100 protein-coding genes (1 of these 100 only partly in view) are annotated in these 101859 nt (G+C 72.0%); 41 read left to right on the top strand and 59 right to left on the bottom strand.

The window, feature by feature from the left end:
• Positions 1–280 precede the first annotated feature (280 nt).
• Positions 281–871 (top strand): helix-turn-helix domain-containing protein, encoded by a 591-nt coding sequence (locus tag ABZ840_RS16760; RefSeq protein WP_361559864.1) that lies wholly within the window; start codon positions 281–283, stop codon positions 869–871.
• A gap of 58 nt (positions 872–929) precedes the next feature.
• On the opposite strand, the gene ABZ840_RS16755 is transcribed toward ABZ840_RS16760, so the two are convergent.
• Entirely contained in the window at positions 930–1913 is a 984-nt protein-coding gene (locus tag ABZ840_RS16755) for a DeoR/GlpR family DNA-binding transcription regulator (protein WP_361559861.1), read from the bottom strand.
• Between the two features lie 740 nt (positions 1914–2653).
• On the opposite strand from ABZ840_RS16755, the gene ABZ840_RS16750 reads away from it, so the two are divergent.
• Together ABZ840_RS16750 and ABZ840_RS16745 are read left to right on the top strand one after the other, a co-directional pair.
• A complete protein-coding gene (locus tag ABZ840_RS16750) occupies positions 2654–3253 on the top strand; it encodes a hypothetical protein (protein WP_361559858.1) in 600 nt (199 codons plus the stop codon).
• 126 nt (positions 3254–3379) lie between these two features.
• A complete protein-coding gene (locus tag ABZ840_RS16745; protein WP_361559855.1) occupies positions 3380–5281 on the top strand; it encodes a hypothetical protein in 1902 nt (633 codons plus the stop codon).
• Positions 5282–5332: 51 nt separating this feature from the next.
• Here the strand turns inward: ABZ840_RS16745 and ABZ840_RS16740 are convergent, their stop codons facing one another.
• Positions 5333–6769, bottom strand: a complete 1437-nt coding sequence (locus tag ABZ840_RS16740; RefSeq protein WP_361559852.1) for an NAD(P)H-quinone dehydrogenase — start codon at positions 6767–6769, stop codon at positions 5333–5335.
• Positions 6770–6998: 229 nt separating this feature from the next.
• Between ABZ840_RS16740 and ABZ840_RS16735 the strand changes: the two genes are divergently transcribed.
• From ABZ840_RS16735 to ABZ840_RS16725, 3 genes are all read left to right on the top strand, one after another.
• A complete protein-coding gene (locus ABZ840_RS16735; protein WP_030254019.1) occupies positions 6999–7436 on the top strand; it encodes a gamma-glutamylcyclotransferase in 438 nt (145 codons plus the stop codon).
• A gap of 127 nt (positions 7437–7563) precedes the next feature.
• Positions 7564–8385, top strand: a complete 822-nt coding sequence (locus ABZ840_RS16730) for a purine-nucleoside phosphorylase (protein WP_361559849.1) — start codon at positions 7564–7566, stop codon at positions 8383–8385.
• Between the two features lie 260 nt (positions 8386–8645).
• Positions 8646–10313: a phospho-sugar mutase gene (locus ABZ840_RS16725; RefSeq protein WP_361559846.1), complete on the top strand. Its 1668-nt coding sequence runs from the start codon at positions 8646–8648 to the stop codon at positions 10311–10313.
• 120 nt (positions 10314–10433) lie between these two features.
• Here ABZ840_RS16725 and ABZ840_RS16720 read toward each other — a convergent pair whose 3' ends face one another.
• A complete protein-coding gene (locus tag ABZ840_RS16720) occupies positions 10434–11051 on the bottom strand; it encodes a PH domain-containing protein (protein WP_361559843.1) in 618 nt (205 codons plus the stop codon).
• 158 nt (positions 11052–11209) lie between these two features.
• Between ABZ840_RS16720 and deoC the strand changes: the two genes are divergently transcribed.
• From deoC to ABZ840_RS16705, 3 genes are read left to right on the top strand one after another with little or no spacing between them, the layout of a single operon-like run.
• Positions 11210–12205, top strand: coding sequence for a deoxyribose-phosphate aldolase (gene deoC, locus ABZ840_RS16715; RefSeq protein WP_361559955.1), 996 nt, complete (start codon positions 11210–11212; stop codon positions 12203–12205).
• A gap of 12 nt (positions 12206–12217) precedes the next feature.
• Complete coding sequence (locus tag ABZ840_RS16710) at positions 12218–13657, top strand: aldehyde dehydrogenase family protein (protein WP_361559840.1); 1440 nt, start codon at positions 12218–12220, stop codon at positions 13655–13657.
• Positions 13650–14516 (top strand): aldehyde dehydrogenase family protein, encoded by an 867-nt coding sequence (locus tag ABZ840_RS16705; RefSeq protein WP_361559837.1) that lies wholly within the window; start codon positions 13650–13652, stop codon positions 14514–14516. The genes ABZ840_RS16710 and ABZ840_RS16705 overlap by 8 nt, the downstream gene beginning before the upstream one ends.
• An 80-nt stretch (positions 14517–14596) precedes the next feature.
• Here the strand turns inward: ABZ840_RS16705 and ABZ840_RS16700 are convergent, their stop codons facing one another.
• On the bottom strand, positions 14597–15004 hold the full coding sequence (locus tag ABZ840_RS16700) for a hypothetical protein (RefSeq protein WP_361559834.1): 408 nt from the start codon (positions 15002–15004) through the stop codon (positions 14597–14599).
• 169 nt (positions 15005–15173) lie between these two features.
• Between ABZ840_RS16700 and ABZ840_RS16695 the strand changes: the two genes are divergently transcribed.
• Positions 15174–15803 carry an ATP-binding protein gene (locus tag ABZ840_RS16695; RefSeq protein ID WP_361559831.1) on the top strand — a complete coding sequence of 210 codons (630 nt, stop codon included), beginning with the start codon at positions 15174–15176 and terminating at the stop codon, positions 15801–15803.
• A gap of 161 nt (positions 15804–15964) precedes the next feature.
• Here ABZ840_RS16695 and ABZ840_RS16690 read toward each other — a convergent pair whose 3' ends face one another.
• Positions 15965–16756 carry a SigE family RNA polymerase sigma factor gene (locus ABZ840_RS16690; RefSeq protein ID WP_361559828.1) on the bottom strand — a complete coding sequence of 264 codons (792 nt, stop codon included), beginning with the start codon at positions 16754–16756 and terminating at the stop codon, positions 15965–15967.
• 251 nt (positions 16757–17007) lie between these two features.
• Here ABZ840_RS16690 and afsQ1 point away from each other — a divergent pair, with 251 nt between their 5' ends.
• The 5 genes from afsQ1 (at position 17008) to ABZ840_RS16665 (ending at position 20817) form a co-directional block, all read left to right on the top strand.
• A complete protein-coding gene (afsQ1, locus tag ABZ840_RS16685) occupies positions 17008–17685 on the top strand; it encodes a two-component system response regulator AfsQ1 (RefSeq protein ID WP_131124765.1) in 678 nt (225 codons plus the stop codon).
• The gene (locus ABZ840_RS16680) at positions 17682–19304 is read left to right on the top strand and encodes a HAMP domain-containing sensor histidine kinase (protein ID WP_361559824.1); all 1623 of its coding nucleotides are present in this window, start codon (positions 17682–17684) and stop codon (positions 19302–19304) included. Before afsQ1 ends, ABZ840_RS16680 begins: the two co-directional genes overlap by 4 nt.
• Complete coding sequence (locus ABZ840_RS16675) at positions 19301–19930, top strand: hypothetical protein (protein ID WP_361559821.1); 630 nt, start codon at positions 19301–19303, stop codon at positions 19928–19930. Before ABZ840_RS16680 ends, ABZ840_RS16675 begins: the two co-directional genes overlap by 4 nt.
• Before the next feature lie 117 nt (positions 19931–20047).
• Positions 20048–20554, top strand: coding sequence for a VanZ family protein (locus tag ABZ840_RS16670; RefSeq protein WP_361559952.1), 507 nt, complete (start codon positions 20048–20050; stop codon positions 20552–20554).
• Positions 20555–20613: 59 nt separating this feature from the next.
• Complete coding sequence (locus ABZ840_RS16665) at positions 20614–20817, top strand: PspC domain-containing protein (RefSeq protein WP_361559818.1); 204 nt, start codon at positions 20614–20616, stop codon at positions 20815–20817.
• A gap of 119 nt (positions 20818–20936) precedes the next feature.
• Here the strand turns inward: ABZ840_RS16665 and ABZ840_RS16660 are convergent, their stop codons facing one another.
• Both ABZ840_RS16660 and ABZ840_RS16655 read right to left on the bottom strand, forming a co-directional pair.
• Positions 20937–21200, bottom strand: a complete 264-nt coding sequence (locus ABZ840_RS16660; protein WP_361559815.1) for a hypothetical protein — start codon at positions 21198–21200, stop codon at positions 20937–20939.
• A 152-nt stretch (positions 21201–21352) separates the two neighbouring features.
• Complete coding sequence (locus ABZ840_RS16655; RefSeq protein ID WP_361559812.1) at positions 21353–22528, bottom strand: adenosine deaminase; 1176 nt, start codon at positions 22526–22528, stop codon at positions 21353–21355.
• A 214-nt stretch (positions 22529–22742) separates the two neighbouring features.
• Here ABZ840_RS16655 and ABZ840_RS16650 point away from each other — a divergent pair, with 214 nt between their 5' ends.
• On the top strand, positions 22743–23510 hold the full coding sequence (locus tag ABZ840_RS16650) for an alpha/beta hydrolase (RefSeq protein WP_361559809.1): 768 nt from the start codon (positions 22743–22745) through the stop codon (positions 23508–23510).
• A gap of 229 nt (positions 23511–23739) precedes the next feature.
• Here the strand turns inward: ABZ840_RS16650 and ABZ840_RS16645 are convergent, their stop codons facing one another.
• Positions 23740–24732, bottom strand: a complete 993-nt coding sequence (locus tag ABZ840_RS16645) for a LysR substrate-binding domain-containing protein (protein ID WP_361559806.1) — start codon at positions 24730–24732, stop codon at positions 23740–23742.
• 36 nt (positions 24733–24768) lie between these two features.
• On the opposite strand from ABZ840_RS16645, the gene ABZ840_RS16640 reads away from it, so the two are divergent.
• On the top strand, positions 24769–26088 hold the full coding sequence (locus tag ABZ840_RS16640) for an MFS transporter (protein ID WP_361559803.1): 1320 nt from the start codon (positions 24769–24771) through the stop codon (positions 26086–26088).
• An 86-nt stretch (positions 26089–26174) separates the two neighbouring features.
• Here ABZ840_RS16640 and ABZ840_RS16635 read toward each other — a convergent pair whose 3' ends face one another.
• From ABZ840_RS16635 to ABZ840_RS16575, 13 genes are all read right to left on the bottom strand, one after another.
• On the bottom strand, positions 26175–26516 hold the full coding sequence (locus ABZ840_RS16635) for a DUF3140 domain-containing protein (RefSeq protein ID WP_361559800.1): 342 nt from the start codon (positions 26514–26516) through the stop codon (positions 26175–26177).
• A gap of 6 nt (positions 26517–26522) precedes the next feature.
• Positions 26523–26720 carry a DUF2945 domain-containing protein gene (locus ABZ840_RS16630; RefSeq protein WP_361559949.1) on the bottom strand — a complete coding sequence of 66 codons (198 nt, stop codon included), beginning with the start codon at positions 26718–26720 and terminating at the stop codon, positions 26523–26525.
• A 146-nt stretch (positions 26721–26866) separates the two neighbouring features.
• Positions 26867–28144, bottom strand: coding sequence for a thymidine phosphorylase (locus ABZ840_RS16625; protein WP_361559797.1), 1278 nt, complete (start codon positions 28142–28144; stop codon positions 26867–26869).
• Between the two features lie 64 nt (positions 28145–28208).
• Entirely contained in the window at positions 28209–28553 is a 345-nt protein-coding gene (locus ABZ840_RS16620; protein ID WP_361559946.1) for a cytidine deaminase, read from the bottom strand.
• 115 nt (positions 28554–28668) lie between these two features.
• Positions 28669–29886, bottom strand: coding sequence for an ABC transporter permease (locus tag ABZ840_RS16615; protein ID WP_361559943.1), 1218 nt, complete (start codon positions 29884–29886; stop codon positions 28669–28671).
• A gap of 74 nt (positions 29887–29960) precedes the next feature.
• On the bottom strand, positions 29961–31067 hold the full coding sequence (locus ABZ840_RS16610) for an ABC transporter permease (RefSeq protein WP_361559794.1): 1107 nt from the start codon (positions 31065–31067) through the stop codon (positions 29961–29963).
• Positions 31064–32662, bottom strand: a complete 1599-nt coding sequence (locus ABZ840_RS16605) for an ABC transporter ATP-binding protein (protein WP_361559940.1) — start codon at positions 32660–32662, stop codon at positions 31064–31066. Before ABZ840_RS16605 ends, ABZ840_RS16610 begins: the two co-directional genes overlap by 4 nt.
• Before the next feature lie 90 nt (positions 32663–32752).
• Positions 32753–33787, bottom strand: a complete 1035-nt coding sequence (locus ABZ840_RS16600; RefSeq protein WP_361559791.1) for a BMP family ABC transporter substrate-binding protein — start codon at positions 33785–33787, stop codon at positions 32753–32755.
• A 132-nt stretch (positions 33788–33919) separates the two neighbouring features.
• On the bottom strand, positions 33920–35158 hold the full coding sequence (locus tag ABZ840_RS16595; protein WP_361559937.1) for an amidohydrolase: 1239 nt from the start codon (positions 35156–35158) through the stop codon (positions 33920–33922).
• A gap of 197 nt (positions 35159–35355) precedes the next feature.
• Positions 35356–36549, bottom strand: a complete 1194-nt coding sequence (locus tag ABZ840_RS16590; RefSeq protein ID WP_361559788.1) for a hypothetical protein — start codon at positions 36547–36549, stop codon at positions 35356–35358.
• Between the two features lie 20 nt (positions 36550–36569).
• Complete coding sequence (locus ABZ840_RS16585) at positions 36570–37502, bottom strand: N-acetylneuraminate synthase family protein (protein WP_361559785.1); 933 nt, start codon at positions 37500–37502, stop codon at positions 36570–36572.
• 104 nt (positions 37503–37606) lie between these two features.
• Complete coding sequence (locus tag ABZ840_RS16580) at positions 37607–38911, bottom strand: acylneuraminate cytidylyltransferase (protein ID WP_361559782.1); 1305 nt, start codon at positions 38909–38911, stop codon at positions 37607–37609.
• Between the two features lie 35 nt (positions 38912–38946).
• A complete protein-coding gene (locus tag ABZ840_RS16575) occupies positions 38947–40266 on the bottom strand; it encodes a DUF6716 putative glycosyltransferase (protein WP_361559779.1) in 1320 nt (439 codons plus the stop codon).
• A 187-nt stretch (positions 40267–40453) separates the two neighbouring features.
• Here ABZ840_RS16575 and ABZ840_RS16570 point away from each other — a divergent pair, with 187 nt between their 5' ends.
• Genes ABZ840_RS16570 through ABZ840_RS16560 form a run of 3 tightly spaced genes read left to right on the top strand, consistent with a single transcriptional unit; the run spans position 40454 to position 43967 of the window.
• A complete protein-coding gene (locus ABZ840_RS16570) occupies positions 40454–41431 on the top strand; it encodes a glycosyltransferase family 2 protein (protein WP_361559776.1) in 978 nt (325 codons plus the stop codon).
• Positions 41431–42840, top strand: coding sequence for a polysialyltransferase family glycosyltransferase (locus tag ABZ840_RS16565; protein WP_361559773.1), 1410 nt, complete (start codon positions 41431–41433; stop codon positions 42838–42840). Before ABZ840_RS16570 ends, ABZ840_RS16565 begins: the two co-directional genes overlap by 1 nt.
• Complete coding sequence (locus ABZ840_RS16560; protein WP_361559770.1) at positions 42837–43967, top strand: acyltransferase; 1131 nt, start codon at positions 42837–42839, stop codon at positions 43965–43967. Before ABZ840_RS16565 ends, ABZ840_RS16560 begins: the two co-directional genes overlap by 4 nt.
• Before the next feature lie 3 nt (positions 43968–43970).
• Here the strand turns inward: ABZ840_RS16560 and ABZ840_RS16555 are convergent, their stop codons facing one another.
• Positions 43971–44654 carry a TetR/AcrR family transcriptional regulator C-terminal domain-containing protein gene (locus tag ABZ840_RS16555; RefSeq protein WP_361559767.1) on the bottom strand — a complete coding sequence of 228 codons (684 nt, stop codon included), beginning with the start codon at positions 44652–44654 and terminating at the stop codon, positions 43971–43973.
• Positions 44655–44726: 72 nt separating this feature from the next.
• Between ABZ840_RS16555 and ABZ840_RS16550 the strand changes: the two genes are divergently transcribed.
• Both ABZ840_RS16550 and ABZ840_RS16545 read left to right on the top strand, forming a co-directional pair.
• Positions 44727–46238: an FAD-dependent monooxygenase gene (locus tag ABZ840_RS16550; RefSeq protein ID WP_361559764.1), complete on the top strand. Its 1512-nt coding sequence runs from the start codon at positions 44727–44729 to the stop codon at positions 46236–46238.
• A gap of 74 nt (positions 46239–46312) precedes the next feature.
• On the top strand, positions 46313–46786 hold the full coding sequence (locus ABZ840_RS16545; protein ID WP_361559761.1) for a GNAT family N-acetyltransferase: 474 nt from the start codon (positions 46313–46315) through the stop codon (positions 46784–46786).
• Here the strand turns inward: ABZ840_RS16545 and ABZ840_RS16540 are convergent.
• The 3 genes from ABZ840_RS16540 to ABZ840_RS16530 all read right to left on the bottom strand — a co-directional run bounded on the left by ABZ840_RS16540 (position 46762) and on the right by ABZ840_RS16530 (position 49355).
• The gene (locus ABZ840_RS16540) at positions 46762–47226 is read right to left on the bottom strand and encodes a cytidine deaminase (protein WP_361559758.1); all 465 of its coding nucleotides are present in this window, start codon (positions 47224–47226) and stop codon (positions 46762–46764) included. The genes ABZ840_RS16545 and ABZ840_RS16540 overlap by 25 nt on opposite strands.
• A gap of 83 nt (positions 47227–47309) precedes the next feature.
• A complete protein-coding gene (locus ABZ840_RS16535) occupies positions 47310–48707 on the bottom strand; it encodes a gluconate:H+ symporter (RefSeq protein ID WP_361559755.1) in 1398 nt (465 codons plus the stop codon).
• 111 nt (positions 48708–48818) lie between these two features.
• Positions 48819–49355 carry a gluconokinase gene (locus ABZ840_RS16530; RefSeq protein WP_361559752.1) on the bottom strand — a complete coding sequence of 179 codons (537 nt, stop codon included), beginning with the start codon at positions 49353–49355 and terminating at the stop codon, positions 48819–48821.
• Positions 49356–49521: 166 nt separating this feature from the next.
• On the opposite strand from ABZ840_RS16530, the gene ABZ840_RS16525 reads away from it, so the two are divergent.
• Complete coding sequence (locus ABZ840_RS16525; protein ID WP_361559749.1) at positions 49522–50223, top strand: FCD domain-containing protein; 702 nt, start codon at positions 49522–49524, stop codon at positions 50221–50223.
• A gap of 17 nt (positions 50224–50240) precedes the next feature.
• Here ABZ840_RS16525 and ABZ840_RS16520 read toward each other — a convergent pair whose 3' ends face one another.
• From ABZ840_RS16520 to ABZ840_RS16510, 3 genes are all read right to left on the bottom strand, one after another.
• Positions 50241–50453 carry a hypothetical protein gene (locus tag ABZ840_RS16520; protein ID WP_052863805.1) on the bottom strand — a complete coding sequence of 71 codons (213 nt, stop codon included), beginning with the start codon at positions 50451–50453 and terminating at the stop codon, positions 50241–50243.
• Between the two features lie 44 nt (positions 50454–50497).
• A complete protein-coding gene (locus ABZ840_RS16515; RefSeq protein WP_361559746.1) occupies positions 50498–51700 on the bottom strand; it encodes a transposase in 1203 nt (400 codons plus the stop codon).
• A 66-nt stretch (positions 51701–51766) separates the two neighbouring features.
• Positions 51767–53365: a methylmalonyl-CoA mutase family protein gene (locus ABZ840_RS16510; protein ID WP_361559743.1), complete on the bottom strand. Its 1599-nt coding sequence runs from the start codon at positions 53363–53365 to the stop codon at positions 51767–51769.
• A 205-nt stretch (positions 53366–53570) separates the two neighbouring features.
• On the opposite strand from ABZ840_RS16510, the gene ABZ840_RS16505 reads away from it, so the two are divergent.
• Positions 53571–54398, top strand: a complete 828-nt coding sequence (locus tag ABZ840_RS16505; RefSeq protein WP_361559740.1) for a L,D-transpeptidase family protein — start codon at positions 53571–53573, stop codon at positions 54396–54398.
• A 280-nt stretch (positions 54399–54678) separates the two neighbouring features.
• On the opposite strand, the gene ABZ840_RS16500 is transcribed toward ABZ840_RS16505, so the two are convergent.
• The 6 genes from ABZ840_RS16500 to ABZ840_RS16475 form a co-directional block, all read right to left on the bottom strand.
• Positions 54679–55824: a hypothetical protein gene (locus ABZ840_RS16500; protein WP_361559737.1), complete on the bottom strand. Its 1146-nt coding sequence runs from the start codon at positions 55822–55824 to the stop codon at positions 54679–54681.
• Entirely contained in the window at positions 55824–56618 is a 795-nt protein-coding gene (locus ABZ840_RS16495) for an RNA polymerase sigma factor (protein WP_361559734.1), read from the bottom strand. Before ABZ840_RS16495 ends, ABZ840_RS16500 begins: the two co-directional genes overlap by 1 nt.
• A 378-nt stretch (positions 56619–56996) precedes the next feature.
• The gene (locus tag ABZ840_RS16490) at positions 56997–57851 is read right to left on the bottom strand and encodes a hypothetical protein (protein WP_361559731.1); all 855 of its coding nucleotides are present in this window, start codon (positions 57849–57851) and stop codon (positions 56997–56999) included.
• Between the two features lie 10 nt (positions 57852–57861).
• Positions 57862–58488: a sigma factor-like helix-turn-helix DNA-binding protein gene (locus ABZ840_RS16485; RefSeq protein ID WP_361559728.1), complete on the bottom strand. Its 627-nt coding sequence runs from the start codon at positions 58486–58488 to the stop codon at positions 57862–57864.
• 211 nt (positions 58489–58699) lie between these two features.
• Entirely contained in the window at positions 58700–59272 is a 573-nt protein-coding gene (locus ABZ840_RS16480) for a hypothetical protein (protein ID WP_361559725.1), read from the bottom strand.
• 119 nt (positions 59273–59391) lie between these two features.
• Complete coding sequence (locus tag ABZ840_RS16475) at positions 59392–61050, bottom strand: glycoside hydrolase family 20 protein (RefSeq protein ID WP_361559722.1); 1659 nt, start codon at positions 61048–61050, stop codon at positions 59392–59394.
• Between the two features lie 397 nt (positions 61051–61447).
• Between ABZ840_RS16475 and ABZ840_RS16470 the strand changes: the two genes are divergently transcribed.
• From ABZ840_RS16470 to ABZ840_RS16430, 9 genes are all read left to right on the top strand, one after another.
• Positions 61448–61942: a 2-oxo-4-hydroxy-4-carboxy-5-ureidoimidazoline decarboxylase gene (locus ABZ840_RS16470; protein WP_361559719.1), complete on the top strand. Its 495-nt coding sequence runs from the start codon at positions 61448–61450 to the stop codon at positions 61940–61942.
• Positions 61943–62122: 180 nt separating this feature from the next.
• Complete coding sequence (gene sdhC / locus ABZ840_RS16465) at positions 62123–62503, top strand: succinate dehydrogenase, cytochrome b556 subunit (RefSeq protein ID WP_361559716.1); 381 nt, start codon at positions 62123–62125, stop codon at positions 62501–62503.
• Between the two features lie 9 nt (positions 62504–62512).
• Positions 62513–62983: a succinate dehydrogenase hydrophobic membrane anchor subunit gene (locus ABZ840_RS16460; protein ID WP_030254128.1), complete on the top strand. Its 471-nt coding sequence runs from the start codon at positions 62513–62515 to the stop codon at positions 62981–62983.
• Between the two features lie 20 nt (positions 62984–63003).
• A complete protein-coding gene (gene sdhA, locus ABZ840_RS16455; protein WP_361559712.1) occupies positions 63004–64758 on the top strand; it encodes a succinate dehydrogenase flavoprotein subunit in 1755 nt (584 codons plus the stop codon).
• Positions 64758–65534: a succinate dehydrogenase iron-sulfur subunit gene (locus ABZ840_RS16450; RefSeq protein ID WP_361559709.1), complete on the top strand. Its 777-nt coding sequence runs from the start codon at positions 64758–64760 to the stop codon at positions 65532–65534. The genes sdhA and ABZ840_RS16450 overlap by 1 nt, the downstream gene beginning before the upstream one ends.
• Positions 65535–65637: 103 nt before the next feature.
• Positions 65638–66453 carry an alpha/beta hydrolase gene (locus ABZ840_RS16445; protein ID WP_361559706.1) on the top strand — a complete coding sequence of 272 codons (816 nt, stop codon included), beginning with the start codon at positions 65638–65640 and terminating at the stop codon, positions 66451–66453.
• A 132-nt stretch (positions 66454–66585) separates the two neighbouring features.
• Complete coding sequence (locus ABZ840_RS16440; RefSeq protein ID WP_361559703.1) at positions 66586–66990, top strand: hypothetical protein; 405 nt, start codon at positions 66586–66588, stop codon at positions 66988–66990.
• Between the two features lie 4 nt (positions 66991–66994).
• Positions 66995–67465: a DCC1-like thiol-disulfide oxidoreductase family protein gene (locus ABZ840_RS16435; protein ID WP_361559700.1), complete on the top strand. Its 471-nt coding sequence runs from the start codon at positions 66995–66997 to the stop codon at positions 67463–67465.
• Positions 67458–68213 carry a TetR family transcriptional regulator gene (locus tag ABZ840_RS16430; RefSeq protein WP_361559697.1) on the top strand — a complete coding sequence of 252 codons (756 nt, stop codon included), beginning with the start codon at positions 67458–67460 and terminating at the stop codon, positions 68211–68213. The genes ABZ840_RS16435 and ABZ840_RS16430 overlap by 8 nt, the downstream gene beginning before the upstream one ends.
• Here ABZ840_RS16430 and ABZ840_RS16425 read toward each other — a convergent pair.
• Positions 68144–69040 carry a hypothetical protein gene (locus tag ABZ840_RS16425; protein ID WP_361559694.1) on the bottom strand — a complete coding sequence of 299 codons (897 nt, stop codon included), beginning with the start codon at positions 69038–69040 and terminating at the stop codon, positions 68144–68146. The genes ABZ840_RS16430 and ABZ840_RS16425 overlap by 70 nt on opposite strands.
• A 121-nt stretch (positions 69041–69161) precedes the next feature.
• The gene (locus ABZ840_RS16420; protein ID WP_361559691.1) at positions 69162–69674 is read right to left on the bottom strand and encodes an FBP domain-containing protein; all 513 of its coding nucleotides are present in this window, start codon (positions 69672–69674) and stop codon (positions 69162–69164) included.
• Positions 69675–70041: 367 nt separating this feature from the next.
• Here ABZ840_RS16420 and ABZ840_RS16415 point away from each other — a divergent pair, with 367 nt between their 5' ends.
• Both ABZ840_RS16415 and ABZ840_RS16410 read left to right on the top strand, forming a co-directional pair.
• Complete coding sequence (locus tag ABZ840_RS16415; RefSeq protein WP_361559688.1) at positions 70042–70866, top strand: helix-turn-helix transcriptional regulator; 825 nt, start codon at positions 70042–70044, stop codon at positions 70864–70866.
• Positions 70856–71050 (top strand): DUF397 domain-containing protein, encoded by a 195-nt coding sequence (locus tag ABZ840_RS16410; RefSeq protein WP_361559685.1) that lies wholly within the window; start codon positions 70856–70858, stop codon positions 71048–71050. The genes ABZ840_RS16415 and ABZ840_RS16410 overlap by 11 nt, the downstream gene beginning before the upstream one ends.
• Here the strand turns inward: ABZ840_RS16410 and ABZ840_RS16405 are convergent.
• Both ABZ840_RS16405 and ABZ840_RS16400 read right to left on the bottom strand, forming a co-directional pair.
• Positions 71016–72242 (bottom strand): metallophosphoesterase, encoded by a 1227-nt coding sequence (locus ABZ840_RS16405; protein ID WP_361559682.1) that lies wholly within the window; start codon positions 72240–72242, stop codon positions 71016–71018. The two genes, ABZ840_RS16410 and ABZ840_RS16405, sit on opposite strands and share 35 nt — an antisense overlap.
• Positions 72239–72511, bottom strand: a complete 273-nt coding sequence (locus ABZ840_RS16400; RefSeq protein ID WP_361559679.1) for a hypothetical protein — start codon at positions 72509–72511, stop codon at positions 72239–72241. Before ABZ840_RS16400 ends, ABZ840_RS16405 begins: the two co-directional genes overlap by 4 nt.
• 232 nt (positions 72512–72743) lie before the next feature.
• On the opposite strand from ABZ840_RS16400, the gene ABZ840_RS16395 reads away from it, so the two are divergent.
• Positions 72744–73913, top strand: coding sequence for a D-alanyl-D-alanine carboxypeptidase (locus ABZ840_RS16395; protein ID WP_361559934.1), 1170 nt, complete (start codon positions 72744–72746; stop codon positions 73911–73913).
• Positions 73914–73941: 28 nt separating this feature from the next.
• Here ABZ840_RS16395 and ABZ840_RS16390 read toward each other — a convergent pair whose 3' ends face one another.
• The 6 genes from ABZ840_RS16390 to ABZ840_RS16365 all read right to left on the bottom strand — a co-directional run bounded on the left by ABZ840_RS16390 (position 73942) and on the right by ABZ840_RS16365 (position 80395).
• Positions 73942–74853 (bottom strand): YihY/virulence factor BrkB family protein, encoded by a 912-nt coding sequence (locus tag ABZ840_RS16390; protein ID WP_361559676.1) that lies wholly within the window; start codon positions 74851–74853, stop codon positions 73942–73944.
• Positions 74854–74991: 138 nt separating this feature from the next.
• Complete coding sequence (locus ABZ840_RS16385; protein ID WP_361559674.1) at positions 74992–75573, bottom strand: 2'-5' RNA ligase family protein; 582 nt, start codon at positions 75571–75573, stop codon at positions 74992–74994.
• 141 nt (positions 75574–75714) lie between these two features.
• Positions 75715–76728 carry a tryptophan--tRNA ligase gene (gene trpS / locus ABZ840_RS16380; RefSeq protein ID WP_361559671.1) on the bottom strand — a complete coding sequence of 338 codons (1014 nt, stop codon included), beginning with the start codon at positions 76726–76728 and terminating at the stop codon, positions 75715–75717.
• An 84-nt stretch (positions 76729–76812) separates the two neighbouring features.
• Positions 76813–77586: an AroM family protein gene (locus ABZ840_RS16375; RefSeq protein ID WP_361559668.1), complete on the bottom strand. Its 774-nt coding sequence runs from the start codon at positions 77584–77586 to the stop codon at positions 76813–76815.
• Between the two features lie 63 nt (positions 77587–77649).
• On the bottom strand, positions 77650–79377 hold the full coding sequence (locus ABZ840_RS16370) for an OPT/YSL family transporter (protein WP_361559665.1): 1728 nt from the start codon (positions 79375–79377) through the stop codon (positions 77650–77652).
• 40 nt (positions 79378–79417) lie between these two features.
• On the bottom strand, positions 79418–80395 hold the full coding sequence (locus ABZ840_RS16365) for a DUF1177 domain-containing protein (RefSeq protein WP_361559662.1): 978 nt from the start codon (positions 80393–80395) through the stop codon (positions 79418–79420).
• A gap of 152 nt (positions 80396–80547) precedes the next feature.
• On the opposite strand from ABZ840_RS16365, the gene ABZ840_RS16360 reads away from it, so the two are divergent.
• Positions 80548–81354, top strand: coding sequence for an IclR family transcriptional regulator (locus ABZ840_RS16360; protein ID WP_361559659.1), 807 nt, complete (start codon positions 80548–80550; stop codon positions 81352–81354).
• 5 nt (positions 81355–81359) lie between these two features.
• Entirely contained in the window at positions 81360–82091 is a 732-nt protein-coding gene (pepE, locus tag ABZ840_RS16355; protein ID WP_361559656.1) for a dipeptidase PepE, read from the top strand.
• A 24-nt stretch (positions 82092–82115) separates the two neighbouring features.
• Here pepE and ABZ840_RS16350 read toward each other — a convergent pair whose 3' ends face one another.
• Both ABZ840_RS16350 and ABZ840_RS16345 read right to left on the bottom strand, forming a co-directional pair.
• On the bottom strand, positions 82116–82862 hold the full coding sequence (locus tag ABZ840_RS16350; protein ID WP_361559653.1) for a glucose 1-dehydrogenase: 747 nt from the start codon (positions 82860–82862) through the stop codon (positions 82116–82118).
• Between the two features lie 60 nt (positions 82863–82922).
• Positions 82923–84398, bottom strand: coding sequence for a PLP-dependent aminotransferase family protein (locus ABZ840_RS16345; protein ID WP_361559650.1), 1476 nt, complete (start codon positions 84396–84398; stop codon positions 82923–82925).
• A gap of 47 nt (positions 84399–84445) precedes the next feature.
• Between ABZ840_RS16345 and ABZ840_RS16340 the strand changes: the two genes are divergently transcribed.
• Together ABZ840_RS16340 and ABZ840_RS16335 are read left to right on the top strand one after the other, a co-directional pair.
• The gene (locus ABZ840_RS16340; RefSeq protein WP_361559647.1) at positions 84446–84931 is read left to right on the top strand and encodes a carboxymuconolactone decarboxylase family protein; all 486 of its coding nucleotides are present in this window, start codon (positions 84446–84448) and stop codon (positions 84929–84931) included.
• Positions 84928–85650, top strand: a complete 723-nt coding sequence (locus tag ABZ840_RS16335) for an isocitrate lyase/phosphoenolpyruvate mutase family protein (RefSeq protein ID WP_361559644.1) — start codon at positions 84928–84930, stop codon at positions 85648–85650. The genes ABZ840_RS16340 and ABZ840_RS16335 overlap by 4 nt, the downstream gene beginning before the upstream one ends.
• A gap of 71 nt (positions 85651–85721) precedes the next feature.
• On the opposite strand, the gene ABZ840_RS16330 is transcribed toward ABZ840_RS16335, so the two are convergent.
• Entirely contained in the window at positions 85722–86891 is a 1170-nt protein-coding gene (locus tag ABZ840_RS16330) for a hypothetical protein (RefSeq protein ID WP_361559641.1), read from the bottom strand.
• Positions 86892–87005: 114 nt separating this feature from the next.
• On the opposite strand from ABZ840_RS16330, the gene ABZ840_RS16325 reads away from it, so the two are divergent.
• On the top strand, positions 87006–87539 hold the full coding sequence (locus ABZ840_RS16325; protein ID WP_361559638.1) for a GNAT family N-acetyltransferase: 534 nt from the start codon (positions 87006–87008) through the stop codon (positions 87537–87539).
• A 59-nt stretch (positions 87540–87598) separates the two neighbouring features.
• Here the strand turns inward: ABZ840_RS16325 and ABZ840_RS16320 are convergent, their stop codons facing one another.
• The 12 genes from ABZ840_RS16320 to ABZ840_RS16265 form a co-directional block, all read right to left on the bottom strand.
• Positions 87599–88582: an ABC transporter substrate-binding protein gene (locus tag ABZ840_RS16320; RefSeq protein WP_361559931.1), complete on the bottom strand. Its 984-nt coding sequence runs from the start codon at positions 88580–88582 to the stop codon at positions 87599–87601.
• A gap of 17 nt (positions 88583–88599) precedes the next feature.
• Positions 88600–90594, bottom strand: coding sequence for an ABC transporter permease subunit (locus ABZ840_RS16315; RefSeq protein ID WP_361559635.1), 1995 nt, complete (start codon positions 90592–90594; stop codon positions 88600–88602).
• Complete coding sequence (locus ABZ840_RS16310; protein ID WP_361559632.1) at positions 90591–90770, bottom strand: hypothetical protein; 180 nt, start codon at positions 90768–90770, stop codon at positions 90591–90593. The genes ABZ840_RS16315 and ABZ840_RS16310 overlap by 4 nt, the downstream gene beginning before the upstream one ends.
• On the bottom strand, positions 90770–91927 hold the full coding sequence (locus tag ABZ840_RS16305; protein ID WP_361559629.1) for a glycine betaine/L-proline ABC transporter ATP-binding protein: 1158 nt from the start codon (positions 91925–91927) through the stop codon (positions 90770–90772). The genes ABZ840_RS16310 and ABZ840_RS16305 overlap by 1 nt, the downstream gene beginning before the upstream one ends.
• On the bottom strand, positions 91927–93489 hold the full coding sequence (locus ABZ840_RS16300; RefSeq protein ID WP_361559626.1) for a GMC oxidoreductase: 1563 nt from the start codon (positions 93487–93489) through the stop codon (positions 91927–91929). The genes ABZ840_RS16305 and ABZ840_RS16300 overlap by 1 nt, the downstream gene beginning before the upstream one ends.
• Positions 93490–93769: 280 nt before the next feature.
• The gene (locus ABZ840_RS16295; RefSeq protein WP_361559623.1) at positions 93770–95278 is read right to left on the bottom strand and encodes an aldehyde dehydrogenase family protein; all 1509 of its coding nucleotides are present in this window, start codon (positions 95276–95278) and stop codon (positions 93770–93772) included.
• Between the two features lie 478 nt (positions 95279–95756).
• Positions 95757–97181 carry a hypothetical protein gene (locus ABZ840_RS16290; RefSeq protein ID WP_361559620.1) on the bottom strand — a complete coding sequence of 475 codons (1425 nt, stop codon included), beginning with the start codon at positions 97179–97181 and terminating at the stop codon, positions 95757–95759.
• Positions 97182–97210: 29 nt separating this feature from the next.
• Positions 97211–97609, bottom strand: a complete 399-nt coding sequence (locus ABZ840_RS16285; RefSeq protein ID WP_361559617.1) for a hypothetical protein — start codon at positions 97607–97609, stop codon at positions 97211–97213.
• A gap of 22 nt (positions 97610–97631) precedes the next feature.
• Positions 97632–98039: a DUF4913 domain-containing protein gene (locus tag ABZ840_RS16280; protein WP_361559614.1), complete on the bottom strand. Its 408-nt coding sequence runs from the start codon at positions 98037–98039 to the stop codon at positions 97632–97634.
• The gene (locus ABZ840_RS16275; RefSeq protein WP_361559611.1) at positions 98036–99805 is read right to left on the bottom strand and encodes a TraM recognition domain-containing protein; all 1770 of its coding nucleotides are present in this window, start codon (positions 99803–99805) and stop codon (positions 98036–98038) included. The genes ABZ840_RS16280 and ABZ840_RS16275 overlap by 4 nt, the downstream gene beginning before the upstream one ends.
• On the bottom strand, positions 99802–101262 hold the full coding sequence (locus ABZ840_RS16270; RefSeq protein ID WP_361559929.1) for an ATP/GTP-binding protein: 1461 nt from the start codon (positions 101260–101262) through the stop codon (positions 99802–99804). The genes ABZ840_RS16275 and ABZ840_RS16270 overlap by 4 nt, the downstream gene beginning before the upstream one ends.
• A gap of 38 nt (positions 101263–101300) precedes the next feature.
• Positions 101301–101859, bottom strand: the end of a protein-coding gene (locus ABZ840_RS16265) for an SCO6880 family protein (protein WP_361559608.1). It continues 929 nt past the right edge of the window; 559 of the gene's 1488 nt are visible here — the last part of the coding sequence; its start codon lies beyond the right edge, outside the window; it ends in the stop codon at positions 101301–101303.

The raw sequence follows: 101859 nt of genomic DNA, 5'->3' as shown, positions 1-101859 counted from the left end.
TCAACGCCCACCGCTCCGGCACCGTCAAGGGCCTGACCGCCGAGGTCGGCGCCTCCCTCACCGCCGGCGCCGTCATCTGCGAAATCAAGGACTGATCCGGAGGGGCGGGGGAGCGACCACGGCGTCGCCCGTACGCAGCTGACCGAGGGGCGCCCGGCCGACCGAGCCGGGCGCCCCTCGGTCGTACGGGCTTCGGCCACGGACCGGGCCGGCTGTTCGGTCACCCGATACCGTTGAGGCGAGTCCTGCCTACGGAAGGGCAGGTACAGGAAGGACGGCGATGGCCACCGAGACGGCGCACACCGATTCCGCACGCCCCATGCGGGCCGACGCGCGCCGGAACTACGAGCGGCTGCTGGCGGAGGCCCGGACGGCCTTCACCGAGCGCGGCACGGACACCTCGCTGGAGGACATCGCGCGCCGGGCCGGTGTCGGCATCGGCACGCTCTACCGCCACTTCCCGGACCGGACCGCGCTGATGGGCGCCGTGTTCCAGTGCGAGGTGGAGGCCCTGCTGGCCCGCGCACGGGAGCTGGGCGACGCGCCGCAGCCCTGTGCCGCGCTGGTGGAGTGGCTGCGCGCGATCATCACGCACGCCAGCACCTACCGCGGGCTGTCGCGCGCGCTGATGGCGGCGCCGGCCGACGAGAGCTCCGGGCTGGCCAGATGCAGCCGGCCGATGCGCGAGGCGGGCGGCGTACTGCTCACCCGGGCCCAGCAGTCCGGTGCCGTACGTCCCGATGTGGACATCCGGGACCTGATGCAGCTGACCAACGGCATCGCGCTGGCCGCGGAGGAGTCGCCGGACGACCCGGAACTGGCCGACCGGCTGCTGACACTCACCCTGACCGGCCTGAAGGCCGGCCGGTGAGCGACGTAGTCGTACGGAAGCACGTGCCGAGCGGCTGAGACCCCGCGGTTCTCAGCGCTCAGCGCCGTCGTGGCGCCAGGTCGGCGACCCGGCCCGACTGCGGATCAGGTGCGAGCGCGGCCGAGCGCAGCTGCGGCCCGGCGCCGGTGGGGGAATGGCTGCGCCGTTGTCCCGGCAGTGGTACCTCCCTTCTCGGACCCCGGCGGTCCGCCGCCGGGGTACCTTCCGCACTCCCCTGGCCCTGGGCGGCCGCCGCCGCGGCCCCGCCGGCGACCGTGATCTGCACGCCCTGGTCGGCCAGGGCCTGCAGTTCGGTCGCGGCACGGTCGTCGTGGCCGGGCGGTTCGTCCGTCACCAGGCGTGTGATGACGTCGGTCGGCACCGTCTGGAACATGGTGTCCGTACCGAGTTTGGTGTGGTCGGCGAGGACCACCACCTCCGCCGCCGCCTGCACCAGCGCCCGGTCGACGCTGGCGGAGAGCATGTTGGAGGTGGAGAGTCCGCGCTCGGCGGTCAGACCGCTGCCCGACAGGAAGGCACGGGACACCCGCAGCCCCTGGAGGGACTGCTCGGCACCGCTGCCGACGAGCGCGTAGTTGGAGCCCCGGAGCGTGCCGCCGGTCATGACGACCTCGACGCGGTTGGCGTGCGCCAGGGCCTGGGCGACCAACAGGGAGTTGGTCACGACGGTCAGCCCCGGGACCCGGGCGAGCCGGCGGGCCAGCTCCTGTGTGGTCGTCCCCGCGCCGACGACAATGGCCTCGCCCTCTTCGACGAAGCTCGCGGCGAGATCGGCGATGGCCGTCTTCTCCGCGGTTGCTAGATGGGATTTCTGCGGGAAGCCGGATTCGCGGGTGAAGCCACCCGGCAGCACCGCACCGCCGTGCCGGCGGTCGAGCAGTCCTTCCGCCTCCAGTGCCCGCACGTCCCGCCGTACGGTCACTTCTGAGGTCTGGACGACGCGGGCGAGCTCACGGAGCGAAACCGCTCCGTTCGCTCGCACCATTTCAAGGATCAATTGGCGACGTTCTGCAGCGAACACGAAACTGACAGTAACGCCAACGACCGTCTGTTTTCAGCAGGTTGCACCAATTATCGGAAGTTGTTCGTCTCCGACACCCGCGAGTGATATAGGGCGGTCGTTCGTGCGAACCCGCCCGAACCTCACCACCCCGACCTCGCCCACGGGGGTCGAGATAGCGAGCATAGGTACTGAGGCGGCAACCCACCTGCCAAATCCTCGGGTCGCCTCCGACGGGAGCCGACGCGGGAGACACCCCGCTACGCACACGCTCTGCCCTACGGCCTACTTGGCGGCCGGAGGCCGGCCAAAGGCGCTCTGGCCGGACGCATGACCGGTCGTCACCTCGACGAGTGGCGAAAAACTGACCGTACATCATCTTTTTGTTGCAGGAACGGTTTTCGCACCGTACGCTCCCCGGTCAACACGTGAAACACAGATCTCCGCTCCACCAGGACTCAGGAGATCCGGTCGCAGCGCGGGACTCCGTCCGTACAGCCGCTGCCACCGGAGAACCGCCCTGCGAACATCCTTCGTCTGAAGCTTCATGGCTCCACCGAGGGGTGCCCTCCCAGGTGAGTACCGGCGATCGGAGTCTGCCACTGGAACGTGCGAGCGCCGCGCGCTCTCGCATGACGGAGTGCAGGGCAGTCCCCAGCCCGGAGATTTCCGGGCACACCGACTTCCTGCGTTGAGCCGAGAGGCTCCGAGGAGGTCGAGCGTTGAAGCCCTTACGGCCCGTCAGCCCTGACGCATGGACATTGACGGCATTCTGCGACGAATCGCTGCGCCGTCGTGCGCAGGGAGACGGCATCTACCTGCTGTCCGCCATCCTCCTGCCGTTGGCCATGGTGCCGGCAGTTCGGGAGGAGATGAGTTCCCTGCGGCTCAGCGGGCAGCGGAAGCTGCACTGGCGCGACGAGGGTGAGCGCCGACGGCCGCTGCTGGTCAGCCGTACCGCGTCGATCGGGCCGGAGGTACTCATCGCCACCTGGTGCGCGATGGAGCACAGGCGGCAGGAGCGCGCCCGCCGCAAGGCGATGCAGACCCTGCTGGCCGCGCTGGGCGAGCGGGGGGTGACACGGGTTCTTTTCGAGTCCCGGGGGCCGGAGCTGGACCGGCGGGACATCGCCGGGCTGGCTGGCATGCGCGGCTCGGGTGTCCTGCCGCCCACCATCCGTGTGGACCACGCGGCCGGTGCGACCGAGCACGCGCTCTGGACCGCCGACATTGTGCTGGGGGCCTTCGGAGCAGCGCTGGACGGCGATCTGCGGTACTGGAGCGAACTCCGCGCCAATACCAAGACGACGGTGCTGACCTGCGGCCAGTGCGCTGCTGCCCACGGTCCCGCCGCTCCGTGAAAGCGCGAAGGCCAGGCTTCCGTCGTCCGGCGGATCACCTGGCCCCACTTGCCGAGCCCTCCTGGGCCCAGCCCACTCCACTCTGCCCGTCATGGATAACCCGGTCAAGCAGGAGGTCAGCCACACATGAGTGAAATGGAAATAGAACACAGCATCCCGGAAGCCGACTATCGAGACCGCATCGAGGTACTGCGGGACCGCATCGCACAGCTCACGGTGCGGGACCGCCGGTCGGTCGATGCCGCCGCCGAGCGGCTCGTACAGGCCGATGGCGTCCAGATCGGGCACGACGAGGAGACCGCCGGGGAGCTGCTGGCCACGGTGGTCGATCCGCGCGGCGTCCGGCCGGCTCAAATTAGGCCGCAGCGGGTCCGTGGGAACCGTGTCCTGCACCTGCTGCGCACCACTGTGTGGACACCGTTCCTGCTTGTCGACGCGACCAATGGCCGGTTCGTTGTCGGGCAGACGTACCTGTCGGATCCCGAGGTGGGGGCGAGAGGATCGGCCCGCCTGGCGCTCCCGGCACCGGAATCCCCTGCGGATGTGCCGTCCCTGATCTACCGGGGAACCCGGGCCGCTGTCGCCGGCGCGCTGGACGCCAATGCCGACTTCGTCCGCAGGAACAACAGCTGGGTGGACGACATCGGAGCCAACGGGGTACTCATGCCCCTGCTCGCCGGTCACGTCGAATACCGGTTCTCCGACGGCACGCCCCGGCAGGCGGTGGGTGTGGTGGACGGCTCGTCGAGAACCGCGTCGGCCCACCGGATCCTCGGTCTCAGCGAGTCCGCCATCCTCGGTATGGATCCGGCAGAGCAGCGCCGCTGGCTCGCCAAGCTGGTCCGGGGGCTCGCCAAAGATGCCACGGACCTGGCGGACGACGAGCGGCTTCGCCTGACCGACCTGGTCGCGGCCGAAGCAAAGGTCAACGCCCTCACCGCCGAGGCCGATCTGATCGTCGGCTGGAGCTGGTCCGAACAAGCCTCCACTCAGCAGCGCACCGGCAAGCCGAGCTACGTCAGCACCCTCAATCTTGCACTGGGCGCCCAGAACATCGAGCCAAAGGCCTTCTCCGCCGAGGCGCAAAAGACCTTGCTGGCAGAGCGCGCCGTGAACACGCTGGCCGACTACGGGCTGATCAGCGCCGACGAACTGGTCTTCGCCCTCGGCCGCGAGGACCTCACTGCCGTCGCGCAGAAGCTGGGCTACAGCGTGCACCAGGACGAGCGGTGCGCCTGGCTGATCCGGCTGATGACGACGCCCGACCGTGCCCGCCGCAAGGTGATCAATGAAGTACTCGGCTCCAAGGCGTTCTCACCGAAGAGCCGGTCTCCGTACGCCATCGAACTGGCCCTCCGCTCCTTTTCCAGCCAGGACCAGCAGCTGCTGGAACGCGCGCGCAACGCTGCCGTCAATGCACTGTGGGGACGGGCCGGCCAGGACTGGGACCTGCCGTCCCGGCCCACCGACACAGATCTCGATCAGCTGGAGCAGGAAGCGCTGGCGGAGGTGGCAGACGGAGCTAACGGCCCGCGCTGCGACGAGGTGATCGCCCGGGCCGTCGTACCCCTGCTGGCTCTGGGCGGTCTGGGCGTCGACCGCGGTTCCGCGGCGTACCGAGGCCACGCATCGACAGTCATCGACAAGATGATCACTAACGACTGGGGGATCCGTCAGCTCATGGCAGTCGTGCGGGCCTCCCGACGCCGTGAGGCGTTCCCCCGCATCGACGAGAACGGCACATTCCTCTCTGATGCCGAGCTGCCCAACACTCCGCACCACAACAACGACTGGCTGCGCCAACGCGTGCTGATGAAGCCCACGGACACCAGCACGACGAAGGGCGACCAAGCGGAGCAGCGCGTGCGCCACGGCATCGCTGCCGCGCGAGCAGCGTTCGATGACTACCGCGAGGAGATGGAGCCGACCTACCAGTCACTCAAGGACAGCGTCTGGCAGGAAGCCATGACAGGGGTCGATGCGCTGTCCAAATCGCTGCACCTGTACGTAGTGGCGGAGGACGACTGAGCGATCGGGAAGAGATGCGGGGCCCGGCACCGGGCACGGGCCCCGCTTGGCTCACTCCCCGGCGGACTTGCGGGTGTGCAGTTGCCGCGCGACCTCGGCTATCGAGCCGGAGAGCGAGGGGTAGACGGTGAAGGCGCTGGCGATCTGCTCCACCGTCAGGTTGTTGTCCACCGCGATCGATATCGGATGAATGAGCTCGCTCGCGCGCGGTGATACGACCACACCGCCCACGACGATGCCCGTGCCGGGGCGGCAGAACAGCTTGACGAAGCCGTCGCGGATGCCCTGCATCTTTGCACGCGGGTTGCGCAGCAGGGGCAGTTTCACGACGCGGGCGTCAATCTTGCCGTTGTCGACGTCGGCCTGGCTGTAACCGACAGTGGCGATCTCCGGGTCGGTGAAGACGTTCGCGGAGACGGTCTTCAGGTTCAGCGGGGCCACCGCGTCGCCGAGGAAGTGGTACATCGCGATCCGGCCCTGCATGGCCGCGACCGAGGCGAGCGCGAAGACGCCGGTGCAGTCGCCGGCCGCGTACACGCCGGGGGCCGAGGTGCGGGAGACCTTGTCGGTCCAGATGTGGCCGGAGTCCTTGAGCTTGACGCCGGCCTCTTCCAGGCCGACGCCCTCGGTGTTCGGGATCGAGCCGACGGCCATCAGGCAGTGCGTGCCGGTGATCGTACGGCCGTCCGAGAGGGTCACCTCGACGCGGTCGCCGACGCGCTTGGCGGAGGCGGCGCGGGAGCGGGACATGACGTTCATGCCGCGGCGGCGGAAGACGTCCTCCAGGACGGCGGCGGCGTCCGGGTCCTCGCCCGGGAGCACGCGGTCGCGGGAGGAGACGAGGGTGACGCGGGAGCCGAGGGCCTGGTAGGCGCCGGCGAACTCGGCACCGGTGACACCGGAGCCGACCACGATGAGCTCCTCGGGGAGCTCGTCCAGGTCGTATACCTGCGTCCAGTTCAGGATGCGCTCGCCGTCGGGCTGCGCGTCGGGGATCTCGCGGGGGTGCGCGCCGGTGGCGACCAGTACGGCGTCGGCGGTCAGCGTCTCCTCGCTGCCGTCGGCGGCGGTGACGGTGACCTGGCGGGAGCCGTCCACGGCCTGGCCCGGCTCCAGCCGGCCGCGGCCGCGCATGACCCGGCCGCCGGCGCGGGTGACGGAGGCGGTGATGTCGTGGGACTGGGCGAGCGCGAGGCGCTTCACACGGCGGTTGACCTTGCCGAGGTCCACGCCGACGACGCGCGCGGGGCGGTCGATGTGCGGGGTGTCGTCCTCGACGATGATGCCGAGTTCTTCGTACGACGAGTCGAAGGTGGTCATCACTTCGGCCGTCGCGATGAGAGTCTTCGAGGGGACGCAGTCGGTGAGCACCGATGCGCCGCCGAGGCCGTCGCAGTCGACGACGGTCACCTCCGCGCCGAGCTGGGCGCCCACCAGCGCCGCCTCGTAGCCGCCAGGTCCGCCACCGATGATCACGATCCGGGTCAAGGGATTACGCCTCGCGCTCTCGTATTCCGGCCCAACCGGCGCGGTTCCGGCCGGGGGTCCCGGGGGTCGCCCCCCGGGAGATGCAGTACGTACTCATTGTCCCGCACGTGCCTCCCGCGTTCAGCGCGGGGGCCGCCGTACGGACCCGCCGTCCGCGGGAGCGCAGGCCGGACGCGGTGGCCCCGGTGGATCCACGGGACCCGGCCCGCCCTCCCGTACCCTCTGATCCATGTCGCTCTACGCCGCCTACGCCGGCAACCTCGACGCGCGGCTGATGTCCCGCCGCGCCCCCCACTCACCACTGCGCGGCACCGGCTGGCTGAACGGCTGGCGGCTCACGTTCGGCGGGGAGCAGATGGGCTGGGAGGGGGCGCTCGCCACGCTGGTGGAGGCACCGCGTTCCCAGGTCTTCGTCGCGCTGTACGACATCGCTCCGATGGACGAGGAGTCGATGGACCGGTGGGAGGGCGTCGGCATGGACATATACCGCCGGATGCGGGTCAGGGTGCACACGCTGGACGGCGACGAGGCGGCCTGGCTGTACGTCCTGAACGGCTACGAGGGCGGGCTGCCCTCCGCCCGGTACCTCGGCGAGATCGCGGACGCGGCCGAGTCGGCGGGTGCTCCGCACGACTATGTGATGGAGCTGCGGAAACGGCCCTGCTGAGGGCGCGCGGGGCCCGGCGGCGCGGGCTCGCCGCCGCCGGTTCGTAGGAAAAGACGAAACGCACCGTCGCACGTCCGTGATGAGACACATCTACGCGCGTAGGCGATTACCGGCTACCCTCGTCCGCGTGAACGCATCTGTTACCCCGGACCTGGCGAGCGACCCCCGTACCGCCGCCACCGACGCCGCCGACCGCCTGCGCGAGCTGACCGGCGCCGAGACCCACGACGTTGCCCTGGTCATGGGCTCCGGCTGGGCTCCGGCCGCCGAGGCGCTGGGCGAGCCCGAGCACGAATTCCTCGTCACCGAGCTGCCGGGCTTCCCGCCCCCGGCGGTGGAGGGGCACGGCGGCAAGGTCCGCTCGTACCTCATCGGCGACAAGCGCGCACTGGTCTTCCTCGGCCGGACGCATTACTACGAGGGCCGCGGAGTGGCGGCCGTCTCCCACGGCGTCCGTACCGCCGTGGCCGCCGGCTGCAAGACGGTCGTGCTCACCAACGGGTGCGGCGGTCTGCGCGAGGGCATGCGTCCCGGCCAGCCGGTCCTCATCAGCGACCACCTGAACCTCACCGCCACCTCCCCCATCGTCGGCGCGAACTTCGTCGACCTGACCGACCTGTACTCGCCGCGGCTGCGCGCGCTGTGCAAGGAGGTCGACCCGACCCTGGAGGAGGGCGTCTACGCCCAGTTCCCCGGGCCGCACTACGAGACCCCCGCCGAGATCCGGATGATCCGTACGCTCGGCGCCGACCTGGTCGGCATGTCCACCGTCCTGGAGGCCATCGCCGCACGTGAGGCGGGTGCCGAGGTGCTGGGCCTGTCGCTGGTGACCAACCTCGCCGCGGGCATGACCGGCGAGCCGCTCAACCACGAAGAGGTGCTCCAGGCCGGCCGCGACTCCGCGACCCGCATGGGCAGCCTGCTCGGCCAGGTGCTCAGCAAGATCTGACGCGGCCCGGTACGGAACCGGCCGGTGGCCGGTTCCCGCCGTCCGGGCCGGACGCGGGGTAGGGGTGAGGAGCCGGGGCGTACGCGGGAACCAGGGCGTACGCCGGTCCGTCCGTAGGGCACCGTGCGCGCGGCGCCACGTTCGCCGACGCCGTGCGCGCCCGGCACGGCCTCCCGTGCCCCGCACCCGAGCCCGGTCCGTACCGCACGCGCACCGCACCCACAGGCACCCCTCACGCACCCCACAGGCAGGAGCATCACGTGGCAACCGTCCCCGCGGAGCTGACCGGCCGGGCGAAGGCCTGGCTGGCCGAGGACCCCGACCCCGAGACCCGCGAAGAGCTGGCGAAGCTCATCGAGACCGAGGACACCGACGAGCTGGCGGACCGGTTCGCCGGCACCCTGCAGTTCGGCACCGCGGGCCTCCGCGGCGAGCTGGGCGCGGGCCCGATGCGGATGAACCGCGCCGTCGTCATCCGGGCCGCCGCCGGCCTGGCCGCGTACCTCAAGGACCAGGGTCAGGGCGACGGCCTGGTCGTCATCGGCTACGACGCGCGCCACAAGAGCGCCGACTTCGCCCGGGACACCGCCGCCGTCATGACCGGCGCGGGCCTGAAGGCCGCGCTGCTGCCGCGTCCGCTGCCCACCCCCGTGCTCGCCTTCGCGATCCGGCACCTGGGCGCGGTGGCCGGCGTGGAGGTCACCGCCAGCCACAACCCGCCCCGCGACAACGGCTACAAGGTCTACCTCGGCGACGGCTCGCAGATCGTGCCGCCCGCCGACGGCGAGATCGCCTCCCGGATCGACGCGGTCGGCGCGCTGGCCGACGTGGCGCGCCCGGAGGGCGGCTGGGACGTGCTCGGCGAGGACGTCCTCACGGCGTACCTGGAGCGCACGCAGGCGGTGCTCACGGCCGGCTCGCCGCGGGACACCCGCGTCGTCTACACGCCGATGCACGGCGTCGGCCGCGAGGTGCTCGTCGGCGCGTTCGAGCGGGCCGGGTTCCCGGCGCCGGTGGTCGTGCCCGAGCAGGCCGAGCCGGACCCGGACTTCCCGACCGTCGCGTTCCCCAACCCCGAGGAGCCGGGCGCGATGGACCTGGCCTTCGCGGCGGCCCGTACGGCGGACCCCGACATCGTCATCGCCAACGACCCGGACGCGGACCGCTGCGCCGTGGCCGTACCGGACCCGGAGGCCGCCGCGGGCTGGCGGATGCTGCGCGGTGACGAGGTCGGCGCGCTGCTGGCCGCCCATGTGGTGGGCTCGGGCGCGCAGGGCACCGTCGCCACCACGATCGTCTCCTCCTCGCTGCTCTCCCGGATCGCCGCGGCGGCCGGCCTGCCGTACACGGAGACGCTGACCGGCTTCAAGTGGCTGGCCCGGGTGGACGGCCTGCGGTACGCGTACGAGGAGGCGCTGGGGTACGCGGTCGACCCGGCCGGGGTGCGGGACAAGGACGGCATCACCGCCGCGCTGCTGATCACCGAGCTGGCGGCCGTGCTCAAGCGGGACGGGCGCACGCTGACCGGCCTGCTGGACGACCTGGCCGTGGAGCACGGGCTGCACGCCACCGACCAGCTGTCCGTGCGGGTGGAGGACCTGTCGGTCATCTCCGACGCGATGCGCCGGCTGCGCGAGCAGCCGCCGGCCTCGCTCGGCGGGCTCGCGGTGACCTCGGCCGAGGACCTGTCCCAGGGCTCGGCTTCGCTGCCGCCGACCGACGGCCTGCGGTACACCCTGTCCGGGGCCGGCGAGGTCGCGGCGGGCCGGGTGGTCGTCCGGCCCAGCGGCACCGAGCCGAAGCTGAAGTGCTACCTGGAGGCCGTCGTCCCGGTCGCGTCCCGGGAGGCGCTCCCGGAGGCACGCCGTACGGCCGCCGCTGCGCTCGCCGCGGTGAAGTCCGACCTGTCGGCCGCGGCGGGTCTGTGACACCCGGGGGCGGGCCTCAAGGCCCGCCCCTTCAGGGGCGCGGGGAACTGCGCGACCGGCCACGACGGCGCCGCGGTCGGCTACCGGGCGCGCCACCCGCCCCGTACCCCGGTTCTCGCGCTACAGCGCGAACAGCACCACCAGCGCGACGGCGCCCACCGCGAGCGGCGCGAGGATCTCGTACGCCCAGCGCACGGCGACGGCGCCCTGCGCCTCCTCGCGCACCGCGTTGCGTTCCTGCAGCTCGCGCAGCTCTTCCAGCGAGCGGTCCGCCGCCGCGCGCCGCACCTCCACCGGCTCGGCGCCGCGCGCGGCGGCCCCCGCCGCCTTGGCGGACATCCGGTTGGCGCGCTTGCGCTGGCGCAGCGAGACCGGGATCGACCAGAGCTGGTACTTCTTGCCGCCCGCGAAGACCTCGCAGGAGAAGGACGCGCGCAGGTCCTCGACCGATGCCCAGGGCAGCGTGATGGTGCGGAAGGGGTTCCGTACGGTCAGCCGCTCCGCGTTCGCGCGCACCACGGGCCGCAGGGTGTAGGCGATGATCAGCGGCACGCCGAAGAGCAGCCCGGCGACCGCCAACAGGCGGGTGCGCGGAGTGCCGTTGATCAGCGCGTCGATGCCCAGCCAGGCGAGGAGCGCGAGCAGCAGGACGCCGCCGACCAGGGCCGCGGGCGACCGGTAGGTGCGGTCCGCGTAGGTCTGCGCGGGCCGGCTGGAGGAGTTGTCCGGGCTCGTCATACCGGCGATTGTGCCCGACAGTCCGGCATCCGGACGTTGCGGTCCGGCATCGATGGCCGGCCGCCCGGCCCGGGGGCGCGGAATCCGCCCGGAATTCCCCGGTACCACCTGGAGGGGTGACACACCGCTACGCGCGTAGATATGCTCCCCTCGTGACCATGCCCACCACTGTTCCCGCATACGGCAAGGAAGCCGCGGGCCGTCTGGCGTCGATGGCGGACGTGACCGCCGACGACCGGGCGCTGCGCCGTTTCCTGCACGGCCTCCCGGGCGTCGACGCCGTCGGGCTGCAAGCCCGCGCCGCCGCGCTCGGCACCCGCTCGATCAAGAACACGGCGAAGGCGTACGCCATCGACCTCGCCGTCTCGATGATCGACCTGACGACGCTCGAAGGAGCGGACACCCCGGGCAAGGTCCGGGCCCTGTGCGCCAAGGGCGTCAACCCCGACCCCACCGACCGCACCGTGCCGAAGGTCGCCGCGATCTGCGTCTACCCGGACATGGTGGCGACGGCCAAGGACGCGCTGGGCGCCTCCGGCATCCATGTCGCCTCCGTGGCCACCGCGTTCCCCGCCGGCCGCGCCGCGCTGCCGGTGAAGCTCGCCGACACCCGGGACGCGGTCGCGGCCGGCGCCGACGAGATCGACATGGTGATCGACCGGGGCGCGTTCCTCTCCGGCCGGTACCTGGAGGTCTTCGAGGAGATCAAGGCCGTCAAGGAGGCCTGCGTCCGCGCGGACGGCAGCGCCGCGCACCTGAAGGTCATCTTCGAGACCGGCGAGCTGCAGACGTACGACAACGCGCGCCGGGTCTCCTGGCTCGCGATGCTCGCGGGCGCCGACTTCATCAAGACCTCCACCGGCAAGGTCGGCGTCAACGCCACTCCCCCGGTGACCCTGCTGATGCTGGAGGCCGTCCGCGACTTCCACGCGCAGCTCGGGGTGCAGGTCGGCGTGAAGCCGGCCGGCGGCATCCGCACGACCAAGGACGCGATCAAGTACCTGGTCATGGTCAACGAGACCCTCGGCGACGCGTGGCTGACCGCGGACTGGTTCCGGTTTGGCGCGTCCAGCCTCCTCAACGACCTGCTGATGCAGCGCCAGAAGCTGAGCAGCGGCCGGTACTCCGGCCCCGACTACGTGACGGTGGACTGAGACCCCATGCCCATGGAAAAGCAGGCTTTCGAGTACGCACCCGCGCCGGAGTCGCGCGCGGTCGTCGACATCGCGCCGAGTTACGGGCTGTTCATCGACGGCGAGTTCACCGAGGCGGCCGACGGCAAGGTCTTCAAGACCGTCTCGCCCGCGAACGAGGAGGTCCTCTCCGAGGTCGCGCAGGCCGGCACCGCCGACGTCGAGCGCGCCGTGAAGGCCGCCCGCAAGGCGTTCGAGAAGTGGTCGGCGCTGCCCGGTGCCGAGCGCGCCAAGTACCTCTTCCGCATCGCGCGGCTGATCCAGGAGCGCTCGCGCGAGCTGGCGGTGCTGGAGTCGCTGGACAACGGCAAGCCGATCAAGGAGTCCCGCGACTCCGACCTGCCGCTGGTCGCCGCGCACTTCTTCTACTACGCGGGCTGGGCGGACAAGCTCGGCCACGCGGGCCTCGGGCCGGACCCGAAGCCGCTCGGCGTCGCCGGGCAGGTCATCCCCTGGAACTTCCCGCTGCTGATGCTGGCGTGGAAGATCGCCCCGGCGCTGGCCTGCGGCAACACGGTCGTGCTGAAGCCCGCCGAGACCACGCCGCTCTCCGCGCTGTTCTTCGCGGACATCTGCCGCCGGGCGGGCCTGCCCAAGGGTGTCGTCAACATCCTGACCGGCGACGGCTCGACCGGCGCCGAGCTGGTCGCGCACCCGGACGTGAACAAGGTCGCCTTCACCGGCTCCACCGAGGTCGGCAAGGCCATCGCCCGTACGGTCGCGGGCACGGACAAGAAGCTCACCCTGGAGCTGGGCGGCAAGGCCGCGAACATCGTCTTCGACGACGCGCCGATCGACCAGGCCGTCGAGGGCATCGTCAACGGCATCTTCTTCAACCAGGGCCATGTCTGCTGCGCGGGCTCCCGGCTGCTGGTCCAGGAGTCGGTCCAGGACGAGGTGCTGGACGCGCTCAAGCGGCGCATGCAGACGCTGCGGGTCGGCGACCCGCTGGACAAGAACACCGACATCGGCGCGATCAACTCCGCCGAGCAGCTGGCCCGGATCAAGGCGCTGGCCGAGGCGGGCGAGGCCGAGGGCGCCGAGCGCTGGGCGCCGGCCTGCGAACTGCCCGGCGCGGGGTACTGGTTCGCGCCGACCCTGTTCACCGGCGTGACGCAGGCGCACCGCATCGCCCGCGAGGAGATCTTCGGCCCGGTGCTGTCCGTGCTGACCTTCCGTACGCCGGAGGAGGCCGTGGCCAAGGCGAACAACACGCCGTACGGCCTGTCCGCGGGCATCTGGACCGAGAAGGGCTCCCGGAGCCTGTGGATGGCGGGCAAGCTGCGCGCCGGCGTCGTCTGGTCCAACACGTTCAACAAGTTCGACCCGGCCTCCCCGTTCGGCGGCTACAAGGAGTCGGGCTTCGGCCGCGAGGGCGGCCGGCACGGTCTGGAGGCGTACCTGAATGTCTGATCGGCTGAGCGTCTTCAAGACCTACAAGCTGTACGTCGGGGGTAAGTTCCCCCGGTCCGAGAGCGGGCGGGTGTACGAGGTGACGGACTCCAAGGGCAAGTGGCTCGCCAACGCCCCGCTGTCCTCCCGCAAGGACGCCCGGGACGCGGTCGTCGCGGCCCGCAAGGCGGCCGGCGGCTGGTCGGGCGCGACCGCGTACAACCGCGGGCAGATCCTCTACCGCATCGCGGAGATGCTGGAGGGCCGCCGGGAGCAGTTCGTCTCCGAGGTCGCCGACGCCGAGGGACTGTCGAAGTCCAAGGCGGCGGCGCAGGTGGACGCGGCGATCGACCGCTGGGTCTGGTACGCCGGGTGGTCCGACAAGATCGCGCAGGTCGCGGGCGGCGCGAACCCGGTCGCGGGCCCGTACTTCAACCTCTCCACGCCCGAGCCGACCGGTGTGGTGGCCGTACTGGCGCCGCAGGAGTCCTCGTTCCTGGGGCTGGTGTCGGTGATCGCGCCGGCGATCGTCACCGGTAACACCGTCGTGGTGGTGGCGAGCGAGAAGGCGCCGCTGCCCGCGCTGTCGCTGGGCGAGGTGCTGGCCACCTCCGACCTGCCCGGCGGCGTGGTGAACGTGCTCTCGGGCCGTACGGCGGAGATCGCCGGCCCGCTGGCCGCGCACCAGGACGTCAACGCGATCGACCTCGCGGGCGTGGCGGGCGACGCGGAGGAGGCGACCGCGCTGGAGACGGCGGCCGCCGACAACCTCAAGCGCGTACGCCGTCCACAGGCTGTGGACTGGGCCGCCGACCCCGGCACGGACCGCATGCTGGCCTTCCTGGAGACCAAGACGGTCTGGCACCCGATGGGCGTCTGAGCCCGCCGCAGCACGCGCCACAGGGGCGCCCGCGGCCGTCCGTACGGCTCGCGGGCGCCCCTGTCGTACGTCCGGGGGCCCTACCCGGGCAGGGCCTGCGTCACCGCGCCCACGACGGGCAGCTGGCCCAGCGCCGCTCCGCTGGACAGCGGCGCGGTCAGGCCCGCGGTGCTGATCGGCTTGAAGTCGGCGATCTGGGTGCCGACGGCGTTGTCCGTCGGGTCGCTGCCGGTGCCGGAGAGGGGGTTGAGATGGAGGTTCTTGACCGTACCGAGGCCGCTGCTGGTGGCCTGCTGGAGCGCGCCGACCGTGGCGCCGGTGGCCGCCCGGATGTCCTCCAGGCTCGCGGGATCCGACTTCCCGTCGGCGGCCGTGGCGGTCGAGGCGCCGGTGGCCAGTGCGGCGCCCGCCATGGACACCGCGAGCCCGGCGCGCAGCAGCCCGCGCGCCGTACGGCTCTGCTGGGGAAGACGTGCGTGAGAGGCCATGAGCACCTGCCTGTGGAGTCCGTCGCGGCGGCGCCGACCGCCGCACCGCCACCGGTGAGCCGATTGTCTGTAATGGGTCGGATGCGCAGCGTAGTTGACTGATGTGTCCACATTCCACCTTGTACGGCTGGGGTAGCTCACACGGGCGAATGCGGGACAATGAGTGCCCGTGAGCTTTCTCCCCAGCGCGCCGCCCGCCCGCGTCATCCTGCTGACCGGCCCCTCCGGCTCCGGAAAGTCCTCCCTCGCCGCCCGCACCGGCCTGCCCGTGCTGCGCCTCGACGACTTCTACAAGGAGGCCACGGACGCCTCCCTGCCGCTGCTCCCGGACGGCGGCACCGACTGGGACTCGCCACTGTCCTGGGACGCGGCCACCGCGGTCACCGCGATCGAGGAGCTGTGCCGTACGGGCCGCACGGCCGTCCCCGTGTACGACCTCGCCGCCAGCGCCCGGACCGGCGAGGAGAAGCTGGAACTGGCGGGCGCGCCGCTGTTCATCGCCGAGGGCATCTTCGCCGCGGAGATCGTCGCGGCCTGCCGGACCGCCGGCGTGCTGGCCGACGCGCTGTGCCTGCGCGGCAGACCGGCCACGACCTTCCGGCGGCGGCTGCTGCGCGACCTGCGCGAAGGCCGCAAGCCCGCCGGGGTGCTGGTGCGCCGGGGGCTGCGGCTGCTGCGCGCCGAGCGGACGGTGGTGGCCCGGCAGACAGCCCTGGGCGCGTACGCCTGCGCGAAGGCCGAGGCGCTGACCCGCATAGCGTCGGCGGGCGCCGGCGCCTCCGACCCCGTACGGAGCTGACGCGGCAGCGCGTTCACCCGCAACAGACACGAAGAAGCGGGAATCGGCAGACCCCCCGTCTGCCGGTTCCCGCTTCCTCTTCCCCGTTCCCCCCTGCGTTTCCCCCGTGTTCCCCCCGTACCGCGGTCCCCCCGGACCGCTTCCCCCGTGGGTCCCCGCCCTCAGGCCACCAGCTCGCCGAAGGATTCCTCCTGGTCGCGGCCGAAGCTGAGGACGTCGTCCTCGCGCAGCCGCCGCAGCGAACGCCAGATGCTCGACTTCACCGTGCCGACGCTGATGTTCAGTATGTCGGCGATCTCCGGGTCCGTCCGGCCCTCGTAGTAGCGCAGGACGAGCATCGTGCGCTGCGTCTCGGGCAGCTTGACCAGTGCCTGCCACAGCACGGCACGCAGCTCGGTGCCGCGCATCGCGTCGTGGTCACCGGCCGTCTCCGGCAGTTCCTCGGTGGGGTACTCGTTCAGCTTCCGCCGACGCCAGGCACTGATGTGCAGGTTGGTCATCGTGCGGCGCAGGTACCCACCGACCGCCCCCTTGTCGCTGATCCGGTCCCACGCCCGGTAGGTCGAGAACAGCGCGCTCTGCAGCAGGTCCTCGGCCTCGTGGCGGTCGCCGGTCAGGTGGTAGGCGGTGGCGTACAGGGAGGCGCGGCGCTCCTGGACGTAGGCGGTGAATTCAGCTTCGCTGTCCACCGCCGCCGGCGCGGCGCTCCGCTCCTCCGTGGCCTCCCCGTACGTGCGTCCCCCGTCGGTCCCCCCGTCCGCGGCCGGAGCCGCGGTTCCCACGACGGTGTCAACGGCCTCGACCGGCGTCACGAAGAACGCGGCCTGACGCTGACGCCCGGTGCCGCGAGCGCACCCCCGCCCGCTCACGGCACCGGACTTCTCCCCGGCCCGCACGACATCGTGGAGACGCGTGATTACTGCGCTGTTGGCGGTGCTGTGCAGTGTGTTCATCTCGCGCCCCCCGTCGGTTGAGCCGGCTCGTTCATCTGCGGTTCCGGGCCGTTCTCACCCGGTGCCAGAAACTCTGCCGCGGCAGTTTCATCGCGTTGTCCGCCGACTGTCACAGCCCTGTCACAGGGGGCCGCGTGAGGTTCACAGCGCCTGCTCGCGGCGTGCGCCGGGGCGGGTGGGGCGCGTGCGGAGAGGGGCGGACGGCCGCCGCCGGTCGAAGTCCGGCCGCGCCATGGGCCAGAATGGCGCACGTGCCTTTCCTGTTGCTGATCGAGGACGACGACGCCATCCGCACGGCCCTCGAACTCTCGCTGTCCCGCCAGGGTCACCGTGTGGTGACCGCGGCGACGGGCGAGGACGGCCTGAAACTGCTGCGTGAGCAGCGCCCCGACCTGATCGTCCTGGACGTGATGCTGCCGGGGATCGACGGTTTCGAGGTGTGCCGGCGGATCCGCCGTACGGACCAACTGCCCATCATCCTGCTGACCGCACGCAACGACGACATCGATGTGGTCGTCGGACTGGAGTCCGGTGCGGACGACTATGTCGTCAAGCCGGTGCAGGGGCGGGTGCTGGACGCCCGGATCCGGGCGGTCCTGCGGCGCGGCGAACGCGAGTCGAGCGATTCGGCGACGTTCGGCTCGCTGGTCATCGACCGTTCGGCGATGACCGTCACCAAGAACGGCGAGGACCTGCAACTCACGCCGACCGAACTGCGGTTGCTGCTGGAGCTGAGCCGCCGGCCCGGTCAGGCGCTGTCCAGACAGCAGCTGCTCCGCCTGGTGTGGGAGCACGACTACCTCGGCGACTCGCGCCTGGTGGACGCCTGTGTGCAGCGGCTGCGGGCCAAGGTGGAGGACGTGCCGTCCTCGCCGACGCTGATCCGCACGGTCCGCGGGGTCGGTTACCGGCTGGACACCCCGCAGTGAGCGAACCGGCCGCGGGCCGGCTGCGCGGCGTGGCGTCAGGGCTGCTGCGCTGGACCAGCCTGCGGCTCCGGCTGGTGGTGGTCTTCGCGCTGGTGGCGCTGACCGCGGCGGTCTCCGCCTCCGGCATCGCCTACTGGCTCAACCGCAACACCGTGCTGGACCGTACGCAGAACGCCGCGCTGAAGGACTTCCGTACCCAGCTGGCGGAGCGTACGCGGTCGCTGCCGCTCCACCCGGCCTGCGGGGAACTGCGGGACGCCGCGCGCCGGATGGCCGCCGGCCCGCAGAACTACGACGTACTGCTGCTCGCCAAGGACGGCGCGGGCCGGACCTGCACCGCCACCACCGACCCTGACCTGCTGAACCTGAAGACCGTGCCGAAGACGCTCCAGAAGGCCGTGGAGCAGCGGCGCCCCGTGGACGCCTCGAACCGGGCGCCGTACCACCTGTACTGGCAGCGGCAGGAGATCGAGGACGACCCGTACTTCGTGGCAGGGGCGCGGCTGAACGGCGGCGGCCCGACGGGGTACATGCTCAAGTCGCTGGCCACCGAGCGGCAGGACCTGAACTCGCTCGCCTGGTCGCTGGGCGTGGCCACGCTGCTGGCGCTGGTCGGCTCGGCGCTGCTGGCGCAGGCCGCCGCGACGACCGTGCTGCGCCCGGTGCAGCGGCTCGGCACCGCCGCGCGCGAGCTGGGCGAGGGCAAGCTGGACACCCGGCTGCGGGTGACCGGAACGGACGAGCTGGCCGATCTCTCCCGTACCTTCAACCGGACCGCCGAGCGGCTCCAGCAGCGGGTGGAGGAGCTGAGCACGCGGGAGGCGTCCTCGCGGCGGTTCGTCGCGGACATGTCGCACGAGCTGCGGACGCCGCTGACCGCGATCACGGCCGTGACGGAGGTCCTGGAGGACGAGGCCGACGCGCTGGACCCGATGATCGCGCCCGCGGTGCAGCTGGTGGTCAGCGAGACCCGGCGGCTGAACGACCTGGTGGAGAACCTGATGGAGGTCACCCGTTTTGACGCGGGGACGGCCCGGCTGGTCCTGGACGACGTGGACGTCGCGGACCAGGTGACCGCGTGCATCGACGCGCGCGCCTGGCTCGACGCGGTGGAGCTGGACGCCGAGCGCGGCATCATGGCGCGGCTCGACCCGCGCCGCCTCGACGTGATCCTCGCGAACCTCATCGGCAACGCCCTCAAGCACGGCGGCTCGCCGGTACGGGTCTCCGTCCGTACGGAATCCGGCGCGGACGGCGACCGGCTGCTCATCCGCGTACGGGACCACGGCCCCGGCATCCCCGAAGAAGTACTGCCGCACGTCTTCGACCGCTTCTACAAGGCGAGCGCGTCCCGCCCCCGGTCCGAGGGCTCGGGCCTGGGCCTCTCCATCGCCATGGAGAACGCGCACATCCACGGCGGCGAGATCACGGCGGCCAATTCCCAGGAGGGCGGCGCGGTCTTCACGCTGCGCCTCCCGAGGGACGCCTCACGGCTCGCGGAGGGCGGCGACGGCGGCCCCGGCGCGGAGAACGGCTCAGGGCCGGGAGCAACCGCCGAGCCGCGGCAGCGGACCGGCGAGAGCGACGGCGACGGCCCGGCGGCGGAGGGCGAGCGATGAGGCGGGCCACGGGCCGGGCGGCCCGGCGGACCGCCGCAGCCGTCGCCCTGCTCGCCACCGTCGCGGGCTGCGGCATCCGCGGTACGTCGGTACCGGTGGACGCGGGCGGCGCGCCCTCACGGGTGAGCTGCAAGGCGCAAGACGCGGCCGGGGTGCCGGAGGTGCCGGTCGGGGTGCCGGTTCGGATCTACCTGGTGTGCAGCTCGGGGCTGGTGCCGGTGGAGCGGACCGTGTCGCTGCCGAAGGCCGGTACGGCCGAGGACCGGCCCCAGATGGCCCGTACGCTCCTGACCGAGCTGCGGCAGCAGCCGGCGCCCGGCGAGGCCCTGGCGGGCTTCGAGACGGCCGTGCCGGAGGACCTGACGGTGTCCGGGCCGCGGGACGGCGACCCCGAGGACGCGCTGCGGCTGAACACCCGCCCGGAGGACCTGCCGTCGTTCGCGCTCGCACAGCTGGTGTGCACGTACGGGACGCGGATGCCGGTGGACGGGAAGCGGGCCGCGGTGCTCGGCGGCCCGGACGACGCGGCGCCGCGCCACTACGACTGCTCCGACGCCGTCCTCCGCCACCCGGACACCGCCCGGAACGCCGCCTGGAGCAGCAAGCCGGCCGCGGACAAGGGCTGAGCCCCCGCCCGGCACCCGCCGGACCGCTGTGACGGCCCGCACGGAACCGCCGCCGCCGGTCACGGCGTCTGGGCGGGTGTGCAGCATCATGGCCCCGGCACGACGGCCGGTTTCCGTATGCGCGCCGCGGGCTTCGTGCTTCTTCTGGCGCATCTGTCGGTCGTCTACTCGCTGACGCTGCGACCACGGGCGGTGCCCTGGGTGCCCGAGGCGAACCTCCGGCCGCTGGAGACGATCCGCGGCGCGCTGGCGCTGGGCCCGTGGGAGGCCGCGCACCAGCTGGGCGGCGCGGTCCTCCTGATGGCGCCCCTGGGGGTACTGCTCCCGATGGCGGGCGGCCGGCTCACCGCCTCCGCGCTGGGCTCCTTCACCCGTACCGTCTTCACGGGCGCGATGATCGCCTTCGCCGTCGGACTGCTCCAGAGCACGGTGCCGGGGCGGGTGCCGGACGTCGACGTGGTGCTGCTGAACACGCTCGGGGTCGCGCTGGCGCACCTGCTCGTCGTCCCTGTGGTCAGGGCCCGGCTACGCCGCCGGGATGACCCGCGGCGGGGGCGGACCCCGACGATCGCCAGGGTCGGGATCGCTCGGCAGGCCGACGTACTGTCCGGCTCGCGCACTTAGCGTGGAGGCATCGGGTCGCACCGGAAGCGGCCCGCAAACCTACGGAGGAGTCGAGCCCCATGGCCGCCGCACTGGTCCGCCCCCGCAACAACAGGATGATCGCCGGAGTCTGCGCGGGTCTGGCCCGGCGCTTCGGCACGACACCGACGACGATGCGCGTGATTTTCGTGCTGTCGTGTCTGCTGCCCGGTCCCCAGTTCCTGGTCTACCTGGCCCTGTGGATCTTCCTCCCGTCGGAGAAGAAGTACAGCGAAGCCTGGTGAGCCGCGCGCCGCGGCGGGCCGGCCGGGAGCACCGGCCGCCCGCCCGGCGCCCACCGGCACACGGCGCGCCCCGGTCCGTACGCATCCGTACGGGCCGGGGCGCGCTGGTACGCGGTGTCTCAGCCGCCGAGCGGGAGGCCGCCGCCCACTGCCTTGGTGACGCCGCCGGTCGGCAGGCCGCCGAGGAGGTTGCCCTTGGCGTTCGTCTGGCCGCCTTCGTCGGAGGCCGGCGCGGCCTTGCCGGTGACGCTCTGCAGCGCACCGCTGGCGGCACCGGTGACCGGCTCGGCCGCGGTGGCGGCGGAGGCAGTCCCGGCCGCGGTGGCGGCGATGGCGGCACCGAGGGCCGCGGCACCGATGATCTTGACGGTTCCCTGCTTCATCAACTTTTGTCCTCGTGACGGGGGTTTGTCGGCACCCGACGCTAAAGACATGATCGCCGAAGCCGCAAACATCCCACATGCCCGGTTCGGCGCCGTACGAGCCGCGCGGCGGCCTCCGCCCCAGCGCCTCACCGAGCGTCAGGATGCCCTGCTCACGCCGAGTCCGCGCGCCCCTTCGGGAAGAGCCATTCCGACTTCAGTTCGGCGTAACCGGGCTTGATCACGTCGTTGATCATGGCCAGACGTTCATCAAAAGGAAGGAAGGCGCTCTTCATTCCATTGACGGTGAACCACTGCATGTCGTCGAACGTGTACCGGAACGTCTCCACCAGGTGCTCGAATTCGCGCGACATGCTCGTACCGGACATCAGGCGGTTGTCGGTGTTCACGGTCAGCCGGAACTGCAGCCGGCGCAGCAGCCCGATCGGGTGCTCGGCGTAGGAAGTGGCCGCCCCCGTCTGGAGGTTCGAGGTCGGGCACATCTCCAGCGGGATGCGCTTGTCCCGCACGTACGAGGCCAGCCGCCCCAGCTTCACCTCACCGATGTCGATGGGGGCACCCCCTGGACGGAGCTTGTCGGAGTCCTTGGGGGACTGGATGTCGTCGATGATCCGCACGCCGTGGCCGAGCCGGTCGGCGCCGCACCACTGGAGCGCCTGCCAGATCGACGGCAGTCCGAACGCCTCGCCCGCGTGGATCGTGAAGTGGTTGTTCTCGCGCTTGAGGTACTCGAACGCGTCCAGGTGGCGGGTGGGCGGGTAGCCCGCCTCGGCACCCGCGATGTCGAAGCCGACGACGCCCAGGTCGCGGTAGCGGTTGGCCAGTTCGGCGATCTCCAGGGCGCGGGCCGCGTGCCGCATCGCGGTGAGCAGCGCGCCGACGCGGATGCGGTGGCCGTTGGCGCGCGCCCGCCGTTCGCCCTCCCGGAAGCCCTCGTTGACCGCCTCGACGACCTCTTCGAGGCTCAGCCCCTTCTCCAGGTGCTGCTCGGGGGCGTACCGGACCTCGGCGTAGACGACACCGTCGGCGGCCAGGTCCTCGGCGCACTCCGCGGCCACCCTGGCCAGCGCGTCGCGGGTCTGCATGACGGCGCAGGTGTGCGCGAAGGTCTCCAGGTAGCGCTCCAGCGAGCCGGAGTCGGCGGCCTCGCGGAACCAGATGCCGAGCTTTTCCGGGTCCGTCTCGGGAAGGCCGTCGTACCCGGTCTCGCGGGCGAGGTCGACGATCGTGGCGGGGCGCAGACCGCCGTCGAGGTGATCGTGGAGGAGCACCTTCGGCGCGCGGCGGATCTGCTCTGCGGTCGGGAGGTTGGTGGTCTCGCTCGTCATTGCCGCACTGTAGCCCCTACGCGCGTAGAACGCACTAGCGATCCGGCCGCGTCTCCCACCCGTCCCGGCCGCCCCGTACGGACTCCCCCGGCACGCCCGTACGACTGCCGTACGGCCGCGGGCACCGCCACCGCACCGCCGTCCAGCACCGATACGGAACAGTGACCCGTACACGGGGTGGGCCACCGACCCCCGTTCTGCCATCGTTCTGCCCATGGATGGCCGATCGGTGTCCGGGCGCACGGCCCGGCTGGGGAAACGACTGGGCTCGGGGACGGGTACGGGGACGGCGGACGGCGCGGTGAACGCGGTCGCCGTATTACTGCCCGAGGGCTGCGAGACGAGCACCGCGCGGATCTCGCCGGCGGCCGCGCTGGCCGCGCGCTCACTGGCGACGGCGCTGGCGCGGGCCGGCCGCGGACACGGGCTGACCACCCATGTCCTGCACTTCCGCTGCCGCGGCTGGAACGGCGAGGCGGCCCACCCGGCGGCGGACGCGGAGTGGGCGGTGACCGAGATCGTCAGGCGGTACGGCGACGTCCCGGTCTGCCTGGTCGGTACGGGCACGGGCGCCCGGGCCGCGCTGCTCGCCGCCGGCCACCCGGCGGTCAACTCCGTCCTGGGCATCGCCCCCTGGCTCCCGGCCGCAGCGCCGGCCGACCCCGTGAAGCAACTGGTGGGCCGCCGCGTCCTGCTGGTGCACGGCACCAACGACGCGCGCATCGCCCCCGACCTCTCCTTCCGCTACGCCGAGCGCGCCAAGAAGATCAACCGCGACACCTGCCGCTTCGAGGTCCACTCCGACGGCCACGGACTGCACCAGCACCGCGCCGAACTCCGCTCCCTCACCACCGACTTCGTCCTCGGCTCCCTCTTCCACCGCGGCTACTCCCGCCCCGTCCAGGACGCCATGGCCGCACCCCCACCACTGGGCCTGCGAATGCCCCTGGCGGCGGGTTTTGGGGCGACGCTGGGGAGATGAGCACCTCGGGCCGGGCTGAGCCGCCCGGGCGGGGCTGAGCCGACGGGGGCCCGGGCTGAGCCGCCCGAGCCGGACTGTCAGTGGGTGCCGGTAGCTTCGGGAGGAGTGTGGCGGAGGTGGGGGAGGGGCCCCGTCACCGGGCTCCCGGGGGCTTCCCCCTTGCGGGGAGAGGGAGGGGCCCTGCCAGGAAACAGGCGAGCCGCCCGCTCCTCGGCCCCCTCCCCCGCCCTCAGTTCAGCAGTTGCCCCCGGCGGCTCAGCAGGAATTTCTTGAAGGCCGCCACCGGGGGTGTGTCCACGTGGCCGTCGAGCCAGGCGACGCCGATCTCGCGGACGGCGCGGGGCGCGGTGACGGTCAGTTCGACGACGCCGGGGCGCGGGACCGGCGGGGGCGGGAGGAGGGCGACGCCGAGGCCGGCCGCGACCAGGCCGCGGAGCGTCTCGGCCTCCTCGCCCTCGAAGGCGACCTTCGGGGTGAAGCCGGCCTCGGCGCACAGGGCGTCGGTGATGCGGCGCAGTCCGAAGCCGGGTTCGAGGGTGACGAACAGTTCGTCGGCGGCCTCGGCGAGCCGGATGCGCTTGCGGACGGCGAGCGGGTGGTCGTCGGGCACGACCAGGCGGAGCTTCTGCTCGTCCAGGCGGCGGGCGACCAGCTCGGGCGCGTCGGGGACCGGGGAGGTCAGGCAGAGGTCGAGGTCGCCGGCGCGGAGCCGGTCGAGCATCGCCTCGCCGTAGGTCTGCACGAGCTGGAAGCGGACCTTGGGGTGGTCGGCGCGGAAGGTGCGCAGCAGGCCCGGTACGGTCTCGGAGCCGAGGGTGTGCAGGAAGCCGAAGGCGACCTTCCCGGCGGCCGGGTCGGCGTCGGCGCGTACGGACTCGGCGGCGCGCTCGATGTCGCTCAGCGCGCGCTCCACGGAGGCGAGGAAGGCGCGGCCCGCCGGGCTGAGGGACAGGGTGCGGCCGTGCCGGGCGAAGAGCGCGACGCCCAGCTCCTCCTCCAGGCGGACGACGGCGCGGCTGAGGGTCGGCTGCGGCATGCCCAGCTCGTAGGCGGCGCGGGTCACGTGCTCGTGCCGGGCCACCGCCTCGAACTGGGCGAGGCGAGGTGCCAGCACCGCCGCCCAGGACGAATCCGGGGTGTCTTTTCTGTTGCGGAGCTGCAACAGAGGACGCTGTGAGCTGTGATCATGCGGCATGGAATCGATTATGGCGTTTCGATGCATTGGACGCATGAACTGTGACGGTCGTACGTTCGGGTCATGCCCTCCGCTGATACCAGGGCGTCCGCCACCACCCGCGCGGACGCCTCTGCCCAGTCGTCCACCACCGTCGATTCCGCCGCGACCGCTGCCGACCCCGAGGCCGGCAAGTTGCGGCCCGGGGGCCCCGGCTACCGCCGGATGAGCTTCGCGCTCTTCGCGTCCGGCATCTCGACCTTCGCCCTCCTCTACTCCACGCAGGCGCTGCTGCCCGCCATCTCCGACGACCTCGGGGTGACGCCGGACCAGGCCAGCTGGACCGTGTCCGCGGCGACCTTCGGTCTGGCCCTCGCGGTGCTGCCGCTGAGCGCCTGTTCGGAGCGGTTCGGCCGCCGCACGATGATGACGGTGTCGCTGAGCGTCGCCGCCGTGGTGGCGATGCTGGTGCCGTTCGCGCCCTCGCTCGGCGTACTGATCGCCCTGCGCGCCGTCCAGGGCGTGGCGCTGGCCGGCGTGCCGGCCTCGGCGATGGCCTTCCTGGCCGAGGAGGTACGGGCCAAGGCGCTGGTCGCCGCGGTGGGGCTGTTCGTCGCGGGCAACAGCATCGGCGGCATGTCGGGCCGGATCGTGACCGGCTGGGTCGCCCAGGCCTGGGGCTGGCGCGCGGCGCTGGCCGCGGTCGGCGCGATGGCCGTGATCTGCGCGGTGGTCTTCCGGCTGATGGTGCCGAAGGCGCGGCACTTCGTCCCGAAGGCGGTCGGCCCCAAGGCGCTCGGCAGGACCATCCTGGGGCACCTCTCCGACCCGCTGCTCTGCCGTCTGTACGCCATCGGCGCGCTCTTCATGACGGTCTTCGGCGCGGTCTACACGGTGATCGGGTACCGCCTCGTCGGCGAGCCGTTCTCGCTGCCGCAGGGCATCGCGGGCTCGGTCTTCCTGGTCTACCTCGTCGGCACGGTCTCCTCGGCCGCGGCCGGCCGCCTGGTCGGCCGGACGGGGCGGCGCGGGGCGCTGTACCTGGCCGTCGGCACGACGGCGGCGGGCCTGCTGCTGTCGCTGGCGGACGTGCTGATCCTGGTGGTCCTCGGCCTGGTCCTGATCACCGCCGGCTTCTTCGCGGGCCACGCGGTGGCGTCCTCGGCGGTCAGCCGTACGGCGAAGACGGCCCGTGCGCAGGCGTCGGCGCTGTACCAGAGCGCGTACTACATCGGCTCCAGCGCGGGCGGTGCGCTCGGCGCGGTGGCGTTCCACGCCGGCGGCTGGGCGGCCACGGTCGCCCTCGGCCTGCTGGCGATGGTCGTGGCGGCGGCGGTCACCCTGTACGCCACGCGCAAGGCGGTCGCGGAACAGCGAGTACTGCAGATGCAGAAGGCCGCGTAGCGCGGATCCAAAGCCCGAAGGGGCCGTCCCCGCCACCTGTCCTGGCGGGGACGGCCCCTTCGTCCGTTGCGGTCCACCGGCGGACGTCAGCTCTTGAGCGGGTCGTGGCCCCAGTTCATCAGGGAGTGGCGCCAGGTCGAGTCCTTGATGTCGCCCTTGGGGCGCTGGGCCGCGTGGCGGTGGACGTAGCCGGTGACCTTGCGCATGTGGGCGTGGTCGGCGTCGGAGTGGTCGGCGCGGTTCGTCCGGAGGATGGCGACGATCTTCCGGCCGGACTCGTGGCCGACGGACTCGCCGCCGCCCTTGTGCTGCCCGGCGTCCTGGGACTCGTCCGTCGTGAGCCATTTCTCCAGCTCGGACGGGGTCATGTTCACCGCGTCCCGGAAGTCGCGCCAGGTCGCGTCGCGGTCGTCGTCGTCTTTCGCCACGGCGCGTTACGTGCCCTTCTTCTTCAGGGCTTCCGGCTTGTGGACGGCCGATCCGCCGGACTTCTCGCTGCGGACCTTGTACTGGGGGTCGTCCGGGGAGGCGTCGACCGTGCGGCCGGCTTCCTCGGTGCGGTGGGTGATCTTCTTCTCCACCTTGCCCACGGCCTCGCCGCCGTGGGACTTCCAGGTGACCTTGTCGCCCATGCCGAGGCCGTCCTGGCTCTTCCGTCCGCTCTTCCCGCTGTGCTGGTTCTTTTTGGCCATGCGGCCAGGAGAACACCGGCGGGCGGGAAGCGCGCGGCGGGCGCACCCTCGTGGGGCACGCCCGCCGTGCTGCGGCGCGGGGAGCGTTACGCGATGCGGTCCAGGACGATCGGGTCCGGGACGAAGTCCGTGCCGGGCGGGGCGATCAGTACGCCGCCGTCGAGGGCCTCGATGGCGGCGGCGAACTTCTCCGGGGTGTCGGTGTGCAGGGTGAGCAGGGGCTCGCCGGCGCGCACCTCGTCGCCGGGCTTGGCGTGGAGTTCGACGCCGGCGCCGGCCTGTACCGGGTCCTCCTTGCGGGCGCGCCCCGCGCCGAGGCGCCAGGCGGCCAGGCCCACGGCGTAGGCGTCGAGGGTGGTGAGGACGCCGGAGGTGGCGGCGTTCACGACGTGCTGCTCGCGGGCGACCGGGAGGGGCGCGTCGGGGTCGCCGCCCTGTGCCTGGATCATGCGGCGCCAGTGGTCCATCGCGGAGCCGTCGGCGAGGGCCTTGGCCGGGTCGGCGTCGGGGAGGCCGGCCGCGGTGAGCATCTCGCGGGCGAGCGCGAGGGTCAGTTCGACGACGTCGGCCGGGCCGCCGCCGGCCAGGACCTCGACGGATTCGCGTACCTCCAGGGCGTTGCCCGCGGTCAGGCCGAGGGGGGTGGCCATGTTGGTGAGCAGCGCGGAGGTGCGTACGCCGTGGTCGGTGCCGAGTTCGACCATCGTGGAGGCGAGTTCGCGGGCGTCGTCGAGGTTCTTCATGAAGGCGCCGGAGCCGACCTTGACGTCCAGGACCAGGGAGCCGGTGCCCTCGGCGATCTTCTTGGACATGATGGAGGAGGCGATCAGGGGGATCGCCTCGACGGTGCCGGTGACGTCGCGGAGCGCGTAGAGCTTCTTGTCGGCGGGAGCGAGGCCCGCGCCCGCCGCGCAGATGACGGAGCCGACGTCGCCGAGGATGGCGAGCAGCTCGTCGTTGGTGAGGTCGGCGCGCCAGCCGGGGATGGCCTCCAGCTTGTCCAGGGTGCCGCCGGTGTGGCCGAGGCCGCGGCCGGAGAGCTGGGGCACGGCGGCGCCGCAGGCGGCGACCAGCGGGGCCAGCGGGAGGGTGATCTTGTCGCCGACGCCGCCGGTGGAATGCTTGTCGGCGGTGGGGCGGGCGAGGGAGGAGAAGTCCATCCGCTCACCGCTGTTGATCATCGCGGCGGTCCAGCGGGCGATCTCCTTGCGGTTCATGCCGTTGAGGAGGATCGCCATGGCGAGGGACGACATCTGCTCGTGGGCGACCTCGCCGCGGGTGTACGCGTCGATGATCCAGTCGATCTGGTCGTCGGTCAGTTCGGCGCGGTCGCGCTTGGCGCGGATGACGGAGATGGCGTCCATCGAGCGTTCCTTTCCACGGGTGCTCCCCTATGTCTACACGCATAGAAAGGGTGCGGGGAACGGTTCAGCGGGTCAGGTGTTCCGGCCCGAACGCGTCCGGAAGCAGGTCGTTCAACGGCCGGATCCCGGCCTCGGTGTCGACCAGCAGGTCCGGACCCCCGTGCTCGAACAGCAGCTGGCGGCAGCGGCCGCAGGGGATCAGGACCTTGCCGTACCGGTCCACGCACGCGAACGCGGTGAGCCGGCCGCCGCCGGTGGCGAACAGCTCGGAGACCAGGCCGCATTCGGCGCACAGGCCGAGGCCGTACGAGGCGTTCTCCACGTTGCAGCCGGTGACGGTGCGGCCGTCGTCCACGAGGGCCGCCGCACCGACGGGGTAGCCGGAGTAGGGCGCGTAGGCCCGGGACATCGCGTCCCGGGCCCGCTCGCGCAGCTTCTCCCAGTCGGGAGCGTCGGTCACGTGTCCCGGCCCCCTCGGCGCGCGCCGGTCGCGCGCGGTGCCCCGGTCCTGCGCGGTGCGTCGGTCACTTGCCCTGACCCCTTCGGTACGCCTTGCCGATGGCTTTCGGTGCCCGCAGTCGCTGGGCGGCCAGCGACAGGACCAGCAGCGTAGCGATGTACGGCGCCACGGAGACGATTTCCAGCGGGACCGTGTCGGTCGTGGCGTACCAGAGGGCGAGCAGGACGGCGACGACGATGCTGACGATGCCCTGGACACGGTGGCCGCCGCGCAGCTTCCAGATCGCCAGGCCGACCAGCAGCACCGCGAGCAGGAGCAGCAGCGCGTGCACCGTCTCGCCGCCGCCGCGCAGCTGGAAGGCGTCCATGAAGCCGAAGAGGCCCGCGCCCATGGCGACGCCGCCGGGCCGCCAGTTGCCGAAGATCATGGTGGCGAGGCCGATGTAGCCGCGGCCACCGGTCTGGCCGTCCTGGTAGATGTGCACGTAGATGGCGAGGAACGCGCCGCCGAGGCCCGCCAGCGCGCCGGAGACCAGCACCGCCGCGTACTTGTACGTGTAGACGTTGACGCCCAGCGACTCGGCCGCGACCGGGCTCTCGCCGCAGGACCGCAGCCGCAGTCCGAAGGACGAGCGCCACAGGACGAAGAAGCTGGCGGCGAAGACTACCGCGGCCAGCACGGTGAGCCAGGAGACGTGGGTGACCAGCGAGCCGAGGATGCCGGCCAGGTCGGAGACGAGGAACCAGTGGTGCTTCTCGATGGAGAGCAGCCAGTCCGAGAGTCCCGGCACCGTGAAGGTCGGCATGTCGTCCATCGGCGGGGACTGCTTGTCGTTGCCGCCCGCCTGCGCCGCCGCGCTGCCCTCCGCGCCGAACCACAGCTTGGCCAGGAACTGGGTGAGGCCCAGGGCCATGATGTTGACGGCCACGCCGGAGATGATGTGGTCGACGCCGAAGGTGACGGTGGCGATCGCGTGGATCAGGCCGCCGAGCGCGCCGCCGATGACGCCGGCCAGCGCCGCCGCCCAGGGCCCGTACTCCCAGCCGACCCAGCCGGCCGAGAACGCGCCGAGCATCATCATGCCTTCGAGGCCGATGTTGATGACGCCGGAGCGCTCGGCCCACAGGCCGCCGAGGCCCGCGAGGCCGATCGGCACGGCGGCGTTGAGCGCTGCCGTGTACTGGCCCGACCCGGTGAGGTCGGTGGCGCCGGTGACGACGCGGAGCAGGGAGAGCAGGACGAGGGCGCCCGCGAGGATCAGCAGGACCTTGGGGTAGGTCAGCTTCGCGCGGGCCGCGGTGAGCTTGCCGCCCTTGCCGCCGGGGTCCTTCGCGACCGGGGCCGTGAGGTTCTGGCTCACGCGGACACCTCCGCCTTGTCGGTCTTGCGGGCCTGCGCGGCGAGTTCCTCGCCGACCCTGCGCTGCTGGATCCGCAGGCCGTAGCGGCGTACGACCTCGTAGGCGATGACCACGCACAGGACGATGACGCCCTGCATCACGCCGACGATCTCCTGCTCGTAGTCCTCGAACTCCAGCTGGGTGCCGGTGCGTTCCAGGAAGCCCCACAGCAGCGCGCCGGCGGCCATGCCGAGGGGGTGGTTGCGGCCGAGCAGCGCGATGGCGATGCCGGTGAAGCCGATGCCGACGGGGAAGTCGGTGCCGTAGTTGTACGAGACGCCGAGCAGCGTCGGCATGCCGATCAGACCGGCCGCCGCACCGGAGAGCAGCATGGACGTGACGACCATGCGCTTCACGCTGACGCCGCCGGCCTGCGCGGCGGACTCCGACTGGCCGACGGTCCGCAGGTCGAACCCGAAGCGGGTGCGGCCGAGGACGAACCAGTACGCGACGCCGGCGATCGCCGCGACGACGAGGAAGCCGTCGAGCGGGTCGGGCTGGGTCGGGATGGTGAAGAAGTGGCTGGAGGCCGGCAGGTCCGGGGTGTGGAAGAGGTTGCCGTCCTTCACCGCGAGCCGGCCGTCCTGGAGGAAGTAGCCGATCACGGCGGCCGCGATGGAGTTCAGCATGATGGTCGTGATGACCTCGCTGACCCCGCGGGTGGTCTTCAGTACGCCCGCGATGCCCGCCCAGGCCGAGCCGACCAGCATCGCCACGATGATGATCAGCGGGATCTGGAGGAAGCCGGGGAGGGTGAGCGCGCCGCCGACGACCGCGGCGAAGAAGGCCGCGATGCGGTACTGGCCGTCCACGCCGATGTTGAAGAGGTTCATCCGGAAGCCGATGGCCACGGCCAGCGCGGAGAGGTAGTACGGCACCGCCTTGTTGATGATCCAGACCTGGCTGTCGCTCTTGGAGCCGAAGTCCACCATCACGGTGTAGGCGTGGAGCGGGTCCTTGCCGGTGGCCAGGATGATCACCGAGGTGATGAGCAGGGCGGCGACGATGGCGAGCGCCGGCGCGGCGATGCCCAGGGTCAGCTTCGTACGGTCGATCTTCTTCACTCCCCCTCGCCCCCTTCCGCGTCCTCGACGTGCTCCAGGTGGCCGCTGGCGGCGCCGGTCATGGCCGAGCCCAACTCCTCGGGGGTGACGGTGGCGGGATCGGCGTCCGCGACCAGCCGGCCCCGGTACATCACCCGCAGGGTGTCGGACAGGCCGATCAGCTCGTCCAGGTCCGCGGAGATCAGCAGCACGGCCAGGCCCTCGCGCCGGGCCGCGCGGATCTGGTCCCAGATCTGTGCCTGCGCGCCGACGTCCACGCCGCGCGTGGGGTGCGCCGCGATCAGCAGCTTGGGGTGGTGGCTCATCTCGCGGCCGACGATCAGCTTCTGCTGGTTGCCGCCGGAGAGGGAGGCCGCGGTGACCTCGATGCCGGGGGTGCGGACGTCGTACTCGGCGACAATCCGCTCGGTGTCGGTGCGGGCCGCCTTGAGATCCAGCAGCCGGCCCTTGGAGTTGGGCTTCTCGGTGACGTGGCCGAGGATGCGGTTCTCCCAGAGCGGGGCCTCCAGCAGCAGGCCGTGCCGGTGCCGGTCCTCGGGGACGTAGCCGATGCCGTCCTCGCGCCGCTTGCGGGTGGGCGCGTGGCTGATGTCCGCGCCGTCCAGCGTGATGGTGCCGCCGTCCGGGTCGCGCATGCCCATGATGGCCTCGACCAGCTCGGCCTGGCCGTTGCCCTCCACGCCGGCGACGCCCAGGACCTCGCCCTTGTGGATGGTGAAGCCGATGCCGTCCAGGACGGCGCGCACGACGCCGTCGGGGTCGGTGGCGCTCAGCTGCAGCCCGTCGACCGTCAGCATCGGGGTGTCGGTGACGGTGGACTCGCGGGTCTCCGGCGAGGGCAGTTCGCTGCCGACCATCAGCTCGGCGAGCTGCTTGGGGGTGGTCCCGGCCGGCGCCACGGAGGCGACGGTCGTGCCGCGCCGGATGACGGTGATGTCGTCGGCGACGGAGAGGACCTCGCCCAGCTTGTGCGAGATGAAGATGACCGTCAGGCCCTCGGCCTTCAGTTCGCGCAGGTTGTCGAAGAGTGCGTCGACCTCCTGCGGGACCAGCACCGCCGTCGGCTCGTCGAGGATGAGCGTCCGGGCGCCGCGGTAGAGGACCTTGAGGATCTCCACGCGCTGCCGGTCGGCGACGCCCAGGTCCTCGACCAGTACGTCGGGCCGTACGTTCAGCCCGTACCGGTCGGAGACGGCCAGGACGGCCGCGCGGGCCGCCGCGCCGATGCCGTGCAGCTTCTCGGCGCCCAGGACGATGTTCTCCAGGACGGTGAGGTTGTCGGCGAGCATGAAGTGCTGGTGCACCATGCCGATGCCGCGGGCGATGGCGTCGGCGGGGCTCGCGAAGGAGACCTGCTCGCCGTCGGTCGTGATGGTGCCCTCGTCCGGCTTCTGCATGCCGTAGAGGATCTTCATCAGGGTGGACTTGCCCGCACCGTTCTCGCCGACCAGGGCGTGCACGGTGCCGCGCCGGACAGTGATGTCGATGTCGTGGTTGGCGACGACGCCGGGGAACCGCTTGGTGATGCCGCGGAGTTCGACGGCGGGGGCCGCTGCGGGGGCCCGCTCCGCCGGAGGGCTGCTGGACGCTGTGATGGCGCACTCTCCTCGGAGAGAAGGAGCGGGGGCGGGGCGGCCGGGACGGCCCCGCCCCCGTACCGGGCTCGTGGAGCCCTTGGCTGGCTCTTACTTGGCGGGCGTCTCGGAGACCTTGACGTCTCCCTTGACGATCTTCTTCTGCGCCTCGTCGAGCTTGCCCTTGATGTCGTCGATGAAGCCGCCGGAGGTGGCCAGCTTGACGCCCTGCTGCTTGAGCGTGAGGTGCGCGGTGCCGGTCAGCGGCTTGCCGTCCTCGACGCTCTTGATCACGTCGTAGACCGCGACGTCGACGTTCTTCACCACGGAAGTGAGGATGTGGTCCTTGTACTTGGCCAGGCCCGGCTGCGCGTACTGGTCGGAGTCCACGCCGATGGCCCAGGCGCCCTTCGTGCCGGCGACCATCTCGATCGAACCGGCGCCGGACTGGCCCGCCGCGGTGTAGATGACGTCGTTGTTGCTGTCGAGCATGCCCTTGGCCTTGCCCTTGGCGGCGGCCGGGTCGTTGAAGCCCTTGTCGTCGTTGGCGTAGAGGTACTGCGCCGTGACCTTGACCTTGGGGTCGGTGTCCTTGACGCCCTGCTCGAAGCCGGCCTGGAACTTCTGGATCAGCGCGTTGTTCACACCGCCGATGAAGCCGACCTTCTTGGTCTTGGTCTTCAGCGCCGCGGCCACGCCGGCGAGGTAGGAGCCCTCGTTCTCGGTGAAGTTGATGCCGTAGACGTTCTTGGCGGTGGACGGCGCGTCCACCACGGCGAAGGTGGTCTTCGGGAACTTCTCCGCGACCTTGTTGATGGAGTTGCCGTAGTTGAAGCCGACACCGATGACGGGGTTGAAGCCGGCCTCGGCGAGGGAGGTGAGCCGCTGCTCGCGGTCGGCCTCGGTCTCGCCGTTCTTGGCGGTCATGAGCTTGGACTTCACGCCCAGCTCCTTCTCGGCCTTGTCGGTGCCGCGGGCCGCCGCCTCGTTGAACGAGTGGTCGTCCCGGCCGCCGACGTCGAACGCGAGGCCGACGCCCTTGTCCTTGCCGGCGGCCTCGGTGGAGGATTCGCCACAGGCGGTGAGCGAGAGAGCGAGAGCCGCGGAGGCTATGCCCGCGGCAGCGATCTTGGTTACCCGGCGCACGAGGGGTCCCCTTCGACTCGTAGCGCCTCCTACGGCGCTGATTCCGCCGCATCGTAACGCGCGTAGATGCCAGAGAAAGGGGTGTCTGGAAGCCGTTATCGGATCGTCGCGAAGCGGGTCCTACGGCTGGGTCTACAGCGCGTTGCGGTCGAGCAGCGCGGCGGCTGTGAACAGTTCCACGCCCACCCGGACCGCCTCCTCGTCGACGTCGAAGTCGCCCTGGTGCAGGTCGCGTCCGACGGGGTCGCCGACCGGCTTCACGCCCAGCCGGGCCATCGCGCCGGGCACCTTCTCCAGGTACCAGGAGAAGTCCTCGCCGCCGAGGGACTGCTCGGTGTCCTCGACCGAATCCGGGCCGCGCCGGGCCGTCATGGCGTTCTGCAGCAGCTGCGTGGTGAGCGGCTCGTTGACCACCGGCGGCACCCCGCGCACGTACGTGATCTGGGACTTGGCGCGGTGCAGCGTGGCGACCTCGTCGATCGCGGAGTACACCAGGTCCGGGGCCTGCCGCCAGGCCTCCAGGTCCAGGCAGCGGACGGTGCCGGACAGCTCGGCGCGCTGCGGGATGACGTTGCACGCGTGGCCGGTCTCCAGGCGGCCCCAGGTCACGGCGAGGCCGGCCCGGGCGTCGACCCGGCGGGCGATCAGCGCGGGCACGTCGACCGCGACCCGCGCCGCCGCGGTGACCAGGTCGGTGGTCAGGTGCGGCCGCGCGGTGTGGCCGCCGGGGCCCTCCAGCGCGACCTCCAGCCGGTCGCAGGCGGAGGTGATCGGGCCGGTGCGCAGCCCGATCCGGCCCACGTCGACCTTGGGGTCGCAGTGCACGGCGAGAATGCGGCCGACGCCCTCCAGCACTCCGGAGTCGATGGCGTCGGTGGCGCCGCCGGGCAGCACCTCCTCCGCGGGCTGGAACAGCAGCCGCACCGGGCCGGGCAGCAGGCCGCGGGCCGCGAGGTCGGCGAGGACGAGGCCGGCGCCGAGCACGACGGTGGTGTGCACGTCGTGGCCGCAGGCGTGGGCGCGGTCGGGGACCGTCGAGCGGTAGTCGACGGTCTTGGTGTCCGGGATGGGCAGCGCGTCGATGTCGGCCCGCAGCGCGAGCATGGGACGGTCGGCGTCCGGTGTCGTACCCGGTTCCCGGCCGATGTCGCAGATCAGACCGGTACCGGTGTCCAGGACGCGGGGGGCCAGGCCAGCCTTCTCCAGTCGCGCCTTGAGTGCGGCGGTGGTGCGGAACTCCTGGTTTCCGAGCTCCGGGTGCATGTGCAAGTCCCGCCGGAAGGCGATGAGTTCGGCGCGCAACTCCTCGGTGAGCGCTCCGGGCAGGGTTCCCCGTGCGGGGCTGGCATCGGCTTCGGGTCCGCGGGACATCAGTTGGTTCACCCGCTGAAGGTTACGGTGCCGGGCGGGGCAACTGTCCGTCGATCAACAAAAGTTCAGCCCGTTAGGGGAAGACAATCTAGGCCGCCCGGCGCATGGACAGGTCATCAAGGGGGTATGACGTAGGGTTTCACGTACTGGCGAATCCCAAACCCCGATCTTGGGGACCGGCGCGGTGCACGCCCCCCTCAGCAGGACCCGGCGAAGGTGAGTCGCTGCACGTCACGGGCGGTTCCGGTGACGCCGGAGAGGAAACCCTGGGCGCGCGGCGAGGCCTTGGTGGTGAGCCAGGCGGGGTCCACGTCGCAGACCGCGACCTTGACCCCGGTGCCGACCAGCGCGAGCGGCAGGGTGTGCACCACGGTGGACGGGAAGCTGAGGATCGTCCGTCCTATGGGCCCGCGCCGGGCGATCAGTTCGAGCGGCAGGTCGGGCCGGACGATCTCCAGGCCGGTGGCAGCCGCCAGCGCGTGCAGCTTCTCGGCGCTCTCCCTGCGGTGCGCGAAGTAGCGGGTGGCGCCGTGCGTACGGGCCAGGGCGCGGACGGCGGCGAGGTAGTGGTCCGGGTCGACGACGCCCGTCTCGACCAGGGAGGTGCCCACGATGTCGGTGCCGCGGGTGAGCCGGGGCGGGCCGAAGCGGGCCCGGGTCCAGGCGAACTCGTTGGCGGTGACGGTGACGCCCGGCGGGGGTTCGACGGGCATCGAGGAGAAAACGCCGACGGTGCGGCGGTCGCTGTCGGGCACGGGCGTGAGCCGGCGGCGCGCCGCCGCGGAGAACGGCGCGAAGACCAGGTCGCGCGGGCTGCGGCCGCCGCCGCTGCGGTGCCAGCGCACCAGCTGCTCGCCCCGCGCGAGCTGGGAGATGAACTCCATGGTGGCGGTGCCGTCGTCGACGACGACCAGGTCCCGCGCCCGGGTGAGCGTCAGCAGCAGCTGGACGTAGCGCGAGAACGGGTCGCCGATGACGATGCGGCGGGCGCGGCGCAGCAGCGGGGTGAGTCCCCCGATGGTCCGCAGGGGGGCGGCAGCGCCGCCGCGCGCCTCCTCCCAGCGGACCGTGCAGTGCTCGTCCCGGGCCAGCTCCGCCATCCGGCGCAGCTGGCCGCGGGTCATCGGGTCGTGCGGGGAGAGCACGACGACGGTGAGCTCGCCGGCCTGCGTCGCCTGGTGCAGGTACGCCCATTCCAGGACGTTGAGCAGCTGCACGGGGCTCTCGACGAAGGCGAGGGTGGCCCCGGTGGCGTCCGAGTGCTGCCGGGGCTCCCCCTTCCGCGTGCGGCGGGCGGACCTGCGGGAGTCAGGGCCTTCCGCCGCCTCCTGGGCCGGGCCCCCACGCCCGGCCTCGGGGACAGGGCCCCGGGCCCCGTCTGCTGCGCTCACGGTGTCGTCGCGCTTTCTGCTCAGACCGAGACGGGCTCGCGGTCGGCGGCCTCGGCCTCGGCGACGACGCCCGTGACGCGGCGGAGCTTCTTCATCGGGCCGAGCTCGCTCTCGTAGACCTTCTTGACGCCGTCACCGAGGGACTCCTCGATGGTGCGGATGTCGCGGACCAGCCGGGTCAGGCCCTGCGGCTCGACGGAGGCGGCCTGGTCCGAGCCCCACATGGCGCGGTCGAGGGTGATGTGGCGCTCGACGAAGGTGGCGCCGAGGGCGACGGCGGCGAGGGTGGTCTGCAGGCCGGTCTCGTGGCCGGAGTAGCCGATCGGGACGTTCGGGTACTCGTCCTGCAGGGTGTTGATCATCCGCAGGTTCAGCTCCTCGGCCTTGGCCGGGTAGGTGCTGGTGGCGTGGCAGAGCAGGATGTTGTCGCTGCCCAGGACCTCGACCGCGTGGCGGATCTGCTTCGGGGTGGACATGCCGGTGGAGAGGATGACCGTACGGCCGGTGGCGCGCATGGCCTTCAGCAGCTCGTCGTCGGTCAGCGAGGCGGAGGCGACCTTGTAGCAGGGCACGTCGAACTTCTCCAGGAAGGCGACGGACTCCACGTCCCAGGGGGAGGCGAACCACTGGATGTTGCGCTTCTTGCAGTAGTCGTCGATGGCGCGGTAGCCGTCCTCGTCGAACTCCACGCGGTGGCGGTAGTCGATGTAGGTCATCCGGCCCCAGGGGGTGTCGCGCTCGATGTCCCACTGATCGCGGGGGGTGCAGATCTCGGGGGTGCGCTTCTGGAACTTCACCGCGTCGCAGCCGGCGTCGGCGGCGGCGTCGATGAGCGCGAAGGCGTTCTCCAGGTCTCCGTTGTGGTTGATGCCGATCTCACCGGTGACGTAGACGGGGTGGCCGGGGCCGGCGATCCGGTTGCCGAGGGTGCGGAGGCGGTTGTTGCTGGTCATGGTGGAGAGTTCCTTCGTTGTCGGGTGTCTCTCGGAGAGACGGGGACGGTTGTTCCGGAGCGGGTCCGGCGGGTGTGTCCGGGTCGGTTCCGGGACGGGACGCCTCAGAGAGACGGGCCGAGGAGCCAGGAGGCGATCTCACGGATCGCCCCGCTGCCCCCGGGAGTCGAGGTGACGGCGCGGGCCGCGCCGCGTACGACGTCGTGGGCGCTCGCGACCGCCACGGGCCAGCCGACGAGGCCGAAGCACGGGAGGTCGTTGGCGTCGTTGCCGACGTAGAGCACGCGCTCGGGCGCGATGCCCTGGTCCTCGCACCACTGCTTGAGCGCGAGGTCCTTGCGGTCGATGCCGTGCAGGACCGGGATCTGGAGTTTCCGGGCCCGCGCGGCGACGACCGGGTTCTGTTCCGTGGACAGGATGAGCAGCTTCAGCTGCTCCGACTTGCGCAGGGCGCCGATGCCGAGACCGTCGCCGCGGTGCACGGAGACGAATTCCCGTCCTTCGGAGTCGATCAGCACCCGGTCGTCGGTCTGGGTGCCGTCGAAGTCGAGTACGACCGCGTCCACGTCGTCCAGCGTCGGCAGTGCCGAAGAGTGGGGGTACCCCCTGCACGAAGTGCTTGGGGGAGCATCGAGCAGCGGGGCGAGGGCGCGGGCTCGGGCCAGGTCGTGCGGGTCGTCGACCTCCAGCACGCGGGCCGGGTCGGTGCGCACCAGCTCGGTACGGCCGAAGAACCGGTGGTTCGCGGTGCGGAAGCCGGCCGCGTCCATGGCGTAGGCGGCGCCGGTCTCCAGGAGGTCCTGGGGGCGGTCCTGGCGGCGCGGCCGGAAGGATTTGTCGTGGTTGACGCCGTAGCCGCCCTCGGTCGTGGCGACGGTGGCCACCTGTGCGTCCGGCCCGTCCGCGGTGCGCGCGTCCCGGCCGGCGCCGATCCCGGAGGAGGCGTCGTCGGCCGCGTCGCGCCACACGAAGCCGTGGAAGGGGGCGACGGTCAGCGCGGAGTCGGCGCCCTGCTCGACGACGGCGGCGGCCACCCCGTCGATGTCCTCGCGGACGATGAAGGGGCTGGTGCACTGGACGAGGAGGACCGCGTCGACGGCGGTGCCGTGCTCGGTCTCGTACGCGTCCATGGCGTGCAGGACGGCGGCCTCGCTGGTGGCGGTGTCGCCGGCGATGGCGCCGGGCCGGCGGACGATCACCGCGCCCGCGCCGCCCGCGGCGGCCGCGATCGCGTCGTCGTCGGTGGAGACCACGACGTCGGTGATCAGGCGGGCCGCCAGGCACTCGCGCACCGCGCGGGCCACCAGCGGCACGCCGCCGACGGCGGCGAGGTTCTTGGCGGGGACGCCCTTGGATCCGCCTCTGGCGGGGATGACGGCGATGACGGTGGGCCGGTCGGTCGGCGGCATGTCGGGCTCCTTCCGGAGGCCGGTCGAGGGGAAGGTCACAGCTGCCCCCAGCGGCGGATGGCGGGGGCGACGCGCTGGACGCCGTGCCGGTAGGCGCCGCGGGCCGCCTCGCGGACGGTGTCGCGGGCCACCCGGCGCAGTCCGGTCGGCTCCGCCGCGCCGGCCTCGTAGCCGGGCAGCGGGTCGCCCTTGGGGTCCAGGCCGTGCCGGGCGAGGAGGCCGGGCAGGTAGCCGGGGGCCGTGCGGGGTGTGTAGTACGGGGCGAGCGGCGGCAGCCCGTCGGCGTCGCACAGCTCGGTGACGCGGGCACGGGCCGCGTCGAACGCCTTCTCGTACGCCCCTTCGGCGCACACGCCCTGCGCCGCGACCCACTCCGGGTCCGGCTCGGGCAGGTACCCGGCGTCCAGCTCGTCCCAGGAGGCCAGGCAGCCGGAGCCGAGGAAGTGGTGGTTGCCGAGGGCCTCGCGGATGCCGAGGTCGGTGAGGACCGCCGTCGGGACGCCGCGGTGCAGGGACTCCAGCGCGGCGGTCGAGGAGACCGTGACCATCAGGTCGGTGCGGTCCAGGACCTCGCCCATGTTCCCGTAGACCAGGCGGCAGTTGGCGGGCAGTCCGCCGGGGACCTTCGCCGCGAGCTTCTGGTACGGCAGCTCCTCGATGTGCGTGGTGTGCTCGCCCGGCTTGCTGCGGAGCTTGATGAGCACCTCGCGCGCCGGATGCCGGCGGGCGTGCTCCACGGCGCGGCGCAGCAGGTACGCGCGGTCGTCGCGGTTGTCCGGCACGGAGGGCTGGACCGCGAAGACGACGGTGCGCACCTCGTCCGTGCCGTCGTGCGCGGCGCCGCCGAGGAAGGGCAGCGCGCACTCCACGACGCCGCGGTCGTCGGCGTTCACGCCCCGGTAGACCGCGCGGAAGCGGTCCGCGTCGTGCCGGGAGTTGGCGAGCACCACGTCGGCGCCGTGCCGCAGCAGCAGCCCGTCGGCGAGCTTTTCGTAGACCACGCCGACGTAGCCGGTGACGACGGCGGGGCGGCGGGCGCTGCCCTCCCAGGCGCGGGCCAGGCCGTGCAGCATCGCCTGCACCGCGCCGCCCACGCAGGACAGCAGCACGACGTCATAGGCGGTACGGTCGACGGACCGCACGAAGTCGACCCCGCGGATCTCGCGCAGCGCGTCCGCCCGGGCCCCGACCTCGTCGAGCTGCCGGACGGTGGGCGTGGCACGGCCGCGGAGCAGGAAGCCGTCGAGCCGGCAGCCGGGCTGGAGGCGGTGCGCCGTGAGGGCGCCCCACTTCCACCGGGTGTCCGAGTCGGCGAGGACCGCGACCCGTGGCGTGGAAGGTGTACGTGATGGCACGTCGAAGACGCTAGGAAGGCATTTCGATTCGCGGGCCAACTGAGCCGCAACAAAGGGTTAACAGCACATCGACGAACGGCGAACCGGCAGGCCGGAAAGGGCGGTTAACCATTCCGCCATTCTTCGTTCACCCTGACGTACGCAAGCGGTAAAGACGAATGCCGGAGCCGCACCTAACGTCACGTGAGTGGTTAAGCTCTCCGTCATCGTGCCGTTCTACAACGTGCAGACATACGCGCCCGACACCCTGAGAAGTCTCGCGGCCAACGCGCGGGACGACTTCGAATTCCTTCTCGTCGACGACTGCTCGCGCGACGGGACGCCGCAGATTCTGGAGCGCGCCGAGCGCGAACTGCCGGGCGCCCGGCTGCTGCGGCACGAGCAGAACGGCGGCCTGGCCACCGCCCGCAACACCGGCCTGGACGCGGCCCGCGGCGAATACATCGCCTTCCTGGACGGGGACGACTGGCTCGCCCCCCACTACTACCAGGAGCTGCTCGGCGCGATCGAGGCGCTGGGCTGCGATTTCGTCCGCACCGATCACGTGCAGTGCACCGCGCGGGCACGCTCCGTGCACCGGGTGCCGCACGGCCGCCGCGACGTCGTCATGGACCCGCGCGACCTGATCCTGCCCGCCGATCGCTCCACCTCGGTCGACTACGCGTTCGCCTGGGCCGGGATGTACCACCGGCGGCTGCTGGACGACGGCGTGCTGCATTTCCGGCACGGGCTGCGCACCGCGGAGGACCGCCCCTGGATCTGGCGGCTGCACCGCGAGGCGCAGTCGATGGCGGTGCTCGGGATGCTGGGCGTCTTCTACCGGCGCGGCGTGGCCTCGTCACTGACCCAGATCGGCGACGTCCGCCAGCTGGACTTCATCCGGGCGTTCGACCAGGTCGTCGAGGAGACGGCGAAGGACCGGGACGCGGCGGTACTGCTGCCGAAGGCGGTCCGGACGTATTGCGCCATCATTTCCCACCACCTCGGTTCGATCGACCGTTTCGAACCGCAGGTCGCCCGTAAATTGCGTTCGATGAGTGCCGCGGCATTGAAGCGAATGCCGCAGGACGTATTGAAGGAAGCTCTGGATTCCATGGATGTACAGCGCGCTTCCCGGCTCCGTCGGCTGCGCCGCAAGCCGGTCCCGGTGGAGGTGGCCGCCTGATGTCCGCCGCCGGATTCTCCGCGCGGTCCGCCGGGCCGCGTACGCAGATCTTCTTCGCGTCCACCCTGTACGGCGCCGCCACTCTGGCCGCAGCCCTGGACGCCGACCGTTTTGAACCGGCCGGCCGCCGGATTCTGCTGGTCAGCAACAATGCCGCCATTCCCGAGACGACTCCGGCGCTGGACGCGATGCCCGGCTTCGAACGGCTGCGGGGGCGGTTCGACGAGGTGCGGTCCTGGAACGAGACGATCTCCCCGTTCCACCCCGGCGGCTGGGCCCCGCGCGCCGACGACGCGCCCCTGTGGGAGCGCCATCTGCGGCTGCTCTGGGAGCTGGGCGACGCCCCCGTCGAGCTGATCGTCGAGTCCATCCAGGTCAATCCGGCGCTCGCGCTGTGCCAGATCTTCCAGGGCGCGCCGGTCGAGGTCTACGCGGACGGCCTGATGAGCTACGGGCCGACCCGCTCCAAGCTCGACCCGCTGGTCGGCACCCGCATCCGGCGCCTGCTCCACCTGGACCTGGTGTCCGGTCTGAAGCCGCTGCTGCTCACCGAGTTCGGGGTGCCGGCCGAGACCGTGCCCACCGAGCCGTTCCTCGCGGTGCTGGCGGAGCTGGCCGAGGAGGCGGAGCGGCGTACGGAGGCGGCGCCCGTCCCGGACGGGGGCGGTGCCCTGCTGCTGGGCCAGTACCTCTCCGCGCTCTCCATCCTCACCGCGGAGGAAGAGGAGGAGCTGCACGTCGAGATGTTGCGCGGGGCCGTGGACCTGGGCCACCGCCGGGTCGTCTTCAAGCCGCACCCGACCGCGCCCGCGCGCTGGTCCCGGGTGCTGGAGGAGGAGGCGGAGCGGCTCGGCGCCGAGCTGACCGTGGAGGACACGCCGCAGCTCGCCGAGGTGCTGTACCAGCGCATGAAACCCGCGCTCGTCGTCGGCTGCTTCTCCACCGCGCTGCTGACGGCCACCGCGTTCTACGGCCTGCCCGCCGCCCGGATCGGCACCGACCTGCTGCTGGAGCGGCTGGCGCCGTACCAGAACAGCAACCGCGTCCCGGTCACCATCGTCGACGCGCTGCTGCCGCCGCTGACCGACGCGTCCGCGGTGGCCCGCTGGACGCCGCCCACCGAGGGCGAGGTGGCGCGTGAACTCACCGGCCTGGTCAAGGCGGTCGGGTACGCGATGCAGCATCAGATCTACCCGGACCTGCGCCCGGCGGCCGAGCGCTACCTCGCCACCCGGCTGGACACCCGCACCTGGCGCTACTTCAAGCGCCGCCGCCTCACCGCCCTGGCGCTGCCCGGCGGGGTGCCGGTCCAGCTGGCGTTCATCCCGCGCAACGCCACCGTACGGCGGGTCGCCCGGCGGGCCCGTTCCGTGCAGCGCCGGCTCAAGAAGCGGGCCGCGTTCGGATGACGACCGCACCGGCTCCCCCCACGCTCCCCGCCCACCGGCGGCCGGGAGCGCCCGTGCCCCTGCGCGCCGTCGGACCCACCCGGCTGCGCGCCCTGGACGGACTGCGCCTGCTCGCCGCCCTGATGGTGGCCGCCTACCACTACGGCGGCCGGGACGGCGAGATCGGCGACGCCTGGGGCAGTTCGCCCGCCACTCAGTTCCCGACCGCCTCGGGCTTCTTCGCGTACGGCTGCCTGGGCGTGCAGATCTTCTTCGTCATCAGCGGCTTCGTGATCTGCATGAGCGGCTGGGGGCGGCCGCTCCGCGCGTTCTTCGCGAGCCGCGTCTCCCGCCTCTTCCCGGCGTACTGGGCGGCGGTCATATTGGTGACCGCCGTCTTCGCCCTCCCCTGGGTGGCGTACGAGGCGGTCTCCCCCACCGACGCGCTGACCAACCTCACCATGCTGCAGATGCCGCTGGGCGTGGACCGGGTGCTCGGCGTGTGCTGGACGCTCTGGGCCGAGCTGCGCTTCTACGCGCTCTTCGCGCTCTGTGTCGTCCTGCCGGGTGCCACCCGCGGCCGGGTGGTGATGTTCTGCGCGGGCTGGACGCTGGCCTCCGTGGTCGCCGAGGCGGCGAACAATTCGTTCCTCGACATCGCGCTCATGCCCGAGTACGCGCCGTTCTTCATCGGCGGCATCGGCTTCTACCTGATCCACCGTTACGGCCCCCGCGACACCACCGGCTGGGCGATCGTGGCGGTCAGCTGGCTGCTCGGCCAGCACTACGCGGTCTCCCGGCTCTGGCACCCGGCGGACATGCCGGACGCGTTCTCCTACCGCCCCTCGCTCGGCATCATCGCCGTCGTCACCCTCGGTTACCTGCTGATAGCGGCCGTGGCGCTGGGCAAGCTGCGGTGGGCGAACTGGCGCTGGCTGACCGTCGCCGGCGCCCTGACCTACCCCTTCTACCTGATACACGAGCACCTGGGCTGGGTCGTGGTGCACTGGCTGCACCGCGACCTCGGGCTGCCGGCCGCGGCGACGTTCCCGCTGACCGCGGGGCTGATGCTCGCCCTGGCCTGGTGCCTGTACCGCTTCGTCGAACGCCCCCTCACCCCACGGCTGAAACGATCCCTCATGGGGTGAGCCTCACGAGGCGTCGGGTCGTACCGTCGCCTCGATCCCCGCGATCACGATGCGCAGACCGGCCTCGAAGGCCCGGTCGAAATTGCCGAAGAATTCCCGGCCCACGGCGGCCGCGAGCGGATACCGGTCTCCCAGCCGGCGCTCGCGGTCGCCGAGGTCGTATGCGGGGTCCCTGGACTCCGGCGAGCGCTGCTCCGGCGCTCCGGGCTCGGGGAAGACCGACTGCTCCTCGATGACCAGGCCGATCGTGAAGTTGTACGCGGCCCACCAGGCGTACGCCGCGTCCCGCAGCGTGAACCCGGCCCCCGTCAGCTCCCGCAGCAGGGCGTCCATCGGCGCGGCGTAGCTGTCGTCGGTCATCCGGGTGCCGGAGAAGACCTTGCCGCCGTCGCGGTAGCCCAGCAGCGTCCGGCGCAGCGTGCGGCAGCTGACCTCCAGCATCTCCTGCCAGGCCGCGTCGTGGCCGCCCGGCGGGCCGCCGGCGAACTCGGCCGCCATCCGCCGGAAGATCTCGGTGGCCAGCTCGTCGAGCAGTTCCTGCTTGTTCTTGAAGTGCCAGTACAGGGCCGGGGCCTGGACGTTCAGCTCCTTCGCGATGCGGCGCAGGGTGAGCCCGTCCAGGCCCACGTCGTTCAGCAGCCGCAGTGCGGTGTCCACCACCTGCGCCCGGTCCAGTCGCGTTGCCATGTTGACAATTTAACACCGTTAAGCCCATCCTCGAAAGCAGCCACTTAACAGCGTTAAGGACAGGGGTGGATCATGGACACGACCGTGGACGTACTGATCGCGGGCGCCGGCCCGACCGGCCTGGCACTCGCCGTCGACCTCACCCGGCGCGGCGTACGCGCGCTGCTCGTCGAGCGGCAGGACGGACTCTCGCCCGGCGCCCGCGGCACCGGGCTGCAGCCGCGCACGCAGGAGGTCTTCGACGACCTCGGGGTGCTGACGGCCGTGCGGGCCGCGGGCGGCCTGTACCCGCCCATGGCCACCTGGCAGGACGGCCGGATCAAGGAGACCTTCGAGATGGTGGAGCGGGTGGCGCCGACGCCGGGCACCCCGTACTCCAACACGCTGATGGTGCCGCAGTGGCGCAACGCCGAGCTGCTCCACGCCCGCCTGACGGAGCTGGGCGGGAGCGTCCGGTTCGGCACGGAGCTGACGGCGTTCCGGCAGGACGCGGACGGCGTCACCGCGGAGCTGACCTCACTCGCCGACGGCACGGCGCACACCGTCCGCGCCGCGTACCTGGTCGGCGCCGACGGCGGGCGCAGCGCCGTACGCCGGCAGCTCGGCACCCCGATGAGCGGCCCGGACCTGGAGCCGGGCGCCGCGCTCCTCGCGGACGTCCGCATCGACGGCCTGGACCGGGACCACTGGCACCTCTTCCCGCAGCCGGGCGGCGGCTTCGTCACACTGCTGCCGCTGGCCGGCACGGACCACTTCCAGAGCATGGCGGCGGTCTTCACCGACACGCCGGACACCAGCCCCAAGACCGTCGGCGCGACCCTCGCCGCCCACACCCACCTGGCCCCCGAGCAGATCCGCGAGGTGCTGTGGACCTCGGTCTTCCGGCCCCGCGCCGGCATGGCGGAACGGTTCCGCGAGGGCCGGGTCTTCCTCGCCGGGGACGCCGCGCACATCCACTCCCCCGCCGGCGGCCAGGGCCTGAACACCAGCGTCCAGGACGCCTACAACCTCGGCTGGAAGCTCGGCCAGGTGCTGCGGCACGGCGCGCCCGACGCGCTGCTGGACACGTACGAGACCGAGCGGCTGCCGGTCGCCGCCGGGATCCTGGAGACCAGCACCCGGCTGCACCGCACCCGTTCGATGCGGCGCGGCCGCGACCTGCACCAGCTCACCCTCGGCTACCGCGAGTCCCCGCTGACCGGCGAGCACCGCACCGACCTCGCGCCGGACGCGCTGCGGGCCGGCGACCGCGCACCCGACGCGCCCTGCACCACCCCCGACGGCACGCCGTTCCGCCTCTTCGACGCCTTCCGGGGCCCGCACTTCACCCTGCTCGCCCTGGACGGCGCCGAGCCGCCGCGGCCGGCCGCCGAGTGGGCCGCGCACGTCCGCACGTACCGGATCGGCGGCCCCGCGCCCGACCTGCTCGACGCCTCGGGCCACATCCGGCAGGCGTACGGCGACGGCGGCCTCTTCCTGGTCCGCCCGGACGGCTACGTGGCCGTGGCCGCCGCCGCACCGGGCCCGGTCGCCGCGGCCCTGACCCGGCACTTCCCGGCCGCCGCCACCGCCCGGGCCGCCTGACCATCCGTCACAGGGCGACGCATTCCGCCAATGCGGATGCGCGGGCACCCGCCCGTGCACAAGAGTGCTGCGCCATGGAGGAGACGGGAACGGAGTACGCCGTCCTGCGGCGGGCCGGGCCGGCGGACGCGGCGGGCGTGGCCGAGGTGTGGCTGCGGTCGTACGACGCCGCGCTGCCCGGTGTCGTACGGCCGCACACCGACGACGCGGTACGGGCGTGGTTCCGCACGGTGGTCGTACCGGAACGGGAGACCTGGGTCGCGGACGCCGGCGGCGAGATCGCCGGGATGATGGTGCTGCACGGCGCGCGCGAGCTGGACCAGCTCTATCTCGCCCCGGAACGGCGCGGCCAGGGCCTCGGCGACCGCTTCGTCGCGCTGGCGAAGGAGCGCCGCCCCGGCGGCCTGGCGCTGTGGACCTTCCAGGTCAACCGGCCCGCGCAGCGCTTCTACCGGCGCCACGGCTTCCGTGAGCGGTTCCGCACCGACGGCCGGGACAACGAGGAGCGGGAGCCGGACGTGCGTTACGCGTGGCTGCCGGAGGGCTGATCCGCCGCGCCGTCCGGCCCCGCCGCGGGCGGCACGTCCTCGTGCTCGGCCGTCAGGTACGCCTCGGGCAGCAGCGCACGGACCGGCAGGGCCCGGACCGTGTCGCCCGAGCCGACCACGACGGTGAGGTCCGGGTAGTAGTCCAGCAGCACCTGGCGGCAGCGGCCGCAGGGCGGGATGACGCCGCGGCCCTCGTCGGCGACCGCCACGATCTGCCGCAGGTCGTACGCGCCCCGCGCGGCGGCGGCCCCCATGACGACCAGCTCGGCGCAGGGGCCGCCGGTGAAGTGGTACACGTTCAGGCCGGTGACGATGCGGCCGTCGGCGGTCCGCGCTGCCGCCGCCACGGTGTGGTCGTCGCCCTGCGCGTACGCCGCGACGGCCTCCTCCGCGGCGCGCACCAGCGCGTGGTCGACCGGTACGCCGTCGTCGTTGCTCATGGTCTCGCCTCTCGTACGGGAAGGGCCGTACGGACGCTATCCGTCCGTACGGCCCTGCCGCGAAGAGATTTCCCCGTGCCGCGCTACAAGACCAGCGACAGCAGCAGCACGCAGATGATCGACACGACGGAGATGATCGTCTCCATCAGGGACCAGGTCTTGACCGTCTGGCCGACGTTCATGCCGAAGTACTCCTTCACCAGCCAGAATCCCGCGTCGTTGACGTGGCTGAAGAAGAGCGAGCCGGCGCCGACGGCGAGGACCATGAGCGCCGCGTGAGTGGTGCTCATGTCGGCGGCCAGCGGGGCGACGAGGCCCGCCGCGGAGACCGTGGCGACCGTCGCGGAGCCGGTCGCGAGGCGGATGGCGACCGCGATCAGCCAGCCGAGCAGCAGCGCGGGCAGGCCCCAGTCCTTGGACAGGTCCAGGATCATCTCACCGACGCCGACGTCGACCAGCGTCTGCTTGAAGCCGCCGCCCGCGCCGACGATCAGCAGGATGCCGGCGATCGGGGCGAGGGACTTCTCCACCGTCGACGAGAGCCGGCCGGCGCTGAAGCCGGCGGCCTTGCCGAGGGTGAACATGCCGACCAGCACCGCGACCAGCAGCGCGATCATCGGGGAGCCGATCACGTCGAAGACGCGCTGCACATGGTCCTCGGGGTCGTCGACGACGATGTCGACCAGGGCCTTGGCGAGCATCAGGACGACCGGCAGCAGCACGGTGGACAGCGTCGCGCCGAAGCTGGGGCGCTTCTCCAGCTCCTCCGAGGGCCGCTGCGGGATCATCTTCTCCGGGGGCGCGATGTCCACCCAGCGGGCGGCGAAGCGGGAGAAGACCGGGCCCGCCAGGATCGCGGTCGGGATCGCGACGACCACGCCGAGGGCGAGGGTGACACCGAGGTTGGCCTTGATCGCGTCGATGGCGACGAGCGGGCCGGGGTGCGGCGGGATCAGGCCGTGCATGACGGAGAGGCCGGCCAGCGCCGGGATGCCGATCCGCATGAGGGAGAAGTTGCCGCGCTTGGCGACCAGCAGCACGACCGGGATCAGCAGCACGATGCCGACCTCGAAGAAGAGCGGCAGGCCGACGATCGCGGCGATCAGGACCATCGCCCACGGCATCATGCGTCTGCTGGACTTGGCGAGGATGGTGTCGACGATCTGGTCGGCACCGCCGGAGTCGGCGAGCAGCTTGCCGAGGATCGCGCCGAGCGCGATCAGGACGCCCACGCCGGCGACGGTGTCGCCCAGGCCGCTGGTGAAGCTGGTGATGGCCTTGTCCAGCGGCGCTCCCGCAACGGCGCCGAGCGCCAGCGAGCCGATGGTCAGGGCCAGGAAGGCGTGCAGCTTGAACCGGGTGATGAGCAGAACGATGACGGCGATGCCGACGAGTACGGAGATGCCCAGCTGAGCGTTGCCTGCCGAGGTGATCGGCTCGGCCGCGTCCGCTGCCATCATCTCGACGCTGAGATGGGTCACGGCGTGTCCTTCGGTTGGAGCCCGGTCTCGTGATCGGAGCTCGGGGGTACGGCTCGGGACCGGGGCCCCGGGGAAGGGCGCCGGTTCAGAGCTCGGGGGTGCGGTTCCTGATCAGAGCTCGGTGGCGGCCGGGGAGGCGTCCTCGTCGAGCTGCCGCAGCGCTGCGACGGCCCGCTCGGTGATCTCTTCCGGGGTGCCGGAGACGTCCACCGCCACACCCCGCTCGTCGTCGGCGAGCGGCTGCAGGGTGGCGAACTGGGAGTCCAGGAGCGCGGTGGGCATGAAGTGGCCCTTGCGCTCGGACATACGGCCCTCGATCAGCTCGCGCGAGCCGGTGAGGTGCAGGAAGACGATGCCGGGCGCGGCGGCCCGGAGACGGTCGCGGTAGATCCGCTTGAGCGCGGAGCTGCTGACCACGCCGCCCTTGCCGGCCCGGTCGTGCGCCCAGGCGCCGATGGCGTCCAGCCACGGCTCGCGGTCGGCGTCGTCGAGCGGGTGCCCGGCGGACATCTTGGCGATGTTGGCCGGGGGATGGAAGTCGTCGCCCTCGGCGTACGGCACGTCCAGCGCGTCGGCGACGAGCGGTCCGATCGTCGTCTTGCCGGTGCCGGCGACTCCCATCACGACGATGACATGGGGGGTGCTCATCGCGGTCTACCTCGCTCGCTCGTCCTCATTGACTTGGCGTGACGAACCACCTCGGTGGCTCGAATGCATCGCTCCACTGAAACCCATTAGGTACGACGTATTCAAGAGTCTGTGACGCAAACGTCATACTTAATCTTCCCGAGACTCGGGAACGTAGGCTTATCGCATGGAAAACGCGGGGCAGGGACTGCATGCGAGGGTGCTGGAGTCCCTCGGGCCGGAGATCACAGCCGGCGAGCACCGGCCGGGCTCGGTCCTGCGCACCGACGAGCTGGCCCAGCGCTACGACGTCTCCCGCACGGTCATCCGGGAGGCGGTACGGGTCCTGGAGTCCATGCACCTGGTGGAATCCCGGCGCCGGGTGGGCGTGACCGTCCGCCCCACCGAGGAGTGGAACGTCTACGACCCGCGGGTCATCCGCTGGCGGCTGGCCGGCGCCGACCGCGCCCGGCAGCTCCGCTCCCTCACCGTGCTCCGCTGCGCCGTCGAGCCGGTCGCGGCGGGACTGGCGGCCCGGCACGCCACGCCGGAGCAGTGCGCGGCGCTCACCGAGCACGCGATGGGCATGGTGGCCACCTCACGCGGCCAGCAGCTGGAGGCGTACCTCGTCCACGACACCGACTTCCACAAGACGCTGCTGACGGCCTCGGGCAACGAGATGTTCGCCCGTCTGCACGAAGTGGTGGCGGCGATCCTGACCGGCCGCACCCACCACCACGTGATGTTCACCGACCCCGACCCGGCGGCGGTCACCCTGCACGTCCAGGTCGCCGAGGCGATCCGCACCGGCGACGCGGCCCGCGCCGAGGAGCTGACCCGCGAGATCACCGTCGGCGCGATGGCCGAACTGGACATCCTCGCGCCCTGACGGGCCGGGCGCGCGCCTCAGAACAACGGCTGCTGCCCCGGAAACGGCGGCTCCTCCGGATCGAACAGCTTCTCCGCCGGCGCCATCATGGGCGCCATCCGCCGCGACCCGGGACACGAGATCAGCTCCAGGCCGGTACGCCGCCCCGGCGGATCGTGCCGAGCGAACCGCCCGTTGACCACGGCGATGTCTCTGGTGCAGACGGGACACTTACGACGGGGTGAGGACATGACACCAGTTTGACTGCTTCCCCGACCGACGGGGAATTCCTGGCTCACGCTGCCCGGCCGCTCAGCGAGCGATCGGGTCTTACGCGATCAGCACCAGCCGGGTCCAGACCGGCCCGGACGAGCATCATGCGTGCGGAGTTCTTGTCTCTGGGGGAAACGGCTCCGCATACCGTGCAGGTGTAGGTACGTTCCGACAACTGCAGGGCGTGCTTGGCTCTCGCTCCGCACCGTGCGCAGTCAGTGGTGGTATGCGCGGGGTGCACCAGCCGTAGATCGCGGGTGTGCTTGCGCGCCATGGTGATGAGTTCATGTTTGGCTGCGGAGACCGCCGCATCGGCCGCTTTACGAGCCATGGTGGACGAGGCGAGGAACCTCGGGCGGAAGTCCTCCACCGCGATCCGGTCGAAATCGCGGGTGATCCGTTTGGCCCACTTGCGCGTGGCGTCCTGCCGCTGCCGGGCGATCTTCTTGTGCACCCTCGCGGCCCCTTGCTTGGCGCGACGGTAGCCCTTGGAGGCGACGTGCCCGCGTTCGGGCTTCCTCCGCGCCATCATCCGCTGGTAGCGGGCCAGTTTTCCGGCCGCGCTCTTCCCGTACTCGGGGTGCGGCAGGTCATGGGCATCGCTGCTTGTGGTCGCGATCTCCTTCACGCCCCAGTCCACGCCGATCGCCGCTCCGGTCCGCGGCAGCGGCTCGATCTGGGCGGGGACGACGAACGAGGCGTACCAGTGGCCGAGACTGTCACGGTGGGCTCGGACGCTGGACGGTTCGTCGGGCAACTCGCGGGACCACACCACCGTCAGCACGACCCCGCCCGCCAGGCACAACCGCCCGTCTCTCAGACGGAAGCCCCGCCGCGTGTAGTTCAGCGTGGGATCCGCCAGCGCCTTCTTCTTGAACTTCGGCATCCCCGCCCGCTGCCGCATCGGCAGCCGAGCCTTGGTGTCTTTCCACGCCTTGGCGCGGGACCTGCCGAAGTCTCGGACGATCTGCTGCTGAGGCACCGAACCGCCGGAGCGCAGCCATTCGTGCTCAGCGCGCCAGCCCGTCAGCATCCTGTCCAAGGCTGCCGGACCGCACTTTCCCCCGGCCTTGTGCACAGCCTTGGACACAGCGACACACTGATTCCACACCCACCGGCACCGGTCCCACTCGGCAAGCAGCAGAGCCAGGGCGGTGGAGGACACTCGCAGGCGGAAGGCGTACCGGACGTACCCGGCCCCTTCCACCTCCTGCGGCACCTTCACACCGCCACCGTACAGACACAACGGGCGACAACAGCCTGCATTTCACCCGGCTGATCGCCGGAAGGGTCAGAACGCGTCCGTCGGGACGTAAGCGCCCCAGACCTCTCGCAGGGTGTTGCAGACCTCGCCGACCGTTGCCCTGGCCTTCAGGGCGTCCTTCATCGGGTACAGGACGTTGTCCGTGCCCTCCGCGGCCTTCTTCAGGTCCTCCAGCGCGGCGTCCACCGCGGCCTGGTCGCGCTCGTCCCGCAGCTTCTTCAGGCGTTCGGCCTGCTGGGCCTCGATGGCCGGGTCGACGCGGTGCGGCTCGTACAGCTCCTCCTCGTCGAGCTGGTAGCGGTTGACGCCGACGACCACGCGCTCGCCGGAGTCGGTCTCCTGGGCGATGCGGTACGCGCTGCGCTCGATCTCGTTCTTCTGGAAGCCGTTCTCGATGGCGGCGACGGCACCGCCCAGGTCCTCGACCCTGCCCATCAGTTCGACGGCGGCGGCCTCGACGTCGTCGGTCATCTTCTCCACGACGTAGGACCCGGCGAACGGGTCGACGGTGGCGGTGACGTCGGTCTCGTACGCGAGGACCTGCTGCGTACGCAGCGCCAGCCGGGCCGACTTGTCGGTCGGCAGCGCGATGGCCTCGTCGAAGGAGTTGGTGTGCAGCGACTGGGTGCCGCCGAGGACGGCGGCCAGGCCCTGGACGGCCACGCGTACGAGGTTGACCTCGGGCTGCTGGGCCGTCAGCTGCACGCCGGCGGTCTGCGTGTGGAAGCGCAGCATGAGCGACTTGGGGTTCTTGGCGCCGAACTCCTCCTTCATGACGCGGGCCCAGATCCGGCGCGCCGCACGGAACTTGGCCACCTCTTCGAGGATCGTCGTGCGGGAGACGAAGAAGAAGGAGAGGCGCGGGGCGAAGTCGTCGACGTCCATGCCTGCGGCGACGGCGGTGCGTACGTACTCGATGCCGTCCGCGAGGGTGAACGCGATCTCCTGCGCGGGCGAGGCGCCGGCCTCGGCCATGTGGTAGCCGGAGATCGAGATGGTGTTCCACTTCGGGATCTCGGCCTTGCAGTACTTGAAGATGTCGGCGATCAGGCGCAGCGAGGGCTTGGGCGGGAAGATGTACGTGCCGCGGGCGATGTACTCCTTGAGCACGTCGTTCTGGATGGTGCCGGTGAGCTTGGCGGGGTCCACGCCCTGCTCCTCGCCGACCAGTTGGTACAGGAGCAGCAGCAGGGCGCCCGGCGCGTTGATGGTCATCGAGGTGGAGACCTTGTCCAGCGGGATGCCGTCGAACAGCACCCGCATGTCCTCGATGGAGTCGATCGCCACGCCCACCTTGCCGACCTCGCCGGAGGCGATCGGCGCGTCGGAGTCGTGGCCCATCTGGGTCGGCAGGTCGAAGGCGACCGAGAGGCCCATCGTGCCGTTCTCGATCAGCTGCTTGTAGCGCGCGTTGGACTCCCTGGCCGTACCGAAGCCGGCGTACTGGCGCATCGTCCACGGGCGTCCGGTGTACATCGTGGGGTACACGCCACGGGTGTAGGGGTACGCACCGGGCTCGCCCAGCTTGTCCGCGGCGTCCCAGTCGCCGAGCGCGTCCGGCCCGTAGACGGGTTCGATGGGCAAACCGCTCTCGGTGTGCCGAGAACTGCCGGTCTCGCGCGCCATGGTGCCTGCCTCCCGCTGTGCTACTGCTTCAAAAATGCTGGACTACTACTCAGTAATGAAGAGCGTTTGCGACGGACTGTAGCGGCGCCCGTGCGCCCCGTGGAGGGGCGCGGCCTGGGACCTTGCTCACAGCATGACGGCAGGTTCCGCGGGCCGCAGTGCCGGGAAGCATGAGGAGGGGCGGGTGAGACCACAGGGGTGGGACATGCATCGCAGCGAAGCGTTCCGCACGCTGACCGGCACGCTGGTGCTGGCCGCCGTTCTGACATCGACGACGGGCTGCAAGGAGATGCGGATACGGGTCGATGACGGCAAGGGAGCCGGGCGGACCGCCACGGCCCTGCCGACCGCACCGGCCGCGCCGCCCTCGTCCCGCGCGGCGGACCCCACACCCGCGGCTCCGAAGCCGGTACTGGCTCAGGGCGCCCGGAGCGAGCAGGTGCGCGAGCTGCAGGCGCGCCTGCGCCAGGTGAAGCACTTCGACCGGAATCCCACGGGGTACTACGGTCCGGTCACCGCCGCCGCGGTCTCGGACTTCCAGCGCGCCCAGGGCCTGCCCCGCACGGGCACCGTGGACACGGCGACGCTGAGCGCCCTGCGCGTACGGACGCACACGCCGACACGGAGCGAGCTGTATCCGCCGACCACCAGGCCGGCCGCGGCGCCGGACAAGCGCTGCATGACGGGCCGCGTGATCTGCATCAGCAAGACGAGTGACACGCTGACATGGATGGTTGACGGCCGGGCCGTCTCGGCGATGGACGTGCGCTTCGGCTCGCAGTACACGCCCACCCGCGAGGGCACCTTCGCCATCACCTTCAAGAGCCGCCACCACGTCTCGACGATCTACGACACGCCGATGCCGTACGCGATGTTCTTCAGCGGCGGCCAGGCGATCCACTACTCCGCCGACTTCGCGGCCCACGGCTACTCCGGCGCCTCCCACGGCTGCGTGAACGTCCGCGACAAGAAGAAGATCGCCACCCTGTTCAACGAGGTCAGCCCAGGCACCAAGGTCGTCATATACAAGTAGCGGCCCCGCCTGCGAATAGCCGAACCGCCACAAACAACCGCACCGCAACCACCAATTGAGCAACCCCAACGGCGAGCAATGGGCTCCGCGAAAGCGGCGGCGGTTTAGCCGCAAAGAAGGGGCGCGAGCGGGGCCGGGGGAACGTGCCCCGCTCGCGCCGACGCGCGGTGCCGTAGGTACGGGGGGAACCCCGGCGCCCGCGCAGCCGATGACCAGTCGGCTTCAGTACGTACAGCGTCACGGGTTCAAAAAACGTCACACCCGATGGTCAGGAGGGGTGTCAGCCGGTCGGGGAGGGGGTGGCGGAGGACGTCTTCGTGGCGTCCGTGGACTCGGGCGACGGGGTCGCCGTGGTGGCGTCCGGGGTCGGGGTGACGCTCGGCGCGTAGCCTGGGTGGCTTTCGTCGTCGTCGCTCTGGCCGCCGCCCGAGGTGCTGCCCCCGGAGCCGCTGTCGCCGTCGGGTCCGCCGTCGCCCGATGTGCCGTCACCGGAGGAACCGGTGCCGCCCGTGAGGCCGGCGGAGCCGCCGGTGGTGTCCCCGGAGCCGCCGAGCCCGCCGGTCAGGCCGTTCTGCTGGAGGTACCGCCGGCAGAAGGCGTGCAGCCGGTCGGCGCCGCCGGCCGTGCGCTCCAGGCGGCGTACCCGGTCCCGGTCGCCGGAGTCGACGCGGCCCGCTTCGTAGTCGCGGCAGAGGGCGAGTACGGCCGCCTTTCGCTTGGCCTGGTCACTGCCGTCCGCGTCCTTCCCGCCGGGGGTGAGGTCCGGTACGGGAATGTCCACGGCTTCGTCGTCGCCGTCGCGGCCGGGTGTCGGCCGCCCGTCGGGGCGCCCGGGCGTGGTGGGGGTCGCGGGGTGCGCGGGGTCGGCGTCGGTGCCGGCGTCCGGTGCGCGGGTGCCGCCGTCCGAGGCGTCGGGGGCGGGGGCCCGGCTCTCCAGGGGGTTGGGGGTGACGGCGGCGGAGACGCTGGGGGACGGGCCGGGCTCGCCGCCGCGGAAGGGGGTGGGAAGGACTCCGGTACCGGTGGCGACGGCGACGCCGCCGAGGGCGCAGCCGGCGAGCGCGACGGCGAGGCCGCGCCGGAAGGGGCGGCCGAGGCGGGTGCGTTCGGAGGTGCGGGACGCGCCGCCGCCGGGCACGGACCGCACCACGGGTATCCCGTCCTCCGAGGCGCTCTCCGCCGCGCCGGCGGCCGTGGCCGTGTCGCGCGTAGACCTGCCCGCCGAAGCCTGCCGGAAAGCGGCGACGGCGGCTTCCTCGCCGGGGAGCGCGGTGTCGGGAGAGGGGGCGGCGGCCGTTCTGGCGGCCGCGTCGAGCAGGTCGTCGAGTTCTTCCGCGCCGCGGCCGAGTCCGGCATCGACCCGTTCGCCACGCAGCAAACGCTCCGCGGCGTCCTCGTCGAGCCAGTTGTACCGGTCGTCGGCCATCACATGTCCTTCTGCGTACGTGCGGCCGTTTCCGTCACACCAGGTACGCACGGTTCCGTTCCGCCGCTGCGGCGTGCACGGCCCTGGGGAGGCACCCCGCCCACAGGCCCGTCGGCCGGCTGCTCCCCTGCTACAGGACGGTCGGGAAGCCCTTCCGGTTGCTCCGGCGGAACACCTCCTTCACCGGGCGCCGCGTCCTCCCCCCGCCCGGTGATCAACTCCGCGAGCCGGCGCAGTCCGCGGTGGGCCGCGGTCCGCACGGCGCCCGGGCGCTTGCCGAGCACCCCGGCCGCGCTCTTGGCGTCGAGCCCGACGACCACGCGCAGCACGACCGCCTCGGCCTGGTCCTGCGGCAGCTGGGAGATCAGCCGGAACGCGCGGCCCGTACCGAGCGACTCCAGGGCCTCGTCAACGGTGTCGGACGGGCCCGGCTTGTCGGCCAGTTCGCTCTCGTCGCCGCCGATGGCCGGGCGGCGGCCGCGCATGCGGATGTGGTCCAGGGCGCGGTTGCGGGCGATGCGGGCGGCCCAGCCGCGGAAGCGGTCGGCGTCGCCGCTGAACCGGACGAGGTCCCGGGTGATCTGCAGCCAGGCCTCGGAGGCGACATCCTCCGCGTCCGCTTCGCCCACCAGGGTCCGCACATATCCCAGAAGTCGCGGATGTACGGCCCGGTAGACGGTACGGAAGGCCGCCTCGTCGCCGTCCTGTGCCGCCTGTACGGCGACCGTCAACCGGCTGTCGTCCGGCTGAGTGTCGTCCCCTTGCACGGGTCCATCCTGTCGCACGCGGAGCATCCGCTGCCCGGTCGTTGCTGCCTACGTCTGCTGCCGTCATCCGGCTACCGCAGGTAAACGAACTGCTTATGGCGCCGACGGTATCCCGTGGTGCCACCTACGCCGAAGTAAGTACGTCCGGCCCGTCCGCCGGCCCCGGCGGGCCGCCGCATGACGCGTGACGAGCGCACCGACCGGCGCGGACCTGCACGTTACGGGCATCGGCTGCCCTGCGTCCAGAGTCATCGGGAAGCGGCCGTCCGTACGGCGTGTGACGCCACTGTGACGCTTTCGGCCCTGCCGACGCTGTAGAGGATGAGGGCCCGGTGCGGCCCTCCCATGAACGACGGCCGGGGCCTCTCCTGTGGGGGGTGGCGGCCCCGGCCGTCCCCCTCCCCCTCACTTCTCCCGGGCTTCGCGCGCCTGCTGCGCCGTCTCCGGCCCGGCGGGGCGCGCCGGCTTCTCGTGGCGCTGCTCGTGGTGGCGCGTCGTACTGCCGTGGCGCGCCCCGTCTCCATGGTGCGCCTTCTGGGGGCGGCCCTTGCCGTGGCCGTGGCGCCGCTCCCCGTCGCGCTTCTTGCCGTCGTACGTCCTGTCCCCGTCGCGCTTCCGGTCCTCGTCGCGCTTGCCGTCGGGGCCCTTGCCGCCGGGCCGCTCGCCCTCGCTCTGTTTGCCGAGCCGACTCTTGCCGTTGTCGTGGCCCTTGCCCTGGTGCCCCTTGCCCTTGGGGTGGCCCTTCCCGTCGTGCCACGTGCCGTCGTGGTCCTGCCCGCCCCGGCCCTGCCCGTCGTGCTTCTTCGTCTGCGGCGGTTCCGGGGAGGTGTGCGGGGGCTTGATGAGGGGGGCCACGGGGTCCGTGGGCGAGGAGGGGCGGAGGGACGGGGGTGTCGCGCGGCCGGGCGCGGTGGGCGACGGGCGGGGCCGCTCCGGGGCGCTGCCGTGCAGGCCGCCCATCGACGCCACGGCGACGCCGCCCAGCGTCACCGAGGTCAGCAGCGCCCCGACAGCGGCGCGTACCGGCCATCCGACGCGCCGTGTCGCACGCGGGCGCCGGTCGTCGCGCCGCCCGGCGCCCGCCGCGTGCTCCCGGGCGTCCCGGGCCGCGCGGAACGCGGCGACCGCCCGTCGTTCTCCTTCGGGGGTGACGGCGGAGCCGGCCCGCACCGCGGCACCGAGCAGTTCGCCCAGCGCGGCGGGGCCGCCCCCGTCGTCGTCAGCGGGCGCCGCACCGGCACTCCTGGAACCGCCACCCATGCGTGGCCCCTCACCTTCTCCTCTTGTCCCTCGTTCCGCTTCGGTCTTCCCCGTTTCCCCGTTCGTCCAGCCGTGCCGCCAGCCGCCGCAGCCCCCGGTGGGCCGACGCCCGTACGGCCTCGGGCCGCTGCCCCAGGACCCGGGCGGCCGCCGGGCCGTCGAGGCCGACCACGACACGCAGCAGCACTGCCTCGCTCTGATCGCGCGGCAGCCCCGCGATCAGCTCCAGCGCCCGCCCGGCCGATTCCGGCCCACCCGGCTCCGGCCCGTCCGGCTCCGGCCCGTCCGGCTCCGGCCCGTCCGGCTCCGGCTCCGGCGCGGCGGCCCGCCGTCCCGCTTCCGGGCGGCGTGGCGCGGCCGGCGTCCGGTGCCGGGCGACGGCCGTGGCCCAGCCGCGGAACGCCGCGCCGTCGCCGCGGAACTGTCCGAGGTCGCGGGCGATCTCCTGCCACGCCTCGGCCGCCACGGTCTCGGCCGCTTCGCCGACGAGTCCGCGCAGATAGCCGAGCAGCCCCGGCTGCACCAGGCGGTACGCGACCGCGAAGGCGGCCTCGTCCCCCTGCTGAGCCCGTGCCACGGCCGCGCCCAGCTCCCCGTCGTGCGCCGATGCGCGACGCGGTTCCGCTCTCCGGCCCAACCGCTGTCCTCTTCATGCGTCCAGGTCCGAGACACCCGTCGTGGCGTGGCACGGATCAGGGCGTCCGTGCCCCCGATGTCATCAGCGTGGGAACGGACGGAAATGTCACAGTGTCGCGGGCGCCGAGCCGCCGGTACCCCCGTGACCAGCAACGACGGACGCCGGCCGCGGCACGTGGCCGGCCGGCGTCCGATCGGGGAGGTGAAAAGGCTCAGACGGCCCCGCGGGCCTGCCGTGAGACGACGGCGCGCACCACGCGGCGGCCCTCGGCGGAGAGCTCCACCGCCTGCCGCAGGCCCACGGAGCCGTGCGCGGAGAGCAGTTCCAGGATGGTCGTCTGCCGCCGGAGTTCGGCCTCGACCAGCGGCGTCATGCCGTCCGTACGGCCCGCGCGGCGGTCCTCCAGGGTGTACGTGACCGCGTCCGTGGCGCCGGGGTCGAGCAGGCTGTGGATGCGGAGCGCCGCGAGGGAGCAGTCGTCGGCCCAGGCGCGCAGCGCCGCGTCGTCGGAGCGGTCGGCCGGCGCGCCGTCGGCCATCCGGCGGGCCAGCGCCGCGGGGTCCTCGGTGCCCGGCGCGGCGTCGGCCGGCGCCTGCGGCAGCAGGGCCCGTACCGCGGTCAGCTGGGGGCTCCATGCCGTGCCGTCCGCCGTCAGGCTCGCCCACAGCGGGCGCAGCGCGTCGTCGTCGGCGCCGAGCAGCGGCAGACAGCGGTCCAGGCAGGCGAGACCGCTCGCCGCCAGCCCGCGCGCATCGGCACGCGCGACCAGTTCCACCAGGCTCATGACGTACGCCTTCCCCTTCGCAGCCGGGCACTTCCTTGCTGCGCCGTACAGCGTGCCGGGGCGCAGGAACGTCACAGCGGACCGTGACATACCGGGGGAAAGGCGTACGTCAGGGCCGTTCAGCGGGCGGGTGCCACCGTCGCGGCCCGGGACGTGAAGTCGGTCCAGGACAGCTGCGGCTTCCGCGGGTCCCAGACCTTCTGGGAGAGCGCGACGAGCGGCATCCGGATGCCGCGGGCGACCTGCTCGGTGGTCTGGGACTGCGGGAGGTCGCCCCAGACGCCGAGGCGGGCGCCGGGGACGCGGTCGGGCCCGGCGAGCGAGGCGGCCACCGGGCTGCTGCCGCGCAGCACGGCCGGGGTCCACTCCTTGTAGATGCGCTCGCCGGTCGGGTAGGTGAAGTCGTTCGGCTGGCCGAGCACGTAGTAGAGGTACTCGTCGTTGAGGTTCACGACCGTGCGCCCCGCCTTCAGGAACGGGGCGGGTTCGTTCGCGCCGATCTCCTTGCCGGTCCAGTACGCGACCGTACGGTCCTTGGCGGGGGTGACCACCTTGCTGTCGTGGAAGCCGTCGTTCCAGGCCTCGACCTGCTGCACTCCCGCGTTGCGCAGGGTCTTCTCGCGGTCGTTGAGCCAGCCGGTCGTCAGGTCCTGGACGGTGGCCTTGGCGCCGTACTTCTTCGTGGCGGCGCGGGCGAGCTGCGGGTAGGTGGCGCCGGGGGACTTCACCGTCAGGGCGCGGTACTCGTCGCCGCCCAGGTGCCAGTGCGGTCCGGGCACGCCCTCCTCGGCGAACAGCTTCGCGTACTCCTTGAGCAGGTCGTCGACGATCCGCGCGGCCTTGGGCTGCGAGATGTCGATCGCGCCGCGCTGGGAGGTGCCGGCGGCGCTGCGCAGCTGGAGCGAGGGGTGCTTGTCGATCACCGCGCCGAGGTGGCCCGGGGAGTCCAGCTCGGGGATGACGGTGATGTGCAGTTCGCGGGCGAGCTTCACCAGGTGGCGTACTTGCGCCTTGGTGAGGTGGTCCTTCGAAACGATTTCCGGGTGGCTGGAGCTCTCGATCCGGAACGCCTGGTCGTCGGAGAAGTGCAGCTGGAGCTGGTTGAGCTTGAGATCGGCCATTTCCCGGATGCGCTTCTCCAGCCAGTCGGCCGTGTAGTGCTTGCGGGCGATGTCCATGAGCAGGCCGCGCTGGGCCCGGTCGGGGCGGTCCTCGATGGTGCCCTCGGGGACGCCGTTCGCGGCGCGTACGGACTGCACGACCGTGCGAGTGGCGTTGAAGACGCCGGTGTCGGTGGGCGCGGTCAGGGTGAGCCGGGTGTCGCGAGCGGTGATCGTGTAGGCCTCGTCGGCGGTGCTCGCGGGGGCCGCGTTGTTCGCCTTCGCGGCCTTGCCCTTGCCGGAGACCGCCAGCTCGATGTCGCCGGGCCGGGCGTCGTCCTGCCAGGACAGCTTCAGGCCGCCGAGGTCGGCGGCGAGCCGGCGGGCCTCGTCGGCGAGCGGGCTGTCCTGGCCCGCGGGGACGACGACGCGTGCGTTCTTCGAGACCCGCCAGCCGTTCCCGTCGGCCGCCTTGAAGGAGCGGACTGCGGGGATCGTGCGCGGGGCTCCCTTGACCGCGGCCCAGCGGGGCGTGGGCGCGGCGGAGGACGCGGCGGACGTGGGGGACTTTGAATCCTGGCTTCCGCTGCCGCTGCCGCGCTGTCCGGAGTCGCCGGAGCAGCCGGTGATGGTCAGGGCCGAGGCGGCCAGTGCCACCCATGCCGTCAACTTCCTCATCTACGCAAACCTCCCTTTCCAGGGCGAAGTATGACCAGCTGGAGAAACGTCTCGTCCACTACGCGCGCGAAAGCTCTCTCATCCGGGTGAAATTCGCGCATCCGTCGGACAGAGTCCGACTCCCGTCGTTACGGTGACGATTCGCCCGCCCGTCACCGAGCCTCCATGCCCAGAAGACGGCGCGAGCGCCGGCAGTCCCCCCTTCCTCAGTGCCCTCGCCACCCTGACGGTGTGGCCGCCCTGACCGGAGAAGCGGACCGCGCACCCCACTCCGGGTCGCCCCCCATGCATCCCGAAATCCGAGGAGTTCACGCTGTCCGACGAGTCCCCCGCCCGGCCGACCACTCTGCCCACTGCCCGGCCCGGCATACCCTCGCAGACGTGCCGCCCGCGGCGGGTGGCGCCGGACGGCGCGCCCGGACTCGACCGTTTCAATTCGGCCGCCGCCGGAGCCGCCGAGACCGCGCTGCTGGCCTGCTGCGGAAGCCGCCGCTGGGCCCGCCGGATCGCCGCGCACCGCCCGTATCCCGACCTGGAAGCGCTGCTGGCGGCCGCCGACGAGGCCAGTTACGACCTCAGCCCGGCCGACCTCGCCGAGGCGCTGGCCGAGGAGTCCGTGTCGCCGCAGCCGCTCGCGGGCGCCCGCGGCCGCGGCACCCTCGCGGCCCACACCGCACTGCGCGCCGCCCACGCGGAGTACGAGCGCCGCTTCCGCCATGTCTTCGTGATCTGCCTGGACGGACTGCGCGAGGACCGACTGCTGGACCACGTACTGAGCGGTATCCGGGACCGGCTGGCGCACGAGCCGGACGAGGAGCGCGCCGTCGCCGCCGAGGAACTGCGCCGGATCGCCCGCGGCCGCCTCGCCCAGCTTGTCGGTCAAGGTCCCTGATAGCCCGTTTCCTCCCTGTCCGATAGTCCGTCCGTGCTTGTTTGATCACACCTGAGGACCCCGGCGGGAGGAACCGACAAGTCGTCGCTACGATGGCCAGGGCCGGTGGACCGTACCCGGCCGGGCCAGACCGACAGTGAAGCCGGCAGGCCCCAGTCCCCGCTCCCGGAGGGTTTTTCCGTGCCGGCTGGAACGCTGTATCGCGGCCGGGAAGGTATGTGGTCCTGGGTGGCTCATCGAGTCACCGGCGTCCTCATTTTCTTCTTCCTGTTCGTGCACGTGCTCGACACCGCTCTCGTTCGCGTCTCCCCCGAGGCCTACGACGACGTAGTCGCTACCTACAAGACGCCCCTCGTCAACGTGATGGAGTACGGCCTCGTGGCCGCCATCCTCTTCCACGCGCTCAATGGCCTGCGCGTCGTGGCCGTGGACTTCTGGTCCAAGGGCACGCGGTACCAGAAGCAGCTGCTGTGGACCGTTGTCGGTGTCTGGGCCGTCCTGATGGCCGGCGCCTTCTACCCCGTGCTGCAGCACACCCTGCGCACGCTGTTCGGGAGCTGATGAAGCGCGATGTCCTCTGCTGAGACGACTCCTGTGAACGACTCCGTGTCCCTGTACGACGTGGACAACCCGGCTCCCGTCATCGAGCCGCCCCGCGCCCGTACGAAGAAGACCCCGCGGTCGACCCGGACCAACTTCGAGCTGTACGGCTGGCTGTTCATGCGGCTGTCCGGCATCGTGCTGGTCGTCCTGGTCCTCGGCCACCTGCTGGTCCAGCTGGTGCTGGACGGCGGCGTGAGCAAGATCGGCTTCGCCTTCGTGGCGGGCCGCTGGGCCTCGCCGTTCTGGCAGGCCTGGGATCTGATCATGCTGTGGCTCGCGATGCTGCACGGCGCGAACGGCCTGCGCACGGTCATCAACGACTACGCGCAGCGGGACAACACCCGCTTCTGGCTGAAGATGCTGCTGTACGCCGCCACGGTGTTCACCGTCCTTCTGGGCACGCTGGTGATCTTCACCTTCGACCCGAACATCCGCTAAAGCCGGGGCTGACTGGAACAATGAAGATCCACAAGTACGACACCGTCATCGTCGGCGCGGGTGGCGCCGGCATGCGCGCGGCCATCGAGTCGACGAAGCGCAGCCGCACCGCCGTCCTGACGAAGCTCTACCCCACTCGCTCCCACACCGGCGCGGCGCAGGGCGGCATGGCCGCCGCCCTGGCGAACGTCGAGGAGGACAACTGGGAGTGGCACACCTTCGACACGATCAAGGGTGGCGACTACCTGGTCGACCAGGACGCCGCCGAGATCCTCGCGAAGGAGGCCATCGACTCGGTCCTCGACCTGGAGAAGATGGGCCTGCCGTTCAACCGGACCCCGAACGGCACCATCGACCAGCGCCGCTTCGGCGGTCACTCCCGTAACCACGGTGAGGCCCCGGTCCGCCGGTCCTGCTACGCCTCGGACCGCACCGGCCACATGATCCTCCAGACGCTGTACCAGAACTGCGTCAAGGAGGGCGTGGAGTTCTTCAACGAGTTCTACGTCCTGGACCTGCTGCTGAACGAGGTCGACGGGGTCAAGAAGTCCGCCGGTGTCGTCGCCTACGAGCTGGCGACCGGCGAGATCCACGTCTTCCAGGCGAAGTCGATCATCTTCGCGTCCGGCGGCACCGGCAAGTTCTTCAAGGTGACCTCCAACGCGCACACCCTGACCGGTGACGGCCAGGCCGCCGCCTGGCGCCGCGGGCTGCCGCTGGAGGACATGGAGTTCTTCCAGTTCCACCCGACCGGCATCTGGCGGATGGGCATCCTGCTGACGGAGGGCGCCCGTGGTGAGGGCGGCATCCTCCGCAACAAGGACGGCGAGCGCTTCATGGAGAAGTACGCGCCGGTCATGAAGGACCTCGCCTCGCGTGACGTCGTCTCGCGCTCCATCTACACGGAGATCCGCGAGGGCCGTGGCTGCGGTCCCGAGGGCGACCACGTCTACCTCGACCTCACCCACCTGCCGCCGGAGCAGCTGGACGCCAAGCTGCCCGACATCACCGAGTTCGCGCGGACCTACCTCGGCATCGAGCCCTACACGGACCCGATCCCGATCCAGCCGACCGCGCACTACGCCATGGGCGGCATCCCGACCAACGTCGAGGGCGAGGTGCTGGCCGACAACACCACCGTCGTCCCGGGCCTGTACGCCGCCGGCGAGGTCGCCTGTGTCTCCGTGCACGGCGCCAACCGGCTGGGCACGAACTCGCTGCTGGACATCAACGTGTTCGGCCGCCGCGCGGGCATCGCCGCCGCGGAGTACGCGCACAAGAGCGAGTTCGTCGAGCTGCCCGAGAACCCGGCCAAGCAGGTCCAGGACCAGGTCGAGCGGCTGCGCGACTCCAACGGCACGGAGAGCGTCACCAAGCTCCGTACCGAGCTTCAGGAGTGCATGGACGCCAACGTGATGGTGTTCCGCACCGAGCAGACGATCAAGACCGCGGTCGAGAAGATCGGCGAGCTGCGCGAGCGCTACCTGAACGTTTCCGTGCAGGACAAGGGCAAGCGCTTCAACACCGACCTGCTGGAGGCCATCGAGCTGGGCAACCTGCTCGACCTGGCCGAGGTCATGGCGGTCTCCGCACTGGCCCGCAAGGAGTCCCGCGGCGGTCACTACCGCGAGGACTTCCCGAACCGCGACGACGTCAACTTCATGCGGCACACCATGGCGTACCGCGAGGTCGGCGCTGACGGCAAGGAGTCGATCCGTCTCGACTACAAGCCGGTCGTCCAGACCCGCTACCAGCCGATGGAGCGTAAGTACTGATGAGCACCCCCACGCTTGACAAGCACTCGGCGGCACTGGACGCGGCCGAGAGCACCGCTGCCCAGAAGATCACCGTGACCTTCCGGATCCGCCGGTTCAACCCGGAGGTCTCGGCGGACGCGGACTGGCAGGACTTCCAGCTGGAGCTGGACCCCAAGGAGCGCGTGCTCGACGGTCTGCACAAGATCAAGTGGGAGCAGGACGGCACGCTGACCTTCCGCCGCTCCTGCGCGCACGGCATCTGCGGTTCCGACGCCATGCGGATCAACGGCAAGAACCGGCTCGCCTGCAAGACGCTGATCAAGGACATCAACCCTGAGAAGCCGATCACGGTCGAGGCCATCAAGGGCCTGACGGTCCTGAAGGACCTCGTCGTGGACATGGAGCCGTTCTTCCAGGCCTACCGCGACGTGATGCCCTTCCTGATCACGAAGGACACCAACGAGCCGACGCGCGAGCGCCTGCAGACCGCCGAGGACCGCGAGCGCTTCGACGACACCACCAAGTGCATCCTGTGCGCCGCGTGCACGTCCTCGTGCCCGGTGTTCTGGAACGACGGCCAGTACTTCGGCCCGGCGGCGATCGTCAACGCGCACCGCTTCATCTTCGACTCGCGTGACGAGGCGGGTGAGCAGCGCCTGGAGATCCTGAACGACAAGGACGGCGTCTGGCGCTGCCGTACGACCTTCAACTGCACCGACGCGTGCCCCCGTGGCATCGAGGTGACGAAGGCGATCCAGGAGGTCAAGCGAGCGCTGATCACCCGGCGCTTCTAACGGCCTGCGAGCCTGATCCCGCCAAGGGCCCCTGTCCGGATTTCGTTCCGGGCGGGGGCCCTTGGCGTAGGTACGGCGTTCGTCTCGGGGAATGCTCTCCCGTATGACGAACGACACCGCCCCCCTCTCCCCGCACCGACCCCTGCCCCCGCTCTCCGCCACCGTCACCGGATCCGGTCCCGGCATCGTGCTGGCCCACGGTGCCACCGGCAGCATCGACGACAACTTCGCCCGGCTCTTACCGGCGCTCGCCGACTCCGGCCACACCGTCGTCGCGCCCGACTACCCCGGCTCCGGCCGCACCCCGCGCGCCTCCGGCCCGCTCACCCTGGACGCCCTCACCGACGCGGTCGTGGACGGCGCGGTGGCGGCCGGCCTGGAGACGTTCACGCTCATCGGCTACTCGCTCGGCACTGCGGTCGCCGTCCGCGCCGCGACGCGCTATCCGCGCCGGGTCAGCGGCCTCGTCCTCACCGCGGGGCTCGCGGCGCCCGACCGCCGTACGGACCTCTGGCTGGCCCTGTGGCAGCGGCTGCTGGAGCAGGACGACTACACGGGCCTCGCGCTGGCCCGCACGCTCAGCGGCTGGGCCCCCGGCCACCTCGACGGGCTGCCGGCCGACGACGTCGAGACGCTGCTGGACCCCTGCCCCGAGCTGGTGCCGGCCGGCTCGGCCGACCAGGCGGCGCTGGTGCGGACCCTGGACACCCGCGCCGACCTGCCGCGGGTCTCCGCCCCCACACTCGTCATCGCGACCCTCCACGACCAGCTGGTCGACCCGGCGCACTCCCGCTACCTCGCCGACCGCATCCCCGGCGCCCGGTACGCCGGGCTCGCCGCCGGCCACGTGCCGATGCACGAGTGCCCGGACAAGTGGGAGCGGCTGATCACCGACTTCCTCACGGAACACGGCCTCTGACGCCTCCTCCTCTCCCGCTCCCCCTCCCCCGCCCCGCGAAGGGGCGGGCCCCTCTCCCGCACTTGAACATGTTCAAGAAGAGGTCTACTCTCACGACAACGGGGATTTGAACACGTTCAGAAAGGTCGTCCCATGGAGCTCACCGTCGTTGCATATGCGGTATACGCACTGGTCAGCATCGCCCTGACCGTCTGGGTCGCCCGCACCCTCAGCCGGAACGGCCAGGTCTTCCTGGCCGACGTCCTGCGGGGGAACGAAAAGCTCGCGGACGCCGTGAACCACCTGCTCGTCGTCGGCTTCTACCTGGTCAACCTGGGCTTCGTCGCCCTGTACCTGCGCGCCGCCGACGCCGTGACCACCGCACGCGGCCTGGTCGAGACCCTCTCGCTCAAGCTCGGCGTCGTCCTGCTCGTACTGGGCGTCCTGCACCTGGCCAACGTCTACGTCCTCAGCCGCATCCGGCGCCGCGGCGCCATGGAGCGCGAACAGCTGCCGCCGGTCGAGCCGCAGGGCTTCACCGCCCCGGCGCAGGCCTGACGCCATGACAGCGCCGGCGGCACGGCCGCGGACGCCGCTCCGGTCCGTCACCGTGCTCTACGACCCGGACTGCGCGCTCTGCGCCTTCGTACGGGACTGGCTGACCCGGCAGCGCCAGCTGGTCCCCCTCGTCCCGGTCCCGGCCGGCTCGGACGAGGCGCGGCGCCGCTTCCCCGGCCTGGACCACGAGGCCACCTGCCAGGAGATCACCTGCGTCGGCGACGGGGGCCAGGTCTACCGGGGCGCCGCCGCCTGGATCGTCTGCCTCTGGGCGCTGGCCGCCCACCGCGCCACGGCCCACCGCCTCGCCACCCCGGCCGGCGCGCCGCTGGCCAGGGCGGCCGTACTGGCGGCGGCCAAGTACCGCGCGGCGTACCACCCCACGGGTCCCGCACAGGAGCGGGCCGACGGCTGGACGTACGACCGGGCACGGGGCTGGTCGTACGTCCCGGCTAAGGTCAGCCCTTGTGAGTGACGAGACGACCGAGGCTCCCCGGCCCGCCAAGGGCGAGCAGACCCGCACCCGCATCCTCCAGGCCGCGATGAAGCTGTTCGAGGAGCGCGGGTACGACAAGACCACCATGCGGGCCATCGCCCAGGAGGCCGGGGTCTCGGTCGGCAACGCGTACTACTACTTCGCCTCCAAGGAACACCTGATCCAGGGGTTCTACGACCGGATCGCCGACGAGCACCGGACGGCCGCCGCCCGGGTGCTCGCCACGGAGACGGACCTGTCGGCCCGCATCCGCGGGCTGCTGCTCAGCTGGCTGGACGTCGCGGCCCCGTACCACCGGTTCGCCGCGCAGTTCTTCAAGAACGCCGCCGACCCCGACAGCCCGCTCAGCCCCTTCTCGGACGCCTCCGAAGGCCCCCGCGAGGCGGCCGTCGCCCTGTGCCGGGAGGTGCTGGCCGGCGCGGACGTGAAGTCGGCGCCCGAGCTGGCCGACCAGCTCCCCCGGCTGCTCTGGCTCCAGCAGATGGGCCTGGTGCTGTACTGGGTCCACGACCGGTCGCCGGACTGCGCCCGCAGCCGCGCCCTGGTCACCCGTACGGCCCCGCTCGTCGCCCGGCTGATCTCCGCCTCCCGCTTCCGCGTGCTGCGCCCGCTGGTCCGCGAGCTGACGGAGCTGCTGAACGACTTCCTGATGCCAGGTCAGGCGTCCGCGGACTCGCCATCGGTGTCGGACAGCTCCTCGGCTCCCGGCCGACCCCGGTCGGGGTAGCCGCCCGCGCCCCGGCGGGTCACCCGCAGCATCTCGTGCATGGCATCCGCCGTGCCGATGATGTCCTCGAACAGCTCGTTCATGGCGGCCCGGGTCTCATCGAACCAGGCGTCGAACGCCTTGTTGTCGCTCTTCGGCAGCTCGTTGTCGCGCAGCTGCTGCCGCGCGACCTGGTCGATGATGATCGATTCGAGCCTGGCGCCACGGTAGCTCTGCAGCGCCGCACCGCCGCGCCACCCGCTCGTGCCGCAGGTGGCCAGCGCGGACATGACAGCGTTCGACAGCTGCGAGTAGTCGCGGGAGTTCTGGTCGCCGCCCGCGCCCTTCTCGGCGCCCTGCATCGCCGAGCGGTACCGGGCGTGGTCCCGCTTGCGCCCCGCCTCCTCCGCACGGGTCCTCAATTGCTCCAGCCGCTCCTTCACCCCACTCTGTCCCGCCGCGCGGCCCGCCTGCTCCTTGCTGAGGCTCTTGCTCGTCACCTGCTGGTTCAGCTGGCCGATGCGCTCGTCCCGCATGCCCTTCAGCGTCGTGTACGCCTTCATGGCCAGCGCGTCGAGGGCGTTGAAGACGTGCTCGCCCTGCTTCGAGGCGCCAGGGGCCTGCTTCGGGGCGCGCTGGACGTCGGGCGTACCGCCCCGCGCCTGCCGCACCATGCGGGTCACGGCGGCGTTGCCGGCGGCCCGCTGGAGGTCGAGCACCGACGGCACCGGCGCGGCTCCGGCCCTGACCGGGCCCGCCTCGGACCCGGCTGGACGGACCGGGACACGGCCGACGGGCAGCCGGGTGGTCGTGCCGTCGGTGGCCTTGCTGGTGTCCCGTGCGTGCATGGGGTCCTCTATCGCGAGTGGGCAGTTCCTCCCTGGATACGGGGCACGGCGCCGTACGGCCAGGGATGTCCGGGCAGAGATCGGTGAACGAAGAGCCGCCCGAAAGGCCATCCGGCGGGGGTCAGCCCTGGCCGCCGGCCTCGGTGACCTTCGCGAGAAACGCGTCGAGGTTGGCGGTCAGCCGGGCGATCTTCTCCTCGACGCTGAGCTGCTCCTCGTAGCGCGCGGCGAGGTCGGGCTTCTTCTTGCCGCGGAGGTAGAGCGGGCAGGCGAGGTCGGCGCAGACGTACGCGCCGACCGTGTTGCCCTGCCGCCCCCTGGCCCCGGCCCGGGGCGCGGCCAGCAGGCTCACGCCGGAACCGCCGTGCCCGGTCAGGCAGAGCGAGCAGACCGTGGTCTTGGTGAACGTCCGGCGGATGTTCTGCGGCCGGCGCAACGTCACGCCGAGCGGCCCGCCGTCCCGGGGCGCGACCAGATAGGCCCGGTCGGGCGCCTGCGGGTCACGCCACCCGAGGAAGTCCAGGTCCGCCCACGGCAGGCCGTCCAGCCCCGCGGGGATGTTCAGCCGCTTCGCCTCCCCCTTCGAGCAGTTCACGAAAGAGGCGCGGATGTCGGATTCGGACAGCGGTTCCATGTTCCGGAAGCTAACAGCCCGGCCGACCGGGCGTCGCCCGATTTTCCTGCGCCTCGCGCGCCTCGTGTGCTTCGTGCGCCTCACGGTGGTGGTGGCGCAGCATGACCCGGGCGTCCGTCTCCCGACTCCGGTCGTGGGCCGCGCGCGCTGCCCGCTCCATCCTCGCCAGCCGCACGCACTCCTCGCAGTCGGGCCAGGGCGGTGGGGACGGCAGGGGCAGGGACGAGGGGGGCTGTACGGCCAGCATGCGGAGGTACTCCTTCGAGGGGCGGGACCAAGCTCTCACCCACCAGCCTGGCCCGGCGTCCCTACGCTCAGCAGCAGGTGACACGTGACAACGGGTCCGTCACCGAAGGGGGTTGGGCACATGCTGGGTGAGGGGATTCCCGAGTCGCGTTCGGCGTACGGAACCGAGCTGCGGCAGCGCCGCGAGGCGGCCGGTCTGACGCAGGAAGCGCTGAGCCAGCGGGCGATCATGTCCCGTACGCACATCGCCCACATCGAGGCGGGGCGCCGTAAGCCGTCGCTGGAGGATGCGCGACGGCTGGACCAAGTCCTGGAAACGGGCGGGTTCTTCGAGCGGTTTCTGCCGACGTTGACCCCCCGGTCGCTCGCCGACTATTTCGCGGAGGCGGCCGGGCTGGAACAGCAGGCCATCATGATCCGCGAGTACGCGTCATCGCTGGTACCCGGCCTCTTGCAGACCGAGGCGTACGCGCGGGCCGTGCTCCGCACGTACTACCCGCCCAGAACCGACGAGGCCTGTGACAGGGTCGTCGTCACACGGCTGGAGCGCGCCCGCATCTTCGACGACCCCGTGCGGCCGGTGATGTGGTTCCTCCTCGACGAAGCGGTGCTGTGGCGCCCCGTCGGCGGCCCGGCCACCATGGCCGAACAGCTTCGGCACATCGCCGAGCTGGGCAACCGCGAGCGCATCCGTGTGCACGTGCTCCCCTTCGCGGCCGGCGCCCACCCGCTCCAGGAAGCGAGTTCGGTCATGTTGATGTGGTTCGAGGACGCGGCGCCCATCATCTACGCCGAGGGCCTGCACACTGGGAACATCGTCGACCTCCCCTTCGCGGTGCACCAGTGCCAGACGCTGTACGACCAGGCCCTGGGGGACGCGTTGTCGCACGAGGAATCGCTGGCCCTCATAGCGGCTGTGACAGAGGAGTACGCACATGTGGCGTAAGTCGAGCTACAGCGGCGCCGACGGGGGCAACTGCCTCGAAGCCAACGTCAGTCGGCCCGCCGGCGTCCCCGTCCGCGACAGCAAAAACCCGCATGGGCCCGTGCTGATATTCGGGGACGCCGCCTGGGCCGCGTTCATAAACGGGCTGGTCAGGCGTCCCGCGCGGCCAGCTGGACGACCGTGATGTCCGGTGGGGCGCCGACGCGTACGGGTGGGCCCCAGGCGCCTGCGCCTCGGGTGACGTAGAGCTGGGTGTCGCCGTAGCGGTCCAGGCCCGCGACGGTGGGGTTCGCGGCGGCGGCGATCAGGTTGCCGGGCCAGAGCTGGCCGCCGTGGGTGTGGCCGGAGAGCTGGAGGTCCACACCGTGCCGTACCGCCTCGTGGATCATCACCGGCTGGTGGGCCAGGAGGACCGAGGCGCGGGCCGGGTCGCGGTCGCCGAGGGCGCGGCCGTAGTCGGGGCCGTCGGCGTGGTTCTCGCCGGAGATGTCGTTGACGCCGGCGAGGTCGAAGCCGGGCAGTTCGACGCGGGCGTTGCGCAGCGGGTGGACGCCCAGTTCGCGTACGTGGTCCACCCACTCCTCCACGCCGGAGAAGTACTCGTGGTTGCCCGTGACGAAGTACGCGCCGTGCCGCGCCGACAGGGTGCGCAGCGGCTCGGCGGCGGGGCCGAGGTCGGCGACGCTGCCGTCGACGAGGTCGCCGACGATCGCGATCAGGTCGGGGCTGGTGCGGTTGACCGCCTCGACGACCCGCTGGGTGTGGGCGCGGCCGAGGATCGGGCCGAGGTGGATGTCGCTGACGACGGCGATGCGGTAGCCGTGCGCGGCGCGCGGCAGCTTGGCGAGGGGGACGGTCACCCGCTTCACGCGGGGGCCGCTGAGCACGCTGTACGTGCCGTAGCCGACGGTCGCGGCAGCGGCGGCCGTCGCGCCGACGGCCACCGAACGGGCGACGAAGAGGCGCCGGGAGGGCGGCGGAGAGCCCTCAGAGGCCGGGGGGACCTCGGGGGCCGGGGACGCCTCCGGCTCCGGCGCTCCCGCGGGCTCGCCCGCGACCGCGCCGCGGGACGGCACCCGTAGCCAGACCGCGCGTACGGCCTCGCCGACGAGCAGCGCGAGCGTGAGGTAGAGGACGAGGGCGAGCCAGAGGTAGCCCGGCCAGGCGAAGAGCTGCTGGAGGGGGAACGGGGCGCCCGTGCGGGGCACGACGAACGCGCCGAGGATCAGCAGCGGGAGCAGTACCGCGAGCGCGGTACCGGTCCGGCGCGGACCGCTGCCGGGGGTGGTCGTGTCGCGGACGAGGCGGCGCCAGAGGTACCAGTGCACCCCGCCGATCAGCGCGAAGATCGCCGCGATGACCAGGACGAAGATCACGTAGCGGACTTGTCGTCCGCCGGGACCGCGGCGTTGCCCCGCAGGGCCCGTACGCCACGCAACCCGATCACGCCGATTGCCGTCCCCAAGAGAAAGGACGTCACGGCGAGCGCCAGATGCACCCAGAAGTAGGCAGTCGGGTCACCTGCGTCATCGAAGGCGAGACCACTTCCGTCCTTGACCAGATTCTTGACGAAAGTGATCCAGATGAACCAGCTCCACACCCCGAAGGCGAGCAGGAACCAGGAGACGGGGCGCGAGAGCTTCATGCCTTCCAGTATGAGCGGCGGGCCGGCGGCGCCGTCGTCAGGGGCCGCGTCTCACGGGGCGCCCGCTACCGGGGCGGGCGCTGCGGGTACGTTCACCGACGTGCCGACGATTCCCCCCTCCCCCGCGCTGTCCCCGTCCCCCGCCGCCGCACCCGCCCGCGCCCGCCGCCGTACCGGCCGCCGGGCCACTGCCGCCGCCCTGGTGTGCGCCGCGCTGACCGCGCCGCTGGCCATGACGGCGCCCGCGTACGCCGATGACAAGAAGCCCACGAAGCAGCCCGAGCCGCCCGCCACGATGTCCCACGTGGGCGGCGACCGGCTGGCGAAGTCCGGTACCCAGGTACAGCTGAAGGAGGGCGCCCCGAAGCTGCCGAAGGGGCTCTCCGCACGCTCGTGGATCGTCTCCGACCCGGAGTCCGGCGAGGTGCTCGCCGCGCACAACGCGCACTGGCGGCTGCCGCCCGCCTCCACGCTGAAGATGCTCTTCGCCGACACGCTGCTGCCGAAGTTCCCCAAGACCGAGAAGCACAAGGTCGAGCCGGAGGACCTGGCGGGCATGGGCGAGGGCAGCAGCCTGGTGGGCATAAAGGAGCACCAGACCTACACGGTCCACGACCTGTGGCTGGGCGTCTTCCTGCGGTCGGGCAACGACGCGGTGCACACCCTGGCCGCCATGAATCAGGGCGTCGAGCAGACCGTCCGGGACATGCAGGCCCACGCGGACCAGCTGAACGCGCACGACACGCATGTCGTCACCCCGGACGGCTACGACGCGAAGGGGCAGGTCTCCAGCGCGTACGACCTGAGCCTGTTCGCCCGCTCCGGGCTCCAGAACGCCGACTTCCGGGAGTACTGCTCGACGGCGTTCGCGCAGTTCCCCGGCGAGGCGAAGAAGGGCAAGAAGCGCCCGACCTTCGGCATCCAGAACACCAACCGGCTGCTGACCGGTGTGTACGGCGGGAAGCCGTACGAGGGCATCGCGGGCGTGAAGAACGGCAACACCACCCACGCGGGCGCGACCTTCACCGGCGTCGCGCAGCGCGGCGACCAGGTCCTCCTCGTCACGGTCATGAACCCGGCGAAGAACGAGGCGAACGAGGTCTACAAGGAGACCGCGTCGCTGTTCGACTGGGGCTTCGCGGCGCGCGACAAGGTCGAGCCGGTGGGCCGGCTGGTCGGCCCGCAGAGCAAGGAGGGCGACGCGAGCAAGCACAGCGCCGCCAAGGGCAACGGGAAGCACTCCGCCGCGCACCTGGCCGCGACGGACGGCGCCGAGGGCCGGAGCGGCGCGTGGACCGCGCTCGGCATCGCGGGCGGCGCGGTGGTGGTCCTGGGCGCCGTGGCCCTCGCGGTGCACCGCCGCTGGCCGCTCCCGGAGCTGGTACGGCGCCGCGGCCGCTGAGCGGACAGTCACGGAGGGCGCCGCATGATCAGGCGGCGTCCTCCACGGCGCCGCCCGCCGGCGAGGCGTCCGGCACCTCGACCGGCTCGTCGGCCGGCTCCTGGGTGGCCGTCCAGGCCGCGCAGAAGACCAGCAGCTTCGCCGTGAAGTTGATCCACAGCAGCAGCGCGATCGGCGTGCCGAACGCGCCGTACATGCTCTTCGCCGCGACGCCCTGCAGATAGCCGCTGAGCGCGTACTTCAGCACCTCGAAGCCGACCGCGCCGATCAGTGACGCGACGGCCACCGCGCGTCGCGGCGGCTCCGCGCCGGGCAGCTGGGTCAGGACGTACGCCAGCAGCAGGAAGTCGGCGAGTACGGCGATCAGGAAGCCCGCCAGCTTCAGCAGGACGCTGCCCAGGCCGTCCTCGGGGATGCCGAGGGCCTGGGCCACCCACCCCACCGCGGCCGAGGCGAACGCCGAGCAGGCCAGCGAGACCACCGCCACGCCGCCCAGGCCCAGCAGCAGGGCCCCGTCGCGGGCCTTCGCGACGAAGAAGTTCCCGTCCTCGTCGTCGGTCTCCCACACCGCCCGCAGGCAGTCCCGCAGCGACTGGACCCAGCCCACGCCCGTGAAGATCAGCGCGGCACCGGCGATCACCCCGACCGTGCCCGCGTTGTCCACCAGTGCCCCGACGTCCAGCTGCTGGGCGATGCCGGGGACCTGCTCGGTCAGCTGGTGCTGGAACTGGCGCAGCTGCGCGTCGGTGAGCGTCGCGGCGCCGACCGCCGCCGAGACCGTGAGCAGCGGGAAGAGCGCCACGAAGCTGGTGAACGTGATGGCGGCGGCCAGCCGGGTCCAGTGCACGCGGTCCATCCGCTGGTACGCCCGCCACAGGTGCGTACGCATCAGCCACACCACGGCAGGACCGATCAGCGGCAGCCTGGTCAACCACTCCATGAGCCGTGTGTACCCCCTCCGGCCGGCGTCCCGTCCGGCGGAACACTAACCTCCGGATGGCCGAACGACGCGCCGACGCGCGGGGGACACCGCAGGCGGAAGGGGCCCGCGGGGTGTACCGGGAAGGCCGGAAAAGGGCTAGTGGGAGGGGGCCGGCGGCCGGGAGAGGTCCACCTGCCGGGGCACGCCCGCCACCGGCGCGCCGAAGGGGTACTCCCGCTCCAGCCGCCAGACGCCGTCCGCGCCCTGCTGGTACAGCGCGAAGCCGCCGATCGTCCAGGCCGCCTCGAAGTCCGCCAGCTCCCGCTGCGCCCGGTCCATCGCCTCCTCGGAGATCCCGTGGGCGACGGTGACGTGCGGGTGGTACGGGAACTGCAGCTCACGGGCGCACGGCCCGGACGCGGCACGGATCCGCTCCTGCAGCTCCGTGCAGCCCGCCTTGCCGTCGACGAGCTTGACGAAGACCACGGGCGAGAGCGGACGGAAGGTGTCCGTGCCCTTCAGCCGCAGCGTGAAGGGCCGGAAGTCCGCCGCGACCTCCGCGAGGTACTCCTCGACCCGCGGCAGGTCGGCGGGGTCGGCCTCGGTGGGCGGGAGGAGGGTGACATGCGTGGGGATGGCATGCGCGGCCGGGTCACCGAAGCCCGCGCGCTGCTCCTGGAGGAAGCGGCCGTACGGCTCCGGGACCGCGATCGAAACGCCGAGCGTTACGGTCCCCACTGCGTTCTCCTCCCTGAAAAGGATGGTTTCCCCGGTTGCCAGTGTGCCGGGTGCGACGCCGTTCCGGCGAGCGTCGTCGGTCCCGCCCCGCCGGGACCTCCGGCCCCCTTGGCGGGGCCGGGGCGCTCCCGGCGGCACCGGTCAGTGCTTGGCGGGCAGGAAGCCGATCAGGTCGTATGTGGTGGCCAGCGTCTCGGCGGCCACCGCGCGCGCCTTCTCGGCACCCTTCGCCAGGATCGAGTCCAGCGTCTCGGGATCGTCGAGGTATTCCTTCGTACGGTCCCGGAACGGTGTGACGAAATCGACCATCACCTCGGCGAGGTCGGTCTTGAGTGCGCCGTACATCTTGCCCTCGTAGTCCTTCTCCAGCTGCGGGATGTCCGTGCCGGTGAGGGTGGAGAGGATGGACAGCAGGTTGCTGACGCCCGGCTTGGCCTCGCGGTCGAAGCGGATCACGGTGTCCGTGTCGGTCACCGCGCTCTTGATCTTCTTGGCCGTGACCTTGGGCTCGTCGAGCAGGTCGATGATGCCCTTCGGCGAGGACGCCGACTTGCTCATCTTGATCGTCGGGTCCTGAAGATCCTGGATCTTCGCGGTCTCCTTGACGATGTACGGGTTCGGGATCGTGAACGTGTCACCGAAGCGCTGGTTGAAGCGGTCCGCGAGGTCCCGGGTCAGCTCCAGGTGCTGGCGCTGGTCCTCACCCACCGGGACCTGGTTGGCCTGGTAGAGCAGGATGTCCGCGACCATCAGGACGGGGTACGTGAAAAGGCCGACCGTCGTACGGTCCTGGCCCTGCTTCGCCGACTTGTCCTTGAACTGGGTCATGCGGGACGCCTCGCCGAAGCCGGTGAGGCAGTTCAGCACCCAGGCGAGCTGCGCGTGCTCGGGGACGTGGCTCTGGACGAAGAGGGTGCAGCGCTCGGGGTCCAGGCCGGCCGCGAGCAGCTGGGCGACCGCGACGCGGGTGTTCGCGCGCAGCTCCTTCGGGTCCTGCGGCACGGTGATCGCATGCAGGTCCACGACCATGTAGAACGCGTCGTGGGACTCCTGGAGGGCTACCCACTGGCGGACCGCGCCGAGGTAATTGCCGAGGTGGAAGGAGCCGGCGGTGGGCTGGATACCGGAAAGCACACGCGGACGATCGAGAGCCATGGCACACATTCTCTCAGGTCCCCGGGGCGGCCCGGCCGCCGGTGGGAATACCGCCGGGTACGGCCGGAACCGGGGCCCCGCCGCTCACTCCGGGCGACCGCCGCGCGCGGCGGCGACGGCCGTGGCCGCCTCGGCGGCGAGCCGGACGGCGAGGCTGCGGGCGAGGAGGACGACGGCGCCGGGCGCCACCGCTGCGGCCGCCGCCGCACGCATCCGCTCGGTGTAGCCGATGCAGTCCAGGACCAGCCACCGGGCGCCTTCGGCGGCCAGCTCCCGGGCCGCCGGCACCACGGCCTCGGGGGCGCCCGGCGCGTACGGGTCGGCGGCGGCCACCGAGACCGGGCCCGGCAGCAGCTCCGCCCAGCGGCGGCCCACGTCCTCGCGCTGGGCGGGCAGCGGGCAGACCACGCCGACCGCGGCGCGGTCCGCGAGGGCCCGTACGCCCTGCTGCACCAGGGGCTCGGCGTGCAGCAGCGGTCCCCTGCTGGGCACGGCCGGGAAATGGCCCGTGCACAGCAGCAGGGTGGCGTCGGCGCCGTCGCGCTCGCAGCGGGCCACGGCGTCCCGCATACGGGGCGCGAGGGCGTCGTGGCCGAGCACGACGGAGGAGCCGTCGCGCAGCCGGGAGATCAGGGGCGCCTCGCCCTCGGCGGGGGCCAGCGCGGCACGGGTGTGCTCGCCCTCCGGGCCGTCGAAGCGGTCCAGGTCGAGCGCGCCGTGCTCGACGACGCCGAAGCCGGCGAGGAGCGGACGGGCGTCGTCGGTCAGGTCGGTGCGGGGCGCCTGGCCGATGGTGACGAGGCCGAGCGTGGGGGGCCGGACGGGCTGCTGCACGGTTTGCTGCGCGGGCTGCTGCACGGGATTCCTTTCGCGGCTGCGACCGGGCGGGCCGGGCCGGGGCCCCGCCCGCCCGGTCGGGGCTCAGAACGCCTTGTAGATCTGGCTCACGTCGTTGAGGGAGCTGCCCGCGACCAGACCGGCGCCGACCAGGGCGAGGTCGTTGTCGGCGGTCTCGCCGGCCGTGCCCGGGTCCGCGTTCTCCCGGGCCGCGCGCCGGCGGCGGTGGCGGACGTACGCGAAGCGGACGGCGAGCGCGAGCAGCACCAGCCAGCCGGCCTGCGGGGTGGCGACCAGCAGGCCGGTGGCCAGCAGGACGCCCATCTGACGGGAGGAGCCGCCGAAGAACTGGACGATCGCTCCGGGGATCGCCCACAGCGCCATCATCGTCAGCGCGTGCCCGTCGGTGAGGCCGGCCTTGATGGTGTCGACGTAGACCTGGGCGACCGGCGGGACCCGGCCGTCCGAGAAGAACGGCTTCCAGGCGACGGCCACCACCACGACGGCGACGGCGAAGCCGACGAGCTGCGCGAGGTACTGCTGCCGGCGCCCGGCCATCTCGTACGGGTGCCACGGCACGGCGCCCTTGCGCAGCAGCCAGCCGGCCTTGAAGTCGAAGCCGACGTCGGCGAAGGCGGGGCCGGTGGAGGCGGCGTACCCGACGAGGAGGGCGAGGGGGACCATCGGGATGCCCACGACGAGCCCGACGATCAGGAAGATCAGCGTCACCGCGAAGGCGGGGAACCAGCCGGAGTGCATGGCGGCGAGGCCGACGATCAGCTGGTGGACGAGGGCGGCGAACCCGGCGAGCAGCACCCAGCCGACGAGCCCGGCGCCGGACATGTCGGCGCTCACGCCGCCGACGAAGGCGATCAGGACCGCGCCGATCAGGAAAAGGACCAGGCCCTCCAGCAGGCCGCGGCGGAGCCGGGCGGCGCTGACGGTGCGGTGACCGGCGTCGAAGCGGTCGTCCTCGGCACGGGCCACGGCCGCCCCGCCGCCGGCGGCCTGCGCCTCCCCCTGCGCGTTCTCCTTCGCCTTCCCCTTCGCGCCCTTGCGGTCGCGCATCATCAGGATCGCCTGGATCAAGGCCACCAGACCGGCGCCGATCATGACGCCGTGCGGTACGTAGTTCGCCGCGAGGTCGACGTGCAGGACGGTCGGCGCGTACTGGGCCACGAGCAGGCCGATGCCGAACATCAGCAGGGCCCAGATGTTGCCGAGGAACGCCACGCCCGCCGCGCTCATCGGCAGCTTGAAGAGGGAGCCGACCAGGCCGACGACCGCGCTGAGGCCGAGCATCCCGGCCTTGCGGCCGCCCTCGTCACCGGCCTTGATCGTCTCTGCCGCCGCGATCCCCGCAGGCCAGGCCGCGGAGGCGGGCAGCAGGCGGGAGTCGAAGACCCGGTAGAGCACCCAGCTGTCGACGGCGAGCCCGATGACGGCGCCGCCCAGCATCGGCCACACCAGTCCGGGCCGCCCCAGCAGGAACGGTACGGCGATGGGTGTGACCAGGGAGTTGGCGGCGGCGAAGGTGGACCCGGAGATCGCGGACTGCACCAGGTTCTGGCGGTGCGGGTCACGCATGCGGGACAGCGCGGCGAAGGAGATCCGGCCGATCAGCATGGCGATGAGCGCGCCGATGACCGAGGTGTTGGGCGCGATGCCGAGGGTGGTGATCAGCACGAGGCCGATGACCGAGCCCAGCACGGACAGCACGATCGTCACGACGAGCGTGACGGGCTCGAAGGCTCTGGGGTGCCGGCCGGGCGCGGCGGGCGCGGCCGGGGCGGGGGCCGGGGTGGGACGCATGGGGAGCTCCGGGGGCGGGAGGGGTCAGTGGGCGGTCGGCTCAGGCCTCCGCAGCCGCCTGCAGCTGCTTCATCGGGCCGTACAGCTCCACCAGGCGGGCGAATTCCTCGGCATCGTGGAAGCGCAGCACGCCCCGGCCGAACTCCTTCGCCGCCTCCACGGCGAAGCGCGCGGCGGCGGCGATGTCGGTCTCGTGGCTGGCGCCCGTGGCGCAGCCGGCGACCGCCGGGCCGGTGGTGAGCGCGAGGCCGACCACGGGTGCGTCGGTGGCCACGCACGGCTGCATGATCGAGTTGATGTGGTGCACGCCGTTGCCGTAGGGGGTGATGTCCTGCGTGGTGATCGGCAGGACGTGCGCGTCGGCGCCGGTGACCGTCTCCAGTACGCCGAGCAGGGTGTCGCTGACGCGCAGGATCCAGCCCTCCTTGACGGTCGGCGAGAGGGCGAGGCCGCGGTGGTTGAGGAGGCGGTTGCCCTTGGTGGTGTCGATGGAGACGACCGCGTCCATCTCCGGGGAGATCTCGTTGCGGTTGCAGTCGAGGATCGAGACCGGCGAGTCCATGAAGGGCACCGGGTCGTGCGGGCGGGTGGGCGCGTCGGGGCACACGTGGGTGCTGAGGACGACGTCGCCCTCCAGGACGTCGCCGCGCCCGTACATGTCGAGCAGCTTGGCCGCGGCGGCGAGGGCCGAGACCGCGCCGTCCGCGTCGGAGACCAGGCCGATGCGCTCCGGGCGGGCGCCGACGCCGCCGAGCCGGCCCAGGATGCCGAGGGTCGGCGCGCCGCCGCCGGCGGCCTTGCCGCGGCTGCCGGGGACGACGACCTTCACGAAGTCGGTGCCGCCCTGGTGGCCCTCGACGCGCGTGACGGTGATCTCCGGCTTCGGCCCGGCCGGCAGGGGCTCGCCGGTCTCGTCCGCTGCCGTCTCCAGGACGGAGCGCAGGTGGCCGGCGAGGAGGCGGCCGCTGGTGCGCGGCCGGTCGAGGAGGTCGAGGACTTCGAGGACGTGCTTGAGCACGGGGGCTCCTTGGGGCGCGTTGGTGCGAAGGGGGTCGGGTCGGGCCCGACGTCGTTCAGCAGCCTGCTCCCGAGTTTTCTTTTTCAGCAACCATTTCTCTATATGAGAGAAAGCGTCTCGCATACCGCCGTCAGGGTGCCTAGGATGCCGACGTGACCGCAGACCGCGCCCCCCTCCAGACCGTCGACCGCGCCCTCCAGGCCCTGCTCGCCTTCTCCCAGGACCGGGACGAGTGGGGCGTGACCGACCTGGCCGCCGAGTTCGGCTGGGACAAGTCCGTGGCGCAGCGGCTGCTCGCCTCGCTCACCCACCGCGGCTTCCTGGTCTCCGACGAGGTGACCCGCCGCTACCGCCTCGGCCCCGCCGTCTGGCACCTGTCCACCGCCTGGGAGCGGCACGGCGGCATGGCCGGTCTGGTCCGTCCGGCGCTGCGCGAGCTGGCGGCGGCCAGCGGGTTCACGGCGCTGTTCGCGGTGCCGGACGGCGCGCACCTGCGCTGTGTCGAGCCCGCGGAGGGCGCGTCCGGGCCGCTGCGCGCGTACCGGCTGTCGGACGAGCTGTATCCGGGGCACGCCGGGGCGACCTCCCGCGCGTACTTCGGCATGCTCTCCCCCGGCGCCCGGGCGACGCTGCTCTACGGGCGGCCCATGGCACGGTTCAGCGACCGTACGGTGACCGATCCGGAGCGCCTCGAAGAGCTGATGTGCCGGGTGCCGGTGGACGGTTACGCGTACTCCGAGGGCGAGTACGACCCGGCCACGGCGGGGCTGGCGGTACCGGTACTGGTCCGCTCGCACCCCATCGGCTCCCTCACCCTCGTCGGCCCGCACGAACAGCTGAGCGGCCCGCGGGAGGAGCTGCTCCGCCCGCTGCGGTCCGCCGCCACGGCGCTCGGCGAACTGCTCTCCCCGCGCCGCCACGGCCGTCCCGGCCGCCCCACCGCCCCGAAGAAAGGCTGATCCCGATGAAGCTGCTCCTGCTGTCCAACTCCACGGCGCCCGGCCGGGAGTACCTCGACCACGCCCGCGACGCCATCGCGGAGCATCTGCGCGGCGTGTCCGAACTGCTCTTCGTGCCGTACGCGTTGGCCGACCACGACGGCTACACGGCGAAGGTCGCCGCGTTCATGGAGACGCTCGGCATACGGGTGCGCGGCGTCCACACCGGTGATCCGCGGCAGTTGGTGGCGCGCGCCGAGGCGGTCTTCATCGGCGGCGGCAACAGCTTCCGGCTGCTGAAGTCGCTCCAGGAGCACGGGCTGCCGGACGCGATCCGGGAGCGGGTGGCGGCGGGCGCCCCGTACATGGGTTCCAGCGCGGGCACCAACATGGCCTGCCCGACGCTGCGCACCACCAACGACATGCCCATCGTCCAGCCGGACGGCTTCGCGACGCTGGGGCTGCTGCCCTTCCAGATCAACCCGCACTACCTGGACGCCTCCCCGGACACCTCGCACATGGGCGAGACCCGTGAGGAGCGGCTGACGCAGTTCCTGGAGGAGAACGCCGTCCCGGTCCTCGGCATGCGCGAGGGCACCTGGCTGCGGCGCGCCGGCGACCGGCTGGAGCTGGCCGGGGTCGCGGCCGGGGCGCGGCTGTTCACGCCCGGCGCCGCGCCGTCCGAGCACGGCCCCGGTACCGACCTGAGCGCCCTGCTCACGGCGGACGCCCGGTTCGACGTACGCACCGCCGGCTAGCGGAAACCGGCCGCCGGGCGGGCGTCAGCGCCCGCCCGCGACCCGGAGGACCGTCCCGGTGGCGTACGAGGCGTCCGGGGACAGCAGCCAGGCGATGGCGGCGGCGATCTCCTCGGGGGCGCCGGGGCGGCGCAGCGGGATACCGGGGGCGGCCTGCGTGGCGCGGTCGGGGGCGCCCATGGCGGCGTGCATGTCGGTGTCGGTGATGCCCGGCGCGACGGCGTTGACCCGGATGCCGTCCGGGCCCAGCTCCTTGGCGAGCCCGACGGTGAGCGCGTCGAGGGCCGCCTTGGAGGCGGCGTAGTGGACGTAGTCGCCGGGGCTGCCGAGGGTGGCGGCGGCCGAGGAGACGTTGACGATCGCTCCGGCCCGGCGCGGGGTCATGACCTGCGCCGCACGACGGCAGCAGAGCAGGGCGCCGAGGACGTTGACGTCGAGGACGCGGCGCAGCACCTCGGTGCCGGTGTCGGCGAGCCTGCCGAGCGGACCGGTCACGCCGGCGTTGTTGACCAGGCCGGTGAGCGGGCCGAGTTGGTCGGCCGCGGTGTCGAACAGCCGCTCCACGTCGGCCTCTTCGGCGGTGTCGGCCCGTACGGTGACGCAGCGGGCGCCGGTGGCGCGTACCGCCGCCGCGGTCCGTTCGGCGGCCTCGGCGTCCTGCACGTAGGACAGGGCCACGTCGTGGCCGTCGGCGGCGAGCCGGCGGCAGGTGGCGGCGCCGATGCCGCGGCTGCCGCCGGTGACGAGGGTGACGGGGCGGGTGGTGGTCATGCGGCGGCTCCGGGCGGTGATCGGTGATCGGTCGGGGGCGTGCGCGATGCGCGCGTGCGGTCAGGGAGCCGGTGGCAGGGACCGCAGGAGCGCGTCCAGGGCGCCCGAGAAGGCGTGGTCGGGCGGGCGGCCGTAGCCGACGACCAGGGCGTCCGTGGGCGCGTCCGGGCGGGGCTCTCCCGGGCCGGGCCGGTCGTCCGGGCCGGGCTGCGCGTCCGGGCCCGGCGGCGGGGCCGTGAAGGTCGCCAGGCCCTCCAGGGCGAGGCCGTTGCGGCGGGCGGCGCGCAGCGTGGCCGGTTCGGTGCCCGGGGGCAGGCGGAGGACCACGTGCAGCCCGGCGGCGAGGCCGGTGACCCGGACGTGCGGCGCGTGGGCGGCGAGCGCGGCGACGAGCTGGTCGCGGCGGCGCCGGTAGCGCAGCCGCATGGTGCGGACGTGCCGGTCGTAGGCGCCGCCGGAGAGGAATTCCGCGAGGGTCAGCTGGTCCAGGGAGCCGGACTGCCACTCGCCGGTGCCCTTCAGTTCGAGCAGCGGCGCGACGAGCCGTTCGGGCAGCACGAGCCAGGAGAGCCGGAGGGCCGGGGCGAGGCTCTTGCTGGCGGTGCCCAGGTACACGACGTGGTCCGGGTCCAGGCTCTGCAGCGCGCCCACCTGGCGCCCGTCGTACCGGAACTCGCCGTCGTAGTCGTCTTCCAGGACCAGCCCGCCGGTCCGCCGCGCCCAGTCCACGGCGGCGGCGCGGCGGCCCGGGTGCAGCGGTACGCCGGTGGGGAACTGGTGCGCGGGGGTGAGCAGCACGGCGCCGGGCCGACCGGTGAGCGTGTCGGTGCGGGCGCCGTGCGCGTCCACCGGGAGCGGCACGGTCCGCAGCCCGGCGCGGTCCAGGACGTCGCGGTGGAAGGGCAGGCCGTAGGACTCCACCGCGGCTTCGCGGGCCCCGGCCTGCCGCAGCAGCCGGGCGAGGAGGGACAGGCCCTGCATGAAGCCCGCGCAGAGAACGATCCGGTCGGGGTGGGCGTGCACACCGCGGGCGCGCGCGAGGTAGTCGGCGAGGACGGTCCGCAGTTCGGGCCGGCCGGCCGTGGTGCCGTACCCGAAGGCCTCGCTCGGCGCCGTGGTGAGCGCCTGGCGGGCGGCGGCGAGCCAGGCGGTACGCGGGAAGGCTGAGACGTCGGGGGTGCCGGCGGTGAGGTCGTAGGCGGGCGGCGGGGGCGCGGCGGGCGGCTGCGGCCGGGTGCGGGCCGGCGCGGGGGCGGCCGGGGTCCGCGACACGCGCTCCGCCACTCGGGTGCCGGATCCCTGGCGGGCGGTGAGCCAGCCTTCGGCGACCAGTTCGGCGTAGGCCTCGGCGACGGTGTTGCGGGCCAGGCGCAGGTCGGCGGCGAGGGTGCGGGAGGACGGCAGGCGGGTGCCGGGCGCGAGCCGCCCGGTGCGTGCCGCGTCGCGCAGGGCGTGCACGAGGGCGGCGCGTTTGCCCTGGGTACCGGGGAGATCCAGGTACAGATCGCGCCCGAAAGCGGCCCAGGAATCGGTCATGGAAATGGACCATACCGAGGGACCGGTCCGGACGTAGCGTCGGACTCATGACGACGAACACGACGACCGGCCAGGGCGCCGGCACGCACGGGCCCCGCCTGAACTGGTCGGAGCACGCCCCCGAGGTCTTCAAGGCCATGCTCCGCCTGGAGACGGCGGCCAGGAAGGGCCTCGACCCCGCGCTGGTGGAGCTGGTGAAGATCCGGGCCTCGCAGCTCAACCACTGCGCGTACTGCCTCGACATGCACATCACGGACGCCCGCAAGGCCGGCGAGACCGAGCAGCGGATCTACTTCCTGAACGCCTGGGAGGAGGCCGCCGACGCGTACACCGAGAAGGAGCAGGCGGCGCTCGCGCTCACCGAGGCCGTGACGGTCCTCACCGACGGATTCGTGCCGGACGCGGTGTACGCGCAGGCCGCCGCGCGGTTCGAGGAGGCCGAGCTGGCCCAGCTCATCGCCCTGATCACCACCATCAACGCGTGGAACCGCTTCGGCGTGACCTGCCGGCTCACCCCGGAGTCCCTGAAGTGACGGCGGCGCGGCTGCGCGCCCTGCACCACGGCCGGGCCCCCGGGGACCCGCTCGTGCTGCCCGGCCCCTGGGACGCCGCGAGCGCGCGGGTCTTCGCGGACGCCGGTTTCGAGGCGCTGGCCACGCCGAGCGCGGGGATCGGCGAGTCGCTGGGGTACGGGGACGGGCACACCCCGGCGGACGAGATGTTCGCGGCCGTCGCCCGGATCACCCGGGCGGTCGACGTGCCGGTCACCGCCGACGTGGAGGCGGGGTACGACCTGCCCGCCAAGGAGCTGGTCGACCGGCTCCTGGACGCGGGGGCCGTCGGCTGCAACCTGGAGGACTCCGACGCGGCGACCGGCGTCCTGCGGGACGCCGGGGAGCAGGCGGAGTGGCTCGCGGAGGTGCGGGCCGCCGCCGGCGACGCGCTGGTGATCAACGCCCGGATCGACACGTTCCTGCGGGGCGTGTCTGGTGCCGCGCCCGCGGTGGAGCGGGGGCTGCGGTACGTCGCGGCGGGCGTGGACTGCGTGTATCCGATCCTCGCGCCGCCGGAGCTGCTGGCGGAGCTGGCCGCGGGCATCGGCGCCCCGGTCAACGCGGTGGCCGTGCCCGGCGGGCCGGGCCCGCGCGAGCTGGGCGCCGCCGGCGCGTCCCGCGTCACCTTCGGCGGCGGGCTCCAGCATCGGGCCATGGAGACGCTGCGCGGGGTGGCCACGGCGCTGCGGGCGGGCTGAACGCACGCGGTGGCCGCTTCCGTACGGGTACGGAAGCGGCCACCGGACGTCCTACCGTCGCCCGCCGTGCGTCACTGACCGGCGTACTTCTTGCTGATCGCGTCGAAGACGCCCTCGGCCTCCGGGCCGAGGTGCGGGCCGGCCAGCCAGGTGTGGTCCAGCGAGCCGATGGAGCTGTTGGAGACGAGGGAGAGTTCGCCGTTGCGGTCGGCGAGCCAGCCGCCGCCGGAGGTGCCGCCGGTCATGCTGCAGCCGATCCAGTGCATGGCCGGGGTGGACTGAGCCATCGTCAGCCGCACGGGCCGGTCGAGGCAGTTCATCATCTTCGCGCCGTCGTAGGGCGGGGCCTGCGGGTAGCCGATCGCCTTGACGCCGTTGAGGCCGCCGGTCACGCCGTTGCCCTGGGGCGCGTCGAACCAGACCGGGACGGAGGTGCCGACGGTCTCCTCCAGCGACTTGCCGCCGCCGTTCTCCGGCTTCACGTGCAGCACGGCGAAGTCGTAGGCGGACGCGGCGTTGCCGCTGTGGCCGCCGCCTTCGATCCACTGCGTGGAGGTCTGCGACCAGTCGGCCCACCAGGTGCCGTACGGGCTGACGTTCTGCTGCGAGGAGGCCGCGACCTGGTCGGCGGGCAGCCCGCTGTCGTTGTACGAGGGCACGAAGACGATGTTGCGCATCCAGCCGCCGCTCTTCCCGGTGTGCACGCAGTGGCCCGCGGTCCACACCAGGTTGGACTTCCCCGGGTTGGCCGGGTCGGAGACGACGGTGCCGGAGCAGACCATGGGGCCGTCGGGGCTGTCGAAGAAGATCTTCCCGATGGGCGCCATGTGCTGGTGGTACGGGCGCTCGACCTGCTGGGCGGTGACGGGGCGCGGCTCGGGGTCGGTGGCGCCGCTGCCGCCGGAGCCGGTGCTCTGCGTGGTCACCACGGGGGCGTCCTCGGCCTTGGCCATCCGGGACGGCTTCCACAGGTCCTTGATGACGGGGTTGGCGAACTCGGACGCCTTCCGGGCCCAGGTCTCCTTGTCCCAGTTCTTCCAGCCGCCCTGCTCCCACTTCTTCAGGGAGTCCAGGCTCTTGGGCAGGCCGTTGGGCAGCTTGGGCAGGCCGGACGAGCCGCCGGCCTCCGCCGCGCTGTCCTGGCCCGCGGCCTTGATGTCCTCAGGCCCGCAGGCGGTGGCGGTGACGAGCAGTGCGGCGACCGCGACTGCGGCTGCTGCGGTACGGCGTATGGATGGCATGACCCTTACTCCCCGTTATGACCTACTGTGCGACTGGCAAATTGTCATGACCCCATTCAGGGCCCGCCCTACTATGCCGCCAAGTTGGGGTTGACGCGCGAGTAGGGGCTTGTGATGCACGTCTTACTGGAGACGGAACGACTGCGTTTGCGCGCCTTTTCGGGGGCGGACCTGGACAATCTGCGTGAGCTGCACGCGGATCCCGAAGTCATGCGATATCTGGACAGCGGGCGGCCTGCGCCCGGACTTCTCGTCTCGCGATACGCCGGCCCCGCCCAATTCGGGTACTGGGCCGCCGAGGAACGGGAAACCGGCGAGTTTCTCGGCTGGTTCGAATTCCGGCCCGTGCGCGAGGACCGCACGGACGAGGCCGAGCTGGGATACCGGCTCCGGCGCTCCGCCTGGGGAAGGGGTTACGCCACCGAGGGCTCCCGGGCGCTGCTCGACCGGGGCTTCGCGGAGCTGGGCGTGGGGCGCGTGACGGCCACGACGATGGCGGTGAACACGGGATCCCGGCGGGTGCTGGAGAAGTGCGGGCTGCGGTACGTCCGCACCTTTCACGAGGAATGGGTGGACCCGCTGCCGGGCGCTGAACACGGCGACGTGGAATACGCGCTGACCGCCGCGGAACGGGCCCGGCCCGAATGACGACGGCCGGGCACCCCCCGAGGGGCGCCCGGCCGTATCACCGCCGGAGTTTCAGCGGGTCACTTCTTCGGCAGCCACTTCTGCCATACGTCCGGGTTCTTCTTCACCCAGCTCGCGGCCGCGTCCTCGGGGGACATGTGCTGGGACGCGATGAGCTCCGAGACGTAATTCTGGTCGTCCACCGACCACTTGAAGTTCTTCAGGAACTTCGCGGCCGAGCTGTTGCCCTTGGCGAAGTCGGCGTTGAAGAACTTCTGCAGCGGAGTCGTCGGATAGGCACAGTCGATCGTCGTCGGATCCTTGGTGCCCTTGTCCGCGCAGTCCTTCGTGTACTTCGGGAGCTTGACCTCCTTGAGCGGCAGCTGGTTGAAGAGCCAGTGCGGCTCGTACCAGTACGTCAGGAAGGGCTTCTTCTCCTTGGCGAACTGCTGCATCTGCGTGATCTGAGCCGCCTCGGACCCGGCGAAGACCACCTCGAAGTCCAGGTCGAGGTTCTTCACCAGGGCCTTGTCGTTGGTGACATAGGACGGCGAACCGTCCATCAGCTGGCCCTTGTCACCGCTCTCGGCGGTCCGCAGCTGCTTGGCGTACTTGTTGAGGTTCTTCCAGTTCAGTACGTCCGGGTGCTTGTCCGCCCAGTACTTGGGGACCCACCAGCCGATGTGGCCGTCGACGCCGAGATCACCACCGCGGGTGATGGTCTTCTTCTCGTCGATGTACAGCTTCTCCTGGGTGGGGTGGCCCCAGTCCTCCATGATCGCGTCCACCCGGCCCTGGCTGAGCGCGTCCCAGGCCGGGGTCTCGTCCACCTGGACGGTGTCGACCCGGTAGCCCAGCTCGTGCTCCAGCAGGTACTTGGCGACCGCGACGTTGGACTGCGCGCCCACCCATGTCTGCGTGGAGAGGGTGACCGTCTTGGTCCCGGCAGCCGCCGCGAAGGGCGACGTCTGCTTGGTCATGTCGGCCTTGCCGCAGCCGCTGAGGGCCACCAGCAGGGCGCAGGTCAGCGCGGTCGCGCCGACTGCCGTGGCCGTGGTCCGCATACGTGTACGGGTCATGGTCAGGCTCCCTTCCCCGCGCGGCGGTCCGTGGGCTGCGTGACCCGGTCCAGCATCAGGCCCAGGCAGACGATGGCGATACCGGCGATCATGCCGAGGCCCAGGTCACCGGTGGACAGACCGGCGACGACGTCGTAGCCGAGCGCGCCACCGCCCACCAGGCCGCCGATGATGACGACGGCGAGGACCAGTACGACGCCCTGGTTGACGGCCAGCAGCAGCGCCGGGCGGGCCAGCGGCAGCTGCACCTGGCGCAGCTGCTGCCAGCGGGTGGCGCCGAGCGACTGCGCGGACTCCATGGCGGCCGGGCTGACCTGGCGCAGGCCCTGGGTGGTGATGCGGATGACGGCGGGCAGCGCGTAGACGACGGCCGCCGCGGCGGCCGGGGCGCGGCCCACGCCGAACAGCGCGACCACCGGGATCAGGTACACGAACTGCGGCATGGTCTGGCAGACGTCCAGCACCGGCCGGAGGATCTTCTCCATCCGGGCGCTGCCGGCCGCGAGCACGCCGACGCCGATGCCGACGAAGAGGGTGACGACCAGCGCGGACAGCACCTGCGACAGGGTGTTCATGGACGGCACCCAGACCCCGAGCACGCCGATGACGGCGAGCGCGACGGTCGCGGTCAGCGCGGTGCGCCAGGTGCCGATCAGCCAGGCCAGCGCGGCGACGATCAGCAGCGCGCCCCACCAGGGCAGGGCGGTCAGGCCGTCACGGAGCGGGTTGAGCACCCAGGAGGTGAAGCCCGCGGCCCAGTCGGCGGTGCCGCCGATGACGGGGATGCCGGAGTAGAGGTGGTCCACCATCCACTCCTTGAACTCGTTGACCGGCGGCGCGATGTCGGTCACCGCGGCGGACGGCCAGATCAGCGAGCCGGTGAGCCGGCCCACGACGGCCGCGAGCACGGTCACGACGGCGACGGCGGGCCAGACGAACCGGCCGCGCAGCCAGGCGGGGCCCGTGCCCTGCTCGGCGCCGAGCCGCTCGCCGGCCTTGGCGGTGGTGCGGTCCATGACGATGGCCAGCAGCACGATCGGGATGGAGGCGGCCAGCGCGGAGCCGACGTCCACGGAGGCCAGCGCCTGGTACACGCGGTCACCGAGACCGGCCGCGCCGATCATCGAGGCGATGACCACCATGGACAGGCCCATCATGATCGTCTGGTTGACGCCGAGCAGCAGTTCCTTGCGGGCCAGCGGCAGCCGGGCGGTCAGCAGCCGCTGCCGGCCGGTGGCACCGAGCGAGGACACGGCCTCCAGAACGCCGGCGTCGGCGCCGCGCAGGCCGAGCGCGGTGAGCCGGGCCATCGGCGGGGCCGCGTAGATCACGGTGGCGAGCAGCGCCGCGGGGACGCCCATGCCGAAGACCATGACGAACGGCAGCAGGTACGCGAAGGCCGGCAGCACCTGCATGGTGTCCAGGACCGGCCGCAGCACGCGGAACATCCGGTCCGAGAGGCCGCCGACCAGGCCGAGCACCGCGCCCACGACGATCGAGACGAGCACCGCGACGACCATCAGGGCGATGGTCTGCATGGTCGGCACCCACATCCCGAGCACGCCGCTGACCAGCAGCGACACCAGCGCGGTCGCGGCGATGCGCAGCCCGGCGACACGCCAGGCGACGAGGGTGACCAGCGCGGTCACGCCGGTCCAGCCGAGCGCCAGGAGGCAGACGTAGACGGCACGTACGGAGATGACGATGCCGTTGGAGAGGTGGCCGAGGAAGTAGACGAAGAGCCAGTGCGAGTCGCGGTTGTCCACGATCCAGGTGCTGGCGTCGCCGAACGGACCGGAGAGGTCGACGGTCAGCGCGTGCGGCCAGACGCCGCTCGCCCACTTGCTGTTGACGAGGGGCACGAGGACGGCCGCGGCGACGGCGAGCACGAGGAGCTTGCCGAGGGCGCCGTGGCGCAGCGAGGCGGTGAGGCGGGCCGCGCGCGGGTTGGCGCCGGCCGAAGCGGTGGTGGCGGAGGTGGTCGTGGCGGCGCTCACACGCGCCCCCGCTTCGCGGTACCGGCCGGCACGTTCAGCGCGGCGGCGCGCTGCGCTTCGTGCCAGTACCGGCGGGCCGCGGCACGCAGCCCTCGCAGGCTCAGCGGCCGGGCGGCCGCGGGACGGGCTCTGAGGTTCAGCGTCACGGGGACGGTGGGGACGGTACGGGGATGCATCAGACGGCCGCCTTCCCGTGGTCCGGCTCGTCCTTGTCCGCCGCGTCCTTGGCGGAATCCGTCTCGTCGAGGCGGGCCACGACGTTGAGCAGGCACTCGTGGTCCACGACGCCCAGGCAGCGGCCGTCCTCGACGACGCGCGCCGCGCCGCCGGAGCGGACCACGGTCTCGATCGCGTCGGAGATCAGCGTGTCGGGGGCGAGCGTGACGCCCTCGTCGGCCTCGGCGTCCCCGGCGGGCCGCATGGCGCGGCGTACGGTCAGGACCTGCTCGCGCGGCACGTCGCGGACGAAGTCCCGGACGTACTCGTCGGCCGGGGAGCCGACGATCTCCTCGGGGGTGCCGAGCTGGACGATCTTCCCGTCCCGCATCAGGGCGATGCGGTCGCCGAGCAGCAGGGCCTCGGCGAGGTCGTGGGTGATGAAGACCATCGTGCGGCCCTCGTCCTTGTGCAGGCGGATGACCTCTTCCTGCATGTCGCGCCGGATGAGCGGGTCCAGCGCGCTGAAGGGCTCGTCGAAGAGCAGGATCTCGGGGTCCACGGTGAGCGCGCGGGCCAGGCCGACGCGCTGCTGCTGGCCGCCGGAGAGCTGGCCGGGGCGGCGCTGTTCCAGTCCGCCGAGGCCGACCTTCTCGACCATCTCCATGGCCTTGGCGCGGCGTTCGGCCTTGCCGACGCCCTGGATCTCCAGCCCGTAGGCCACGTTGTCCAGCACCGTACGGTGCGGCAGCAGGCCGAAGTGCTGGAAGACCATGGCGGCGCGGTGCCGGCGCAGCTCGCGCAGCGCGGACTTGTCCATGCCGCGCACGTCCTCGCCGTCCATCTCCAGGTCGCCGCTGGTCGGCTCGATGAGCCGGGTCAGGCAGCGGACGAGGGTGGACTTGCCGGAGCCCGAGAGCCCCATGACGACGAAGACCTCGCCCTTCTTCACGTCGAAGGAGACGTCACGCACGGCGGCGGTGCAGCCGGTCCGCTCGCGCAGCTCCTGCGCGGAGAGGCCGGTGAGGCCGGCGTCCCCCGGCACCTTCTCGGCCTTGGGCCCGAAGACCTTCCACAGGTTGCGGACGGCGAAGACGGCGTCCTGCCCGGCTGCCGAACCCTCCGGCGTGGTCGGGGACTTGTCGTTGGCGGATGCGTCGATGACGGTACCGGCCATCACGCATCACCTCCCTGGGTCGGGGTCTCGGTGAGAATCTCGGCGCACTTCTCCCCCACCATCAGGACGCCGATCATCGGGTTCACGGCGGGCATCGTCGGGAAGACGGACGCGTCGGCGATACGGATACCGCTCAGCCCGCGAATCTTCAACTGCGGGTCTACAACGGCCAGTTCATCGTCCGGTGCACCCACCTTGCAGGTGCCGGCGGGGTGGTAGACGGTGTGCGCGGCCTTGCGCACGAGCTCGCTGATCTCGGCGTCGTCGGTGACGTCGGGGCCGGGGAAGACCTCGCGCTTGAGCCACTTCGCGAACGGCTCGGCCTGCGCGACCTTGCGCGCCAGCTTGATGCCGTCGACGAGGGTCTGACCGTCGTAGTCGCCCTCGTCCTCGAAGTACTTGAAGTCGAGCGCGGGCTTGACCTCGGGGTCGGCGGAGGTCAGGTAAAGACGGCCGCGCGCCCGGGACTTGGGGATGTTCGGGGTCATCGACACACCGTGCTCGGGGCGCTCGTAGCCCAGCCGCTCCGGGTTGTCGGTGAAGGGGATCTGGTAGAAGTGGAACATCAGGTCCGGGCCCTTGTGGTCCGGGTCCCGCTTCACGAAGAGGCCCGCGTCGGAGTCCATCGCGGAGTTGCCCGGGAGCGGCCCGTTGGTCTCCCAGACGATGACCGACTCGGGGTGGTCGATGAGGTTCTCGCCGACGCCCGGCAGGTCGACCACGCAGTCGATGCCCAGCGCCTCCAGGTCCTTCTTCGGACCGATGCCGGAGTGCATCAGCAGCCGCGGGGTGTCCACCGCGCCGGCGCAGACCAGCACCTCTCGGCCGGCCTCCAGGTAGATCTCCGCGCCGTCCTTGGTACGGACGTGGACGCCCGTGGCGGTGGTGCCGTCCAGCTCCAGCTTGTGCGCCCAGGTCTCCAGCAGCAGCGTGAGGTTCGGGCGGTCCCCGGCCTCCATGTGCGGGTGCAGGTACGCGACGGAGGCGGACGAGCGCTTGTTGTTCTCCGGGTGGTACGCAAGGTCGAAGAACCCGACGCCCTCCTCGAACGGCTGGTCGTTGAAGCCGACGACCTCGGGGACGTCGAGGGCGGTCTTGGTGGCCTCGATCCAGTCCGTGGCGATCTGGTTCTGGTCCTTCTTCGCCACCCGCACGATGTTGTTGCGCAGCTTGCCGAAGTACGGGTCCATCGCCTTGGCGTTCCAGCCCTTGGCGCCCGCCTCTTCCCACTCGTCCCAGTCGGACGGCAGCGGCTTGAAGGAGATCAGGGTGTTGTGCGACGAGCAGCCGCCGAGGACCTTGGCGCGGCTGTGCAGGATGTGCGAGTTGCCGCGCGGCTGCTCGGTGGTCGTGTACTCGTAGTCCAGGTCACCGCCGAGCAGGCCGAGCCACTTGCGCAGCGTCAGCACGTCCTCGCGGTCGATGTCGGACGGGCCGCCCTCGATGACGGCGACGGTGACGTCGGGGTCCTCGGTCAGGCGCGAGGCGATCACCGAACCTGCGGTGCCGCCGCCGACGATCACGTAGTCCGCGGACATCTTCTTCGCTGCTGCGGGAGGCATGGGTAGCTCCTTGTGGTTTTTCAACGTGCGTGCGGTGGCGCAGTTCTTGAGAGCGGATGCGCTCGGCCGGTGGGCGGGAGCGCCCGGGGTGCGCGAGCGGTGGTCGCTCTGCGGGGCTGCGGTTCCGCTGGGCCGCGTCCTTGCGGCCGGGAAATTCGGGGGGGGCGGGCCGGGCCTGTCACCGGGTACGGGATACGGCCGGGCCCGCGCGGAGGGGCGGGCTGCGGGTGGCCGGGCGGGCCGCGACGGTGCTGCGGCCCACCCGGTCACCGCGGGCGGGTCAGCCCGCGAACCAGCGCACCGGCTCGGGGCGCAGGTTCTCGTAGATGTGCTTGCTCTCGCGGTACTCGTCCAGGCCGGCCGGACCCAGCTCGCGGCCGATGCCGGACTTGCCCATGCCGCCCCACTCGGCCTGCGGCAGGTAGGGGTGGTAGTCGTTGATCCAGACGGTGCCGTGGCGCAGCCGGGCCGCGACCCGGCGGGCGCGCGCGGTGTCACCGGACCACACCGCGCCGGCCAAGCCGTACTCGGTGTCGTTGGCGAGCGCGACGGCCTCGTCCTCGGTGGTGAAGGTCTCCACCGTCAGGATCGGCCCGAAGGTCTCCTCGCGGACCACCTTCATGTCGCGGTGGCACTGGTCGAGGATGGTCGGCTGGTAGAAGTAGCCGGCCTCGGGGCGGGTCTCGCTCGGCTTCGGGCGGGAGCCGCCGCAGCGCAGGCGGGCGCCCTCCTTGAGCGCGGACTCGACGTACGCCTCGACCTTGTCCAGCTGCTGCTGGGAGACGAGGGGGCCGCACTCGACGCCCTCCTCGGTGCCCCGGCCGAGCTTGATCCGCTCGGCGCGGCGCGCCAGTTCGGCGACGAAGCGGTCCTTGACCGAGGCCTGGACGATCAGCCGCGCACCCGCGGAACAGACCTGCCCACTGTGAATGAAGGCGGCGTTCAGCGCCTGGTCCACGGCGGTGTCGAACTCCTCGTCCGTGGAGCACGCATCCGCGAACACCACGTTGGGGTTCTTGCCACCCAGCTCCAGCGCGATCTTCTTCGCGCCGGACACCGCGGCCGCGCCCGCCTTCGTACCGCTGACGAGGCCGCCCGTGAAGGAGAAGAGATCCACGTCCGGGTGCTCGGCCAGCCGCTGGCCGACGGGCACGCCGGCGCCCGTGACGATGTTCGCGACGCCGGTCGGCAGACCGGCCTCCACCAGCAGCTTCACCAGGTGCACGGTGGACATCGGCGTGACCTCGCTGGGCTTGATCACGAAGGTGTTGCCGGCCGCGATCGCCGGGGCGACCTTCCAGCTGGCCTGCAGCAGCGGGTAGTTCCAGGGCGTGATCATCGCGCAGACGCCGACCGGCTCGTACACGACGACGCTGTGCACGTCCTCGCTGCCCGCGTCGACGACCCGCCCGCCGCTCTCGTTCATCACGAGGTCGGCGAAGTACCGGAAGGCGTTGGTCACGTCGTCGACGTCGACGCGGCCCTCCTCCAGCGTCTTGCCGGTGTCGCGGCTCTCGATGAGCGCGATCTCCTCGCGGTCCCGCTGCAGCAGGTCCGCGACCCGGCGCAGCAGCGCGGCCCGGTCGCCCGCCTGCGTACGGGGCCACTCGCCCTGTCCGCCCGCGAAGGCCCGCGACGCCGCGGCCACAGCCGCGTCCACGTCCTCGACGCCGCCCTCGGACACGGTGGCCAGCACCGTCGCGTCGGCGGGGTCGAGGACCTCCCGCGTGGCGTCGGATGCGGCGCCACGCCACACCCCGTCTACGTGAATGGTCTCGATTGCCGACACGTCCGCTCAGCCTTCCAATTCCACTTGCCGTTCTGTGCCTGCCGGTTCACACCAGCAGCAACATCGACCCCTCCCCCCTTATCCGGCGCTCATGCGCAAAACTTCACGGAAGGTGACGGGAGTCACGGATTCGCTTCGACAATGGATGCATTTGTCCTGTTTTGGCAGATGGCTGCGCTATACAGCGGGGTGTCGTCGCCCCCGAAAAAGGAAAGAGCCTGCACCGCTCACGGGATGCCCACGACGACACAGAGCCAGGCGGCCGACCAGCCTCGGCGGCCAGCAGCCCCGTCAGCCCGCGGTCGCTATCGGATCTCGTTGCTTTCCGTGACGGCATGGATACTTCCGCCCTCCCGGCCGATGAGAGTCATGCGGGCGGTGTTGGTCATGTATCGCCTCCTTGCCGTTCGGGCCGGAGAGGCTCACTCCTCGTCGTCAGGTGTCGTATGCGGGGCCCGCGTACGTTCCCCCGGCCCGCTCAGCGGTTCTTGAGGCCTGTGACGAGCAGGCCCCCACCGTTGTTCGGTGTGACGAAGAGCCCCGAGTTCTTCATCGGCTGCAGGGGGATCTCCGTTCCGATGGGCAGCGCCTTGGCCGTGCCGTCCGCGACCCGCACCTGGGCAACGGTGCCCTCGGTGTCGGCGGCCGGCACGGTTCCGTAGGCGGTGCCGTCGTCGCGTACTGCACTGACCAGGATGCCCTTGCGCTGCGAGTCGCCCGCGAGGCACACGCCCTTGTGCTCGCGGAGGTCGAAGACCACGGAACCGTAGGCCACGTACCGGCCGTCGGGCGAGGCCACGCTCCGGGGTCCGTCCTTGCCCCCCAGTGCGCCGACGTCGCCGCTGGAGCACGTGGTGCTCGCCTGTACCCGGCCGTTCGCCGAGTCGTGCACGGACCAGACCCGGTCAGCGCCCTGCTCCTCGCCCTTCGGCGTCCACGAGGCGACGAGGTGCGTGCCGACCGTACCGATGACGTCGCCGTTGAGGTGGTTGTTCGAGCGGAGGTGCCCGGTGGCAGCCCCGTCCGGGGTGACGTCCTGGCTGTTCCACCTCTTCGGCACCCCGAAGCCGCCATTCATCTCGCTGACGGCGACCGGGCCCCCGGCCGTGGTCGCGGCGACCCACGCCGGGCACGTGCCGGTGCCGCACTCGGTGCCGAGCTTGCTGCCGTTCCCGTAGTCGGTGACCTTCCCGCTCGCCATGTCCACCGAGGCGCTGAACGCCGAGTAACCGCGCCAGGTGAGGACGAGGCCCGCGCCACCGTCCTGGACCCGGAGGTCCTCGGGGTCGGCGCCGACGGAGGTGGAGCCGTCGTGGTCCTTGAGGGGAACGGAAACACGGTGCGTGGGCGCGACATTCTTGCCGGACGCGTCGACGGGGAAGATCTCCAGCTCCACGACCTCCTTGCCGCTGGTCAGTTCGTCCTTGCCCCGCACGCCGTGAGCCCAGGCGACCACGTAGTCCCGGCCGCCCTGGTGCACCGTCGTCACGCCGGGCAGCTCCGGCTCCCCTGCCTGGTACCGGCTGGAGTCGGGGTCTTCGTACAGCGAGATCGGCGGGGCCCACGGCTTGCCCGTCCACTCGATCGCGCCGGTCGTGGCATCCCTGACCTGGACGGCGTACCCGGCCTCGTCCACGGCGGTCAGGTAGGCGACCTTGCCGGTCTCGGCCGATGCCGCGACGGGGACGTTGTGCGAGTTCTCCGGCAGCCAGGTGAGCTTCTGCTGCCAGCCCTCCGTGCTGCGGTAGCCGGACGGCGCGGAGATCTCCACCATCGGCGCGGCCGACGGACTGCTCGGCTTCTTCTTACCGGCGGCCTTGCCGGCAACGGACCCGGTGTCGGTGCATCCGGTGATGAACGCGCCCGCCAGGACCAGGCACCACAGCGCCTTTGCGTTACGCACGTGCTTCCTCACTTCTGTGCAGGGTCGAATCAACGCGATCTGTTCCGGCCGCGGCCGGGCCGCGGCACCGGGGGCTGCGGAGCCCTGCGGGCCGGCGGGATCGCCGTCCGCCGGGGGCCGGTCGCCGCTCTCCGCGGCTCCTTCGCCTCTTCTTCCTTCGCGCGCAGGAGCCGTACGGCGGCGGCGATCGCCTCCTCCACGGTGGGGAAGAGGGCCGCGAGCGCGGTGGGGCCGGCGGGACCAGCGGTGACCCGCCACAGGCTGTGTACGTGCTTCACCACGACCGTGCGGCCGTCATACCGCAGCTCCACGGCGGCCTCGCCGCCGGGCTCCGCCCGCACGCCGATGTCCACGGCCGTGTCCCCCACGGCCGCGCGCCCGGCCTCCTCGGCCGCTGTGCGCAGCCGCCGCGCCTCCGCCCGCTCCACCGTTCCTCGCTCCCGTACCCGCTCACCCGTCGTACGCGTCGACCTCCGGTGCGGCCTTCGCGCGGTGCGCGCCGGCCTTGCAGCCCGCGAACGGGCCCGCCGGGTCGCGCAGTTCGAGCATGGTCGGGCCGAGGTGGTCGCGGTGCCACACCGCGGGACCGCTGGCGCCCGATCCCGGGTCGGTGAGCTCCTGCCACGCGAGCCACAGCGCGTGCAGCCGGGCCACCGCCTCCGCGTGCTCCCACCAGCGCGGGCACCACGGCGACTGGGAGCGGGCCTCGCGCCCGTATACCGGTACGAGCAGGCCGTTGACCCACAGGGCGAGGCCCCGCAGCTCCTCGGCGTACTCGTCGCCCTCCAGGTAGAGGATGAAGGGCGGGGCCTGCAGCTCGGCGCCGCCCGCCCCGCCGTCGAACGTCTGTGCCGTCACGGTTTCTCCATCACGATCTGCGCCGCACGCGCCGTCATCGCCTGCGACTCGGCTTGCGCGGCTGCCTGAATGCGCTCGGCGCCCGGCTCCTTGAACCACGGCCGCAGCCGGATCAGCGCCGGCCGGATACCGGTCGCCAGCAGCAGCGCGGTCCCCTTCGGCAGCGCACGGATCCGGTCGACCGGCATCACCCGCTCCTGCCGGTACGAGGTCGACCGGGTACGGCCGTCCTTGCTGCGGGAGATGCTCACCGTGCTCACATCGTGCTCGCCCACCAGCTTGGACACCTTCTCGACGAAGTCCGCGTCGTCGAGGCCCGCGCCCAGCATCTTGATCGTCGCCGCGCTCCACAGGGCGTCCATGCCCGCGTCGCCCCACACCCGGCTCCCCTGCCGGTAACTCTGCAGCAGGGTCACGACGTTGATCCCGCGGGAACCGAAGTGCGAGTAGAGGTCCGGCAGGTCGGAGATGCGGCAGACGTTGGCCGCCTCGTCGAGCACGGCGGTCATCGGCGGATCCAGCCGCCCGCCCTGCCGCTCCGCCGCGACGGCCCCCGCGCGCATCACCGAGTCCGCCAGCGCGGCGATGACGCCGGCGGCCGAACCGCCGCCGTCCTTGGAGAGCAGGTACAGGGTGTCGCGGCTGAGCGCGTGCCGCTGCGGCGAGAACTGCGCGACCCCCGGGTCCGGGGTCACCCACGCCGAGATCCTGGGGTCCAGCAGGCAGGAGACGCACTGCCGGGCCGTCTCGAAGATTCCGTCCCGCGTCTCGACCGCGCCCTGGATGGTGCTCTGCAACTGCGCGGCGAGCGCGGGCATCTGCGCGTCGTTGAGCAGGTCGATCGGCGTACGGTCGGCCGGGTCGGCCAGCCAGCCCAGCAGCTCGGTCACCTGCCGCTGTCCGCGGTTCGCGGCGTGCAGCAGCGCGGTGAGGGTGTTCTGCGCCGCTGAGATCCAGAAGTCCTTCTTCGAGGCGTCGTCGTTGACCGCGCCCACGAAGTGCCCGGCCAGCCGCATGGCCCCTTCGATGGTGGACGCCTCCGCCAGCATGTCCCACCACATGGTGCGGGGCGTGTGGGCGATCCCCTGCGGGTCGAACGTCCATACCGTGCCGACGCGCTCCCGCTCGGCCTTCGTGACCGTGTAGACATCGGCCTTGTTGGACGTCAGGATCACCGGGCCGCGGGCGCGCAGCGTACGGGGGACGGCGACGCCGGTCGACTTTCCGGACCGCGGCGCCATCAGGTGCAGCTCCACGTCCTCGTACGAGGACCGCAGCTCGGGGCCGTTCGGTTCGAGGTTGCCCAGCAGGTTGCCGGTGTCGTCGGGGTCGAGCTTGCCCGACTTCGGCAGCGAAGGGCGCAGCGAACGGGACTTGGCCGCCGCCTCCTTGGGCAGCAGCACGGCCAGCTCGCGCTTCCCGGCCAGCCCCTTCGGCTTGGCGAGCCGCCGCCGGAACGCGGCGACCACCAGCACGATCAGCACGACCGCGAGGACGAAGAGTACGACCATGCCCGCGACGACCGCGCCCACCGGGGCGTCCGGCCACAGCCCGGCCGGACCCTGCTGCACGAGGTCGGCCATGGACGCGAGGGAGAAGGGGGGCGGGTTCCAGCCCGCGCCCGACACGGCGGCGCCGAGCGTGCCGCCGAACCACGCGCCGAAGAACGCCAGGAAACAGAAGGCGGCGACGGCGACGATCACCCAGGGCAGCAGATCGTCGGCTCCGGCGCCTCCCTTCCGTCCCCCCGTGTACGGCTTGCTCATCCCCGTGCCCCTATGTCTTCCACCGGATTCCCGGCCCCGACCCAGCGGGTGTTGGTGTTGTGGAGCTCGCGCTCGGTGTCGGTGATCGCCACCCGGATCGGAATGCCGGGGCGGCCGCCCACCTTGATCAGGAAGCGGCCACGGCCCGGCGGTTCCTCGTTGCCGCCGGTACCGGCCCAGCCGGGCGGCGAGGACCAGGACGACACCAGGTCGATCTCGCGCTCCGACAGACCGACGATGTTGCTGAGGTCCTGCATCTCCGCCTTGGGCAGCCCGGCGCAGACCACCATCCCGGCCCGCTCGACGAAGCCCCGGGCCTTGGCCCGGTCCGCCTCACTGCCCAGCGCCTCCGCGTCCTTCAGCGTGTGCGTGATCTTCGCGTCGCCCAGGCCCAGCGAGCGGTTGAGGCGGGTCAGTGCGTCGATCCGCTCCACGATGCCGGACGCCGCGCGGAGCGGCCGCCACAGCTCGTCGAGGACCGTGAAGAACCAGCGCCGCGGCGCAAGTCCGGCATCGGAGAGGGCGTGCGCGGCGGCGACCGTGCCGAGCCCGTCCGACCATGCCGCGAGCATCGCCGCGGCGGTCAGCTGGGTGTCCGCCTCGCCGATGCGGGAGATGTCGATGCACACCGCCGGCGCGTTGGGGTTGATCCGGGTCGAGGTCTCGGAGGCGAAGGTGCTGCCCAGCGGACCGTCCAGGATGCCCAGCAACGAGCGGTGCAGCGGGTCGACGGCCTCCCGGTAGCGGGCCATGTCGCCGCGGTCGAGGGTGACGGCACGTACCCGGTCCGGCCCCTCGTCGAGCACCCGGAGCAGGTCGGGCAGGAGCGGCGCGCGTCCCGTGGGCGTCCGTTCCCTGAGGTGGTGCAGGCAGGCGGAGACCACCGACATCTCGTGGTCGCCCATCGGCTGCCCGCGCACGATGGTGATCAGCGCGGCGACCATGTTGAGCACCCGGCCGTGGGCCTCGGAGGTCAGCGCCCGCCCGGCCTCACCGCCCAGCCGCTCGGCCGCCTCGCCCATGGCACCGGGGTCGAGGACGTTGATACCGCCGACGCCACGGCCGATGGAGATCACCTGGCCGCCCAGGGCCCGCACCGTGTCGGCGTAGTCCGGCTTGAGGTCGCCCAGGACCAGCGGCACGACGCCGGTCGCGGCCAGGCCGATGAGCATGCGGTTGACCAGCGTCGACTTACCCAGGCCCGGCATGCCCAGCATGAACAGGGACGGGTTGGAGATGTAACGGGCCCTGGTGAACCACGAGATGGGATCGCCGCAGACGGTCGCGCCGGTGTGCAGGTGCTGGCCGAGCGGCACGCCGGTCATGGGAGCGCCGGAGCCCGCCGCGAACGGCCACAGGCCGCAGGCCTGCACCGTCGTGGCACGCCACATCGTCGGCGGGTCCATGTTCGCGACCTGCCCGCCGCCCGGCCCGTACCAGCCGCGGGGCGGCGCCATCGGCGTACGCGGCGCGCGGGCCTGAGGCTTCTTCCTGCTCACAGCGCCTCCCGGATCTCACGCGGGATGAGCGTGTGCTCCCAGGGCAGGATCCCGACGGGCAGCGTGCAGGTGAACGCCGACGCCTGCATACGGTCCGCGGGCCGCATCAGCACGCGCGAGGACGCCTGGAGGTTGCGTACGGTCGTGGCGGCATCGGCGAGCTGCGACTCGTCGTCGACCGTCACGGTCAGCATCAGCGAGAACTCGACCAGACCGGCACCCGACGCCTCCTCGGCAGCCGTCTGCTCCGCGGCCCGCATCTCGTTGGACGCACGCGCCTGCACCAGACCACGCCCTGACGACGCGGTGAAGTGGGCGTTGCGCCGGTCCGCCTCGACGATCCGCGCCGAGGTGGCCGGGTCGATCGGGCGGTAGACCAGGCACACCCGCTTGCGCCGGGTCCCGGGCGCGGGCTCCAGCAGCCCGCGCAGCACGTTGGACCGTACGGTCCCGCGCGGCGCGAGGGTGAGCAGCCAGCTGCGGGAGACTCCCGAGTCGTGCTGGTAGGAGGTGACCGACTCCACGGCCGAGGCCGGCCCGGCGTCCTCCCATTCG

It is taken from the genome of Streptomyces sp. NPDC047117 (assembly GCF_040643545.1).
Classification (GTDB): Bacteria; Actinomycetota; Actinomycetes; order Streptomycetales; family Streptomycetaceae; genus Streptomyces.
Note: the sequence above shows the minus strand (reverse complement) of the source record. Positions and strands in the feature narration are given on the sequence as shown.

Bases quoted from the DNA above. Each gene is read 5' to 3' on its own strand.
- ABZ840_RS16760 (WP_361559864.1), top strand. From the start codon at position 281: ATGGCCACCGAGACGGCGCACACCGATTCCGCACGCCCCATGCGGGCC.
- ABZ840_RS16745 (WP_361559855.1), top strand. From the start codon at position 3,380: ATGAGTGAAATGGAAATAGAACACAGCATCCCGGAAGCCGACTATCGA.
- ABZ840_RS16735 (WP_030254019.1), top strand. From the start codon at position 6,999: ATGTCGCTCTACGCCGCCTACGCCGGCAACCTCGACGCGCGGCTGATG.
- ABZ840_RS16720 (WP_361559843.1), bottom strand. From the start codon at position 11,051: ATGACGAGCCCGGACAACTCCTCCAGCCGGCCCGCGCAGACCTACGCG.
- deoC (WP_361559955.1), top strand. From the start codon at position 11,210: ATGCCCACCACTGTTCCCGCATACGGCAAGGAAGCCGCGGGCCGTCTG.
- ABZ840_RS16710 (WP_361559840.1), top strand. From the start codon at position 12,218: ATGGAAAAGCAGGCTTTCGAGTACGCACCCGCGCCGGAGTCGCGCGCG.
- ABZ840_RS16705 (WP_361559837.1), top strand. From the start codon at position 13,650: ATGTCTGATCGGCTGAGCGTCTTCAAGACCTACAAGCTGTACGTCGGG.
- ABZ840_RS16700 (WP_361559834.1), bottom strand. From the start codon at position 15,004: ATGGCCTCTCACGCACGTCTTCCCCAGCAGAGCCGTACGGCGCGCGGG.
- ABZ840_RS16690 (WP_361559828.1), bottom strand. From the start codon at position 16,756: ATGAACACACTGCACAGCACCGCCAACAGCGCAGTAATCACGCGTCTC.
- ABZ840_RS16675 (WP_361559821.1), top strand. From the start codon at position 19,301: ATGAGGCGGGCCACGGGCCGGGCGGCCCGGCGGACCGCCGCAGCCGTC.
- ABZ840_RS16670 (WP_361559952.1), top strand. From the start codon at position 20,048: ATGCGCGCCGCGGGCTTCGTGCTTCTTCTGGCGCATCTGTCGGTCGTC.
- ABZ840_RS16665 (WP_361559818.1), top strand. From the start codon at position 20,614: ATGGCCGCCGCACTGGTCCGCCCCCGCAACAACAGGATGATCGCCGGA.
- ABZ840_RS16660 (WP_361559815.1), bottom strand. From the start codon at position 21,200: ATGAAGCAGGGAACCGTCAAGATCATCGGTGCCGCGGCCCTCGGTGCC.
- ABZ840_RS16655 (WP_361559812.1), bottom strand. From the start codon at position 22,528: ATGACGAGCGAGACCACCAACCTCCCGACCGCAGAGCAGATCCGCCGC.
- ABZ840_RS16650 (WP_361559809.1), top strand. From the start codon at position 22,743: ATGGATGGCCGATCGGTGTCCGGGCGCACGGCCCGGCTGGGGAAACGA.
- ABZ840_RS16645 (WP_361559806.1), bottom strand. From the start codon at position 24,732: ATGCATCGAAACGCCATAATCGATTCCATGCCGCATGATCACAGCTCA.
- ABZ840_RS16640 (WP_361559803.1), top strand. From the start codon at position 24,769: ATGCCCTCCGCTGATACCAGGGCGTCCGCCACCACCCGCGCGGACGCC.
- ABZ840_RS16630 (WP_361559949.1), bottom strand. From the start codon at position 26,720: ATGGGCGACAAGGTCACCTGGAAGTCCCACGGCGGCGAGGCCGTGGGC.
- ABZ840_RS16625 (WP_361559797.1), bottom strand. From the start codon at position 28,144: ATGGACGCCATCTCCGTCATCCGCGCCAAGCGCGACCGCGCCGAACTG.
- ABZ840_RS16620 (WP_361559946.1), bottom strand. From the start codon at position 28,553: ATGTCCCGGGCCTACGCGCCCTACTCCGGCTACCCCGTCGGTGCGGCG.
- ABZ840_RS16595 (WP_361559937.1), bottom strand. From the start codon at position 35,158: ATGTCCCGCGGACCCGAAGCCGATGCCAGCCCCGCACGGGGAACCCTG.
- ABZ840_RS16585 (WP_361559785.1), bottom strand. From the start codon at position 37,502: ATGACCAGCAACAACCGCCTCCGCACCCTCGGCAACCGGATCGCCGGC.
- ABZ840_RS16580 (WP_361559782.1), bottom strand. From the start codon at position 38,911: ATGCCGCCGACCGACCGGCCCACCGTCATCGCCGTCATCCCCGCCAGA.
- ABZ840_RS16565 (WP_361559773.1), top strand. From the start codon at position 41,431: ATGTCCGCCGCCGGATTCTCCGCGCGGTCCGCCGGGCCGCGTACGCAG.
- ABZ840_RS16560 (WP_361559770.1), top strand. From the start codon at position 42,837: ATGACGACCGCACCGGCTCCCCCCACGCTCCCCGCCCACCGGCGGCCG.
- ABZ840_RS16555 (WP_361559767.1), bottom strand. From the start codon at position 44,654: ATGGCAACGCGACTGGACCGGGCGCAGGTGGTGGACACCGCACTGCGG.
- ABZ840_RS16550 (WP_361559764.1), top strand. From the start codon at position 44,727: ATGGACACGACCGTGGACGTACTGATCGCGGGCGCCGGCCCGACCGGC.
- ABZ840_RS16545 (WP_361559761.1), top strand. From the start codon at position 46,313: ATGGAGGAGACGGGAACGGAGTACGCCGTCCTGCGGCGGGCCGGGCCG.
- ABZ840_RS16540 (WP_361559758.1), bottom strand. From the start codon at position 47,226: ATGAGCAACGACGACGGCGTACCGGTCGACCACGCGCTGGTGCGCGCC.
- ABZ840_RS16530 (WP_361559752.1), bottom strand. From the start codon at position 49,355: ATGAGCACCCCCCATGTCATCGTCGTGATGGGAGTCGCCGGCACCGGC.
- ABZ840_RS16525 (WP_361559749.1), top strand. From the start codon at position 49,522: ATGGAAAACGCGGGGCAGGGACTGCATGCGAGGGTGCTGGAGTCCCTC.
- ABZ840_RS16520 (WP_052863805.1), bottom strand. From the start codon at position 50,453: ATGTCCTCACCCCGTCGTAAGTGTCCCGTCTGCACCAGAGACATCGCC.
- ABZ840_RS16510 (WP_361559743.1), bottom strand. From the start codon at position 53,365: ATGGCGCGCGAGACCGGCAGTTCTCGGCACACCGAGAGCGGTTTGCCC.
- ABZ840_RS16505 (WP_361559740.1), top strand. From the start codon at position 53,571: ATGCATCGCAGCGAAGCGTTCCGCACGCTGACCGGCACGCTGGTGCTG.
- ABZ840_RS16500 (WP_361559737.1), bottom strand. From the start codon at position 55,824: ATGGCCGACGACCGGTACAACTGGCTCGACGAGGACGCCGCGGAGCGT.
- ABZ840_RS16495 (WP_361559734.1), bottom strand. From the start codon at position 56,618: ATGCTCCGCGTGCGACAGGATGGACCCGTGCAAGGGGACGACACTCAG.
- ABZ840_RS16490 (WP_361559731.1), bottom strand. From the start codon at position 57,851: ATGGGTGGCGGTTCCAGGAGTGCCGGTGCGGCGCCCGCTGACGACGAC.
- ABZ840_RS16480 (WP_361559725.1), bottom strand. From the start codon at position 59,272: ATGAGCCTGGTGGAACTGGTCGCGCGTGCCGATGCGCGCGGGCTGGCG.
- ABZ840_RS16475 (WP_361559722.1), bottom strand. From the start codon at position 61,050: ATGAGGAAGTTGACGGCATGGGTGGCACTGGCCGCCTCGGCCCTGACC.
- ABZ840_RS16460 (WP_030254128.1), top strand. From the start codon at position 62,513: ATGTCCTCTGCTGAGACGACTCCTGTGAACGACTCCGTGTCCCTGTAC.
- sdhA (WP_361559712.1), top strand. From the start codon at position 63,004: ATGAAGATCCACAAGTACGACACCGTCATCGTCGGCGCGGGTGGCGCC.
- ABZ840_RS16450 (WP_361559709.1), top strand. From the start codon at position 64,758: ATGAGCACCCCCACGCTTGACAAGCACTCGGCGGCACTGGACGCGGCC.
- ABZ840_RS16445 (WP_361559706.1), top strand. From the start codon at position 65,638: ATGACGAACGACACCGCCCCCCTCTCCCCGCACCGACCCCTGCCCCCG.
- ABZ840_RS16440 (WP_361559703.1), top strand. From the start codon at position 66,586: ATGGAGCTCACCGTCGTTGCATATGCGGTATACGCACTGGTCAGCATC.
- ABZ840_RS16435 (WP_361559700.1), top strand. From the start codon at position 66,995: ATGACAGCGCCGGCGGCACGGCCGCGGACGCCGCTCCGGTCCGTCACC.
- ABZ840_RS16425 (WP_361559694.1), bottom strand. From the start codon at position 69,040: ATGCACGCACGGGACACCAGCAAGGCCACCGACGGCACGACCACCCGG.
- ABZ840_RS16420 (WP_361559691.1), bottom strand. From the start codon at position 69,674: ATGGAACCGCTGTCCGAATCCGACATCCGCGCCTCTTTCGTGAACTGC.
- ABZ840_RS16415 (WP_361559688.1), top strand. From the start codon at position 70,042: ATGCTGGGTGAGGGGATTCCCGAGTCGCGTTCGGCGTACGGAACCGAG.
- ABZ840_RS16410 (WP_361559685.1), top strand. From the start codon at position 70,856: ATGTGGCGTAAGTCGAGCTACAGCGGCGCCGACGGGGGCAACTGCCTC.
- ABZ840_RS16400 (WP_361559679.1), bottom strand. From the start codon at position 72,511: ATGAAGCTCTCGCGCCCCGTCTCCTGGTTCCTGCTCGCCTTCGGGGTG.
- ABZ840_RS16395 (WP_361559934.1), top strand. From the start codon at position 72,744: ATGACGGCGCCCGCGTACGCCGATGACAAGAAGCCCACGAAGCAGCCC.
- ABZ840_RS16390 (WP_361559676.1), bottom strand. From the start codon at position 74,853: ATGGAGTGGTTGACCAGGCTGCCGCTGATCGGTCCTGCCGTGGTGTGG.
- trpS (WP_361559671.1), bottom strand. From the start codon at position 76,728: ATGGCTCTCGATCGTCCGCGTGTGCTTTCCGGTATCCAGCCCACCGCC.
- ABZ840_RS16370 (WP_361559665.1), bottom strand. From the start codon at position 79,377: ATGCGTCCCACCCCGGCCCCCGCCCCGGCCGCGCCCGCCGCGCCCGGC.
- pepE (WP_361559656.1), top strand. From the start codon at position 81,360: ATGAAGCTGCTCCTGCTGTCCAACTCCACGGCGCCCGGCCGGGAGTAC.
- ABZ840_RS16350 (WP_361559653.1), bottom strand. From the start codon at position 82,862: ATGACCACCACCCGCCCCGTCACCCTCGTCACCGGCGGCAGCCGCGGC.
- ABZ840_RS16345 (WP_361559650.1), bottom strand. From the start codon at position 84,398: ATGACCGATTCCTGGGCCGCTTTCGGGCGCGATCTGTACCTGGATCTC.
- ABZ840_RS16340 (WP_361559647.1), top strand. From the start codon at position 84,446: ATGACGACGAACACGACGACCGGCCAGGGCGCCGGCACGCACGGGCCC.
- ABZ840_RS16330 (WP_361559641.1), bottom strand. From the start codon at position 86,891: ATGCCATCCATACGCCGTACCGCAGCAGCCGCAGTCGCGGTCGCCGCA.
- ABZ840_RS16325 (WP_361559638.1), top strand. From the start codon at position 87,006: ATGCACGTCTTACTGGAGACGGAACGACTGCGTTTGCGCGCCTTTTCG.
- ABZ840_RS16320 (WP_361559931.1), bottom strand. From the start codon at position 88,582: ATGCGGACCACGGCCACGGCAGTCGGCGCGACCGCGCTGACCTGCGCC.
- ABZ840_RS16310 (WP_361559632.1), bottom strand. From the start codon at position 90,770: ATGCATCCCCGTACCGTCCCCACCGTCCCCGTGACGCTGAACCTCAGA.
- ABZ840_RS16305 (WP_361559629.1), bottom strand. From the start codon at position 91,927: ATGGCCGGTACCGTCATCGACGCATCCGCCAACGACAAGTCCCCGACC.
- ABZ840_RS16300 (WP_361559626.1), bottom strand. From the start codon at position 93,489: ATGCCTCCCGCAGCAGCGAAGAAGATGTCCGCGGACTACGTGATCGTC.
- ABZ840_RS16275 (WP_361559611.1), bottom strand. From the start codon at position 99,805: ATGAGCAAGCCGTACACGGGGGGACGGAAGGGAGGCGCCGGAGCCGAC.
- ABZ840_RS16270 (WP_361559929.1), bottom strand. From the start codon at position 101,262: ATGGCGCCGCCCCGCGGCTGGTACGGGCCGGGCGGCGGGCAGGTCGCG.